The sequence below is a fragment of the Pseudomonas sp. xss_4 genome (genome assembly GCF_043104125.1).
Classification (GTDB): Bacteria; Pseudomonadota; Gammaproteobacteria; order Pseudomonadales; family Pseudomonadaceae; genus Aquipseudomonas; species Aquipseudomonas parafulva_B.
Genome location: NZ_JBICKJ010000027.1, coordinates 1 through 115,343 on the forward strand (window position 1 = coordinate 1; position 115,343 = coordinate 115,343).

Annotated in this window: 96 protein-coding genes, 1 tRNA gene and 1 pseudogene (1 of these 98 running past the window's edge); 52 read left to right on the forward strand and 46 right to left on the reverse strand. The window is 62.0% G+C overall.

Annotated elements, in window-relative coordinates; translation table 11 throughout:
* Positions 1-102: 102 nt before the first annotated feature.
* Positions 103-1,302, reverse strand: coding sequence for a tyrosine--tRNA ligase (tyrS, locus tag ACF8GB_RS04995; RefSeq protein ID WP_392526653.1), 1,200 nt, complete (start codon positions 1,300-1,302; stop codon positions 103-105).
* A 213-nt stretch (positions 1,303-1,515) separates the two neighbouring features.
* On the opposite strand from tyrS, the gene ACF8GB_RS05000 reads away from it, so the two are divergent.
* Complete coding sequence (locus tag ACF8GB_RS05000; protein ID WP_058603066.1) at positions 1,516-2,937, forward strand: peptidoglycan DD-metalloendopeptidase family protein; 1,422 nt, start codon at positions 1,516-1,518, stop codon at positions 2,935-2,937.
* A 4-nt stretch (positions 2,938-2,941) separates the two neighbouring features.
* The gene (locus ACF8GB_RS05005) at positions 2,942-4,033 is read left to right on the forward strand and encodes an anhydro-N-acetylmuramic acid kinase (RefSeq protein ID WP_078479205.1); all 1,092 of its coding nucleotides are present in this window, start codon (positions 2,942-2,944) and stop codon (positions 4,031-4,033) included.
* A 63-nt stretch (positions 4,034-4,096) separates the two neighbouring features.
* On the opposite strand, the gene erpA is transcribed toward ACF8GB_RS05005, so the two are convergent.
* Both erpA and argC read right to left on the reverse strand, forming a co-directional pair.
* Positions 4,097-4,447: an iron-sulfur cluster insertion protein ErpA gene (gene erpA / locus ACF8GB_RS05010; protein ID WP_023532751.1), complete on the reverse strand. Its 351-nt coding sequence runs from the start codon at positions 4,445-4,447 to the stop codon at positions 4,097-4,099.
* A 130-nt stretch (positions 4,448-4,577) separates the two neighbouring features.
* A complete protein-coding gene (argC, locus tag ACF8GB_RS05015) occupies positions 4,578-5,612 on the reverse strand; it encodes an N-acetyl-gamma-glutamyl-phosphate reductase (RefSeq protein WP_058639586.1) in 1,035 nt (344 codons plus the stop codon).
* 141 nt (positions 5,613-5,753) lie between these two features.
* Here argC and hemJ point away from each other — a divergent pair, with 141 nt between their 5' ends.
* The 5 genes from hemJ (at position 5,754) to ACF8GB_RS05040 (ending at position 9,305) form a co-directional block, all read left to right on the forward strand.
* Positions 5,754-6,179 (forward strand): protoporphyrinogen oxidase HemJ, encoded by a 426-nt coding sequence (gene hemJ, locus ACF8GB_RS05020; protein WP_058639587.1) that lies wholly within the window; start codon positions 5,754-5,756, stop codon positions 6,177-6,179.
* Between the two features lie 177 nt (positions 6,180-6,356).
* Positions 6,357-7,139: an SDR family oxidoreductase gene (locus ACF8GB_RS05025; RefSeq protein ID WP_058639588.1), complete on the forward strand. Its 783-nt coding sequence runs from the start codon at positions 6,357-6,359 to the stop codon at positions 7,137-7,139.
* A 64-nt stretch (positions 7,140-7,203) separates the two neighbouring features.
* The gene (locus tag ACF8GB_RS05030) at positions 7,204-7,542 is read left to right on the forward strand and encodes a histidine triad nucleotide-binding protein (RefSeq protein ID WP_058603062.1); all 339 of its coding nucleotides are present in this window, start codon (positions 7,204-7,206) and stop codon (positions 7,540-7,542) included.
* 65 nt (positions 7,543-7,607) lie between these two features.
* A complete protein-coding gene (gene coq7 / locus ACF8GB_RS05035; protein WP_058639589.1) occupies positions 7,608-8,255 on the forward strand; it encodes a 2-polyprenyl-3-methyl-6-methoxy-1,4-benzoquinone monooxygenase in 648 nt (215 codons plus the stop codon).
* Positions 8,256-8,264: 9 nt separating this feature from the next.
* Complete coding sequence (locus tag ACF8GB_RS05040) at positions 8,265-9,305, forward strand: DUF2157 domain-containing protein (protein WP_392475054.1); 1,041 nt, start codon at positions 8,265-8,267, stop codon at positions 9,303-9,305.
* 38 nt (positions 9,306-9,343) lie between these two features.
* On the opposite strand, the gene ACF8GB_RS05045 is transcribed toward ACF8GB_RS05040, so the two are convergent.
* The gene (locus tag ACF8GB_RS05045) at positions 9,344-9,766 is read right to left on the reverse strand and encodes an OsmC family protein (protein ID WP_023532673.1); all 423 of its coding nucleotides are present in this window, start codon (positions 9,764-9,766) and stop codon (positions 9,344-9,346) included.
* 187 nt (positions 9,767-9,953) lie between these two features.
* Here ACF8GB_RS05045 and crp point away from each other — a divergent pair, with 187 nt between their 5' ends.
* On the forward strand, positions 9,954-10,598 hold the full coding sequence (gene crp, locus ACF8GB_RS05050; RefSeq protein ID WP_023532600.1) for a cAMP-activated global transcriptional regulator CRP: 645 nt from the start codon (positions 9,954-9,956) through the stop codon (positions 10,596-10,598).
* Here crp and ACF8GB_RS05055 read toward each other — a convergent pair.
* The 4 genes from ACF8GB_RS05055 to ACF8GB_RS05070 all read right to left on the reverse strand — a co-directional run bounded on the left by ACF8GB_RS05055 (position 10,595) and on the right by ACF8GB_RS05070 (position 13,924).
* Positions 10,595-11,299, reverse strand: coding sequence for a lipoate--protein ligase family protein (locus ACF8GB_RS05055; RefSeq protein ID WP_196127735.1), 705 nt, complete (start codon positions 11,297-11,299; stop codon positions 10,595-10,597). The genes crp and ACF8GB_RS05055 overlap by 4 nt on opposite strands.
* A 142-nt stretch (positions 11,300-11,441) precedes the next feature.
* Positions 11,442-12,275, reverse strand: a complete 834-nt coding sequence (gene trpC / locus ACF8GB_RS05060) for an indole-3-glycerol phosphate synthase TrpC (RefSeq protein WP_392526655.1) — start codon at positions 12,273-12,275, stop codon at positions 11,442-11,444.
* Positions 12,272-13,321 carry an anthranilate phosphoribosyltransferase gene (gene trpD / locus ACF8GB_RS05065; RefSeq protein WP_145253911.1) on the reverse strand — a complete coding sequence of 350 codons (1,050 nt, stop codon included), beginning with the start codon at positions 13,319-13,321 and terminating at the stop codon, positions 12,272-12,274. Before trpD ends, trpC begins: the two co-directional genes overlap by 4 nt.
* Positions 13,322-13,330: 9 nt before the next feature.
* Positions 13,331-13,924: an aminodeoxychorismate/anthranilate synthase component II gene (locus tag ACF8GB_RS05070; protein ID WP_058639595.1), complete on the reverse strand. Its 594-nt coding sequence runs from the start codon at positions 13,922-13,924 to the stop codon at positions 13,331-13,333.
* A 368-nt stretch (positions 13,925-14,292) separates the two neighbouring features.
* Here ACF8GB_RS05070 and estP point away from each other — a divergent pair, with 368 nt between their 5' ends.
* On the forward strand, positions 14,293-16,173 hold the full coding sequence (gene estP / locus ACF8GB_RS05075) for an esterase EstP (protein ID WP_196127736.1): 1,881 nt from the start codon (positions 14,293-14,295) through the stop codon (positions 16,171-16,173).
* Between the two features lie 186 nt (positions 16,174-16,359).
* Here estP and trpE read toward each other — a convergent pair whose 3' ends face one another.
* The 9 genes from trpE to ACF8GB_RS05120 all read right to left on the reverse strand — a co-directional run bounded on the left by trpE (position 16,360) and on the right by ACF8GB_RS05120 (position 27,234).
* The gene (trpE, locus tag ACF8GB_RS05080) at positions 16,360-17,841 is read right to left on the reverse strand and encodes an anthranilate synthase component I (RefSeq protein WP_392526657.1); all 1,482 of its coding nucleotides are present in this window, start codon (positions 17,839-17,841) and stop codon (positions 16,360-16,362) included.
* Positions 17,842-17,910: 69 nt separating this feature from the next.
* The gene (locus ACF8GB_RS05085; protein ID WP_027913641.1) at positions 17,911-18,729 is read right to left on the reverse strand and encodes a phosphoglycolate phosphatase; all 819 of its coding nucleotides are present in this window, start codon (positions 18,727-18,729) and stop codon (positions 17,911-17,913) included.
* Positions 18,726-19,400 (reverse strand): ribulose-phosphate 3-epimerase, encoded by a 675-nt coding sequence (gene rpe / locus ACF8GB_RS05090; protein ID WP_058639616.1) that lies wholly within the window; start codon positions 19,398-19,400, stop codon positions 18,726-18,728. Before rpe ends, ACF8GB_RS05085 begins: the two co-directional genes overlap by 4 nt.
* Before the next feature lie 154 nt (positions 19,401-19,554).
* Entirely contained in the window at positions 19,555-20,382 is an 828-nt protein-coding gene (locus ACF8GB_RS05095; protein WP_058603051.1) for an ABC transporter permease, read from the reverse strand.
* Between the two features lie 11 nt (positions 20,383-20,393).
* The gene (locus ACF8GB_RS05100) at positions 20,394-21,641 is read right to left on the reverse strand and encodes an ABC transporter permease (protein WP_058639599.1); all 1,248 of its coding nucleotides are present in this window, start codon (positions 21,639-21,641) and stop codon (positions 20,394-20,396) included.
* Between the two features lie 60 nt (positions 21,642-21,701).
* Positions 21,702-22,736 carry an ABC transporter substrate-binding protein gene (locus ACF8GB_RS05105; RefSeq protein ID WP_058603049.1) on the reverse strand — a complete coding sequence of 345 codons (1,035 nt, stop codon included), beginning with the start codon at positions 22,734-22,736 and terminating at the stop codon, positions 21,702-21,704.
* A gap of 41 nt (positions 22,737-22,777) precedes the next feature.
* Positions 22,778-23,902, reverse strand: a complete 1,125-nt coding sequence (locus ACF8GB_RS05110; protein WP_058603048.1) for an ABC transporter ATP-binding protein — start codon at positions 23,900-23,902, stop codon at positions 22,778-22,780.
* Between the two features lie 303 nt (positions 23,903-24,205).
* A complete protein-coding gene (locus tag ACF8GB_RS05115; protein WP_058603047.1) occupies positions 24,206-24,835 on the reverse strand; it encodes a response regulator transcription factor in 630 nt (209 codons plus the stop codon).
* Positions 24,832-27,234, reverse strand: a complete 2,403-nt coding sequence (locus tag ACF8GB_RS05120) for a PAS domain S-box protein (protein WP_392526659.1) — start codon at positions 27,232-27,234, stop codon at positions 24,832-24,834. Before ACF8GB_RS05120 ends, ACF8GB_RS05115 begins: the two co-directional genes overlap by 4 nt.
* Positions 27,235-27,329: 95 nt before the next feature.
* Between ACF8GB_RS05120 and ACF8GB_RS05125 the strand changes: the two genes are divergently transcribed.
* On the forward strand, positions 27,330-28,325 hold the full coding sequence (locus ACF8GB_RS05125; protein WP_196124704.1) for an alpha/beta hydrolase family protein: 996 nt from the start codon (positions 27,330-27,332) through the stop codon (positions 28,323-28,325).
* 42 nt (positions 28,326-28,367) lie between these two features.
* On the opposite strand, the gene ACF8GB_RS05130 is transcribed toward ACF8GB_RS05125, so the two are convergent.
* From ACF8GB_RS05130 to ACF8GB_RS05140, 3 genes are read right to left on the reverse strand one after another with little or no spacing between them, the layout of a single operon-like run.
* Complete coding sequence (locus ACF8GB_RS05130; RefSeq protein WP_392526660.1) at positions 28,368-29,135, reverse strand: TerB family tellurite resistance protein; 768 nt, start codon at positions 29,133-29,135, stop codon at positions 28,368-28,370.
* Position 29,136: 1 nt separating this feature from the next.
* On the reverse strand, positions 29,137-29,808 hold the full coding sequence (gene murU, locus ACF8GB_RS05135; RefSeq protein ID WP_392526662.1) for an N-acetylmuramate alpha-1-phosphate uridylyltransferase MurU: 672 nt from the start codon (positions 29,806-29,808) through the stop codon (positions 29,137-29,139).
* Positions 29,805-30,824: an aminoglycoside phosphotransferase family protein gene (locus ACF8GB_RS05140; RefSeq protein ID WP_058639605.1), complete on the reverse strand. Its 1,020-nt coding sequence runs from the start codon at positions 30,822-30,824 to the stop codon at positions 29,805-29,807. The genes murU and ACF8GB_RS05140 overlap by 4 nt, the downstream gene beginning before the upstream one ends.
* A gap of 130 nt (positions 30,825-30,954) precedes the next feature.
* Between ACF8GB_RS05140 and ACF8GB_RS05145 the strand changes: the two genes are divergently transcribed.
* From ACF8GB_RS05145 to ACF8GB_RS05195, 11 genes are all read left to right on the forward strand, one after another.
* Positions 30,955-33,762, forward strand: a complete 2,808-nt coding sequence (locus ACF8GB_RS05145) for an LPS-assembly protein LptD (RefSeq protein ID WP_078479216.1) — start codon at positions 30,955-30,957, stop codon at positions 33,760-33,762.
* Complete coding sequence (surA, locus tag ACF8GB_RS05150; RefSeq protein ID WP_088523757.1) at positions 33,737-35,062, forward strand: peptidylprolyl isomerase SurA; 1,326 nt, start codon at positions 33,737-33,739, stop codon at positions 35,060-35,062. The genes ACF8GB_RS05145 and surA overlap by 26 nt, the downstream gene beginning before the upstream one ends.
* The gene (gene pdxA / locus ACF8GB_RS05155) at positions 35,059-36,048 is read left to right on the forward strand and encodes a 4-hydroxythreonine-4-phosphate dehydrogenase PdxA (protein WP_392526665.1); all 990 of its coding nucleotides are present in this window, start codon (positions 35,059-35,061) and stop codon (positions 36,046-36,048) included. The genes surA and pdxA overlap by 4 nt, the downstream gene beginning before the upstream one ends.
* On the forward strand, positions 36,045-36,845 hold the full coding sequence (gene rsmA, locus ACF8GB_RS05160) for a 16S rRNA (adenine(1518)-N(6)/adenine(1519)-N(6))-dimethyltransferase RsmA (protein WP_078479218.1): 801 nt from the start codon (positions 36,045-36,047) through the stop codon (positions 36,843-36,845). The genes pdxA and rsmA overlap by 4 nt, the downstream gene beginning before the upstream one ends.
* 166 nt (positions 36,846-37,011) lie before the next feature.
* A complete protein-coding gene (gene apaG, locus ACF8GB_RS05165; protein ID WP_058603038.1) occupies positions 37,012-37,392 on the forward strand; it encodes a Co2+/Mg2+ efflux protein ApaG in 381 nt (126 codons plus the stop codon).
* Positions 37,392-38,276 carry a symmetrical bis(5'-nucleosyl)-tetraphosphatase gene (locus ACF8GB_RS05170; protein WP_145253931.1) on the forward strand — a complete coding sequence of 295 codons (885 nt, stop codon included), beginning with the start codon at positions 37,392-37,394 and terminating at the stop codon, positions 38,274-38,276. The genes apaG and ACF8GB_RS05170 overlap by 1 nt, the downstream gene beginning before the upstream one ends.
* Positions 38,273-38,602: a thiosulfate sulfurtransferase GlpE gene (gene glpE / locus ACF8GB_RS05175; protein ID WP_058603036.1), complete on the forward strand. Its 330-nt coding sequence runs from the start codon at positions 38,273-38,275 to the stop codon at positions 38,600-38,602. The genes ACF8GB_RS05170 and glpE overlap by 4 nt, the downstream gene beginning before the upstream one ends.
* Before the next feature lie 282 nt (positions 38,603-38,884).
* The gene (locus ACF8GB_RS05180) at positions 38,885-40,807 is read left to right on the forward strand and encodes a PrkA family serine protein kinase (RefSeq protein WP_058639617.1); all 1,923 of its coding nucleotides are present in this window, start codon (positions 38,885-38,887) and stop codon (positions 40,805-40,807) included.
* A 137-nt stretch (positions 40,808-40,944) separates the two neighbouring features.
* On the forward strand, positions 40,945-42,216 hold the full coding sequence (locus ACF8GB_RS05185; protein ID WP_058639609.1) for a YeaH/YhbH family protein: 1,272 nt from the start codon (positions 40,945-40,947) through the stop codon (positions 42,214-42,216).
* Positions 42,213-43,781 (forward strand): SpoVR family protein, encoded by a 1,569-nt coding sequence (locus ACF8GB_RS05190; RefSeq protein ID WP_058639610.1) that lies wholly within the window; start codon positions 42,213-42,215, stop codon positions 43,779-43,781. The genes ACF8GB_RS05185 and ACF8GB_RS05190 overlap by 4 nt, the downstream gene beginning before the upstream one ends.
* A 54-nt stretch (positions 43,782-43,835) precedes the next feature.
* Positions 43,836-44,942 carry a multifunctional CCA addition/repair protein gene (locus tag ACF8GB_RS05195; protein ID WP_058639611.1) on the forward strand — a complete coding sequence of 369 codons (1,107 nt, stop codon included), beginning with the start codon at positions 43,836-43,838 and terminating at the stop codon, positions 44,940-44,942.
* A gap of 94 nt (positions 44,943-45,036) precedes the next feature.
* On the opposite strand, the gene folK is transcribed toward ACF8GB_RS05195, so the two are convergent.
* Both folK and folB read right to left on the reverse strand, forming a co-directional pair.
* Positions 45,037-45,546 (reverse strand): 2-amino-4-hydroxy-6-hydroxymethyldihydropteridine diphosphokinase, encoded by a 510-nt coding sequence (folK, locus tag ACF8GB_RS05200; RefSeq protein ID WP_058639612.1) that lies wholly within the window; start codon positions 45,544-45,546, stop codon positions 45,037-45,039.
* Positions 45,537-45,893, reverse strand: coding sequence for a dihydroneopterin aldolase (gene folB / locus ACF8GB_RS05205; RefSeq protein WP_027913621.1), 357 nt, complete (start codon positions 45,891-45,893; stop codon positions 45,537-45,539). The genes folK and folB overlap by 10 nt, the downstream gene beginning before the upstream one ends.
* Before the next feature lie 74 nt (positions 45,894-45,967).
* Here folB and plsY point away from each other — a divergent pair, with 74 nt between their 5' ends.
* A complete protein-coding gene (plsY, locus tag ACF8GB_RS05210) occupies positions 45,968-46,537 on the forward strand; it encodes a glycerol-3-phosphate 1-O-acyltransferase PlsY (RefSeq protein WP_058603030.1) in 570 nt (189 codons plus the stop codon).
* A gap of 3 nt (positions 46,538-46,540) precedes the next feature.
* Here the strand turns inward: plsY and tsaD are convergent, their stop codons facing one another.
* On the reverse strand, positions 46,541-47,566 hold the full coding sequence (gene tsaD, locus ACF8GB_RS05215) for a tRNA (adenosine(37)-N6)-threonylcarbamoyltransferase complex transferase subunit TsaD (RefSeq protein ID WP_058603029.1): 1,026 nt from the start codon (positions 47,564-47,566) through the stop codon (positions 46,541-46,543).
* Positions 47,567-47,770: 204 nt separating this feature from the next.
* Here tsaD and rpsU point away from each other — a divergent pair, with 204 nt between their 5' ends.
* From rpsU to ACF8GB_RS05240, 5 genes and pseudogenes are all read left to right on the forward strand, one after another.
* Positions 47,771-47,986, forward strand: a complete 216-nt coding sequence (rpsU, locus tag ACF8GB_RS05220) for a 30S ribosomal protein S21 (RefSeq protein ID WP_003255575.1) — start codon at positions 47,771-47,773, stop codon at positions 47,984-47,986.
* Positions 47,987-48,287: 301 nt separating this feature from the next.
* Positions 48,288-50,264, forward strand: a complete 1,977-nt coding sequence (dnaG, locus tag ACF8GB_RS05225) for a DNA primase (RefSeq protein ID WP_392526667.1) — start codon at positions 48,288-48,290, stop codon at positions 50,262-50,264.
* Positions 50,265-50,331: 67 nt separating this feature from the next.
* Positions 50,332-52,179 carry an RNA polymerase sigma factor RpoD gene (rpoD, locus tag ACF8GB_RS05230; protein WP_058639614.1) on the forward strand — a complete coding sequence of 616 codons (1,848 nt, stop codon included), beginning with the start codon at positions 50,332-50,334 and terminating at the stop codon, positions 52,177-52,179.
* Positions 52,180-52,512: 333 nt separating this feature from the next.
* Positions 52,513-55,476: pseudogene (locus tag ACF8GB_RS05235) on the forward strand (EAL domain-containing protein); the annotation flags it as partial.
* 16 nt (positions 55,477-55,492) lie between these two features.
* A tRNA-Ile gene (locus ACF8GB_RS05240) sits at positions 55,493-55,569 on the forward strand.
* Positions 55,570-55,640: 71 nt separating this feature from the next.
* Here ACF8GB_RS05240 and ACF8GB_RS05245 read toward each other — a convergent pair.
* On the reverse strand, positions 55,641-56,597 hold the full coding sequence (locus ACF8GB_RS05245) for a tetratricopeptide repeat protein (RefSeq protein ID WP_392526668.1): 957 nt from the start codon (positions 56,595-56,597) through the stop codon (positions 55,641-55,643).
* 597 nt (positions 56,598-57,194) lie between these two features.
* On the opposite strand from ACF8GB_RS05245, the gene ACF8GB_RS05250 reads away from it, so the two are divergent.
* The 10 genes from ACF8GB_RS05250 to ACF8GB_RS05295 all read left to right on the forward strand — a co-directional run bounded on the left by ACF8GB_RS05250 (position 57,195) and on the right by ACF8GB_RS05295 (position 67,905).
* Entirely contained in the window at positions 57,195-57,656 is a 462-nt protein-coding gene (locus ACF8GB_RS05250; RefSeq protein WP_058603024.1) for an Lrp/AsnC family transcriptional regulator, read from the forward strand.
* A gap of 184 nt (positions 57,657-57,840) precedes the next feature.
* A complete protein-coding gene (locus tag ACF8GB_RS05255) occupies positions 57,841-59,523 on the forward strand; it encodes an NAD(P)/FAD-dependent oxidoreductase (protein ID WP_058639104.1) in 1,683 nt (560 codons plus the stop codon).
* A 13-nt stretch (positions 59,524-59,536) separates the two neighbouring features.
* Positions 59,537-60,343, forward strand: coding sequence for a carbon-nitrogen hydrolase family protein (locus ACF8GB_RS05260; protein WP_392526669.1), 807 nt, complete (start codon positions 59,537-59,539; stop codon positions 60,341-60,343).
* Positions 60,344-60,390: 47 nt separating this feature from the next.
* Positions 60,391-62,718 carry a pyrroloquinoline quinone biosynthesis protein PqqF gene (pqqF, locus tag ACF8GB_RS05265; RefSeq protein WP_392526670.1) on the forward strand — a complete coding sequence of 776 codons (2,328 nt, stop codon included), beginning with the start codon at positions 60,391-60,393 and terminating at the stop codon, positions 62,716-62,718.
* A 127-nt stretch (positions 62,719-62,845) separates the two neighbouring features.
* Positions 62,846-62,917, forward strand: coding sequence for a pyrroloquinoline quinone precursor peptide PqqA (pqqA, locus tag ACF8GB_RS05270; protein WP_003243383.1), 72 nt, complete (start codon positions 62,846-62,848; stop codon positions 62,915-62,917).
* An 84-nt stretch (positions 62,918-63,001) separates the two neighbouring features.
* Positions 63,002-63,913, forward strand: a complete 912-nt coding sequence (gene pqqB, locus ACF8GB_RS05275; RefSeq protein WP_392526671.1) for a pyrroloquinoline quinone biosynthesis protein PqqB — start codon at positions 63,002-63,004, stop codon at positions 63,911-63,913.
* Between the two features lie 40 nt (positions 63,914-63,953).
* Positions 63,954-64,709, forward strand: a complete 756-nt coding sequence (pqqC, locus tag ACF8GB_RS05280) for a pyrroloquinoline-quinone synthase PqqC (protein ID WP_023532576.1) — start codon at positions 63,954-63,956, stop codon at positions 64,707-64,709.
* Positions 64,706-64,981, forward strand: a complete 276-nt coding sequence (gene pqqD, locus ACF8GB_RS05285) for a pyrroloquinoline quinone biosynthesis peptide chaperone PqqD (protein ID WP_058603019.1) — start codon at positions 64,706-64,708, stop codon at positions 64,979-64,981. The genes pqqC and pqqD overlap by 4 nt, the downstream gene beginning before the upstream one ends.
* Positions 64,953-66,113, forward strand: a complete 1,161-nt coding sequence (gene pqqE / locus ACF8GB_RS05290) for a pyrroloquinoline quinone biosynthesis protein PqqE (protein WP_058603018.1) — start codon at positions 64,953-64,955, stop codon at positions 66,111-66,113. The genes pqqD and pqqE overlap by 29 nt, the downstream gene beginning before the upstream one ends.
* Positions 66,079-67,905: a S9 family peptidase gene (locus ACF8GB_RS05295; RefSeq protein WP_392526672.1), complete on the forward strand. Its 1,827-nt coding sequence runs from the start codon at positions 66,079-66,081 to the stop codon at positions 67,903-67,905. Before pqqE ends, ACF8GB_RS05295 begins: the two co-directional genes overlap by 35 nt.
* Before the next feature lie 36 nt (positions 67,906-67,941).
* On the opposite strand, the gene ACF8GB_RS05300 is transcribed toward ACF8GB_RS05295, so the two are convergent.
* Both ACF8GB_RS05300 and ACF8GB_RS05305 read right to left on the reverse strand, forming a co-directional pair.
* A complete protein-coding gene (locus ACF8GB_RS05300; protein WP_023532725.1) occupies positions 67,942-68,100 on the reverse strand; it encodes a YqaE/Pmp3 family membrane protein in 159 nt (52 codons plus the stop codon).
* Positions 68,101-68,243: 143 nt separating this feature from the next.
* Positions 68,244-69,488 carry an aminotransferase class III-fold pyridoxal phosphate-dependent enzyme gene (locus ACF8GB_RS05305; RefSeq protein ID WP_392526673.1) on the reverse strand — a complete coding sequence of 415 codons (1,245 nt, stop codon included), beginning with the start codon at positions 69,486-69,488 and terminating at the stop codon, positions 68,244-68,246.
* Between the two features lie 203 nt (positions 69,489-69,691).
* On the opposite strand from ACF8GB_RS05305, the gene ACF8GB_RS05310 reads away from it, so the two are divergent.
* Positions 69,692-70,615, forward strand: a complete 924-nt coding sequence (locus tag ACF8GB_RS05310; RefSeq protein WP_058603015.1) for a LysR family transcriptional regulator — start codon at positions 69,692-69,694, stop codon at positions 70,613-70,615.
* A gap of 309 nt (positions 70,616-70,924) precedes the next feature.
* On the opposite strand, the gene ACF8GB_RS05315 is transcribed toward ACF8GB_RS05310, so the two are convergent.
* From ACF8GB_RS05315 to bioB, 9 genes are all read right to left on the reverse strand, one after another.
* Positions 70,925-72,703: an acyl-CoA dehydrogenase C-terminal domain-containing protein gene (locus tag ACF8GB_RS05315; protein WP_326383285.1), complete on the reverse strand. Its 1,779-nt coding sequence runs from the start codon at positions 72,701-72,703 to the stop codon at positions 70,925-70,927.
* A 122-nt stretch (positions 72,704-72,825) separates the two neighbouring features.
* On the reverse strand, positions 72,826-74,109 hold the full coding sequence (locus tag ACF8GB_RS05320) for a GGDEF domain-containing protein (RefSeq protein ID WP_326383286.1): 1,284 nt from the start codon (positions 74,107-74,109) through the stop codon (positions 72,826-72,828).
* Between the two features lie 151 nt (positions 74,110-74,260).
* Complete coding sequence (locus tag ACF8GB_RS05325; protein WP_058639094.1) at positions 74,261-76,066, reverse strand: phenylacyl-CoA dehydrogenase; 1,806 nt, start codon at positions 76,064-76,066, stop codon at positions 74,261-74,263.
* A gap of 264 nt (positions 76,067-76,330) precedes the next feature.
* On the reverse strand, positions 76,331-76,627 hold the full coding sequence (locus tag ACF8GB_RS05330; protein WP_145253952.1) for a pyrroloquinoline quinone biosynthesis protein PqqE: 297 nt from the start codon (positions 76,625-76,627) through the stop codon (positions 76,331-76,333).
* 171 nt (positions 76,628-76,798) lie between these two features.
* Positions 76,799-77,479: a dethiobiotin synthase gene (bioD, locus tag ACF8GB_RS05335; RefSeq protein WP_197844402.1), complete on the reverse strand. Its 681-nt coding sequence runs from the start codon at positions 77,477-77,479 to the stop codon at positions 76,799-76,801.
* Between the two features lie 9 nt (positions 77,480-77,488).
* Positions 77,489-78,307, reverse strand: coding sequence for a malonyl-ACP O-methyltransferase BioC (gene bioC / locus ACF8GB_RS05340; protein ID WP_197844403.1), 819 nt, complete (start codon positions 78,305-78,307; stop codon positions 77,489-77,491).
* Positions 78,300-79,031 carry an alpha/beta fold hydrolase gene (locus ACF8GB_RS05345; protein ID WP_058639090.1) on the reverse strand — a complete coding sequence of 244 codons (732 nt, stop codon included), beginning with the start codon at positions 79,029-79,031 and terminating at the stop codon, positions 78,300-78,302. The genes bioC and ACF8GB_RS05345 overlap by 8 nt, the downstream gene beginning before the upstream one ends.
* The gene (bioF, locus tag ACF8GB_RS05350) at positions 79,024-80,196 is read right to left on the reverse strand and encodes an 8-amino-7-oxononanoate synthase (protein WP_392526674.1); all 1,173 of its coding nucleotides are present in this window, start codon (positions 80,194-80,196) and stop codon (positions 79,024-79,026) included. Before bioF ends, ACF8GB_RS05345 begins: the two co-directional genes overlap by 8 nt.
* Before the next feature lies 1 nt (position 80,197).
* Complete coding sequence (gene bioB, locus ACF8GB_RS05355; RefSeq protein WP_392475068.1) at positions 80,198-81,256, reverse strand: biotin synthase BioB; 1,059 nt, start codon at positions 81,254-81,256, stop codon at positions 80,198-80,200.
* 87 nt (positions 81,257-81,343) lie between these two features.
* Between bioB and ACF8GB_RS05360 the strand changes: the two genes are divergently transcribed.
* From ACF8GB_RS05360 to rarD, 4 genes are all read left to right on the forward strand, one after another.
* On the forward strand, positions 81,344-82,078 hold the full coding sequence (locus tag ACF8GB_RS05360; RefSeq protein WP_196186069.1) for a ComF family protein: 735 nt from the start codon (positions 81,344-81,346) through the stop codon (positions 82,076-82,078).
* Positions 82,079-82,159: 81 nt separating this feature from the next.
* Positions 82,160-82,924: a TOBE domain-containing protein gene (locus ACF8GB_RS05365; RefSeq protein ID WP_058639105.1), complete on the forward strand. Its 765-nt coding sequence runs from the start codon at positions 82,160-82,162 to the stop codon at positions 82,922-82,924.
* A gap of 95 nt (positions 82,925-83,019) precedes the next feature.
* Positions 83,020-83,994 (forward strand): serine/threonine protein kinase, encoded by a 975-nt coding sequence (locus tag ACF8GB_RS05370; protein ID WP_078479242.1) that lies wholly within the window; start codon positions 83,020-83,022, stop codon positions 83,992-83,994.
* A 62-nt stretch (positions 83,995-84,056) separates the two neighbouring features.
* A complete protein-coding gene (rarD, locus tag ACF8GB_RS05375) occupies positions 84,057-84,944 on the forward strand; it encodes an EamA family transporter RarD (RefSeq protein ID WP_078479243.1) in 888 nt (295 codons plus the stop codon).
* 246 nt (positions 84,945-85,190) lie between these two features.
* On the opposite strand, the gene ACF8GB_RS05380 is transcribed toward rarD, so the two are convergent.
* Positions 85,191-85,709: a glycine cleavage system protein R gene (locus tag ACF8GB_RS05380; protein WP_392526676.1), complete on the reverse strand. Its 519-nt coding sequence runs from the start codon at positions 85,707-85,709 to the stop codon at positions 85,191-85,193.
* Positions 85,710-86,153: 444 nt separating this feature from the next.
* Between ACF8GB_RS05380 and ACF8GB_RS05385 the strand changes: the two genes are divergently transcribed.
* The gene (locus ACF8GB_RS05385) at positions 86,154-88,331 is read left to right on the forward strand and encodes a malate synthase G (RefSeq protein ID WP_392526677.1); all 2,178 of its coding nucleotides are present in this window, start codon (positions 86,154-86,156) and stop codon (positions 88,329-88,331) included.
* Positions 88,332-88,398: 67 nt separating this feature from the next.
* Here the strand turns inward: ACF8GB_RS05385 and ACF8GB_RS05390 are convergent, their stop codons facing one another.
* The gene (locus tag ACF8GB_RS05390; RefSeq protein WP_058603000.1) at positions 88,399-88,851 is read right to left on the reverse strand and encodes a response regulator; all 453 of its coding nucleotides are present in this window, start codon (positions 88,849-88,851) and stop codon (positions 88,399-88,401) included.
* A 208-nt stretch (positions 88,852-89,059) separates the two neighbouring features.
* Between ACF8GB_RS05390 and ACF8GB_RS05395 the strand changes: the two genes are divergently transcribed.
* From ACF8GB_RS05395 to ACF8GB_RS05405, 3 genes are all read left to right on the forward strand, one after another.
* Positions 89,060-90,997: a DUF294 nucleotidyltransferase-like domain-containing protein gene (locus ACF8GB_RS05395; RefSeq protein WP_392526678.1), complete on the forward strand. Its 1,938-nt coding sequence runs from the start codon at positions 89,060-89,062 to the stop codon at positions 90,995-90,997.
* Complete coding sequence (locus tag ACF8GB_RS05400; protein ID WP_078479247.1) at positions 90,994-91,704, forward strand: PolC-type DNA polymerase III; 711 nt, start codon at positions 90,994-90,996, stop codon at positions 91,702-91,704. The genes ACF8GB_RS05395 and ACF8GB_RS05400 overlap by 4 nt, the downstream gene beginning before the upstream one ends.
* Before the next feature lie 115 nt (positions 91,705-91,819).
* Complete coding sequence (locus ACF8GB_RS05405) at positions 91,820-94,618, forward strand: dermonecrotic toxin domain-containing protein (protein WP_392526680.1); 2,799 nt, start codon at positions 91,820-91,822, stop codon at positions 94,616-94,618.
* On the opposite strand, the gene ACF8GB_RS05410 is transcribed toward ACF8GB_RS05405, so the two are convergent.
* The 8 genes from ACF8GB_RS05410 to glnE form a co-directional block, all read right to left on the reverse strand.
* Positions 94,591-96,033, reverse strand: a complete 1,443-nt coding sequence (locus ACF8GB_RS05410; RefSeq protein WP_196127751.1) for a lipopolysaccharide kinase InaA family protein — start codon at positions 96,031-96,033, stop codon at positions 94,591-94,593. The genes ACF8GB_RS05405 and ACF8GB_RS05410 overlap by 28 nt on opposite strands.
* On the reverse strand, positions 96,033-96,785 hold the full coding sequence (locus ACF8GB_RS05415; protein WP_326383292.1) for a lipopolysaccharide kinase InaA family protein: 753 nt from the start codon (positions 96,783-96,785) through the stop codon (positions 96,033-96,035). Before ACF8GB_RS05415 ends, ACF8GB_RS05410 begins: the two co-directional genes overlap by 1 nt.
* A complete protein-coding gene (locus ACF8GB_RS05420) occupies positions 96,782-97,516 on the reverse strand; it encodes a lipopolysaccharide kinase InaA family protein (RefSeq protein ID WP_058602994.1) in 735 nt (244 codons plus the stop codon). Before ACF8GB_RS05420 ends, ACF8GB_RS05415 begins: the two co-directional genes overlap by 4 nt.
* Entirely contained in the window at positions 97,516-98,322 is an 807-nt protein-coding gene (gene rfaP, locus ACF8GB_RS05425) for a lipopolysaccharide core heptose(I) kinase RfaP (RefSeq protein WP_058602993.1), read from the reverse strand. Before rfaP ends, ACF8GB_RS05420 begins: the two co-directional genes overlap by 1 nt.
* On the reverse strand, positions 98,319-99,443 hold the full coding sequence (locus tag ACF8GB_RS05430) for a glycosyltransferase family 4 protein (protein ID WP_392526681.1): 1,125 nt from the start codon (positions 99,441-99,443) through the stop codon (positions 98,319-98,321). The genes rfaP and ACF8GB_RS05430 overlap by 4 nt, the downstream gene beginning before the upstream one ends.
* Entirely contained in the window at positions 99,443-100,501 is a 1,059-nt protein-coding gene (gene waaC / locus ACF8GB_RS05435; protein WP_058602991.1) for a lipopolysaccharide heptosyltransferase I, read from the reverse strand. The genes ACF8GB_RS05430 and waaC overlap by 1 nt, the downstream gene beginning before the upstream one ends.
* Positions 100,502-101,551 carry a lipopolysaccharide heptosyltransferase II gene (gene waaF, locus ACF8GB_RS05440; protein ID WP_058602990.1) on the reverse strand — a complete coding sequence of 350 codons (1,050 nt, stop codon included), beginning with the start codon at positions 101,549-101,551 and terminating at the stop codon, positions 100,502-100,504. It lies immediately after the preceding gene.
* 155 nt (positions 101,552-101,706) lie between these two features.
* A complete protein-coding gene (gene glnE / locus ACF8GB_RS05445; RefSeq protein WP_392526682.1) occupies positions 101,707-104,640 on the reverse strand; it encodes a bifunctional [glutamate--ammonia ligase]-adenylyl-L-tyrosine phosphorylase/[glutamate--ammonia-ligase] adenylyltransferase in 2,934 nt (977 codons plus the stop codon).
* A gap of 384 nt (positions 104,641-105,024) precedes the next feature.
* Here glnE and aceE point away from each other — a divergent pair, with 384 nt between their 5' ends.
* The 5 genes from aceE to ACF8GB_RS05470 all read left to right on the forward strand — a co-directional run bounded on the left by aceE (position 105,025) and on the right by ACF8GB_RS05470 (position 113,787).
* A complete protein-coding gene (gene aceE / locus ACF8GB_RS05450) occupies positions 105,025-107,670 on the forward strand; it encodes a pyruvate dehydrogenase (acetyl-transferring), homodimeric type (RefSeq protein WP_058602988.1) in 2,646 nt (881 codons plus the stop codon).
* 13 nt (positions 107,671-107,683) lie between these two features.
* Entirely contained in the window at positions 107,684-109,333 is a 1,650-nt protein-coding gene (gene aceF / locus ACF8GB_RS05455) for a dihydrolipoyllysine-residue acetyltransferase (protein WP_058639074.1), read from the forward strand.
* 323 nt (positions 109,334-109,656) lie between these two features.
* Entirely contained in the window at positions 109,657-112,344 is a 2,688-nt protein-coding gene (locus ACF8GB_RS05460) for a bifunctional diguanylate cyclase/phosphodiesterase (RefSeq protein WP_145253998.1), read from the forward strand.
* Positions 112,345-112,495: 151 nt separating this feature from the next.
* The gene (gene msrA, locus ACF8GB_RS05465; protein WP_058639072.1) at positions 112,496-113,161 is read left to right on the forward strand and encodes a peptide-methionine (S)-S-oxide reductase MsrA; all 666 of its coding nucleotides are present in this window, start codon (positions 112,496-112,498) and stop codon (positions 113,159-113,161) included.
* Positions 113,162-113,163: 2 nt separating this feature from the next.
* Complete coding sequence (locus tag ACF8GB_RS05470; protein WP_078479252.1) at positions 113,164-113,787, forward strand: glutathione S-transferase; 624 nt, start codon at positions 113,164-113,166, stop codon at positions 113,785-113,787.
* 51 nt (positions 113,788-113,838) lie between these two features.
* Here the strand turns inward: ACF8GB_RS05470 and ACF8GB_RS05475 are convergent, their stop codons facing one another.
* Positions 113,839-114,339 (reverse strand): ATP-dependent zinc protease, encoded by a 501-nt coding sequence (locus ACF8GB_RS05475; protein ID WP_392526685.1) that lies wholly within the window; start codon positions 114,337-114,339, stop codon positions 113,839-113,841.
* 182 nt (positions 114,340-114,521) lie between these two features.
* On the opposite strand from ACF8GB_RS05475, the gene ACF8GB_RS05480 reads away from it, so the two are divergent.
* Positions 114,522-115,343: the 5' portion of an acyltransferase gene (locus tag ACF8GB_RS05480; RefSeq protein WP_392526686.1), read on the forward strand. Its footprint extends 60 nt past the window's final position; only the first 822 of its 882 coding nucleotides appear in the window; its start codon is at positions 114,522-114,524; its stop codon lies off the right edge, out of view.

Genomic DNA, 115,343 nt, shown 5'->3' on the forward strand with positions numbered 1-115,343 from the left:
CACCGCGTCAACCTTTAATTTCATGTAAATCAAAAGCAAAGCGGGGGGAGGCCCTTCGCCCCCCCCCCCCCCCGCTTATAGAGAGTAGGCGCAGCGAATGCCTTACTCTGCCTTGAGCGTGACGCGTGCGAACGACTTCTTACCTGCCTGGCAGATATGGGTCGCGCCCAGTGCAACCACAAAATCACGGTCAACTACGGCGCCATCGACCTTCACAGCCCCACTCCCCAATAGATCCCGCGCCTGCGCCGAGTTCTTGACCAGACCGGCACGGTTGAGCACCGCAGCAATGGGCAGCGGCTCGGCGGCAAGCACTTCGATCTCGGGCAAGTCTTCCGGCAACTCGCCGTCCTTCATACGATTCCCAGCGGCGCGATGAGCGTTGGCTGCGGCCTCCTCACCATGGAAACGCGCCACGATCTCCTCCGCCAGCTGGATCTTGATGTCCCGCGGGTTCGCCCCATTGGCTACATCCACGCGAAGCTGATCGATGTCCTCCATGGAACGGAAGCTCAGCAACTCGAAGTAACGCCACATCAGGGTGTCCGGAATCGACACCAGCTTGCTGTACATCACACCAGGCGCCTCCTGGATGCCGACATAATTACCCAGCGACTTGGACATCTTCTTGACGCCATCAAGCCCTTCGAGCAGGGGCATGGTCACGATACTCTGAGCTTCCTGACCGTAGGCACGCTGCAGTTCACGCCCCATCAACAGGTTGAACTTCTGGTCGGTACCGCCCAGCTCGACATCCGCCTTGAGCGCGACAGAGTCATAGCCCTGCACCAGCGGGTAGAGGAATTCATGAATGGCGATGGGTTGATTAGTGGTGTAGCGCTTGTCGAAATCGTCGCGCTCCAGCATACGGGCAACCGTGTACTGCGATGCCAGACGGATGAAGTCGGCGGGTGTCAGCATGTCCATCCAGGTGGAATTGAACGCGACCTCGGTCCTGGCTGGGTCGAGAATCTTGAAGACCTGCTGCTTATAGGTCTCGGCATTGTCCAGCACCTGCTCACGGGTCAATGGCGGGCGTGTGGCGCTCTTGCCACTGGGGTCGCCGATCATGCCAGTGAAGTCACCGATCAGGAACACCACGGTATGCCCCAACTCCTGGAACTGGCGCAGCTTGTTGATCAGTACCGTGTGACCGAGATGAAGGTCAGGAGCGGTAGGGTCGAAACCGGCCTTGATGCGCAAGGGCTGACCACGCTTGAGTTTTTCAACCAGCTCGGACTCCACCAGTACTTCTTCCGCACCGCGCTTAATAAGCGCCAGCTGCTCTTCAACCGACTTCATAGACAAACCCGCAAGGCTCAGATTCAGGGGGAGCCAACCATACAAGATCGGCCGTCAAATACAAGTTTTGCAAAGGAATGTGACCTGGGGGCGTGTGCGCAGCGTCTACGCGCCCTTGCGTGAAAATGGTTTTGGTTATATTTTATACAGTTATTTCATCTTCATCATGTCATTCATCTATTCCATTTCACCTTTTTCAAAGTCTCCTTACCCATGACCAACGAACCGCCTAAAGCGCCTCCGCTTTATCCGAAAACACACCTGTTGGCCGCCAGCGGCATTGCCGCCCTGCTTAGCCTGGCATTGCTGGTGTTCCCATCCAGCGACGTGGAAGCCAAGAAAACCACCCTCAACCTCGAGCTGGAAACCCCAGCCGAGCAGCTGAAAGACGAATCCCGCGCGGCGCCACTGGTGCAGGCAGCCGGTGAGCAAGGCTCGCCGTTTGCGCAGATCGATGAGGCGGCTGCCTCCACCCAGAAAGCCGAACAGCAAACTCCGCCGGCCGAAGCCGCCGCACAGCCCGCGAAAGACCCTGCCCACCGGGAAGTCACCGTCGCAAGCGGAGATACCTTGTCAACGCTGTTCGCCAAGGTCGGCCTGCCGGCCAATGCCGTCCACGACATTCTTGCCAGCAGCAAGCAAGCCAAGCAGTTCAGCCAGCTCAAGCATGGCCAGGTCCTGCAGTTCGAATTGGACAAGCAAGGCCAGCTGGCCAGCTTGCACAGTAAGGTCGGCAGCCTCGAAACCATTCGCCTGACCAAGACGGCCAAGGGCTACACCTTCAACCGTGAAATCAGCAAACCCGTAGTGCGCACCGCCTACGCCCATGGCGTCATCAAGAGCTCGCTCTCGGCATCGGCACAACGCGCCGGGTTGTCCCACAGCCTGACCATGGACATGGCCAAGGTGCTGGGCTACGACATCGACTTCGCCCAGGATATTCGCCAAGGTGACGAGTTCGACGTGGTCTATGAGCAGAAGGTAATGGACGGCAAAGTGGTCGGCACCGGTAATATCCTCTCGGCGCGCTTCACCAACCGCGGCAAGACCTACACGGCAGTGCGCTATACCAACAAGCAAGGCAACACCAGCTACTACACGGCCGATGGCAACAGCCTGCGCAAAGCCTTCATCCGCACACCCGTGGATTTCGCGCGCATCAGCTCCCGCTTCTCTGCCGGGCGCAAGCACCCGATTCTCAACAAGATCCGCGCCCACAAGGGGGTGGACTATGCAGCACCGCGAGGCACGCCCATCAAGGCCGCGGGTGATGGCCGTATCGAGCTGGCCGGCCGGCGCGGCGGCTACGGCAATACGGTGATCATCCAGCACGGCAATCGGTACAAGACCTTGTACGGTCACATGCAAGGCTTTGCCAAGGGCATCAAGACCGGGGGCTCGGTCAAGCAGGGCCAGATCATCGGCTATATCGGGACCACCGGCCTTTCCACCGGTCCCCACCTGCACTACGAGTTCCAGGTCAACGGCGTGCATGTTGACCCGCTGAGCCAGAAAGTGCCGATGTCCGATCCGATCGCCAAGAACGAGCGCCAGCGTTTCCTGCAGCAAAGCCAGCCGCTGATCGCACGCATGGACCAGGAAAAAGCCACGCTACTTGCCATGAACAAACGGTGAGCCCATGGGCCTTTACCTAGGTGTGATGTCAGGGACCAGCCTGGATGGGCTGGACATCGCCCTGATCGAGCAAGGCGAGCACATCGAACTGCTCGCCACCCATTATCTGCCCATGCCAACTGAACTGCGGCAAGCGCTGCTTGACCTGTGTACTTCTGGGCCGGATGAAGTAGCGCGGGTCGCCCTCGCTGAAAACCTGTGGGCGGCCTTGGCAGCCCGAGGCATACTGGATTTGCTCGACCACCATGCCTTGCAGCCCAAAGACATTCGCGCTATCGGCAGCCATGGCCAGACCATTCGCCATGAGCCTGCCCGAGGCTTCACCGTGCAGATCGGCAATCCGGCGCTCCTGGCTGAACTGTCAGGCATCACGGTCGTGGCCGACTTTCGTCGCCGTGACGTAGCGGCCGGCGGTCAGGGCGCGCCGCTCGTCCCGGCGTTCCACGAAACGCTGTTCGGCCATCTCGAACAGCCGCTGGCCATTCTGAACGTGGGCGGTTTCAGCAACCTCAGCCTGATTGCCAAAGACAAGCCGGTCCGAGGCTTCGATTGCGGACCGGGCAATGTCCTGATGGACGCCTGGATCGAGCGCAAACGCGGCCAGGCATACGATGCCAACGGCGCCTGGGCGGCGTGTGGGGCAGTGCAACCTGCCCTGCTGACCTCCCTCATGGCCGACCCATTCTTTGCCGGCAGTGGGCCCAAGAGTACAGGCCGTGAAGTCTTCAACCTGCGCTGGCTGGACAGCCATCTCGCTGCGCTGCCTGCCTACCGCGACGAGGACGTCCAGGCAACGCTGCTGGAAGTCAGCGCCCAAAGCATCATCGATTCGCTGAACACCGCACAGCAGGGCACCAGGACCCTTCTGGTATGCGGGGGTGGCGCACACAATGGCGCCTTGATGGCTCGTCTTGCAATAGGCCTGCCTGGCGTGAAGGTATCCAGCACAGCCGAACAGGGGGTAGACCCTGATTGGGTTGAGGCCATGGCGTTCGCCTGGCTGGCGCATTGCTGCCTTGAGGGCATCCCTGCCAACCGTCCCAGCGTAACGGCCGCCAAAGGCCTGCGTGTTCTGGGCGCCATCTATCCGGCCTGAGCCATTGACCTGCCCAACGAAAAACGCCGCGCTTAAGCGCGGCGTTTTGACGAAGGCAAGGCTTCAGATCGAGAACGAAGAGCCACAGCCACAGGTGGTGGCAGCATTGGGGTTCTTGATAATGAAGCGCGAGCCTTCCAGGCCCTCCTGGTAATCCACTTCGGCACCGGCCAGGTACTGGAAGCTCATCGGGTCCACTACCAGCGAGACCCCCTCGCGCTCCACGATGGTATCGTCGTCGGCCACTTCCTCATCGAACGTGAAGCCATACTGGAAACCCGAGCAACCGCCACCGGTGACGAATACACGCAGCTTCAGGCGGTCATTGCCCTCTTCGGAAACCAGGTTCTTCACCTTCAGCGCAGCACCGTGGGTAAATTCCAAAACCGTAGGGGTGAAGGTTTCGACGCTCATGTTGATTCTCCCGGCCGACGGCCGTCATAAAACTCGATGACGGCCATTATCCGCTTTCCCGAGAAAATCGGTCAACAATAGGCGACGGGCAGGTCGCGATCAGCACAGCTCGCCGTAAGCCCTCGTCAGCTTACGGTAACAGGCCGGCATGGCTCAGCCCCATGCGCTCATCAAGCCCGAACACGATGTTCATGTTCTGCACGGCCTGCCCGGAAGCGCCTTTGACCAGGTTGTCGATGACCGACAACACCACGACCAGATCACTCCCTTGTGGACGATGAACAGCAATGCGGCAGACGTTGGCGCCGCGCACGCTGCGGGTTTCGGGGTGGCTACCGGCGGGCATCACGTCCACGAAGGGTTCGTTGGCGTAGCGCTTCTCGTAAAGCGTCTGGAGGTCGACCGATGTGTCGGCGACAGTCGCATACAAGGTGGCATGGATGCCGCGGATCATCGGCGTCAGGTGAGGGACGAAGGTCAGACCAATGTCCTTGCCCGCAGCTAGACGCAGGCCCTGGCTGATTTCCGGAAGGTGACGATGCCCCTTGACCGCGTAGGCTTTCATGCTCTCACCGGCCTCACAGAACAGCGACCCGACAGCCGCACCCCGTCCGGCACCGCTGACACCGGACTTGCAGTCGGCGATCAAGCGCGACGCGTCGGCCAAGCCAGCTTCGAGCAACGGCAGGAAACCCAGTTGAGTGGCGGTTGGGTAGCAGCCCGGAACCGCGATCAGGCGCGCCTGGCGGATCTTGTCGCGGTTGACCTCGGGCAAACCGTACACGGCATCGTCGAGCAGATCAGGCGCGCCGTGAGGCTGGCCGTACCACTTGGCCCACTCCACTGCGTCCTGCAGGCGGAAGTCGGCCGACAGGTCGATGACCTTGGTGCCCGCCGCCAGGAGTTCGCCCGCCAGGGCATGAGCGACACCATGGGGGGTGGCAAAAAACACCACATCACACGCGCCCAGGGTCTTGCTGTCAGGCACGCTGAATGCAAGGCCGTCGTAATGGCCGCGCAGGTTCGGATACATGTCGGCCACCGCCACACCGGCTTCCGAGCGCGAGGTGATGACCGCTACCTCGGCCTGTGGGTGCTGAGCCAGCAGACGCAACAGTTCGACGCCGGTGTAACCCGTGCCGCCGACGATACCGACCTTGATCATAACGCTTGCCCCTTATCAACGAGCCGTCTGGAAAACGCACGATGATAGGGGCGTGATGCGTCTGTCACAACACTTCAGGTGTCCCTGAGGGCGCCTGGGCACTACTATCTGACGACCGTGAATACCTGAAGGAATGCCCCGATGCTCTACCTATGGATCAAAGCGCTGCACATCGTCAGCGTCGTATGCTGGTTCGCCGGCCTGTTCTACTTGCCACGGCTGTTCGTCTACCATGCCCAGAGCCAGGACAGCACCAGCCAGGACCGGTTCGTGACCATGGAACGCAAGCTGTACCGAGGCATCATGAACCCGGCGATGATCGCCACGTATGTGTTCGGCGCCTGGATGCTCTACCTCACACCGGGGTGGCTGAGCCAGGGCTGGCTGCACGCCAAGCTGACACTGGTGCTTCTGCTGACCGGCTACCACCATGTGTGCGGGGCCCAGCGCAAACGCTTCGCCGCCGGCACCAACACCCGCAGCCATGTCTACTATCGCTGGTTCAACGAGGTACCTGTTCTGATCCTGCTGGCGGTCGTTATCCTGGTGGTGGTCAAACCGTTCTGAGAATGGTGCCCAGCACTGGGGCTGCCAGGACGGTGCAAAGCTACTCGCCGATCGTCGTAAGCGCCACTGACAGCCCACGCAGCGGCGCACTCCCAGGCTTGGGCGGCCCAGCAAAACGCAGCATCCGCCACCGCCAAGCTGTACACTAGATGCCCTCTTCGGCCCCAGGAGCCCTGCATGACCCGTTACGCCATGATCACCGGCGCTTCCACCGGCTTGGGCCTGGCCCTGGCGGAGGCCCTGGCACGGCGCGGGCGCAACCTGATCCTGGTCGCACGCCACCGTGAAACCCTGGAGCCGGTCGCCATCGAGCTTGCCCAGCGTTTCGGCGTCGAAGTGCTGTTGCGTGCGTGCGATCTGAGCCAACCGCTTAGGCTGTCAGGGTTCGTCCTCGAGCTGGAAGAAGGCGAGCGGCGCATCGATTTGCTGGTCAACTGCGCCGGTCAGCGCACCTACGGCCCATTCCTGGCCCATGAATGGGCCGACGAACAGGACCTGCTCGAAGTCAACGTGCTGGCACTGAGCCGCTTGTGTCATGCCATCGGCAATCTGATGGCGGTACAGGGCGGCGGCCAGATCCTCAACGTTGCCGGGCTGGCCGGCGTGGCCCCCGGGCCATGGATGGCCACCTATGCCGCCAGCAAGGCATACGTGATGAATTTTTCCCAGGCCCTGCGCGAAGAGCTCAAACCCACAGGCATCAAGGTCTGCGTGCTGTGCCCGGGGCCGGTGCATTCCCCACGGCGCCACATCGCCCGGCTCGAAGGCAAAAGCCGCTGCCTCAGCCCCGAGGAAGTGGCGCTGTACACCGTTCGCGCGCTCGCCCGCAACCGCGCCTTGATTCTGCCGGGGCGACGCAATCGCTGGCTGGCGTTCGCCCCGCGCCTGCTGCCGAACGGGTTGGTGCGCAAGCTGGCAGGTGTGATTCACCGGCGTTATTGTCCAGTCGGTATGGAATAGTCGCTGGGCGAGCGGCTTCGGCCTGAGTACACTCGGCCCGGACCCTCACCATGGAGCAAGTGCTGTGGACGATTTATTCCTCAAGATCATTAACCGGGAGATCCCGGCGAAGATCATCTACGAAGATGACCAGGTTCTGGCATTTCACGACATCGCCCCCCAGGCCCCGGTGCATTTTCTGGTCATTCCGAAAAAGCACATCCGCACCCTCAACGACCTGACCGAAGAAGACAAGGGCCTGGCTGGGCACATTCTGTTCACGGCCCAGCGTCTGGCCAGGGAACTGGGCTGCGAGGAAGGCTTTCGCGTGGTCATGAACTGCAATGAACAAGGTGGGCAGACGGTCTACCACATTCACATGCACGTGCTCGGCCAACGCCAGATGAACTGGCCACCGGGCTGATCCACCGCAAGCGACTCGAGCGCGATTGGGTTAGACTGTCGGGCACATTCTTGCGGAGGTGCCCGATGGCTACCGAACGTCACTATTCCCCGCTCGACCGCTTGTTGCTGCAGGCCGACACTGCCATGCGCACCTTGCTGCCGTTCAGCGGCCAACCCTCTCGTCCGTCCCCGGCCATCGTCAAGCCCGCCGTCGAACTCGAAGATCGGCAGGCACGTCACGTGGCAGGGCTGATGCGCATAAACCACACCGGTGAAGTCTGCGCCCAGGCGCTTTATCAAGGCCAGGCCTTGACGGCCAAACTGCCGTCAGTGCGCAAGGCCATGGAGCGCGCTGCGGAAGAGGAAATCGATCATCTGGCCTGGTGCGAACAACGCATCCGTCAACTCAACAGCCACCCCAGCGTCCTGAACCCGCTGTTCTACGGTATGTCATTCGGCATCGGCGCTTTTGCCGGGCTGGTGAGCGACAAGGTGAGCCTGGGCTTCGTGGCAGCGACGGAGCACCAAGTCTGCAAGCACCTGGACGAGCACCTGGTACAGATCCCTACTGAAGATGAAAAATCCCGAGCCATCCTCGAGCAGATGCGCGTCGACGAAGAACAGCACGCCGATACGGCACTGCAAGCCGGTGGCTACCGCTTCCCTGCGCCTGTGCGTTTTGGCATGAGCCTGCTGGCCAAGGTCATGACCAAGAGCACCTATCGCATCTGAAGGCTCGCCATGACAACACGTTTCGATGCCAAGGATCTGGCGCGAGCGGTCGAGGCGGGGATTCTCCAGCCAGGCCAGGACCAGGCCTTGCAAGCCTTTCTCAACCAGCGTCAAGAGGCGACGGGCAGCCTTCAACTGGCCCACAGCGCGTTCTACTTCGGCGCGCTGCTGGTCATGGGGGCCATGGGCTGGCTGCTCAACGAGGCATGGCTACGCATCGGCGACACCGCGTTGCTGGCCGTGGCCAGTGCCTACATCGGGTTGCTGACCCTGGTCGCACTCATTCTTCAAAAGCGCAAGCAACCCATTGCGGCCGGCGTACTGGCCGCAGCCGCGGTCAGTATCGTGCCACTGGCGGTCTTCGCGCTGGAGCGGTTGCTCGGTTGGTGGCCGCTCGATGACGTGCGAGCCGATTACCACCAGTACTACACCCATGTACAGGGCGGTTGGCTGGCCATGGAGGCCGCCACCGTTGTTGCAGGTGTGGCGATGCTCCGCCTTGTCCCCTACCCATTTATCGTCATGCCCATTGCCGTTGCCCTGTGGTTCATGTCGATGGACCTTACCGAGTGGGTATTCGGCGCGCCATTTAGTTGGGAACAACGCCGAGTGGTATCTCTGTGGTTCGGGTTGGCGACCTTGCTGGTGTTTCTGGTAGTCGATGGCAGGACGCGGCAAGACTATGCCCACTGGGGCTATCTGGCCGGCCTTGCAGCCTTCTGGGGTGGGTTGACGATGCTCGACAGCGGCAGTGAATGGGGGAAAGCCACCTACTGCCTGATAAACCTTGTGCTCATGGGGGTGGCAGTGTTGCTGCGCCGGTCCGTCTTCATGGTGTTCGGGGCACTTGGCGTTACCGCCTACCTGGGGTACCTGGCGTATGACGTATTTGCCCAATCCCTGCTGTTCCCGGTGTTGGTCAGCTTGATCGGCCTGGGCGTCATAGGGCTGGGCCTGCTTTACCAAAAACACCGGGAGGCGTTGAGCCAGTCGGTCAGAAGCGCACTACCAGGCTGGCTATACGCGACACTGCCAGCACTGCGCCATTAAGCGCCGCCGGCACGCGCCGCGCAGCTCGCACCCGTTGCTCAACCCAGTTCCACGATCTCGTAGCCATGGGTGATTTCAACCCCGGCACGCTCAAGCATGATCGACGCCGAGCAGTATTTTTCGGCCGAAAGCTCGACGGCACGCTTGACCTGGGCCTCTTTCAATCCGCGGCCCTTAACCACGAAATTCATGTGGATCTTGGTAAATACCTTTGGATCCTCGCCTGCCCGCTCGGCCTCGAGAAACGCTTCGCAGCTCTCCACCGCCTGGCGCGACTTTTTCAGGATGCTGACCACATCGAAACTGCTGCAACCGCCCAGGCCCAGCAACAGCATTTCCATCGGCCTGACGCCCAGGTTGCGGCCGCCGGCCTCGGGTGGGCCATCCATTACCACGACGTGGCCGCTGCCGGACTCGCCAAGGAACATTGCCTCACCGGCCCACTGGATACGTGCCTTCATCACCCGAACTCCTGAATTCGCAAAAAGGGTGTCAGCTTAGTCGTTGTGCCGCTGTGGGAAAAGTATGTAAGGAGGCGCTTTAATGCCGAAACATTTTGTAGTGTCTGATAAGCTGGCGCCAATCGAATGGCGTTTTTCCAGCCAACAGCCATGGACGCCCATGGACTGCACAGAACAGGATTTCGCGATGGCAGCCTCTGCCCTACCCCCAAAGATCAAGAACATCGACAAATTGCTGGTGCACTGCCAACGCCGGCGCTACAGCGCCAAGAGCAACATCATCAGTGCAGGTGAACGCGCGCAGACATTGTCGTTCATCATCAAGGGGTCGGTCACCATCCTCATCGAAGACGAAAATGGCCATGAAATGATCATCGCCTACCTCAACAGCGGTGACTTCTTCGGTGAGCTAGGGCTGTTCGAACCGGTTGAGGCGCAGCAGCATCGTAGCGCCTGGGTTCGGGCCAAGACTGAGTGCGAAGTGGCGGAAATCAGCTACGACAAGTTCCGCGAACTGGTACGACACGAGCCGGACATGCTCTACGCCGTCAGCAGCCAGATGGCCCAGCGCCTGCGCGACACTACCCGCAAGGTTGGGGACCTGGCCTTCTTCGATGTCACCGGCCGAGTTGCGCGGTGCTTGCTCGACTTGTGCAAGCAGCCCGACGCCATGACCCATCCAGACGGCATGCAGATCAAGATCACCCGTCAGGAAATCGGGCGAATCGTCGGTTGTTCACGGGAAATGGTCGGCCGCGTCCTGAAGGACCTGGAAGAACGCAGCCTGGTCCAGGTCAAGGGCAAGACCATGGTGGTACATGGCACGCGCTAGCTGACGGGCACCTCAGCCAGCACCTGCGCGTACGCTTGGGATAGCCGTGCGAACCACGGTGCCGTCGGTGCTACCTCATGCAAGGCGATGTGTGCATCGGCGCGGCATCGCTGTTCAAGGTTGCAGCACATATTGAAGTGGTTGACGGCAGCTACCATTGCCTCCCGGTCGTTATCCAGCAGCAATGCCCCATGCACCAGCACCACTGGGCCTTTGCCTGCGGCGGCCTGGCGCCAGCGCTGGGCGGTCCCCACCAACTTGCGGCCATTGAGGTTGACGTTGTACCGGCCATCGCAGAATGCACCCTCGATCTCGCCCACCGAGGCGACACCTCCCCACTCCTGCAGCACCTCGCACAGTGGCAGGCACAAGCGCTGGTAGGCTTTTTCGATACGCCCTTGATCACCCTCACTGCGCGGGGCCGCATAGACCAGGGCGATATTTACCGTCGAATGGGACTGAGGTACAGGTTCGCCGCCAGTTTCGCGCAGCAGCACTGGCCAGCCAGCGCCAGCCAATTGCGCACTCGCCGCTTCAAAGTGCTCCAGCCGGCTCATCCTGCGAGGCATCACCAGCGCTTGGTCAGTGGGGCGCCAGAACAACACACCGTTATCGCGCTCGCCCCGGCAAACGGCGGCCAGCAGGTCCTGTTCGGCAAGCAGCCCTTGCTCGACGGTAAGGGCCAGGGGCTGGTCAGTCATTGATTCACCTTCGATTGAGTTACGCAGCCTGTGGCCACTACCGTTAGCGTCACAGCCTCTGCACGACAGGCATCAGGGCGAAAGCGCCCCTGAGCCAGATGGCAACCATGAAAAAGCCGGCGACATGGCCGGCTTGGTTCATTCAGTCCAGTTGCTGAATGGTCTTTTTCACTTGATCAGGGAAGAACAAGCGCTGGAGCTCGAGCCCCGGGTTCTCAGCCCGCATGAATGCCTCACCCACCAGGAATGAATAGACGCGGTTGATCTTCATCAGCTGCACATCGGCCTGATTGAGGATGCCGCTCTCGGTAATGGCGAGCCGATCCGCGGGGATACGTGGCAGCAGGTCCAGCGTGGCCTCCAGGTTCACTTCGAAGGTATGAAGGTTACGGTTGTTGACCCCCACCAATGGCGTGTCCAGCGTCTTGAGTGCGCGCTCAAGCTCAGCACCATCGTGCACCTCCACCAGCACATCGAGCCCGACCGACTTGGCCGTGGCCGCCAGCTCGGCCATTTTCACATCGTCGAGCGCCGACACGATCAGCAGCACGCAATCTGCGCCCAGAGCACGGGCCTCGACGATTTGATAAGGGTCGACCATGAAGTCCTTGCGGATCACCGGCAGCGACACGGCTGCTCGCGCCTCTTTGAGGTAGTCGTCCGCCCCCTGAAAATAATCGACATCCGTTAACACCGACAGGCAAGTTGCGCCGCCTTTCTCGTAGCTCACGGCAATGTCTGCAGGGACGAAATGCTCCCGGATCACACCTTTGCTAGGGGAGGCCTTCTTGATTTCAGCGATCACCGCTGGCTGCTTGCGCCCGGCCTGACGCAGCATGGCGTTGGCGAAACCACGGGGCGCGTCGGCCGCCTTGGCCAACTGCTCAAGTTCGGCAAGGCTTACGCGAGCACTGCGCTCGGCCACTTCCTCGAACTTGCGGGCGATGATCTTTTCCAGCACCGTTGGCACGCTCATGCTTCATTCTCCACCTTGAATACGGCCGTAAACGCACCCAGCTCCTGCAGTTTCTCCCAGGCCAACCCGGTGTGCAGCACGTCGTGGGCAAGTTCAACGCCGGCCTTCAGGCTCATGGCGTGATCTGCGGCATATAGGGCTGCACCGGCATTGAGCACGATCATCTCGGCGGCCTTCTGGCCGTTCTCGGTCTTGCGTCGACCCAGCGCATCACGAATCAGCGCCAGGGACGCTTGCGGGTCCTCGACCGCCAGGCCATGAAGGCTCTGGCTCTTCATGCCCAAGTCTTCCGGTTCAACCCAGTACTCGGAAATCTCGCCATTTTTCAATTCAGCCACGAAGGTGGGCGCTGCCAGGCTGAACTCGTCCAGTCCATCCTTGGAATGCACCACCAGCACATGCTTGCTGCCCAGGCGGTGCAGCACCTCGGCCAGAGGACGGCAGAGCGCCTGGGTGAACACCCCAACCACCTGATGCTTCACACCGGCCGGATTCGTAAGCGGGCCAAGCATGTTGAACAAGGTCCTGAGCCCTAGATCGCGACGCGGCCCAGCGGCATGTTTCATGGCGCTGTGGTGGCTCTGGGCGAACATGAAGCCGATACCCAGGCTGTCGATGCAGCGGGCCACCTGAACGGGCGTCAGGTTCAGGTAGATGCCAGCCGCTTCGAGCAGGTCTGCGCTGCCACTTTTGCCGGACACCGCCCGGTTCCCATGTTTGGCGACGGTACAGCCGGCAGCGGCCAGTACAAAAGCGGATGCGGTAGACACGTTGAAGATATTGGCACCATCGCCCCCGGTACCCACGATGTCGACCACCCCATCAAGGGTGTTCAGCTCGACCTTGTCAGCCAACTCCCGCATGACCGACACCGCGCCAACGATTTCGTCGATGCTTTCACTTTTCATGCGCATGCCCATCAGAAATGCGCCAATCTGCGCTTCACTGCATTGGCCGGTCATGATCTGGCGCATCACGCCGCGCATTTCATCGGTGGAAAGGTCCAGATGGCCGACAATGCGACCCAGCGCGCTCTTGATATCCATATTCGTTCCTTAGCGGTGGCCGCCAGTCTGCTGGAGGAAATTGGCGAACAGTTCATGGCCCTGCTCGGTGAGTATCGACTCGGGGTGAAATTGCACGCCCTCGATATTCAACGTCTTGTGCCGTACACCCATGATCTCGTCGACCGAGCCATCTTCATGTGCGGTCCAGGCCGTCACTTCCAGGCACTCCGGCAGCGTCTGGCGCTTGATCACCAGCGAATGGTAGCGGGTCACGGTCACCGGATTATTCAGGCCGCTGAATACGCCAAGGTCGCGATGGTGGACGGGGCTCGTCTTACCGTGCATCACCTGGCGTGCACGCACGACATCGCCACCGAACGCCTGGCCGATGGACTGATGGCCCAAGCACACGCCCAGAATCGGCAGTTTACCGGCGAAATGAAGAATGGCTTCGATAGACACACCGGCTTCGCTCGGTGTACAGGGCCCAGGCGAAACGACGATGCGCTCCGGCGCGAGGGCTTCGATCTGGGCAATGGTCATTTCGTCATTGCGAATGACCCGCACATCAGCCCCTAACTCGCCCAGGTACTGGACGACGTTGTAAGTGAATGAGTCGTAATTGTCGATCATCAGTAACATCGGATGAAACCTCTTGAACCTACTGACTTCATGATTCGAACCTTCCTGTACCTGTCGCAGGCGCAACTTTGCCGCTAAAGACGTTGAGACAGGAAGGCAAACAGGGGCGGGCCGGACGGACCGGCAGAGGATAAAGTCAGGCGCGCCAACGCCAACGGGCGTGGGCCTTGATAACGCGCATCAAGAGTTTGCTGACGATCAACACAGGGTAGGTCTCGCTCATACGTCTCGGCACAGTAGCCTACCGGGGCGGCGGGCGCAATATGCCCGTAAACACTGGGAAACGAATGGCATCAGGTGCGATGCGCGGCGTTTTGCTAAGGTCGATGAAGTTGTCCTGATAAAAACAAAGAAAAGGATGTTTCTCGATGCTCAACGTACCGTTATTGCGCGTCACCGCCGCCTCACTGGCATTGGCCTGCGGCCAGGCATTTGCATCTGCTGACCCGTACGCTTCATTGATCGTATTCGGTGATAGCCTGAGCGACGCCGGCCAGTTCGCAGGCCTTCGCTTCACCAACCGCAATGCCGATGGCAGCTATGCACCTGTGTCGCCGATGATCCTGGGCGCTCGCCTGGGCCTGGGCGCCAATGCGCTTGGGCCTTCCACATCGCCGGTCAATGCGGCGCTGGGCCTGCCCGATGGCAACAACTGGGCGGTTGGCGGCTATACCACCAAGCAGATCCTGGACTCCATCACCACCACCTCCAGCACGGTCATCCCACCGGGGCGCCTAGGCGCGGGCCTGGTGCTTCGGGAAAAGCCTGGCTATCTGGCTACGGGCCTTCGCGCCGATCCCAATGCACTTTATTACGTGACAGGCGGCGGCAACGACTTCCTGCAGGGTTTGGTCAACAGCCCAGCCGACGCCGTGGCTGCCGGTGCACGCCTGGCCGCCAGTGCTCAGGCCCTGCAACAGGGTGGTGCCCGTTACATCATGGTTTGGCTGTTGCCTGATCTTGGCCAGACGCCCAACTTCAGCGGTACGGCGCAGCAAAATTCCCTGTCGTTGCTGTCCGGTGCCTTTAACCAGGCACTGGTCAGCCAACTCAGGCAAATCGACGCTCAGGTCATCCCCCTGAATGTCCCACTGTTGCTGAGCGAGGCCCTGGCCCACCCCGCTCAGTTCGGACTGGCCAGCGACCAGAACCTGGTCGGTACGTGCTATAGCGGCGAAAGCTGCGTCGGCAACCCCGTGTATGGCGTCAACGGCATCACGCCAGACCCCACGAAGCTATTGTTCAACGACCCCGTGCACCCGACCATTGCTGGCCAGCAACTGATCGCCGATTACGCCTACTCCGTTCTGGCCGCCCCTTGGGAGCTTACCCTGCTTCCCGAAATGGCCCACGCCAGCGTCAGCGCTCATCAGGATGAACTGCGCAACCAATGGCAGGCCCCTTGGCAAGCGGTCGGTCAGTGGCAGCCTTTCATCGCCGCTGGTGCGCAAGACCTGGACTTCGGCGGGCAACGCAGCGCCGCCAACGGTGACGGCCACGGTTACAACCTGACTGTCGGCGGTAGCTACCGGGTCGACGATGCCTGGCGGCTGGGGCTGGCTGGCGGCGTGTACCGGCAGAAGCTGGAAGTGGGCAGCCATGATTCGGACTACACACTCGACAGCTACCTGGCCAGTGTCTTTGCGCAGTACCGCCAGCACCGCTGGTGGGCAGATGCGGCATTGACCGTCGGGCACCTGGATTATGACGATCTGAAACGCACCTTCGCGCTGGGGGTGAGCGAGCGCAGTGAAAAAGGCGATACCCAGGGCGAAACATGGGCCGTGTCTGGCCGACTGGGCTATAACCTGGCGCCGGAAAGTGCCCGCTGGCAGCTGGCGCCATTCCTGAGCGCTGACTATGCCAGGGTCAAGATCGATGGCTATGACGAAAGGAGCGGTCGCGCGACGGCGCTGGGGTTCGATGACCAGGAGCGCACGTCACGACGGCTGGGCCTGGGCCTGCTGGGTAGCGTGCAGGTATTGCCTGCTACCCGAGTATTTGCCGAGGTGGCTCAGGAGCACGAGTTCGAGCATGACCAGCAGGACGTACGCCTGAACTTCACCGCTTTGCCAGCCAATGATTTCACGCTCGACGGCTATACCCCCCATAGCAACTTGACCCGAGCGAGCCTTGGGGTCAGCCATGAAGTGGTGGCAGGGGTGAATGTGCGTGCCGGCTACAACTGGCGCAAGAGCGATGAGCTCAAGCAACAAGGTATGAGCCTTGCCGTTAGCGTGGATTTCTAGCAAAGGGCCAGCCTGAAATCAACGGGGCCGCTTCGCGGCCCATCGCGGCACAAGACCGCTCCTACAGGTCAGTGTAGGAGCGGCCTCGTGCCGCGATGGGCCGTGAAACGGCCCCAACGATCTTAAGTGAACAGCATTACGCTCATACAGGGGCTTGGACTGCGTCACCGCTCAGGCAACCGCCACCTACCGAGCAGTGGTCTGTTCGGCCAACGCCACCGCACGGAACATGGCCCGACGCTTGTTGATGGTTTCTTCCCACTCCAGCGCTGGCACCGAATCGGCAACAATGCCACCGCCGGCCTGTACGTGCAGCTCTCCATCCTTGATCACAGCCGTACGGATGGCGATCGCCGTATCCATGTTGCCGTTCCAGGCGAAGTACCCCACTGCACCGCCATAAACCCCGCGCTTGACCGGTTCGAGCTCATCGATGATCTCCATCGCACGGATCTTGGGCGCCCCGGACAACGTACCGGCAGGCAGGATGGCCCGCAGTGCATCCATCGCCGTCAACCCTTCGCGCAACTGGCCGGTGACGTTGGAAACGATGTGCATGACATTGGAATAACGCTCGATCACCATCTTCTCGGTCAGGCGCACACTGCCTGTGGACGATACGCGGCCGACGTCGTTACGCCCCAGGTCGATCAGCATCAGGTGCTCTGCAATTTCCTTGTCGTCCGACAGCAAATCGTCTTCCAGCGCGCGATCGGCCTCCTCCGTCGCACCGCGTGGCCGTGTACCGGCGATGGGTCGCACCGTGACCAGGTTGTCCTCGACCCGCACCAGCACTTCGGGCGAGCTGCCGACGACATGAAAGTCCCCAAAGTTGAAGAAATACATGTACGGCGTCGGGTTGAAGCAACGCAAGGCGCGGTAGAGGTCGATGGGTGCTGCCTTGAAGTCGATGGACATGCGCTGCGACGGCACCACCTGCATGCAGTCACCGGCCAGGATGTATTCCTTGATACGACCGACGGCATGCTCATAATCGTCACGCGTGTAGCTCGACCGGAATGCAGGCTCGACTGCCTGAGGCCCGCTCAGATCAAGCCCGCGGCGTGGCGTGATGGGTTGGCGCAGCGTTTCGAGCAGGCTTTGCAGGCGCGCCTGGCCTTGCTCATAGGCCTGTTCCTGGGCAGGGTCAACCAGCACGATGGCGTGCATCTTGCCAGCGAGGTTGTCGAACACCACCACGGCATCGGAGACCATCAGCAGGATGTCCGGCACCCCGAGAGGGTCCGGGTTGGGGCTCGCGCCCAAACGTTTTTCAACGTAACGCACGCAGTCATACCCGAAATAGCCGACCAGTCCACCGTTGAAGCGCGGCAGGCCCGGAACGTCGGCCACGTTGTAGCGCTGCTTGAAGGTTTCGACGAACGCCAGGGGGTCCTCGACGTCATGGCTTTCGACCTCGACGCCGTCCTGCAGGATGGACACGTGGTAGCCATGCACACGCAGCACGGTCCGCGACGGCAGACCAATCATCGAGTACCGCCCCCATTTCTCGCCGCCCTGCACCGATTCGAGCAGGTAGGAATTGGGCTGGTCAGCCAGTTTCAGGTAGATCGACAGGGGCGTATCGAAGTCGGCCAGGGTTTCGCAGGCCAGGGGGATGCGGTTATAGCCGGCAGCGGCCAGGCGCAGGAATTCTTCGCGGATCATGAGTAGCCTCGTGGCAAACAGCATTGGTTCGGGCAAACGGATGGGCCGGCACACGCCGGCAGGCAGGCGTCAGGCGCGCCAACGCCATCGGGCCAGGGCCTTGATGACTTTCATCCAGAATTTGCCGGTAACCGCCACGTTTGACCCTTTTTGGTCTGAGGCTTGAAGGTCCGCCAACGTTATCCCAGTGGCAGGGTCTACGCAACCGGGCAACAAAGCCCGCAGGTCATCGATCACAAGGCTGGGCGATTCCTCTTCGATGGGCCGCCCGTGGTTGTAGCCATAGGTCAGCCCGACGCATTGCACGCCAGCTGCCTTGGCTGCCAACACGTCGCTGCGCGAATCGCCGACGAACAACGCTTGCTGCGGGGTCACGCCGGCCATCTGCATCACGAACAGCAACGCCGCTGGATCCGGCTTCTTCTGAGCCAGGGTGTCTCCGCCGATGATCCAGCGGAAATAGCTGCCCAGCTTCATCTGGTCCAGCAAAGGCCCCACGAAGCGCTCCGGCTTGTTGGTGATCAAGGCCATTTCCACACCGCGCTTGCGCAGCCAGCGCAAGGTGTCCTGCACGCCTGGGTACACGACTGTCAGGTCGTGACTTTCGGCGTAGGCGTCCATGAACAGCGCCAAGGCCTGTTCGGCCAGGGCATCGTCCACCCCGGCGTGATCGATATCACCCGCCAGAGCACGGCGTACCAGCACCTGCGCGCCATTGCCCACCCACTGGCGCACGGCATCGAGGCCAGCGGCGGGTCGGCCGAGTTCGAGCAGCATGCGGTCCACCGCTGCGGCCAGGTCCGGGACGGAGTCGACCAAAGTGCCATCCAGATCGAACATCACCAGCCTGGGCAGCGCTCCTGGGAACAGCTGCTCGAAGCCGCTCATGGGCGCGCCTGTGCCAGTTCGCTGCGCATCTGGGCGATGACCTGCTGGTAGTCGGGGGCGTTGAAGATCGCCGACCCGGCCACGAAGGTATCGGCACCGGCGGCGGCGATCTCACGGATGTTCTTCACGTTCACACCACCGTCGATTTCCAGACGAATGTCGCGGCCGCTGGCGTCGATCAGCGCGCGCGCCTCACGCAGCTTGTCGAGCGTGCCCGGAATGAATTTCTGGCCACCGAAGCCTGGGTTGACGCTCATCAGCAGCACCATGTCGACCTTGTCCATCACGTATTTCAGGACGTCCAGGCTGGTGGCCGGGTTGAACACCAAGCCGGCCTTGCAGCCGCCGTCCTTGATCAGTTGCAGCGAACGGTCGATGTGCTGGGTCGCTTCCGGGTGGAAGGTGATGTAGGTAGCGCCGGCCTCGATGAAGTCGCCGATGATGCGGTCCACGGGGCTGACCATCAGGTGCACGTCGATCGGCGCGGTCACGCCGTACTTGCGCAGCGCGCTGCAGACCATGGGACCGATGGTCAGGTTGGGGACGTAGTGGTTGTCCATCACGTCGAAGTGGACGATATCGGCGCCTGCGGCCAGGACATTGTCGACCTCCTGGCCCAGGCGGGCGAAGTCGGCGGAAAGAATGGAGGGGGCAATAGCGTAGGGCTGCATGGCGCACCTGTTGGGCAGAATCACGGTGGCGCGCATTGTAACTCAGGCAAAGCGGTGAAGGCTGATTGGTATCAACGCATGTCGAGCAGCGGCTGCAACAAGCGCTGGCTTGTCTGTCGCCACACGGGCTGACAAGCCAGCACAGACAGCGCTGTCAGGCCGGCTGCTGGGTGCGCAGTTTCTCGCTGCGCCCCCGTAGCCATTCCAGGGTCAGCAGCAGCACCACCGAAAAACCGATCAGCAGGGTCGCCGCAGCCGCAATGGTCGGGCTCAGGTTCTCGCGAATGCCACTGAACATCTGCCGTGGCAGGGTCGCCTGCTCTGGTCCGGCCAGAAACAAGGTCACCACCACCTCGTCGAAGGATGTGGCGAAGGCAAACAACGCCCCGGAAATCACGCCGGGCGCGATCAACGGCAAAGTCACCTTGCGGAACGCCAGCAGCGGCGAAGCACCCAGGCTGGCAGCCGCGCGCACCAGGTTGTAGTTGAAGCCTTGCAGCGTCGCCGACACGGTGATGATCACGAACGGCACACCCAACACCGCGTGCACCAGAATCAGCGAGGTAAAGCTGTTGCCAAGGCCCAGGGGCGCGAAGAACAGGTAGCTGGCCACGCCGATGATCACCACCGGCACCACCATCGGTGATATCACCAAGGCCATTACCAGGGACTTGCCGGGGAAATCACCGCGGGTCAGCCCGATGGCCGCCAGCGTTCCGAAGACCATGGCCAGCACGGTCGCCGCCGGGGCGACGATGATACTGTTCTTCAAGGCCCGCATCCATTCGGCCGAGCCGAAGAAGTCCTGGTACCACTGCAGCGAGAAGCCTTGCAGCGGGTAGACCAGGAAGCTGCCGCTGTTGAACGACAGGGGCACGATCACCAGCACCGGCAGGATCAGAAACAGCAATATCAGGCCACAGAGAATACGCAGGCTGTAGAACCAGACCCGCTCGATGGGCGACATGTAAGGGCTCAGCATGACAAGGCTCCTCAGCTCAGGCGCAGGCGGCTGGCGCCGACCAGCCAGCTATAGATCAGGTACAGCAGCACGGTGGCCAGCAGCAGCAGACCGCCCAGCGCGGTGGCCATGCCCCAGTTGATGCTGGTGTTGGTGTAGAACGCCACGAAATAACTGACCATCTGGTCGTTCGGGCTGCCAAGCAACGCAGGCGTGATGTAGTAGCCGATGGCCAGAATGAATACCAGCAAGCACCCGGCACCTACCCCGGCATAGGTCTGCGGGAAGTACACTCGCCAGAAGCTGGCGAACGGATGGCAGCCCAGGGAAATGGCAGCGCGCATGTAGCTCGGGGAAATACCTTTCATCACGCTGTACAACGGCAGGATCATGAAGGGCAGCAGGATGTGCACCATCGAGATGTACACGCCGGTGCGGTTGAAGACCAGCTCCAGCGGCTGATCGATGATGCCCATGGCCATCAGCGCACTGTTGATCAACCCGCCGGACTGCAGCAGCACGATCCACGCGGCCACCCTTACCAGGATCGAGGTCCAGAACGGCAGCAGAACCAGGATCATCAACAGGTTGCTCTGGCGTGTCGGCAGGTTGGCCAGCAGGTAAGCCAGCGGATAGGCCAGCACCAGGCAAATGGCGGTGATCACCACGCCCATCCACAGGGTGCGGGTGAAAATATCCAGGTAGATGGCCTGGTCCGGCGTGGCCTTGGCCAGTTCGCCCAGGTCGTCGATACGGTGGTCCAGCGACGCCAACAGGTAGAAAGGTGTAAGGGTACTGGTATTGCGGCGAATCGCCTGCCAATAGGCGGGGTCGCCCCAGCGCTCGTCCAGCGCCTGCAAGCCGTCCTTGTAGGAGACAGGCTCGGCCTTGAAGGGCAGCGCCCGTGCGGTCTTGGCCAACAGGCTGCGGTAGCCGGCCAGCTCCATGTTCAAGCGCTTGGACAGGTCACCCAGGGTCTGGTTCTTGCGCGATTCGGCCAAGTCCTGGCTCAACGCCTTGTAGACGTCCTCGCCCGGCAGGCCCTTGCCATCCCACTGGGTGATGATATCGACCGTGCGCGGCAAGCCGGCGACCACTTCCGGGTTACCGACGCTCTTGTACAACAAGGCTGCGATCGGCACCAGGAACACCAGCAGCAGAAACAGCGCCAGGGGCGCGATCAGCGCCTGGGCCTTCCAGCGGTTGACCCGCTCGGCGTGTTTAAGGCGCTGTTTGAGATTAGGACCGGCGCCTTCGTTGAGGGGCACTGCAATGGCCATGGCGAACTCCACGATACACACTGAAAGAGGGGCCGCCGCGCGGCCCCTTGCACTGGACGTTTACTTCTTCGCCGCCCAGGCGTTGAAACGTTGCTCCAGCTGCTCGCTGTTGTCCGCCCAGAAGGCCACGTCGATCTGCACCTGATTGGCGATGTTCTCAGGCGTGGTCGGCATGTCTTTCTTGACCTCTTCGGACAGCAGGTCGACCGCCTTGCTGTTGGCCGGGCCATAGGCGATGTTTTCGGAATACACCTTCTGCTGTTCAGGCTGCACGCTGAAGGCGATGAATTTCTTCGCCTCGTCGCTGTTCTTGGCGCCCTTGGGAATCGCCCAGGCGTCGAAGTCATAGATGCCGCCGTTCCACACCACCTTCAGGTTGCTCTCCTTCTGCACGGCAGCGATGCGCCCGTTGTACGCCGAACTCATGACCACGTCGCCCGAGGCCAGGTACTGCGGCGGCTGGGCGCCGGCTTCCCACCACTGGATGCTCGGTTTGAGCTGGTCGAGCTTCTTGAAGGCGCGGTCCACGCCTTCTTTGGTACCCAGCACCTTGTACACGTCCTTGGGCGCCACACCATCGGCCATCAAGGCGAATTCCAGGGTGTACTTGGCGCCTTTGCGCAGGCCGCGCTTGCCTGGGAATTTCTCGGTGTCCCAGAAATCGGCCCAGCTGCTCGGGGCGGTCTTGAGCTTGTCGGCGTTGTAGGCCAGCACCGTCGACCAGACGAAGAAGCCGACACCACAAGGCTGGATCGCACCTGGCACGTAGTCGGCCTCGTTGCCGAACAGCGCAGGGTCGAGCTCTTCGAACATGCCCTCGTCGCAGCCTCGGGCCAGTTCGGGTGATTCCACCTCGACCAGGTTCCAGGAGACACTCTTGGTGTCGACCATGGCCTTGACCTTGGCCATTTCACCGTTGTACTCACCGGCGACGATCTTGCCCTTGCCGGCCTTTTCCCACGGCTCGTAAAACGCCTTCACCTGGGCGGCCTTGTTGGCGCCGCCGAACGACACCACGGTCAGGTCCGCAGCCATGCTCTGGCCAGCGGCGAACAGCCCAAGGGCCAGGGCGGTCAGTTTCAACTGCTTGCGCATTTATTATTCTCTCCACAGTTCAGGGTTGGTGCTGCAAACCATCAATGGGCTTCGGTGATCGGATCCAGTGCACGGGCGTGTTCTACTTCCCAACCCAGTGGCACCACATCGCCCACGGCCAGGGCCGGGTCGAGTTCGGCGATGGGCTGCTTGACGAAGAAGTCGGCCTTGCCACACACCTCCAGACGAACGCGCACGTGGTCGCCCAGGTAGATGAACTCGGCCACGCGGCCGGAAAAGCGGTTGGCGCAGTGCTCGCTGTGGCCATTGAGCCGTACCCGCTCCGGACGGATCGACAGGGTGACCGCTTCGCCTGGCCGGCCCACGTTTACAGCCAAGGCCTCGACCCGCTCGCCGCGCGCCAACTGCACCTGGCAGCGGTTACCGTCATGGGTGAGCAAGGTGCCGTTGAGCCGGTTGTTCTCACCGATGAAGTTGGCGACGAACGTGTTGCTGGGTGCTTCGTACAGGGTGCGCGGATCGGCGATCTGCTGAATCTCCCCCTGGTGGAACACCGCCACCCGATCGGACATGGTCAGCGCTTCGCCCTGATCGTGGGTCACGTACACCACGGTCACGCCCAGGCGCTGGTGGATGTGCTTGATCTCCATCTGCATGTGTTCACGCAGTTGCTTGTCCAGCGCGCCCAGTGGCTCGTCCATCAACACCAGTTGCGGCTCGAACACCAACGCCCGCGCCAAGGCCACGCGCTGTTGCTGCCCACCGGACAATTGGCCCGGGTAGCGCTTGGCGAAGCTGTCGAGCTGAACCATGTTCAATACCCGTTTGACCCGCTCGCTGATATCGGTCTTGCTCAGGTTGCGCACGGTCAGGGGAAACGCGAGGTTCTCGGCCACGGTCATGTGTGGGAACAAGGCGTAGTTCTGGAACACCATGCCGATATCGCGCTTGTGCGGGGGTACGTTGTTGATGGAGCGACCGGCCAGCTGGATTTCCCCGGCGGTGGGGGTCTCGAAGCCAGCGAGCATCATCAGGCTGGTGGTCTTGCCGGACCCGGAAGGCCCCAGCAGGGTGAGGAACTCGCCCTTGCGGATGTCGAGGTTGAGGTTCTTGACGATCAGCGACTCGCCGTCGTAGCTCTTCTGCACACCACGGAAGCTGACCAGCGTTTCGCCGGTGGCAGCGTTCGACTTCGCCTCGCTCATGCCTGCACCTTATTGTTGGATGACTGCGTGGGGCAAAGCGTAGAAGAGCCGCATCCCCCCGCAAATCGGGCGCCCAGAGAGAATGCCATCGTCCGGATGGAAGATTTGTTGTAGGGAACGCCCTACAAGCATGGCGCTTTCAGAACACAGGCCCACACAGTCCCAGGCGCTTGACCGCCAGCCCTTGAGCGCAAGACCGCGCCTATGCAGGCAGCGGCGCTGCGGGCGGCGGAAGATACAGGCTGGCAGCCTTCATCTACGCACCGGATCACTGCAGCGATGGCGCGGCCGTGAATGTCGCAATCAGATCAGCTTGTGCTCCATCGCATACTTGACCAGCTCGGCCAGCGAATTCACTTTCAGCTTCTGCATCAGGCGCGCCTTGTGAGTGCTGATGGTCTTGCTCGACAACGCCAGTTGCTGGGCGATGTCATTGACGTTGGCGCCCTGGGCCAGGCGTTCGAACACCGAAAACTCTCGTTCCGACAGCAAGGTGTGCAAAGGCCTGGATTCGGTCAGGCCCACTTCGAACACCATGCGGTCTGCCAGCGCCGGATCGATGTAACGCCCACCACCGGCTACCCGGCGTATCGCCGCCAGCAATAATGCCGGGTCGCTGTCCTTGGTCGCGTATCCGGCCGCCCCGGCCTTCAGGGCGCGGGCTGCCATCTGCGCCTCGTCATGCATCGACAGCATCAGGATCGCAGGCGCATCGTGCAGGGCACGGATGCGCGGGATCGCTTCCAGTCCACTCACGCCCGGCATCGAAATATCCAGCAGCACCACGTCGCACCGGGTGTGCCGCAGGCTGTCGAGCAACTGCTCGCCGTTTGCGGCTTCCCCTACCACCTGCATGTCCTTGGCCAGCCCGATCAACTGCTTGATCCCTTCCCGGACAATGGTGTGGTCCTCGGCCACCAGCACTCGAATCACGTTCGCTCCTCCTGCTCCAGGGCAATGGCTACGCTCAAGCGCGTGCCGTCGCCGGGCTCACTGTGCAGCACCATGCTGCCGCCCATCATCAATACCCGCTCGCGCATCCCGACCAGGCCAAACGAGCTGGGGCGCGGCTGGTCTGGGCAGAAACCCTGCCCGTCGTCACTGACCGTCATGCGCAACTGCCCGGCCTCGCGCACCAGCTCGATTTCCACGCTGTGCGCCTGGGCGTGGCGCATCACATTGGTGAGTGCTTCCTGAAGGATACGGAAAAGGCCCGTTGCCCGGGCGTCGCTCAACGCCGGCAGATGATCAGGAACCTGTACCAGGCAAGGAATCTGGGTGCGCGCCTCGAAGCGCCGGGCTTGCCACTCGATGGCCGAGGCAATCCCGGCATCCAGAATGGGCGGGCGCAGCGCCGTGGCGACATCGCGTACCAGCTGAAACAACTGGCTGATCAGACGCTTCATGGTGGTCAGCCGCTCATTGAGGCCGGGGTCCAGTTCGGCAAAGGCCAGTTCGCACATGGATACTTCAAGCTTGAGTACGGTCAGCATCTGGCCCAGCTCATCGTGCACCTCGCGGGCGATTCGGGCTTTTTCCTCCTCGCGCACGCTTTCAAGGTGCGCCGAGAGTTCGCGCAGCTGCTCTTGGGAACGGGCCAGGGCCCGCTCGGCGCGTTTGCCCTGGGTGATGTCCCAGACCACCCCGTCCCAGACCAGCTGGCCGTTGCCCAGGCGCCGGGTGCTGGCCTTGATATCGGCCCAGCGCTGCTCGCCCTGACGCGTAAGGATGCGCCCCTGCCAGGCCCAGTCCTGCTCATTGGCCAGCGCCAGGTCTTGCACCCGGTGATAATCGGCGCGGTCGTCGGGATGTACCAGGTTGCGCAACCCCATCTGTGGGTGCTGGATCTCGCCAGGCGTATAGCCCACCAATGCTTCACTTCCCTCGCTGACATAAGGAAATTCAAGTCCACCCTCAGCGGGGTCTCGTTCCAGGCGAAACACCAGCCCTGGTACGTTGCCAGCGATCCCCTTCAGCCGTGCCTCGCTTTCGCGCAAGGCAGCCGTGGCGCGATGGCGCTCGGTCACATCGGCCAGGTACACCACCAGGTATTCCGCATCGCGAAACCGCAGGAAACTCAAAGACAGCTCCACCGGCAGCAGACGACCGTCAGCGCGCAGGCATCGGGTTTCGAACTGCCCCACACCGCTGTCGCCTGAACGCGCACCTTTCCACAGGTCCAGCCAGCGTTCCATGCTCAACGAGGGCTCGAAGTCCCCCAACGGCTTTTCCAGCAAGGCGCCTTCGCCATAACCCAGCATGCGCTCGGCAGCCGGGTTGGCATAGCGCACATGGCTGTCCCAGTTGACCCAGAGAATACCCACGGTGCTCTGGTCGATGGCGAACTGGCTCAGGCGCGAGGCTTCATCGCGCGCATGCCGCTCTACCAGTCGCTCACGGGTGGCCAACAGGCTGCGCTCCAGCTGGCTCTGCTGGCGGCGCTGCCATACCAGGGTGATCAACGCGCAGATCAGCAACAGCCCCAGTAACAAGGCCAGGTTTTGCCAGAACCCCGGCGACTCGCTGATCCTGGGATACCTGGGCTGCAACCAGCGCTGATGCAGCTGTTCCAGTTCTTTGGCTGGCAGTGCCTGCAAACCACGCTCCAGCACCTCGGCCAACAGTGGCCAGTCTGGCCGAGAACCCATGCGCAGCAGCTGCGGCAGGCCGATATCCCCCACCACCGCCAGTTCGCTGAACTCGCTTTCACGGGACAGACGACTGAGTTGGGCCTCGTCCATGACGGCGTAGCTGGCCTGCCCTCCGACCACCAGTTGCAGGGCCTCACGGTCGTTCGGTACGCCCTGCAGGTTCAGGTTGCCGTAGTTGGCGCGCAGGTAATTGGCCAGAACCCCGGGCATTCTTACGGCCACGCGCTGGGCGGCGTCCAGTTTTTCCAGCTCAACGCCCAGCGCCGCGTTGCGGGGGCCCACGATCAACTGCGGCACGCGCATGTAGGGGTCGCTGAATAACCATAGGCGCAAGGTGGCCGGCGTCTGGGTCAAACCTGGCGCGAAGTCGATCTCCCCTGCTTGCAAGGCCCTTTCGAGATTGGCCTGGTCTGGGTAATGGCGCCACGTGAGGTCCAGATGCAGCACTTTGGCCAAGCTGCTCACCAGCTCCACGTTAGCCCCGTACAGCTGCTGCAGGCGGCGGTCGAACTGGGCATAGGGGGCTTGCAATACCAACCCCACGCGCAAGCTGCGATGGGTCTCGAACCATTGTTGCTGCGTCGGCTCCAGTGTGACGCCAGGCAACGTCTCAGGCCTTGCCATGACCATCAGCGGCAGCCACAGGCAACCGATCATCAACAGGCGATGCACTCGCTTCATCTACACGTTCGTCCACACAGGGGCGGCCATCGACCGTGGCCGTAACGGGCAAATACCATTACGCTGCCGGTATCATTCTGGCTTTGGGTTGAGACATGTTCACACTCTATCGCACGACGCTGGCAATGTGCTGCCTGGTCTCGCTCCTTCCTGTGGCGGCGCGGGCTGACGACGCACCGGCTACCCCGCCCGAGACACCGCCTGCAGCAGAAGCTACGCCCTCGCGCCCGCCCCTGATCGAGCGCAGCCAGGAGGACGCCCAGGCACTCGAACGCCGCGTGCCCAAGGCCGAACAGCAAACCCTGCAAGCCGGTGCCGACAGCTTCCTGGCGTTGTGGAAACCCGCCAACGACAGCGACCCGCAGGGCGCGGTGATCATCGTGCCAGGGGCCGGCGAAACGGCCGACTGGCCCAACGCCGTGGGGCCCCTGCGCCAGAAATTCCCGGATGTGGGCTGGCACAGCCTGAGCGTAAGCCTGCCTGACCTGCTGCTCGACAGCCCATTGGCGCGTGTGGAGGCCAAGCCTGCCACGGCGCCTGCTCAGGCCGATGGGCAAACGGCGCCTGCCAAGGACGAACCTGCCGACGCCAACGCCAACGTGGCGCAAGCCACCGCTGCCGAGCCCGAAGCGGCACAAGGGACCGATGCCGAAGCTGCCAGCCAGCAGGCCGACCCCGCCGATGCCGAGCGCATTTTCGCCCGCCTGGACGCCGCCGTCGCGTTCGCCCAGCAACACAATGCCCGCAGCATCGTGCTGATCGGCCATGGCAGTGGCGCCTACTGGGCAGCCCGTTACCTGAGCGAAAAGCAGCCGCCAGAGGTGCAGAAGCTGGTCATGGTTGCCGCCCAGACACCGGCGCGTGTCGAGCATGACCTGGAGAGCCTGACGCCCACCCTGAAAGTGCCCACGGCTGACATCTACTACGTGACCCGCAGCGCTGATCGCAACGCTGCCATGCAGCGTCTGCAGGCCAGCAAGCGGCAGAAAGACAGTCAATACCGCCAGTTGTCCCTGATCGCCATGCCGGGCAATCAGGCCGCCGACCAGGAACAGTTGTTTCGTCGCGTGCGGGGCTGGATGCAGCCCTGATTGTGCGGGCAGGGCAGGATCTCTGCCGGCGCTCGGTCCCGGCTAGAAATCGCGGCGCTTACGGATCAGCGCGTAAGCCTGGTGCAGTTCGCGGGTTCGCTCGGTGGCTTCGCGTAGCTGCGCCTCGCTGGCGCCGGTGCCGGCCAGCTTGTCCGGGTGATGACGACTGACCAGTCGCCGATAAGCCTGTTTGACAAGCGCGCCCTCGGTGTCGGTGTCCACGCCAAGCAGGCGCATCGCGGCCGTATAAGTCATGCCGACCCCTGCCATGCCAGCCGTTCGACGAGGTTCGTACTCCTGGGACATGGCCTGCACCTGGCGCCGGCTCATGCCCAGTTTGTGCCCCCAGTCCAGCAGCAGCTCCCGCTCCCTGTTGCCCATCTTGCCGTCGGCCCAGACCATGCGCCAGCTGGCGCGCAAGGTGCCTTCCGCCCCATGGGGCTGCTGGCGGATCCGGCGCAGATAGCTGCCCAACCGCTCCTTGCCACCCTTGCCCCGATTGAAGGCATCGATCGCCCGCAACCTGGCCGCTTCATCCAGGTTCAGCCGGGCCATTTCCTGCCGAGCCTGCTGGATATGCTGCTCGACCACACGCCCATCGCTCTTGGCCAGACGCCCCAGCAGCACGAACAGCAACTCTTCGTCCCTTGGCGCCGGACGCCCGCCCAAACGCTCGCGCACATCGTCCCAGCCTTGCAGGCGCAGGTGACGGTCCATCATCTGCCCCGCCAGCGCACCGAGCAGGGCACCAGGAATGCTGGCGATGGCAAACCCTGCCCCAGCCCCGATCAACGTGCCTGGCCACCACATCTCAGCGGTTCTCGCCCAGCAGACACTCAGCCTCGGCCAGGCGCTCGACGGTGCCCACGTCGACCCAGTGCCCGGCAAAATGCTCACCGCTCACCTGGCCGCTGGCCATGGCCTGGCGCAGCAAGGGCGCCAACTTGAAGGCGCCGGGTTTGCAGCCTTCGAACAACGCCGGATGCAGCACCGAAATACCGCTGAAGGTCAACGTACCGGCTGCACCGTCCCCATCGACCACTTGGGTACCGACCAGGCGAAAGTCGCCTTGGCCGTGATGCCCGGGGTTGTCCACCAGCACCAGGTGGGCCTGCCCTTGCAGCGGCGCCTGCAGGCGCGAGAAATCGTAATCGGTCCAGATGTCACCGTTGATCAACAGGAACGGCGCATCTCCCAGCAAAGGCAAGGCCTTGAAGATACCGCCTCCGGTCTCCAGCGGTTCGCCTTCCGGGGAATAGGCGATACGCAAGCCGTAACGGCTGCCATCGCCCAAGTGGTCCTCGATCTGCTTGCCCAGCCAGGCGTGGTTGATCACGACGTCGGTGACCCCTGCCGCGGCAAGGGCCATCAGGTGGTATTCGATCAGCGGGCGCCCCGCCAGCGGTATCAGCGGCTTGGGCGTATGCAGGGTCAGCGGGCGCATACGCTCGCCTTTGCCTGCTGCCAGAATCATCGCCTTCATGCACGCGCTCCCGCTTGCAGGCCAGCAATCAGCTCGCCCAGCTCGGCAAGCTCTGGCCGCCGGCCGATCACTTCTTCTATATAGGTGAAGAAGCGCGGTACGTCGGCCAGATAACGGGGTTTGCCGTCACGGTGGCAGATGCGGGCGAAGATGCCGATCACCTTGAGATGGCGCTGTACGCCCATCAGGTCGCTGGCACGCTGGAAGGCTTCGAACGTGCCCTGCACCGGAACACCTGCGGCCTTGGCCTTATGCCAGTAATCGTGCAGCCAACCTTCGACCCTCGCTTGCGGCCAACTGAGGAACGCATCCTTGAACAGGCAGGTGATGTCGTAGGTGACCGGGCCGTAAACGGCATCCTGGAAATCCAGCACGCCGGGGTTAGGGGCGCTCTGCATCAGGTTGCGCGGCATGTAGTCGCGGTGTACCAGCACCTGCGGCTGGGCCAGGGCGCTGTCGATCAGCAACTGGCTGGACCGCTGCCACGCTGCCGCCTGGGCCTCGTCGAAGGCCAGGCCAAGCGCATGCTTCACGTACCACTGGGGGAAAAGTTCCACTTCCCGGCGCAGCAGTGCCTCGTCATAGCGGGGCAACGGTGCGTCCATGGGCAGCGCCTGCAAGGCCAGCAAGGCATCAATGGCATCGGCGAACAGGGCATCGGCATTGTCGGCGTTGATGACGTCCAGGTAGGTCTGGCGGCCCAGATCGCCCAGTAACAGGAAACCGCGTTCAAGGTCCTGGGCATGAATCACGGGCACATGCACACCGCCACTGGCCAGCAGGTGATCGATGGCGACGAACGGTCGGCAATCTTCCTGTGGCGGCGGTGCATCCATGATCACGAAACTGTGCCCTGCGCCCTCCCAGCGAAAATAGCGGCGAAAGCTCGCGTCGCTGCTGGCAGGCGTCAGGCTGCCGGCCGGCACCGGGCCCCAGGCCTGGCGCAGGAAAAGGTCTTGGAGTTGCTGGTCGAGCCACGCGGACAGTTGCTGCAGGCGTACATCGTGTTCAGGCATTACAAGGGTCTCCGACGGCCCTAGCCGTCAAGCGGGTCATGCTTTATTATCCAGCATCTTTTTCAGACCATCGAGAGGCGTGCGGCCCCACACGCGGGCAGATGGCACGCAGGAAGCCCGGACTAATAAGATGGCATTGAAATCCCCCGCGTTTCGTAGAAAGTTTCCGTTGCTCGTCACCGGCAGTCTGCTGGCCCTGCAACCTCTGGCCATGTCGCACGTCTTGGCAGCCGAACAATTCGACTGCCAAGTGTCCGCCTCCGGTGGTTGGGACTGCAAGCCCAAAACCGCCGTCACCAACCTGCCACCGCGCCCGGTGCACGAGGGTGCCGCCGCTGCTGGCGGTACCGGCACCGAAGCGGCCGGCGAAGCCGAGGCCGACCGGCCGGTGCTGGTCACCGAGGCCAAGGGCCGTGGGCTGAAGTCGCGCAGCGAGGACTACAGCCACCTGGACTGGGTCCCGCGTGACAAGCTGACCGCCGCGCAACTGGCCGAAACCGGCCCGTACTGCGGCGGTGCCTATGTCGAGCCGCTACGCCCCGGCATGGCTGACACCACGCCCAAGGACGAGTCGCCGACCTACATCAATGCCAAGGTATCCAAGTACCAGCAGGAGCAGCAGATTGCGACTCTGGCCGGTGACGTGGTCATGCGCCAGGGCAGCATGCAGGCCCAGGCCGACGAGGCCAACCTGTACCAGGCCGAGAACCGTGGCGAGCTCAAGGGCAACGTCAAGATCCGCGACAACGGCTCGCTGGTCGTCGGTGACCAGGCGCAGATCCAGCTCGACACCGGCGAAGCCCAGGTCGACAACGCCGAATACGTGATGCACAAGTCGCACATCCGCGGCAGTGCCCTGTACGCCAAGCGCGGTGAGAACGCCATCATCCGCCTCAAGGACGGTACGTACACCACCTGCGAACCGGGCAGCAACGCCTGGCAGCTCAAGGGCAACAACATCACCCTCAACCCGGCCACCGGGTTCGGCACCGCCACAAACGTCACGCTGCGGGTCAAGGATTTCCCGGTGTTCTACACACCGTACATCTACTTCCCGATCGACGACCGCCGCCAGTCCGGCTTCCTGCCGCCGTCGTTCAGCACCAGCAGCGACACCGGCTTCATGCTGGTGACCCCGTACTACTTCAACCTGGCGCCCAACTACGACGCCACCTTGTACCCGCGCTACATGACCAAGCGTGGCCTGTTGATGGAAGGCGAGTTCCGCTACCTGACGCCTTCGAGCGAAGGCCAGTTCGGCGGCGCCTACCTCAACGACAAGAGCGACGAGCGCAAGGACCAGACCGACTACAAAGACCAGCGCTACATGGTCAACTGGCAGCACAAGGGTGGCCTGAACGAGCGCCTGATGACCGAGGTGAACTACACCGACATCAGCGACCCGTTCTACTTCCAGGACCTGGAGTCGGACCAGATTGGCGTCGAGAACAAGGACTTCCTCGACCAGCAGGGTGCCCTGACCTACCGCGGCGACAGCTACACCGCGCGGTTGAACGTGCATGCCTACGAGGCGGCGACCATCTCGCAGATCACGCCTTACGACCGTCTGCCGCAGATCACCCTCAACGGTGTGCTGCCGTACCAACCGGGCGGCTTGACCATGGGCTACGAAACCGAAGCGGTACGTTTCGATCGTGACCTTAAGAGCGACTTCGTCCGCGACAAGGATGGCAACCCAGATCTGTCTGCAGGGTTCCCTGGCCGCCGTCTGGATCAGAATATCTTTGGCGTAGCGCGCGCCAACGGCACGCGCTTGAACGTGGCACCGTCCATCAGCCTGCCGATGACGGCCAGCTACGGTTACCTCACCCCCAAGCTCAAGTATGCATACACCAAGTACGACTTGGATCTAGACAGCGAAGGCAAACGCAACCTTATCGAAGACCCGAGCCGCATTGCGCTCGAAGGTGACTTCAAGAGCAGCCAAAGCCGCGACGTCCCGATCTTCAGCGTAGACAGCGGCCTGTATTTCGATCGCAACACTTCACTGTTCGGTACGAACTACAAGCAAACACTCGAGCCGCGCCTGTTCTACCTCTATGTCCCCTACAAGGATCAGAAAGACATTCCGCTGTTCGATACCAGCGAAACCCTGTTCAGCTACGACTCGCTGTTCCGCGACAACCGTTTCAGCGGTTCGGACCGCATTGGCGACGAGAACAAGCTCTCGCTGGGTGTCACCACTCGCTGGATCGAAGACGACGGCTTCGAGCGTCAGAACTTCAGCATCGGCCAAGCGTACTACTTCAAGGACCGCAAGGTTCAGCTGCCGGGTATCGATTACAAGAACCGCAGCTATGCCCAGTCCGACACTTCGCCTTACGCGCTGGTGTACAACTACTACTTCAACCGCGATTGGCGCTTCAATTCGGATTTCAACTGGGACCAGGACAGCCACAGCACTCGCTCGGCCAGCGCCATGTTCCACTACCAGCCTGAGGCCAATCCGAACAAGATCGTCAACCTGGGCTATCGCTACCGGAACGACACGGTCGCCTTCGATTCCAGCACGGGTCGCTGGAAAGTGGACGGTGGCGACTACGGCACCCCAGGTAGCCCGAACTACATCAAGGACTACTACAAGATCCAGCAGCACGACTTCTCGGTCATCTGGCCGATCGTCCCGCAGTGGAGCGTCATCGCTCGCTGGCAGCATGACTACAACCGCAACCGCACCCTGGAAGCCATGGGCGGTTTCGAATACGACAACTGCTGCTGGAAGCTGCGCTTGATCAACCGTTACTGGCTCGACTTCGACGACTACAGCCAGGCACTGCCGCAGAACGAAAAAGGCGACCATGGCGTATTCCTGCAGGTCGTTCTCAAGGGCCTCGGCGGCGTCGTTGGCAACAAGGTCGAATCCTTCCTCGGCCAAGGCATTCAAGGTTACCGTGAACGTGAAGAACAAGCTTATTGATCGACTGCGCCCAGTGCTGCTGGGCGTCGCTTTGCTGAGTGGCGCGGTGCATGCCGCGGTGCAACCGCTTGACCGGGTGGTGGCCATCGTCGACAACGACGTGGTCATGCAAAGCCAATTGGACCAGCGCGTGCGTGAAGTTCAGCAGACCATCGCCAAGCGCGGCGGCAGCGTGCCGCCAAGCGGCGCCCTGCAGCAGCAGGTGCTGGAACGCCTGATCGTCGAAAACCTGCAGTTGCAGATCGGCGAGCGCTCGGGCATCCGCATCACTGATGAGGAGCTGAACCAGGCGATCGGCACCATTGCCCAGCGCAACGGCATGTCCATCGACCAGTTCCGCGCGGCGCTGGCCCATGACGGCCTGTCGTTCGACGATGCTCGCGAGCAGGTCAAGCGCGAGATGATCATCAGCCGCGTGCGCCAACGCCGGGTGGCAGAGCGCATCCAGGTGTCGGAGCAGGAAGTTAAGAACTTCCTGAATTCGGACATGGGCAAGATGCAGATGTCCGAAGAATACCGTCTGGCCAACATCCTGATCCCAACGCCGGAAGCGGCCAACTCCAGCGACATCCAGAAGGCTGCGCGCAAAGTGGGCGATGTCTACCAGCAGCTCAAGCAAGGCGCGGACTTCGGTCAGATGGCAATCGCCAACTCGGCCAGCGAGAACGCGCTCGAGGGCGGCGAGATGGGCTGGCGCAAAGCCGGTCAACTGCCCCCAGACTTTGCCAAGATGCTGAGCAGCATGCCGGTGGGTGAGATCACCCAGCCCATTCGCATCCCCAACGGCTTCATCATCCTCAAACTCGAGGAGAAGCGTGGTGGCAGCGAGAACGTGCTGCGCGACGAGGTGCACGTACGCCACATCCTGATCAAGCCAAGTGAAGTGCGCAGCGAAGCCGCCACCCAGCAACTGGCTGAAAAGATCTACGAGCGCATCGAAAATGGTGAAGACTTTGCCACCCTGGCCAAGAGCTTCTCGGAAGATCCGGGCTCGGCGCTCAACGGCGGCGACCTCAACTGGGTAGACCCGAACACCCTGGTGCCGGAGTTCCGCGAGCAGATGGCCAACGCACAGCAAGGCGTGGTGACCAAGCCGTTCAAGACCCAATATGGCTGGCATGTGATGGAAGTGCTGGGCCGCCGCGCCACTGACAGCACAGAACAGGCCCGTGAACAGCAAGCCCTGAGCGTGCTGCGCAACCGCAAGTACGACGAAGAGCTGCAAACCTGGCTGCGCCAGATTCGCGACGAAGCCTACGTTGAAATCAAGCTGCCTGGCGCTGACCAGGCCGCTCAGTGAAGCCCCTGCGCTTCGCCGTCACACCCGGCGAGCCAGCGGGGATAGGTCCTGACCTATGCCTGCTGCTCGCTGCCGACGCCCAGCCCCACCCCCTGATTGCCATCTCCAGCCGTGACCTGCTCGCCGAGCGGGCCACCCAGCTGGGGCTGGACATCACCTTGCTGCCTGTCATGCCAGGTCAATGGCCGAGTCAACCGGCACCCGCTGGCAGCCTGTATGTGTGGGACACGCCGCTGTGTGCCCCAGTGGTCGCCGGTCAGCTGGACAAGGCCAATGCGCCGTTCGTGCTGCAGACCTTGACCCGTGCCGGACAAGGCTGCCTGGACGGCGATTTCGACGGCATGATCACAGCGCCCGTGCACAAGGGCGTTATCAACGAAAGCGGTATTCCTTTTTCGGGGCATACCGAGTTTCTCGCTGAGCTGACCCATACCGCCCAAGTGGTGATGATGCTCGCCACCCATGGCCTGCGCGTCGCCTTGGTCACCACCCACCTGCCCCTGCGTGACATCGCCGAGGCCATTACTGCCGAGCGCATCGAGCACGTGACACGCATTCTGCATGCCGACATGCGCGACAAATTCGGCATCGCCAACCCTCGCATCCTGGTATGCGGCCTGAACCCCCATGCGGGAGAAGGTGGCCACCTGGGCCGCGAGGAAATCGACATCATCGAGCCTACCCTGGCCCGCCTGCGTGCCGAAGGCATGGACCTGCGCGGGCCACTGCCGGCCGATACCCTGTTTACCCCCAAATATCTGGAGCACTGCGACGCGGTGCTGGCGATGTACCACGACCAAGGGCTTCCCGTACTCAAGTACAAGGGCTTCGGCGCTGCGGTCAATGTCACGCTGGGCCTGCCGATCATCCGTACCTCGGTTGATCATGGCACGGCCTTGGACCTGGCCGGCACCGGCAAAGTCGATACCGGCAGCCTGCGCGTTGCCCTGGACACCGCCTACCAGATGGCCGAGAACCGACCATGAACGAGCAATACCAACACCGGGCGCGCAAGCGTTTCGGGCAGAACTTCCTGCACGATGCAGGCATCATCGACCGCATCCTGCGTGCCATCAATGCCAAGCCAGGCGAACACTTGCTTGAAATCGGCCCGGGCCAGGGCGCATTGACCGAAGGCTTGCTGAGCAGCGGCGCGCAACTGGATGTGGTGGAGCTGGACAAGGACCTGGTGCCGATCCTGCAACACAAGTTTGCAGGCAATGGCAATTTCCGCCTGCACCAAGGTGACGCCCTGAAGTTCGACTTCAACCAGCTCGGCGTACCGGCACGTAGCCTCAAGGTGGTGGGCAACCTGCCCTACAACATCTCTACACCTTTGATCTTCCACCTGCTCAGCCACGCCGGCCTCATCCGGGACATGCACTTCATGCTGCAGAAGGAAGTGGTCGAGCGTATGGCCGCAGGGCCTGGGGGCGGTGATTGGGGTCGGCTGTCGATCATGGTCCAGTATCACTGCCGCGTCGAACACTTGTTCAACGTAGGCCCCGGCGCCTTCAACCCGCCGCCGAAAGTGGACTCAGCCATCGTCCGGCTGGTGCCGCACGACGTGCTGCCCCATCCGGCCAAGGATCCGCAGTTGCTTGAGCGGGTGGTTCGCGATGCGTTCAACCAGCGTCGCAAGACGTTGCGTAATACCCTCAAAGGCTTGCTCGACAGCGCCGCCATCGAGGCCGCTGGCGTGGATGGTAGCCTGCGCCCCGAGCAGCTGGATCTGGCGGCTTTCGTGCGCCTGGCCGACCAGTTGGCTGATCAACCGGCCTGACCGACCCCCAGCCCCTGCCCCGCTGACCGCAGTCAGCACTTGCAAGCTGATCGCCGCCCCGATGCTTGGGGCTTGCTTGCCGGGCCAGCCTGCCATCGCGCCGCTGGCCCTCGCCCCTCCCTATGGCCTAGACTGCATCATTGCGTCAGTTCCCCAAGGCCCTTGCATGACCGACCCTCGCTATCAGATCGACGTCAGCGTCGTGACCCGTTACCTCAAAGAGCAATCCGACCCTGAAAGCAGCCGTTTCGCTTTCGCCTACACCATCACGATCCATAACAATGGCTCGCTCAAGGCCAGGCTGCTGTCCCGGCACTGGCTGATCACCAACGGTGATGGCGAGGTCGAAGAGGTGCAAGGCTCTGGCGTGGTCGGTCAACAACCTACGATTGAGCCAGGCCAGAGCCATACCTACAGCAGCGGCGCCGTCATCACCACCCGCGTTGGAACCATGCAGGGCAGCTACGAAATGTTTGCCGAGGACGGCAAGCGCTTCGACGCACAGATCGCGCCGTTCCGCCTGGCAGTACCTGGGGCGCTGCACTGATGGCCACGTACGCCGTCGGTGACTTGCAAGGATGCCTGCAGCCGCTCAAATGCCTGCTTGAACGTGTGCGCTTCGACCCGGCTGTGGACAAGTTGTGGCTGGTCGGCGACCTGGTGAACCGTGGCCCCGAGTCGCTCGAGACGCTGCGCTATTTGTATTCGATTCGCCAGTCGCTCACCTGCGTGCTGGGCAACCATGATCTGCACCTGCTTGCGGCCTGGCGCAACGTCGAACGTCTCAAGAAGAGCGACACGTTGCGCGAAATCATCGAGGCCCCTGACGCCGACCAGCTGCTCGACTGGCTGCGCCAGCAAAAGCTGCTGCATTACGATGAACCGCGCGGCATCGCCTTGGTACACGCGGGCATTCCCCCGCAATGGACACTGGGCAAAGCCCTGGAGCTGGCTGCCGAAGTCGAAGAAGTACTGCGCGATGACAGCCGTCTGCCGCTGTATCTGGACGGTATGTACGGCAACGAGCCCGCCAAGTGGAGCAAGCGTCTGGCGGGTGTCGAACGCCTCAGGGTCATTACCAATTACCTGACGCGCATGCGCTTCTGCACCGCAGAAGGCAAACTTGAATTCAAGAGCAAGGAAGGGCTGGACAGCGCCCCCAAAGGGTACAAGCCCTGGTTCGCCCACAAAGGTCGGCGTTCGCGTCACGTGAAGATCATCTTCGGGCACTGGGCCGCCTTGCAGGGCCAGGTCGAGGAACCCGGAGTCATTGCGCTGGACACAGGCTGCGTATGGGGTGGGTCCATGACCCTGTACAACGTCGACGACGGCCAGTACCACCATTGCGATTGTGCCGATGACGGCACCCTGCGCCCTGCGGCGCCAATTCCAACCTTCAACGATCAACCCGGAACAGAGCCAACTCCATGAGCGAATTCAAGCGCATCCCTCCCGAACAGGCCCTGGCCCTGCGTGCGCAAGGTGCCGTCGTGGTCGACATTCGTGACCCGCAGGCCTACGCAGCAGGTCACATCACTGGTGCCCGCCACCTGGACAACCACTCGGTCGCCGACTTCATTCGCAATGCCGACCTGGACGCACCGACGCTGGTCGTCTGCTACCACGGCAATTCGAGCCAAAGCGCAGCTGCCTACCTGGTAGGACAAGGCTTTTCCGACGTGTACAGTGTCGATGGTGGCTTCGAGCTATGGCGCTCGACCTATCCTGCCGAAACCGCCCAAGGCATTGAAGAATAAATTTTTCATTGTCACTGCAGCCCGCGCCATGCGCGGGCTGGAGACCGTTCTGACGAACGGTCGCTAGCAACTTCCGTCACCCGTGCCCTTGACCTTGCCGATTACCAACTATCCTTAAGCGCAGGCCATCCGGAAAAAGGGGAGAGCCGGTACACCGGCGTGCGGGTCATCGGTAGCGCTATAGGGTGTTTGGGGGGTATATGGCAACCGGCAATGCCGCTTGCATACCAGCATCAGCTGACTGATCCGGCGTCGTCTCAACGTATCGAGCGAGGTGACGTCATGAGTATTTTTAGCCACTTCCAACAACGCTTCGAGTCCACGCGCCAAGAAGAACTCTCGCTGCAGGAGTACCTGGAACTGTGCAAGGAGGATCGTAGCGCCTACGCATCGGCATCCGAGCGCCTGTTGATGGCCATCGGTGAGCCAGAGCTGATCGACACCTCTACCAACTCTAGGCTGTCGCGCATCTTTTCCAACAAGATGATCCGGCGCTATCCGGCCTTTGCCGACTTCCATGGCATGGAAGAGTGCATCGACCAGATCGTGTCGTACTTCCGCCATGCCGCCCAAGGCCTGGAAGAGAAGAAACAGATTCTTTACCTGCTTGGCCCGGTGGGTGGCGGTAAATCCTCCCTGGCCGAAAAGCTCAAGCAACTCATGGAGCGGGTGCCCTTCTACGCCATCAAGGGGTCGCCGGTCTTCGAGTCGCCGCTGGGGTTGTTCAACGCCACCGAAGACGGGGCCATTCTCGAGGAAGAGTACGGCATCCCGCGGCGCTACCTGAACACCATCATGTCGCCGTGGGCCACCAAGCGCTTGCAGGAATTCGGCGGCGATATCAGCAAGTTCAAGGTGGTCAAGCTCTACCCCTCCATCCTCAACCAGATTGCCATCGCCAAGACCGAGCCTGGCGACGAGAACAACCAGGACATCTCTGCACTCGTGGGCAAGGTGGATATCCGCAAGCTTGAAGAATTCCCGCAGAACGACGCCGACGCCTACAGTTATTCAGGCGCGCTTTGCCGAGCCAACCAGGGCTTGATGGAATTCGTCGAGATGTTCAAGGCGCCCATCAAGGTGCTTCACCCGCTGCTGACGGCCACCCAGGAAGGCAACTACAACAGCACCGAAGGCCTGGGCGCTATTCCCTACTCCGGGATCCTGCTGGCACACTCCAACGAGTCCGAATGGCACACCTTCCGCAACAACAAGAACAACGAAGCTTTCATTGACCGTATCTACATCGTGAAGGTGCCTTACTGCCTGCGGGTCAGCGACGAGATCCGCATCTACGACAAGCTGCTGATCAACAGCTCGCTGTCCAAGGCCCATTGCGCCCCGGACACGCTGAAAATGCTGGCCCAGTTCACCGTCCTCTCGCGCCTCAAGGAGCCTGACAACTCCAACATCTATTCGAAGATGCGGGTGTACGACGGCGAAAACCTCAAAGACACCGACCCCAAGGCCAAGTCCATCCAGGAATACCGCGACTCGGCAGGCGTCGATGAAGGTATGAACGGCCTGTCGACCCGCTTCGCCTTCAAGATCCTGTCCAAGGTGTTCAACTTCGACCCTCACGAAGTGGCGGCCAACCCGGTGCACCTGCTGTATGTGCTCGAGCAGCAGATCGAACAGGAACAATTCCCGGCCGAGGTGCGCGAACGCTACCTGCGCTACCTGAAGGAATACCTGGCCCCCCGGTACATCGAGTTCATCGGCAAAGAAATCCAGACAGCTTACTTGGAGTCCTACAGCGAGTACGGCCAGAACATCTTCGACCGTTATGTGCTGTACGCCGACTTCTGGATCCAGGATCAGGAGTACCGCGATCCGGAAACCGGCGAGATTCTCAACCGCATCGCCCTGAACGAAGAGCTGGAGAAGATCGAGAAACCGGCGGGTATCAGCAACCCCAAAGACTTCCGCAACGAGATCGTCAACTTCGTGCTGCGCGCCCGGGCCAACAACAACGGCAAGAACCCAAGCTGGCTCAGCTACGAGAAGCTGCGGGTGGTGATCGAGAAGAAAATGTTCTCCAACACCGAAGACTTGCTGCCTGTCATCAGCTTCAACGCCAAGGCCAGCAAGGAGGATCAACAGAAACACAACGACTTCGTCACGCGCATGGTGGAGCGTGGCTACACCGACAAGCAGGTACGTCTGCTGTCGGAATGGTACCTGCGGGTCAGGAAATCGCAATAAAGCGGCAAGCGACAAGCCGCAGGCTTCACGCTGGCCGGCGCCGTGCACCCCTCGGCGCCAGTGCCCGCAGCTGCGGCGGCTGCTCTTTCTTGCAGCTTGAAGCTTATGGCTTGCAGCTGCTCCCCGCAGGAGGAACCATGAGCTACGTTATCGACCGACGCCTGAATGGCAAGAACAAGAGCACGGTCAACCGCCAGCGCTTTTTGCGCCGGTACCGTGATCACATCAAAAAGGCCGTGGAAGAAGCGGTTAGTCGCCGCTCCATCACGGACATGGAGCACGGTGAGCAGATCAGCATCCCAGGCCGTGATATCGACGAGCCAGTGCTGCACCATGGCCGTGGCGGCAAGCAGACCGTCGTACACCCGGGCAACAAGGAATTCACCGCAGGTGAGCATATCCCCCGTCCGCAGGGTGGTGGCGGCGGCAGTGGCCGTGGCAAGGCCGGCAATGCCGGTGACGGCATGGACGACTTCGTTTTCCAGATCACCCAGGAGGAGTTCCTGGAGTTCATGTTCGAGGACCTGGAGTTGCCCAACCTGGTCAAGCGTCACCTGACGGGTGCAGACACGTTCAAGAACGTGCGCGCCGGTATCGCAAGCGAGGGCAACCCGTCACGTATCAATATCGTACGCACACTGCGCTCGGCCCATGCTCGGCGCATCGCATTGACCGGCAGCAGCCGCGCCCTGCTTCGCGAAGCCCAGAAGGAGCTTGCCCGCCTGCGCGTCGAGGAGCCTGACAACTTTACGGACATCCAGGAAACCGAGCAGGAGATCGAGCGGTTGAAGGCGCGTATCAATCGGCTGCCCTTCCTCGACACCTTCGACCTCAAATACAACCTGCTGGTGAAGCAACCGAACCCCAGCTCCAAGGCTGTCATGTTCTGCCTGATGGACGTTTCGGGCTCGATGACCCAGGCCACCAAGGATATCGCCAAGCGCTTCTTCATCCTGCTGTATCTGTTCCTCAAGCGTAACTACGACCGGATCGAAGTCGTGTTCATACGGCACCACACCAGCGCGCGCGAGGTGGATGAAGAAGAGTTCTTCTACAGTCGCGAAACCGGCGGCACCATCGTCTCCAGTGCCTTGAAGCTGATGCAGGAAATCATGGCCGAACGCTACCCAGCAAGTGACTGGAACATCTACGCGGCCCAGGCGTCGGATGGCGATAACTGGAACGACGACTCACCGATCTGCCGCGACATCCTCACCCGGCAGATCATGCCGCACGTTCAGTACTACACTTACGTGGAAATCACCCCACGTGAACATCAGGCGCTCTGGTACGAGTACGAACGTATCGGCGATGCCTTCCCCGATACGTTCGCGCAACAGCAATTGGTATCGGCCGGCGATATCTACCCGGTCTTCCGTGAACTCTTCCAGCGCAGGTTAGCCACATGACCGCCAGAGCACAGAGACGCCAGCCCATCTCCACCGGCTCAGAGTGGACGTTCGACCTGATCCGAACCTATGACCGGGAAATCGGCCGCCTGGCCGAACGTTACGCCTTGGACACCTACCCCAATCAGATCGAGGTAATCACCGCCGAGCAGATGATGGACGCCTACGCTTCGGTCGGCATGCCGCTGGGTTATCACCACTGGTCCTACGGCAAGCAATTCCTCAGTACCGAGAAATCCTACAGCCGCGGGCAAATGGGGCTTGCTTACGAAATCGTCATCAACTCCGACCCCTGCATCGCCTATCTCATGGAAGAGAACACCATGTGCATGCAGGCCCTAGTGATCGCTCATGCGTGCTATGGGCACAACAGTTTCTTCAAGGGCAACTATCTGTTCCGCACCTGGACCGATGCCAGCTCGATCATCGATTACCTGGTCTTTGCCAAGCAGTACATCGCCCAGTGCGAGGAGCGTCACGGGATCGATGCGGTGGAAGACCTCATCGACTCTTGCCACGCCCTGATGAATTACGGGGTGGACCGCTACAAGCGCCCCTATCCCATTTCTGCCGAAGAAGAGCGTCGCCGGCAGAAGGATCGGGAGGAACACCTCCAACGGCAGATCAACGACCTGTGGCGCACCATTCCCAAAAGTGCCGACAAGACCAGTGAACGGGACGACGTGCGCTTCCCCGCCGAACCTCAGGAAAACATCCTCTACTTCATCGAGAAGAACGCACCGCTACTCGAACCCTGGCAGCGCGAGGTGGTGCGGATCGTGCGCAAGATCGCCCAGTATTTCTATCCACAGCGCCAGACACAGGTGATGAACGAAGGCTGGGCGACCTTCTGGCACTACACGCTGATGAACGATCTGTATGACGAGGGGCTGATCACCGAAGGCTTCATGATGGAGTTCCTTCAGTCCCATACCAGCGTGGTCTTCCAGCCTGGTTTCGATAGCCCCTATTACAACGGCATCAACCCTTACGCGTTGGGCTTTGCCATGTATACCGACATTCGGCGCATGTGTGAGGCACCCACCGAGGAAGATCGCCACTGGTTTCCGGACATTGCCGGCAGCGATTGGCTTTCAACCCTCAAGTTCGCCATGAGCAGCTTCAAGGACGAAAGCTTCATCCTTCAATACTTATCGCCCAAGGTGATGCGTGATCTGAAACTGTTCAGCATCCTGGACGATGACCAGCGGGACGAACTGTACGTGCCTGCCATCCACGACGATGCAGGCTATCGCACCATCCGCGAACAATTGGCCGCCCAATATAACCTCGGCAATCGCGAGCCGAACGTTCAGATATGGAGCGTCGATCGTCGCGGAGATCGGTCGCTGACGCTTCGGCACCAGCAACACAACCGCAAGCCCTTGGGGGATTCGACCGAAGAGGTACTCAAGCACCTGCATCGGTTGTGGGGGTTCGATATTCACCTGGAAACCGTGCAAGGCGACCAGGTGATGAAAACCCATCACATGCCCCCTCGTGGCGAGCACGGCGAAGGTTCTGACTACGGGCGCCTGGACATGGCGGTCATTCACCACCTGTGATGCGCCCCCTGGCGGTCGGCAGGTTATGCTGTCGGCAATCAGGGGGAGTTACTTATGCACATTTACAAAGTGGGGGGCGCAGTACGCGACCGCCTACTCGGCCGCCCGGTCACCGATATCGACTGGCTCGTGGTAGGCGCCACGGTTGAAGACATGCTTGCCAAAGGGTTCCGCCCGGTTGGCGCAGACTTTCCGGTGTTTCTGCATCCCAAGACCGGCCAGGAATATGCGTTGGCCCGTACCGAGCGAAAGAGCGGCAGGGGCTACGGCGGGTTCACCTTTCACGCAAGCCCGGACGTCACGCTCGAGCAAGACCTGATACGCCGCGACCTGACCATTAACGCGATGGCGGAGGACGCGGACGGCACCCTCTACGACCCTTATCAGGGCAAGGCCGACCTTGATCGGCGCCTGCTTCGCCACGTTTCGCCCGCGTTTGCCGAAGATCCACTGCGTGTGCTGCGCGTCGCTCGTTTTGCAGCGCGTTATGCGCCGTTGGGCTTCAAAGTGGCCGACGACACGCTGGGCTTGATGCAGCACATCAGCGCTTCGGGTGAACTGCTGGCGTTAACGGCAGAACGCACCTGGAAGGAAATCGAGCGGGCATTGATGGAGGCGCACCCCAAGGTGTTCTTCGAAGTCCTGCGAGCATGCAATGCCCTGCACGTGCTGCTGCCGGAACTGGAGCCTCATCCCCAGACCCTGGTCGCACTGGAACAGGCAGCCCGGCATCAGCTTGCGTTGCCCGTACGCTGGGCCTGTCTGCTGCATCCTTTACCAACCGCGTCGATCAAGGCGCTCAATCAGCGCCTGAAGACCCCGCGGGAGTGCCAGGATCTGTCGATGCTGACCAGCCAGTGCCTGGAGCAGGCCAACAAGGCCTTAGAGCTGCCTGCCCAGACGCTGTTGGATCTGTTGCAAACGTTCGACGTTTACCGCAGGCCGCAGCGTTTCGAGGACTTTCTAGCAGCCTGTCGAGCGATCGCGCAGGGCAACGGACAGACAGACTACCGGCAGGCAGACTACCTGCAAGGGGCTATGGCCGCTGCCCGGGCCGTGGATGTAAAGCCGCTGGTTCAGGCTGGTTTCACCGGCCAGGCGCTGGGTGAGGCCTTGAAAAATGAGCGCTTGCAGGCGCTCGATGCCTACAAGGGCAGCTAGCTACAATGTCGCGCAGCTCGCGCTCGACCTGCGCGACAACCCCAGCAGCAGCTGATGGCCGGCATGCTGGGCATTGTGTGCGACGGTATGAGCCTCAGGCAGGCGTCAGTTGCAACCCGCGCCACTCGAAGGCGACGGGCGCCAGGACCTGATCGATCTGCGACTCTTGCCACACCTGCGCCATGGTTTTGCCTACACCCGGGTGCACCAGATCAGGCGCCAGTAGCGACAACGGCCACAGCACGAAGGCATTTTTCAGAATTTCAGCCCGGGGCAGCACCAGCCCGTCGAAAGTGCCATGCAGGTCGTCATACATCAGCACGTCGATATCCAGCGGCAGGCCGAGTCGATCAGGGGCATACCGGCCATTGTCGGCCTCGATGAATTTCAGCCGCCGGTCCAGTTCGATCAACGGTAGCGTCGTCTGTCCGGTCACCACAAAATTGATGAACGGCCCGCTCTTGATGCCCACCGCCTGGCTTTCGAACGCGGGCGAGCAACGCATGTCGGTCAGAATGGCCGCCAGCGCATCGAGACCGGCACACAGGTGGGTATGCCGATCGACGTTGCTGCCAAGGCCCAGGTATACCGTGCTCAGAGACATCCGCGCTCGATCTCCACGCCAACACCACCGCGCGCTGCCGGCACTGCGCCCGGCTTGGTGAGCTTCAAGCGCACCCAGGGGATGCCGAACTCGTCCATCAACACGGCAACCAAGCGCTCGGCGAAGGTTTCGACCAACTCGAAGCGTGCCTGCTCGGCAAACCCCTGGATGCGCGTCGAAACGCTCGCGTAATCGAGCGCCAGGGCGAGGTCGTCGCCTGCGGCCGCAGGCCTGTTATCCCAGGCGAAGCTCAGGTCAAGACGCAGGCACTGGCGAATATCCCGCTCCCAGTCATAGGCACCGATCACGGTATCGACTTCCAGGCCTTCGATGAACACTCTGTCCAAGCACTTCTCTCCACAGCACGACAAGGGCGACTGGCGCCGTTAGAATCAGGGCGTCCTCGCCCGGAATAGTTAGCATGTTTTGGTTACTGGCGCTGCTCGCCTACCTGCTCGGCTCGCTGTCCTTCGCCATTGTCCTGAGCCGCCTTGCGGGCAGCCCGGACCCGCGTTGCAGTGGTTCGGGCAATGCCGGCGCTACCAACATGCTGCGCCTGGCAGGGCGCAAGATGGCGATCCTGACCCTGCTTGGCGACCTGTGCAAGGGGCTGTTGCCGGTAATGCTCGCCCGCCTTGCCGGGCTGGACCTGCACGCGCAGGCCTGGATCGGTATCTGTGCAGTGCTGGGCCACCTGTTCCCCGTGTACTTTCGCTTTCGCGGTGGCAAGGGCGTGGCGACCGCGGCCGGCATGCTGGTCGGCTTGTACTTGCCTGCCGCATTGCTGGCCATCGTTGCCTGGGTGCTGACCCTGTACCTCACCCGCACCAGCTCCCTGGCTGCGCTGATCGCTACACCGCTGACCCTGCCATTGCTGGCCTGGCGCCAGCCCGAGGCCCTGCTGCCGATGACGGTACTGACCGTCCTGATCGTATGGCGCCATCGCAGTAACCTGCGTGACCTGTTTGCAGGCCGCGAGCGGCACTTCTGACCCCTACAGGGGCGGCAACTGCTCCATCGGCCAGCGCGCCTGCACGCTGATCGCCAAGTCTTGCTGCTGCCCCGCCAGCAGCCGCTGGCAGCCGGCATAGGCGATCATGGCCCCATTGTCGGTGCAGAACTGCGGACGGGCGTAATAGACATTGCCCTTGAGGTTGCCGAGCATGTCTTCCAGCGAAGCGCGCAGGGCCTTGTTGGCGCTGACCCCCCCGGCAATGACCAACCGCTTGAGGCCCGTCTGCTTGAGTGCCCGCTTGCACTTGATGGTCAAAGTCTCCACCACCGCCTGCTGGAACGCCAGGGACACGTCGCAACGGGTTTGTTCGTTGTCGTCACCAGCCTCCCGGCACTGCTGCCAGGTATTGAGGGCGAAGGTTTTCAGGCCACTGAAGCTCATTGCCAGGCCTGGCCGATCGGTCATCGGCCGAGGAAACACGAACCGCCCCGGTGTGCCGCGCTCGGCAAGCCGGGCAATTTCCGGCCCACCAGGGTAGTTCAGGCCGATGAGCTTGGCGGTCTTGTCGAACGCCTCGCCGGCCGCATCGTCCAGGCTCTCGCCCAGCAATTCGTACTGACCAATGCCATCGACGCGTACCAGCTGGGTATGACCGCCGGAAACCAACAAGGCAACGAACGGAAACGCCGGCGGGTTTTCTTCCAGCATGGGCGCCAGCAAGTGGCCTTCCATGTGGTGTACACCGATGGCCGGGATGTCCCAGGCAAAGGCCAGGGCCTGGGCGCAGGAGGCACCGACCAGGAGTGCGCCGACCAGCCCGGGGCCTGCGGTGTAGGCGATGGCGTCGATTTCGGTGGCCACGCAACCCGCTTCGTCCAGCACTTGGCGAATCAGCGGCAGCATGCGCTTGACGTGGTCGCGCGACGCGAGTTCGGGCACCACGCCGCCAAACACGCGGTGCAGATCGATCTGACTGAACAGCGCATCGGCCAGCAGGCCCCGTTCACTGTCGTATAATGCGACGCCGGTTTCGTCGCAGGATGTTTCCAATCCCAGTACTAGCATGGGCTCGTCCCTTGTGGGGGCTGAATTCGAAGGCGCGCATGATAGTCCCCGTGCAAGGTGCCGACCAGCGGTTTTCGATCAGAGGCTTTGCATTCCGGCTTGCTAAGGGTTAACATCCGCAACCCTTGAAAACCGACGTTCTCCAGCACACCTTTGTTTTGCCAGGAGCGCGTCTACCCCGGTAATGAATTAAGGTAGCCCTGGATGCCAGCCGTCAAAGTTAAAGAGAACGAACCCTTCGACGTAGCTCTGCGTCGTTTCAAGCGCTCCTGCGAAAAAGCCGGTGTACTGGCTGAAGTTCGTAGCCGCGAGTTTTACGAGAAGCCGACCGCAGAGCGTAAGCGTAAGGCAGCTGCCGCTGTCAAACGTCACGCCAAGAAAGTTCAGCGCGAACAGCGCCGCGCCGTTCGTCTGTACTAATACAGACGTTCATCGCAAAGCTTCTGCCCTGCCCGGTTAACCACCGGGCGATGGCAGTGGTCGTTTCAAACTTGAGCAGCTTGCTCAAGGCTCCATGCACATGTTCAAGCACCGTGCATGCGGGCAACCTGCCTGAAACGTCAGAACTGGTCATTGTGTTGTAGGCCAGGCGTGCACGTCCGACTGACGGGCCTCATGGGCCGGCGACGGGCACTTATTCCCCGCATAGCTTCAAGCATCACCCGCTGCATTCGGCGCGTGAGCGATTAGACTTGCCAGTTGCCAGATTGACGAGACTGCCATGGCCGGGCTGATTCCCCAGAGTTTCATCGACGACCTCATCAACCGCCTCGACATCGTCGACGTGGTCAGCTCCCGTGTCCAACTGAAAAAAACCGGCAAGAATTATTCTGCCTGTTGCCCGTTCCACAAGGAAAAGACCCCCTCCTTCACCGTGAGCCCCGACAAGCAGTTCTATTACTGCTTTGGTTGCGGCGCCGGTGGCAACGCCCTTGGCTTCGTCATGGACCACGACAACCTGGATTTCCCCCAGGCCGTCGAGGAACTGGCACGAGCGGCAGGCATGGAGGTCCCGCGCGAGCAAGGCCGGCGCGACCAGAAACCGCGCCAGCCGACCGACTCACCGTTGTACCCGCTGCTGGACGCCGCCTCGGAGTTCTACCGCCAAGCCCTGCGCAGTCACCCGACCCGCAAGGCAGCGGTGGAGTACCTGAAAGGCCGCGGTTTATCCGGCGAAGTGGCGCGCGACTTCGGCCTGGGTTTCGCGCCGCCTGGCTGGGACAACCTGCTCAAGCACCTGGGTGCCGACACGCTGCAGCAGAAGGTCATGATCGATGCCGGCCTGCTGATCGAGAATGCCGAAACCGGCAAACGCTACGACCGCTTCCGCGATCGGGTGATGTTTCCGATTCGCGACAGCCGTGGCCGCATCATCGCCTTCGGCGGCAGGGTGCTAGGTGACGACAAGCCCAAGTACCTGAACTCTCCCGAAACGCCTGTGTTCCACAAGGGCCAGGAGCTGTACGGGCTGTACGAGGCCCGCAAGCACAACCGCAACCTCGACGAAATCATCGTGGTCGAGGGCTACATGGACGTGATTGCCCTGGCCCAGCAAGGCTTGCGCAACGCCGTGGCCACCCTGGGCACCGCCACCAGCGAAGAGCACCTCAAGCGCCTGTTTCGCGTGGTACCGAGCGTACTGTTCTGCTTCGACGGCGACCAGGCCGGGCGCAAGGCGGCCTGGCGAGCGCTGGAGTCCGCCCTGTCGAACCTGCAGGACGGCCGTCGCGCGCGTTTTCTGTTTCTGCCTGAAGGTGAAGACCCGGACAGCCTGGTCCGCGCCGAAGGCACCGATGCCTTCATGGCCCGCATCAACCAGCACGCGCAACCATTGGCCGATTACTTCTTCGAGCAGCTGAGCATCGAGGCAGACCCTCGCTCGCTCGAAGGCAAGGCGCACATGGCCACCCTGGCTGCACCGTTGATCGAAAAAATCCCGGGCGCCAACCTGCGTCAACTGATGCGCAACCGCTTGCGGGAAATCACCGGGCTCGATCCGCAGCAGGTTGAGCAACTGGCGCAACAGGCCCCCGCGGCGCCCAGCGCCGACTACGACCCAGGCTATGACTACGATGCCATGGTCAGCTACACGCCTGATTACGCCGACATGCCGCAGCCCGATTATGCTGGCGCTCATCAGGAACAGGCCTGGACGCCCAAAAAGGCCGGCGGCAAGAAAGCCTGGAGCGACAAACCCTGGGACAAGCATCGCAAGGGCGGCAAGCCGTGGCAGCGTGACGAGCCCCCGCCCCGCGTGCCGGCACCGGTCGAACCGCCTACGCTGGCGGCGCTGCGCACGCTGTTGCATCACCCGCTCCTGGCCGGCAAGGTGGAAGACGCCAGCCATTTTGCCGACGAAGAACAGCTCTACAGCCAACTGCTGGTGGCATTGATCGAAGCTGCACAGAAAAATCCTGGGCTAAGCTCAATGCAGTTGATCGCACGCTGGCATGGCACCGAACAAGGTCGCCTGCTGCGGGCGTTGGCGGAGAAGGAATGGCTGATCGTGGCCGACAACCTTGAACAACAGTTTTTCGACACCATTACTAGCTTGTCCGCTCGCCAACGTGAGCGAAGCCTGGAACAACTGCTCAGGAAATCCCGTCAAAGCGAATTGACCAGCGAGGAAAAAACCCAGCTTCTCGCCTTGTTGAGCCGGAATGTTCCCGCACAAAACCCGACCTCATCTGGCGCGTGAGGTCCATGCTCGGGTATAATCCTCGGCTTGTTTTTTGCCCGCCAAGACCTTCAGTGGATAGGGTGTTATGTCCGGAAAAGCGCAACAGCAGTCTCGTATCAAAGAGTTGATCACCCGCGGTCGTGAGCAGGGCTACCTGACTTACGCGGAGGTCAACGACCACCTGCCTGAGGATATTTCAGATCCTGAACAGGTGGAAGACATCATCCGCATGATCAACGACATGGGGATCAACGTATTCGAGAGTGCTCCGGATGCGGATGCCCTTCTGTTGGCGGAAGCCGACACCGACGAAGCCGCGGCCGAAGAAGCCGCTGCTGCGTTGGCGGCAGTTGAGACCGATATCGGCCGCACGACCGACCCGGTACGCATGTACATGCGTGAAATGGGTACTGTCGAGCTGCTGACCCGTGAAGGCGAGATCGAAATCGCCAAGCGGATCGAAGAAGGCATTCGTGAAGTCATGGGCGCCATCGCCCACTTCCCGGGCACTGTGGATTACATTCTCGGCGAGTACGACCGCGTCACCACCGAAGGTGGCCGTCTGTCGGACGTCCTCAGTGGTTACATCGATCCCGATGACAACATCGCGGCACCGACAGATGAAGTGCCGATTCCAGGCGCCAAGACTGCCGCTGCGAAGGAAGAGTCCGAGGACGAGGAAGAAGAGTCTGACAGTGACGACGAGGAAGAGACCGAAAGCGGTCCGGACCCTGTCGTTGCAGCTCAACGCTTCGGCGCGGTCTCGGATCAGCTTCAGGCCACCAACAAGGTCCTGAAGAAGAACGGTCGTGAGCACAAGGAAAGCGTTGCTGCCCTGCAGGCGCTGGCCGATCTGTTCATGCCGATCAAGCTGGTCCCCAAGCAGTTCGAAGTGCTGGTCGAGCGTGTTCGCAGCGCATTGAGCCGCCTGCGTCAGCAAGAACGCGCCATCATGCAGCTGTGCGTGCGTGATGCCCGTATGCCGCGTGCCGACTTCCTGCGCATGTTCCCGAGCAACGAAACCGACCAGACCTGGAGCGGTGACCTTGCCAAGCGCAACACCAAATGGGCTGCGGCGCTGGGTGAAAAAGACGCAGCCATCGTTGCCTGCCAGCAGAAACTGATCGACCTTGAGACCGAAACCGGCCTGACCGTTGCCGAGATCAAGGAAATCAACCGTCGCATGTCGATTGGCGAAGCCAAGGCTCGCCGCGCCAAGAAGGAAATGGTCGAGGCCAACCTGCGTCTGGTGATCTCCATCGCCAAGAAGTACACCAACCGTGGCCTGCAGTTCCTGGACCTGATTCAGGAAGGCAACATCGGCTTGATGAAGGCTGTGGACAAGTTCGAATACCGTCGCGGTTACAAGTTCTCGACCTATGCCACCTGGTGGATTCGTCAGGCGATCACCCGCTCCATCGCCGACCAGGCACGCACCATTCGTATTCCGGTGCACATGATCGAAACAATCAACAAGCTCAACCGCATTTCCCGGCAGATGCTGCAGGAAATGGGTCGTGAGCCGACTCCGGAAGAGTTGGGCGAGCGCATGGAGATGCCTGAGGACAAGATCCGCAAGGTACTGAAGATCGCCAAAGAGCCGATCTCCATGGAAACCCCGATCGGTGACGATGAAGATTCGCACTTGGGTGACTTCATCGAGGACTCGACCATGCAGTCCCCGATCGATGTGGCCACGGTCGAAAGCCTCAAGGAAGCGACCCGCGATGTGTTGTCGGGCCTCACTGCACGTGAAGCCAAGGTGCTGCGCATGCGTTTCGGCATCGACATGAACACCGATCACACCCTTGAAGAAGTGGGCAAGCAGTTCGACGTGACCCGCGAGCGGATCCGTCAGATCGAGGCGAAGGCGTTGCGAAAGCTGCGGCACCCGACTCGAAGCGAGCACTTGCGCTCCTTCCTCGACGAGTGATGACCAACCCCGGCCCAGGCCGGGGTTTTTTCTGGGCTTCGTATACCGCTGGCCATCCGTCTCCAAGGCCCTGTTAAGCCTGAAAAAATCTCCCTGACACCCATCCCAGAGCTAATTGGCCGTCTACACTCGACTCAGTCCATTTGAATGCGAGAGGCCGCTATGCCCCTGATGCCGGCCATCCTGCTGGTGGCCCTGAGCCTGTGGACCACGACGGGCGTTGCGCAAGTGCAACAACCAGATCCGATCGCCGAGTACGTTGCCGTAGCGGTACCCGGCCAGACCGCGGCGCAACCCGCCCCCCCGCAAGCCTCCGCACAACACGGCACTGCGCGCATGTTCTGGTCCGATCTGGTGGTGTATGGCGTGCCCACCGTATTGTTGCTGGTACTGGTGCTGGCCACAGTCATGCGTATCAACCGGCGCCTGAGTTCCGAAATCTCCCGGCGCATCGCATTGGAGCAGGAGCTGCGCAGCAGCGAATACCACTACCGTGGCCTGGTCGAGAGCCTTTCAGCCATCGCCTGGGAAGCGAACGTAAACGATTTCACGTACAGCTATGTATCGCCCCATGCCGAGGACCTGCTCGGCTATCCGCTGAGCAACTGGCTAAAGCCCGGCTTCTGGCGCAGCATCGTGCACCCTGACGATGCGCTATGGGCCCAGGCCTACTGCGAAAGCGAAACTGCTGCCGGGCGCGACCACAGCCTGGATTACCGGGTAATTCGTGCCGATGGCCAAGCGTTGTGGGTACGCAACATCGTCAGCATGATCAAGCATGGCCACCAGCCCGTCATGCGCGGTCTGATGATCGACATCAGCGAAACCAAGCGCACCGAAGACGCACTGCGTCTGTCCGAGCAGAAGTTTGCCTCGGTGTTCCAGCAGTGCCCGGACATCTTGCTGATCGCTCGCCACAGCGACGGCTGCCTGCTGGAGGTCAACGAAGCGTTCGAAGAGCAGATAGGCCTGACGCCTGGTCAGGTCATCGGCCGGACGGCGACCGAGCTCAATCTATGGGCAGTCGAGGGTTCAGGGCCTCGCTTACTGGAGCGCCTGCACCTGGGCGGCATCCGCAACCTGGAAATGAGTTTCAGGCGCAGCAACGGCCAGTTGTTCACAGGGCTTACGTCCGCTGAAACCTTTGAACTCGACGGCACGCCTGCGCTGGTGGTCGCCGTACGCGACATTAGCCAGCTCAAGGAAACCCAGCAGCAACTGCAGATTTCCGAGGAAAAGTTCGCCAAGGCGTTTCATGCCTCCCCAGATGGCCTGTTGCTGTCCCGTCAGCACGATGGCTTGCTGCTGGAGGTCAACGACGGGTTTTGCCGCCTTACCGGCTACGCCCTGCACCCCACCCTGGACCAGACGTCGCTCGACCTTGGCATCTGGGTAGACCTCAACGAACGCAAGCGCCTGCTCGACCAGCTCAACCGAGAGGGCTTCGTACGCGACTTCACCTGCCATATCCGCCGTAGCGACGGGCAGATTCGCCTATGCGAATTGTCTGCGCGCCCGCTGCCAATCGCCGGCACCGACTGCATGTTGACCATCGCCCGGGACATCACCGAACGCCACCTGATGCAGGAAAAACTGCAACTGGCCGCCACGGTGTTCGAAAACACCGCCGAGGGCGTGTTGATTACCGACATCGACCAGCGCATCAGTGCGGTGAACCGTGCTTTCAGCGAAATCACCGGGTACAGCGAGATCGAAGCGCTGGGCCAAACCCCTCGCCTGCTCGCCTCGGGCCAGCATGACAGCGCCTTCTACGCTGCCTTGTGGCATCAACTGACCGATGAAGGGCACTGGCAGGGCGAGATCTACAATAAACGCAAGAACGGCGAGCTGTACCCCAGCTGGCTGACCATCAGTGCCGTGCGCAATGCCGAGCGCGAGATCACGCACTTCGTGGCGGTGTTCGCCGACATCTCCAGCATCAAGCATGCCCAAGCCGAACTGGACTACCAGGCACATCACGACCCTCTCACTGGCCTGCCCAACCGTACCCTGTTCGAAAACCGCCTCCAGGCCGTGCTGACCTGTGGACAACTGTCCAACCGCCAGGGCGCCGTGCTGTTCCTGGACCTGGACCGTTTCAAGCATATCAACGACAGCCTCGGCCATCCGGTAGGCGATTTGCTACTCAAGGGCATCGCGCAGCGTCTCAAAGAGCAGGTGCGCGATGTGGACACCGTGGCGCGCTTGGGGGGCGACGAGTTCATCATCCTGCTGCCCGGCCTGCACAAGCCCAGTGACGCGAGCACCATCGCCAACAAGCTGCTGACCTGTTTCAACGCTCCCTTCCAGGCCGGCGAGCATGAGTTCTTCACCAGCGCAAGCATTGGCATAAGCCTCTACCCACACGACGGCAGCGATGTCGCCACGCTCATCCGCAACGCCGATGCCGCCATGTACCGCTCCAAGGCCAAGGGGCGCAACCGGGTGGAAGTCTATACCCGCGACCTGACCGCCCAGGCCAGTGAGCGTGTCGCCTTGGAGCACGAACTGCGCCGGGCCATCGAACGCAACGAGATGAGCCTGTGCTTCCAGCCCAAGCTCAGCCTGCAAACCCAGACCCTGGTCGGTGCCGAAGCCTTGATCCGCTGGAGCCACCCGACGTTTGGCGAAGTGCCACCGGAGCATTTCATTCATCTGGCAGAGGAAAACGGCACCATCCTGCAACTGGGTGAGTGGGTACTGGAACAGGCCTGCCGTCAGATGCAGGCCTGGAAACAGCGGTACGAACCCTTTGGTCCGCTGTCGATCAACCTGGCCGGCGCGCAACTGCGCCAACCCAACCTCGCACGGCGCATCGAGGTACTGCTCAGGCAACACCAACTCAAGGCCGGCGACCTGCAGCTGGAGATCACCGAGAACTTCATCATGAGCCAGGCCGAAGAAGCCCTGGCGGTGCTGCACCAGTTGAAGAAATTGGGCGTGCAACTGGCGATCGACGATTTCGGCACCGGTTATTCGTCGTTGAGCTACCTCAAGCGGTTGCCGCTGGACATCCTCAAGATCGACAAATCCTTCATCCGCGGCCTGCCCGACGACCCCCACGATGCCGCCATCGCACGCGCCATCATTGCGCTTGGCCGCAGCATGCAACTGACCATCATTGCCGAAGGCGTCGAGAACCAGGCCCAGCAGCGTTTTCTGGCTACCGAAGGCTGCGAGCAGATCCAAGGCTACATCGTCAGCCTGCCCTTGCTGCCGGAGGAATTCGCTGCGCGGTTTCTTCGTATAGCACTAACGGATCTTTCGGATGGCACAGGTGCGAAACCCTCGTTATAATCGCGCCTGCTACTGAGGGCCTATAGCTCAGTTGGTTAGAGCAGAGGACTCATAATCCTTTGGTCCACGGTTCGAGTCCGTGTGGGCCCACCATATTCAAAGCCGCGCTTAGCGCGGCTTTCGGCTTTTTGGGTCGGCGGCGCGAGCAGCAAGGTCATCGTGGCTCAGGCCAGCAACCGGTCGATCAACGCCTGCTCGTCATCATTGAGAGGCTGATCCTCGTAGAGCTTGTCGGAGGCCGCGACCAGCGCCTCGCCCTCGACCTCGCGCCCAGTATCACCATATACATGCCCAAGGTTCTCCAGCGACTGCAGGTTGCCGTGCAGAGAGAACGAAATCAGGTACCAGCGCTCGGCCGCCTCGAGCTCGCCTAAACGGTGATAGGCCACAGCCAGGTTGTGCTGGGCGTAGACGTGGTCGGACTCCAGGGCCTGCAACAACGCCTGCTTGGCCTGCTGATAATCTTCGAGCTGCAAATACAGAAGGCCAAGATTGTTGTAGCCGTCGACATTGCCCAACTCGGCAGCGCGCCGGTAGGCCTGCTCAGCCTGCGGATAACGTTCGGCATGCAGATGGACGTCGCCGAGCAGGTTCAGCGCCTCTGGATGATCGTGGCGCACGGCGTTGTTGAGGTGCTCGACGGCGGCATCGTGATCGCCCTCCTGGTAGGCCATGCTGCCAAGGTAGAAGTGGCTGCGGGGACAATCGTACTCGGCGGCTTTCTGGAAGTACTGGCGGGCAGCGTCGTGATCACCCTCCTGGAAGGCCATGCTGCCGAGGTTGTAGTGGCTGCCCGGATAATCGTGCTCGGCCGCCCTCAGGAAGTGTCGGCTGGCGACCTCGTGATTACCGTCCTGGTAGGCCATGATGCCCAAGTTGTAGTGGCTGCCGGGATAGTCACGATCAGCGGCCCTCTGAAAGTGTCGATGGGCATCGGCGCGATCGTCACGCGCCAGGCTCACCGCGCCCACGCCATTCATCCAGCGCGGGTCGTCGGGACACGCTTTGGCAAGGTTTTCGAAGCACTCCTGCGCGGTGTCCAGATCCTGCTCTCGGAACGCCGCCCAGCCCTGGTCATTAAGCGCAGTCGCCTGCTCGGCACTGAGCGTTTTCTTGTTCATGAACCACATAGTGTTTCCTGCCTTGCGAGGGCCTCCCATTCTAGAGGCGTGTATGGAAGCCAACAAGACAATGGCTCTGCTGGGCAGGTTTGAACCGTACCCGCCACACCCAGGCTGCGGCGGCGTGGATCCGAAGCGGGCGCAGCAGCAGGAAGCTAAATGAGTCTATGCATGGCTTTCAATGACTTAGCTTGAGGACATCGCCATCAACTGTTAATCCCTTGGTGGACGGTTCGCGTCCGTATGGGCCCAACCTTTGCCAAGCCGTGCATTCGCGCGGCTTTTGCTATTTACGGTGATGCAATCCGCGCCAAGCCTAGTCCGATCAATAATTGATGAGCCGATTAACCAGCCTATTCGGCTCATTTGATGAGCCGAATAGGCTGGTTAATCGGCTCAAGTGAATACCACTCATTGATAAACCGGCGCGTCGCTGGAGAAAAATGGCAAGCATGACCCCAAGCAGGACATCACCGCAGCACAACACCAAGCCGTGGCGAAGGCAACGAACGGCTGGGTTCACTCGTTCACTCCTCCTTGCCCCCACCCACCCACGCTAGCTAGGCTACCTCCCCCTTCCGCTCGCCGAGCCACGCCATGCCAGACCTTCGCCCATTTGCCCTGGATGAAATCGACCGCCAGCTGATCGCCCTGTTGCAGATCAATGCCCGCGAAAGCGTAGCCATGCTCGCGCGCCAGTTGGGCATCGCTCGCACCACGGTCAACTCACGGCTCGAGCGGTTGGAGAAGAACAAGGTGATTTCCGGTTACGGCGTGCGCTTGGGGCAGCAGGTGATGGGCGGTGGGCTACAGGCGTATGTGGGCATCAAGGTGCAGCCACGCTCGGGCAAAGAGGTCGTCAAACGGCTAAGCGCGATGGCCGCTGTGCGGCAGTTGTGCGCGGTGAGCGGTGAATTCGACTACGTGGCCTGGCTGCACACGGAGTCACCGGAACTACTGGACCAGTTGCTGGACCGGATCGGCAACGTCGAGGGCGTCGAAAAAACCACCACGTCGATCATCCTCAGCAGCAAGGTGGATCGCGGTCAGGCGCTTTGAAACCTGTATTCACAAACATGAATTCGTCAAAATACTCACAAACCACGCCACTATGACCAAAGAGGAGACATTTCGACCTCATTCTGCTTCTTAATAACGAAATGCCCCCTCTCTAAAATGACCGCCAGACGTCTCCTATACTCAGGCTCAGCACATCGCGCAGCCGCTCTGGCAAGGTCCTTTAATGAACAAGAACAACCGGCACCCTGACGACGGCAAGAAACCCATCACCATTTTCGGCCCTGACTTCCCATTCGCCTTCGATGACTGGCTGGAGCATCCGGCGGGCCTGGGCACGATTCCGGCGCAACGCCACGGCGAGGAAGTCGCGATCATCGGCGCCGGAATCGCCGGCCTGGTGGCCGCCTACGAGCTCATGAAACTGGGGCTCAAGCCAGTGGTGTACGAAGCCTCGAAGCTGGGTGGCCGGCTGCGCTCGCAAGCCTTCAATGGCACCGATGGCATCGTCGCCGAGTTGGGTGGCATGCGCTTTCCGGTGTCGTCCACGGCGTTCTATCACTACGTGGACAAACTGGGGTTGCAGACCAAGCCCTTTCCTAACCCATTGAGCTCGGCCTCCAGCAGCACGGTGATCGACCTCGAAGGGCAGACCTACTACGCCGAAACCCCTGCCGATCTTCCCAAGCTGTTCCATGAGGTGGCTGATGCCTGGGCTGACGCGTTGGAAAGCGGTGCGCAATTCGCCGATATCCAGCAAGCCATCCGTGATCGCGATGTACCACGCCTAAAGGCGCTGTGGAACAAACTCGTACCGCTGTGGGACGACCGCACCTTCTACGACTTCGTCGCCACCTCGCGCTCGTTCGCCAAGCTCAGTTTTCTGCACCGGGAAGTATTCGGCCAAGTGGGCTTCGGCACAGGCGGTTGGGACTCGGACTTCCCCAACTCGATGCTGGAGATCTTCCGGGTGGTCATGACCAACTGCGACGACCACCAGCATCTGATCGTGGGCGGCGTGGAGCAGGTACCGCAGGGTATCTGGCGCCATCGGCCCGAGCGCTGCGCCCATTGGCCCGAGGGCACCAGCTTGCGTTCCCTGCATGGCGGTGCACCCCGCACCGGGGTCAAGCGGATCCAGCGCGCTGCCGATGGCCGCCTGGCCGTCACCGACAACTGGGGGGACACCCGCCACTACGGCGCCGTGCTCGCCACCTGCCAGACGTGGTTACTGACCACCCAGATCGACTGCGAAGAATCGCTGTTTTCCCAGAAAATGTGGATGGCACTGGACCGTACCCGCTACATGCAGTCGTCGAAAACCTTCGTCATGGTCGACAGGCCGTTCTGGAAGGACAAGGACCCGGAAACCGGCCGCGACCTGCTGAGCATGACCCTGACCGACCGCCTGACCCGCGGGACGTACCTGTTCGATAACGGCGACGACAAGCCGGGGGTCATCTGCCTGTCCTATGCCTGGATGAGCGATGCCTTGAAGATGCTGCCGCACCCGGTGGAGAAACGTGTGCAGCTGGCCTTGGACGCGCTGAAGAAGATCTATCCGAAAACCGACATCGCCGGCCACATCATTGGCGACCCGATCACCGTTTCGTGGGAAGCGGACCCGTATTTCCTCGGTGCCTTCAAGGGCGCCTTGCCGGGTCATTACCGCTACAACCAACGCATGTACGCCCACTTCATGCAAAAGAACATGCCCGCCGAGCAACGCGGCATCTTCATTGCCGGCGACGATGTGTCGTGGACGCCTGCCTGGGTAGAGGGCGCCGTGCAGACGTCGCTCAATGCGGTGTGGGGTATCATCAATCACTTCGGCGGGCACACCCACCCCGAGAACCCGGGGCCGGGCGATGTGTTCGACGAGATCGGCCCGATCGCGCTGGCCGACTGACCCAGGAGCTGTCATGCGCATAGCCTTGTTCCAAGTCCTACCTGGCCCGCTGGATGTGCCTGGCAACCTGCAGCGGCTGCGCGATCAGGCTCAGTTGGCAGCCGACCAGGGCGCGTCATTGCTGGTTTGCCCGGAAATGTTCCTGACCGGCTACAACATCGGCTCGGCTCAGGTGCAGCAACTGGCCGAAGCCTGCGATGGCCCGTCAGCACAGCACATCGTGCAGACCGCGCGCACCTGCTGTATCGCCATCGCCTACGGCTATCCGGAACGGGATCCGAACGGTGCCGTTTTCAACAGTGTGCAATTGATCGCTGCCGATGGCCGCCGCCTTTGCAACTACCGCAAGACGCACCTGTTCGGCGAGCTCGATCGCACGATGTTCGAGCAGGGGCCGGATCACTTTCCGGTCGTCGAGCTGGACGGCTGGAAAGTCGGCCTGCTGATTTGCTACGACATCGAGTTCCCGGAAAATGCCCGTCGGCTGGCCTTGGCCGGCGCCGAACTGATCCTGGTCCCGACGGCCAACATGCAGCCCTACGACTTCGTTTGCCAAGTGACGGTGCGGGCACGGGCCCAGGAAAACCAGTGTTACCTGGTGTATGCCAACTACTGCGGCGCAGAAGACGCCATCGCCTATTGCGGACAAAGCAGCATCGTCGGCCCGGATGGCGGCGTATTGCGCATGGCAGGTCATGAAGAGTGCCTGCTGCTGGCCGAGCTGGAACAGCAAGCCGTGGTGCAGGGCCGTCGGGCCTTCCCCTACCTCACCGACCTGCGTCAGGCCTTACACGGACGAATGCCCCAGCAGGATCACTGACAGCGCACCGCTTGCAGGCTAGCATGGTCGGACCACACGGAGCCCCCATGCCTGACACCATCCGCCAGCTCACCCTTGCCAACGGCCTGCAGCTCACCCTGCGCCACGCCCCTCGTCTCAAGCGCGCGGCGGCGGCGCTCAGGGTGCACGCGGGCAGCCATGATGCCCCTGCCAAATGGCCTGGGCTGGCGCATTTTCTCGAGCACCTGTTCTTTCTGGGCACAACGCGTTATCCCCTGGAAGATGGCCTGATGCGCTACGTGCAAGCGCTTGGCGGCCAAGTCAATGCCAGTACCCGCGAGCGGACGACGGACTTCTTCTTCGAAACCCCGCCCACAGCCTTGGCGGGCGGTTTGATGCGGCTGTGCCAAATGCTGGCCGAGCCGGACCTGGCCATCGCCCGCCAACGCGACGAGCGCGAAGTGATCCACGCCGAATTCATCGCCTGGTCGCGTAGCCGCCAGGCCCAGGCGCATCATGCCTTGCTGCAATCCGTGGCGCCGGGGCATCCGTTGCGGGCCTTCCAGGCCGGTAACCGTTATACCTTGCCGCTGCAAGACCCCGCCTTCCAGCGAGCGTTGAGCGAGTTTCACCGAGGCTATTACCAGGGTGGTCAGATGGTGCTGGCGGTGAGCGGCCCTCAGTCCCTGGATGAGCTGGAACAGTTGGCCGTGCAATCCGCTCGACTGTTCGCCAGCGGCACGCGCGTGTTACAGCGCCCTCCACCCCCATTGGGCACAAGCTGCAACCGGCAACTGTTCGCCCATGAGCAGATGCCGGCCGGCGCTGAGCAGGCCCTGGCGCTGCTGATCAGTTGTCTGAACGACAGTCGCCCCGGCATGTGGCTCGCGGCCGCGCGCCAGCACTGCGGGTTGCAGGCCATCAAGGTGGAAACGCTCTACGCCTTTGCCGGGCAGCTGCTCTGGCACATTGACCTGACGCTGGGCGCCGGTGTGCCAACTGGGCAGGCCATGGCCCTGCTGCACGGCTGGTTCGGATACATGCAGAACGCGGATTTTGCGCAACTCAATCGAGAATTCGGGCGTTTGCAAAGGCGCCGTGAGCACAGCGCCAGCGCCATGGAACTGGCACGCAGGGACAGCGCAGGGCTTCCCTTCACCGCGCTTGATACACAAGGGCAGCACGCCTTTACTGCGCTTCTGGCGAGCTTGCCACGTTCCGACCTGGGCCGTTGGCAGTTCCCTTTGAGCGAGCCATTGCTGCGCACGCGGTTGCCTGAAACCGGTGAGTGTTCGTTACCCGGCGGGCTGAGCATCAGCGACGCCTTGCCCACCGCGCGTCAGCACGCCGCCCTGCTTGTACGCTGGCAGGTGCCCCTTGCTTTGAAGGAATCACTGCATGCTGTTCTGGACCAAGCCCTTGCCCCACTCAAAGCGCGCTGTGAGCGCGCCTCGGTACAGCTACAGTTCAGCGGAGCGGGCCAGGGATGGGAGCTGCGCTGTGCAGGCGTAGCCTCGGCCGTGGTCACCGCCATCGGGATTGCCCTGCCCTTGTTGAAGGCCCCGCCGGCCGACTGTTGGGCTGACCGTGCTGGGCCACCCAGCCAACCCATGCCCATCAGGGCATTGCTGGAACAGTTGCCAAACGCCGTGGCAGGCCTCGACGTGCAAGCGGTGGCCGGGTCACGACAGAGCCAGCCCCAACTCGACAGGCTCTGGCAGCAGGTCACCTGGCACGGGCTGGCCGTCGGTTTCGATGCAGATGCACAGCAGGCACTGTCAGCCGTCCTGCAAGGCCTGCCCGGCCATGGCGGCGCGCCTGTTCCCGTTCCGCCGCTCACCCGTCGTTGGTACACGGTGGGCGGGTACGGCAGCGAACATGCCTTGCTGGTGTTCTGCCCTCTGCCAGCGGGCATGGAGGCAACGGGCAGGCTGCTGGCTCACCTGTTGCAAGGCCCTGTCTATCAACGTCTGCGGGTCGAGCTGCAACTGGGCTATGCGGTGTTCAGCGCCTTGCGCCAGGTGGAGGGGGTGCACGGGCTGATGATCGGCGTTCAATCGCCTCACGCCAGCCCGGACATGATTCTGGAACAGGTGGTCACGCTATTGCGCGAGCGCGTCACGCTGGACGTTCCCTCGCAGCAACTGCTGGCCGATCAGTTCGATGAAGTGGTCATGAGCAATGTCGAGGTTGTGGAGTGGGCCTGGCAGACACACCTGGCTACACAACCCCGGACGCTAGATGACGTACGCAAGGCTATCCTCAACGTGCGGCAGCATGATCTGGAAAGGCTACAGGATGCATTGCTCGATGGGCAGGCGCCCTGGACCTGTCTGGCCAACGCTGCCGCGCCACCTGACTTTCAGGCGCAGCAGCGCGAGATTGTTGCACCTGGTGCAACGCTACTTTCCTGATACACAGTCTTCGGATGAACGGTTTTCTTGTAAGATAGCGCAACCCTGATTCAGGGAACCTCCTGCCTATGGCGGTACCCAAGTAGTAGTCAAGCGTTCCTCAAACCCATTCGGAAGGAGTAATCCCATGTGGACCAAACCTGCATACACTGACCTGCGTATCGGCTTCGAAGTCACCATGTACTTCGCCAACCGCTAAGCACGGCTTAGGGTACGACGCCTCGGCCTGCCGGGGCGTTTTCGTTTTTTGGACATGACTTTCCGCACAGCATAGAGAGCACCCATGTATATCCAGGTTCTCGGCTCGGCCGCCGGTGGCGGGTTTCCGCAGTGGAACTGCAACTGCGACAACTGCAAGGGCTTCAGGGACGGTACCCTGCGGGCCACTGCCCGCACCCAGTCATCCATCGCCCTGTCAGACGACGGTGTGCATTGGGTGTTGTGCAACGCTTCGCCAGACATTCGTGCACAGCTCCAGGCCTTCGCGCCCATGCAGCCTGCCCGAGGTCTGCGCGATACCGGCATAGACGCCATCATCCTGCTAGACAGCCAGATCGATCACACCACTGGCCTGCTCAGCCTGCGCGAAGGTTGCCCGCACCCGGTCTGGTGCACGGACATGGTCCACCAGGACCTGACCACCGGCTTTCCGCTGTTCACCATGCTCAGCCACTGGAACGGCGGCCTGCAATGGAACCGAATCGAGCTTGAAGGCAGTTTCGTCATCCAGGCCTGCCCTAACCTGCGCTTCACCCCTTTCCCGCTGCGCAGTGCGGCACCGCCCTATTCCCCACACCGCTTCGACCCGCACCCAGGCGACAACCTTGGCCTGCTGGTGGAGGACACCCGCACCGGTGGCAAGCTGTTCTATGCCCCGGGCCTTGGCCAGGTGGACGAGCAGTTGCTGGAGATGATGCAAGGCGCCGATTGTCTGCTGGTCGATGGCACCTTGTGGGAGGACGACGAGATGCAGCGCCGCGGGGTGGGCACGCGTACCGGCCGTGAAATGGGGCACCTGGCCCAGAACGGCGCCGGCGGCATGCTCGAAGTACTCGACGGCTTTGCGCGCCAGCGCAAAGTGCTCATCCACATCAACAACACCAACCCGATTCTCGACGAAAACTCACCCGAGCGCGCCGAAGTGCTGCGCCGCGGTGTGGAAGTAGCCTTCGACGGCATGAGCATCGAGTTGTAACGGGCCTGCCCGCCACCCCAGCCTTCCAGGAGCCAGCCGAATGAGCGATGCACTGCCAATGTCCCCTGCCGAGTTCGAGCAGGCCCTGCGCGCCAAGGGCGCCTACTACCACATTCACCATCCCTACCACGTAGCCATGTATGAAGGCCGTGCTACCCGCGAACAGATCCAGGGTTGGGTAGCCAACCGCTTCTATTACCAGGTCAACATCCCGATGAAGGACGCCGCCATCCTGGCCAATTGCCCGGATCGCGAGGTACGCCGGGAGTGGATACAGCGCTTGCTCGACCATGATGGCGCACCTGGTGAAGACGGCGGCATCGAAGCCTGGCTGCGCCTGGGCCAGGCGGTTGGCCTTGACCCTGAGCAGTTGCGCTCACAGGAATTGGTATTGCCGGGGGTGCGCTTTGCCGTGGATGCCTACGTGAATTTTGCCCGTCGCGCCAGTTGGCAGGAAGCGGCCAGCAGCTCGCTGACCGAACTCTTCGCCCCGCAGATCCACCAATCACGCCTGGACAGCTGGCCGCAGCACTACCCCTGGATCGACCCGGCAGGCTACGCGTATTTCCGCACGCGCCTTGGCCAGGCTCGCCGCGATGTTGAGCATGGCCTAGCCATTACCTTGCAGCACTACACCACCTGGGCTGGGCAGCAGCGTATGCTGGAAATCCTCCAGTTCAAGCTGGACATCCTGTGGAGCATGCTCGATGCCATGAGCATGGCCTATGAGCTGAACCGGCCGCCCTATCACTCCGTCACCCAGGAGCGGGTGTGGCATAAAGGAATCACTCTATGAAATTCGATCGTCAGCAAGTGCCCAGGTGGCGCCAGGGTTACCGCTTCCAGTACGAGCCTGCCCAGAAAGGCCATGTACTGCTCTACCCTGAAGGCATGATCAAGCTCAACGAAAGCGCCAGCCTGATCGGTGGGTTGATCGACGGCCAGCGCGATGTGGCAGCCATCATCGACGCACTCCAGCAGCAATTCCCCGATGTGCCGGAAGTGGCCGACGATATCGAGCAGTTCATGGAGGTGGCCCGTGCCGAACACTGGATCGAGCTTGCCTGAGCTACCGCCCACGCCCGAGGTCGGCCTGCCGCTGTGGCTGCTGGCCGAGTTGACCTACCGCTGCCCGCTGCAGTGCCCCTATTGCTCCAACCCACTGGATTTCGCAGCCCAGGGCCAGGAGTTGAGCACTGCGCAGTGGTTCAAGGTCATGGCCCAGGCCCGCGAGATGGGCGCCGCGCAGATTGGGTTTTCCGGGGGCGAGCCGCTGGTTCGCCAGGACCTCGCCGAGCTGATCGCCGAGGCCCGCCGGCTGGGGTACTACACCAACCTGATTACCTCGGGTATCGGCTTGACCGAGGCGCGCATCGCCGCCTTCAAGCAGGCCGGCCTGGACCATATCCAGATCAGCTTCCAGGCCAGCGACGAGCAGGTGAACAACCTGCTGGCCGGTTCCCGAAAGGCGTTCGCACAGAAGTTGGAAATGGCCCGCGCCGTGAAGGCCCATGGTTACCCCATGGTGCTCAACTTCGTCACCCACCGGCACAACATCGACAAGATCGACCGCATCATCGAGTTATGCATCGCCCTGGATGCGGATTTCGTCGAACTGGCCACGTGCCAGTTCTACGGTTGGGCGCACCTTAACCGGGTTGGGCTGTTGCCCACTCGTGATCAGCTGGAACGGGCCGAGCGGATAACCAACGAGTATCGCGACAAGCTCAAGGCCGAAGGCAACCCGTGCAAGCTGATCTTCGTCACGCCGGACTACTACGAAGAGCGGCCCAAGGCCTGCATGAACGGCTGGGGCAATCTGTTCCTGACCATCACCCCCGACGGCACCGCCCTGCCATGCCATGGGGCCCGTCAGTTGCCGGTGCAGTTCCCCAACGTGCGTGAGCATGACCTGCGACACATCTGGTATGAGTCGTTCGGTTTCAACCGCTTCCGTGGCTACCAGTGGATGCCGGAACCCTGCCGCTCCTGCGATGAAAAGGAGAAGGACTTTGGTGGCTGCCGCTGCCAGGCCTTCATGCTCACCGGTGATGCCAGCAATGCCGACCCGGTATGTGCCAAGTCGCCCGACCATGGCTTGATCCTCAAGGCCCGCGAACAGGCGCAAAGCGCCGACCTCGCCATAGATCAGATGACTTTCCGAAATGAACGAAACTCCCGTGTCATCGCCCGAGGCTGAGTTCACCGCCGCCCAGGCCGTCGCCGCCGGCACCGATTTCGCCGAACTCAAGGTCGGTGATGCCGGCCTGTTCTGGGTCGAATTTCGGCCGGCCGACGACGCTTGCCGCATCTGGCACTGGCATCATCACCAGGCACGCTGCCTGACCCCGGACGGCTTCAGTGTACGCAGCCGTGTCTACGAATATGGTGGGGGCAGTTTCTGCCTGGGAGGGGACGGCCTCGTGTTCGTCAACGAAAAGGACCAGCAGGTTTACACCCAGCCCTTGGACAACACGCCGCCACGCCCCCTTACCCAGGACCCCGCCTGCCGCTATGGCGATGTGCAATGGCATGACGGGCAGGCCCTGGCTGTGGAGGAGCGCCATGGCGAAACCGTGGAGCACCGCCTGGTGGCTTTGGCCGAGGGGACGCGTCAGGTGCTGGCCGAAGGCGCCGATTTCTACGCCTCGCCCACGGTCAGCCCGGACGGGCAGCGCCTGGCCTGGATCGAATGGGACCGCCCGGCGCAGCCGTGGACGGTAACGCGGCTGATGACCTGCCGTCGCGAGGCCAGCGGCCAATGGGGGGCAGCGCAGACGGTAGCAGCGGGCGATGAATCGCTGCAGCAACCTCGCTTCGATACGGCTAACCGCCTGTACTGCCTGTCCGATCGCAACGGTTTCTGGCAGCCGTGGGGTGAGCTTGATGGCAGCTGGCAAGCGCTGGCAAGCGAGCCTGCCGACCATGCCGCAGCACCGTGGCAACTGGGCGCCAGTACCTGGCTGGCACTCGGATCACAGCATTACCTGGCCACTTGGTTCGAAGCAGGTTTCGGGCAACTGGGCCTGCGCACGCCCGATGGTCGCAGCGAGCGGTTCGCCAGCGCCTACACCCGCTTTCGCCACCTGGCCATGGACGCCACCTGCGTGTATGCCATCGCCGCCTCGCCCATCAGCCCTGCGGCAGTCATTGCGATTGCCCGTGACACCCATGAAGTGAGCGTACTGGCCGGTGGCGCCGAGGTATTACCGGCGCATCGGATCAGCTTGCCCCAGTCATTTCATTGCGGGGCTGGAGAGGCGCTGGCCCATGGCTTTTTCTATCCGGCTGCCGGCAGTATCACGCCATCGCCGCTGATCGTCTTCATTCATGGCGGCCCGACCTCGGCCTGCTATCCCGTGCTCGACCCGAGAATCCAGTTCTGGACTCACCGAGGTTTCGCCGTTGCCGACCTCAACTACCGCGGCAGTAGTGGCTATGGCCGTGAGTACCGCCATGCCCTGCACCTGCGTTGGGGCCAAAGCGATGTAGAAGATGCCTGCTCAGCCGTCGAGCGTCTGGCTGCCGATGGCCTGATCGACAGGACCCAGGTGTTCATCCGGGGCGGCAGCGCCGGCGGCTACACCGCTCTTTGCACACTGGCGTTCACGGACGTATTCCGGGCAGGCGCGAGCCTGTATGGCGTCAGCGACCCGGTGGCACTGGCGCGTGCCACGCACAAGTTCGAGGGTGACTACCTGGACTGGCTGATCGGTGATCCGGTCCAGGATGCCGAGCGCTACCGGCAGCGCACGCCGCTGCTGCACGCCGAGCGAATCAAGGTGCCGGTGGTGTTCTTTCAAGGGGAACTGGATGCGGTCGTGGTGCCAGAGCAGACCCGCGCCATGCTCGCAGCGCTCAATGCCAATGGCATCGAAGCCCAGGCACATTTCTACGAGGGCGAGCGGCACGGGTTTCGCAAGGCCCGTAACCTGGAGCATGCGCTCGATCAGGAATGGCGATTCTACTGCAAGGTGCTTGAGCAGCATTGAGCCGGCGGCTCACGGCCATCCGTGAGCCGCACGGATTCAGCGCCTGGCGATGATGTACACCGCGTGCACGATGCCTGGGATATAGCCCAGCAAGGTCAGCAGAATGTTCAGCCAGAAGGCTCCACCAAACCCCACCTGCAGAAACACGCCCAAGGGCGGCAGAATGATTGCGATGATAATCCGGATAATGTCCATGCGAGTCTCTCCGTAAGGGGTTACATCACAGACTCATCGCCGCTTGCAGAGGTTCCACAGGCAAAAAAAACGCCCAGGGCCGAATGTGACAGGCCCGGGGCGGTGCGCAGAAACGCCAGACGGTTCGTTTTTACGTGGGTGGACTAGGCGGGCATCTTTCGTCCCGAGGCCTGGACCGCGTGCAGTCGCGCGAACGCGCGCGAAAGCCTCAACAGCATTTCGTCGACATTGCCGCGGGTCACCGTTAGCGCCGGCGAGAACCGCAGCACATCGGCCTGGGGCGCACCGACCAGCAGGCACTCTTGCAATGCCGCACGCTCCAGCGTCCGTGCCAGGGGTTCGTTGAGCTGCAACGTCCACAACAGCCCATTCCCGCAGACCTGGCCCTGGCCAAAGCGGCCCGCCAGGCGGCTAAGTCCCTCACGTAGATGACGGCCAGTGTCCTGCACGTGCTCGAGAAAGCCTGCATCCAGCACCGTCTTCAGGACTGCCAGGCCTGCTGCGGCCGTCACCGCATTGCTGTACTGGGCATCCGGCACCCCTGCCAACGGCGCGCAGCAAGCGCTGTTGCGCACCAGCACAGCGGCCAGTGGCACACCCCCACCAAGACCGGCACCCAGCGCCAAGATGTCGGCTTGCACGCCGTACAGGGTTTCGGTCAGCAACGCACCGCAGCGGCCCATGCCTGTGCGCGCTTCATCAAGAATCAGCAGAATGCCCAGCTCGCGGCAAAGGGCCTCAGCGCCCTTGAGGTATTCGGCGGTTGCAAGAACGATCGCACCCTGGCTTTGCAATGGTTCCAACACGATGGCTACCGTGCGCGACTCGACTGCGGCGTGCAGTGCAGCCAGGTCATTGAACGGCACATGGCTCAGATGGGCGTGTTCCGTTTTGCTATGGCTTGCACTGCTGGCCACAGGCGCACCGTACACGTCTTCCCCGCCCTGGCGGGCAACGATGATATGGCCCGCGCTATGGCGGTGGCGTTCACCCCAGTGGCGAGCCAGGCGAATAGCGGCTTCATGTGCCTGTGCCGCGCTGTCGAAAAGCAGGGCACGTTCACTCCCGGTCGCTTGGCAGAGCTGGTCGCTCAATGCCAGAACGCCCTCGTGCGAGCGCCCCACACCCGGATTGATCAAGGCCTGAGCCTGGTTCGCCACCGCCTTGACGATCGACTCGGGGCTGTGCCCCAGCGTGTTGACCCCGTCGCCTTGGTTGAAGTCCAGACAGGCTTGGCCTTGGTCGTCCCAAAGCCACGCGCCTTGCCCTCTGATGAAAACAGGTGAGTCAGGGGCCTTGGCATCAATACGAGGCCGAGCGCGTGCTGGCTCAGGCAACGTTTCAATCCCGACAGCACGCGCTGGACGGCGAAGGTTGAACAGGTTCATCGAAGTTATGCACGCTTGGATGATGGGCAGGGCTGGAACGGCTTTGGTATAAGTGAAATGCCGTGCCTATGGATAGGGAGTCAGACCGTGGTAAGGATGAGGTCCTCATGAAGCCTGTAACCCGTTGTTATACCGCGATAGACTAGGCGCCGGATGCTGATTCCGACATTTCGATTTAGCAGTATTTTCAATAAGTAGAACTTATGGATTTTCGCCAACTGCGTTATTTCGTCGCGGTCTACGAAGAAGGCCATGTCGGGCGTGCCGCCGAGCGCCTGTCATTGTCTCAGCCGGCCCTGTCTCAGCAGATTCGCCAGCTCGAGCATGGCCTGGACCTAAGCCTGTTCGAGCGCAGTAACAAGCGCCTGCTGCCTACACTGGCGGCGCACACCTTGTACAACCATGCCCTGCCCTTGCTCGATGGCTTGCAAAGGGCCCACGAGGCGATGCGAAACTTCAAGGGGCAGGCACTGCGAACCCTGGCGATCGGCGTCTTGCAAACGGTTCGGCCGAGCCTGGTACCGCAGCTTCTGGAACGACTGCGCAAGGCCCAGCCGCACCTGGTAGTGCAGATCTATGAGTTGTCGGGGTTGGAAATCGAGAAGCGCCTGATCAGCGGCACGCTGGACATCGGCATCAGCTACCTGCCCGCGCGCCAACCTGGGCTGCATGGCGTGTTGTTGTACGAGGACGAATTGCAGTTGGTCATCCCAGCGACCCACCCGCTCAAGGACTTCAAGAAGGTGTCGATCCGCCAGGCGGCGGAACTGCCCATGCTGATGCTGGGCGAGGAATTCCAGATGCGTCAGATCTGGCAGGCACAGCTGGCCAGCCAAGGTCGTCGCCCGCAGGTTCAGGCAGAAATGAATAACATGGCAGGCATTCTCGACAGCCTATCGCACACCTCACTGGCGACCATCCTGCCGGGGCGGGCCAAGGAAGCCGAACAGGCGCAGCAAGGGCTGCTGTGGAAGCCGTTGAGTGAACCCAGGGTGCCCTTGAAGGTAGGCCTGGTGTTCCGTGACGCTCAGCGTCAGCAGGCCTCAATAGAACTTCTGCGTGGCCTGCTCGAAGAAGAGACTGACTTGCGTGGACCGGCGGCTTCGCCACTCGATGCACTGGGCTGAACGTGACGCACAAGAAAAACCCCGCCGAGGCGGGGTTCTTCAGACTGTTTCCCTGTGACATCCGTATCGCCCCACCATCCTGGCAGGAAATCCTTCGTCGTCTTCCGTGATCTGTCCTATGCGCTTCCTGCGCAACGTCCATGGAATAAAGATAACCCTGGATCCAATCTGAGAACAGTGGTGAAAAGTCACCACGTGCTGTAGGAAAAGGCTTACAAAGGGTAATCATTCCTATCTGCACCCTTTGTAGTGGCGCCCACCCTGAAGCGGGCGCCCTTAGCTACGGCCGTATCAACGTCTGCGCCAGTCCTAGAACTGCTCCGCATCCAACAGGTACAGCGTTTCGCTACCCGCCTTGACCGAGGCGATGAGCGAGTCGACGCGCGGCAGCAAGCGAGCAAAATAGAAGCGTGCCGTGCCGAGCTTGCCTTGGTAGAACGCTTCATCACCCTCGCCTGCCAGGGCAGCCTGGGCCATCAATGCCCACATGTAGGCATAGGCGACATAGCCGAAGGCATGCAGGTATTCAACCGACGCCGCCCCGATCTCGTTCGGATTGGCTTTGGCTTGTTGCAACACCCAGTCGGTCACGCCGTCCAGCTGGTCGAGTGCGGCGCCTAGGGGTCTGGTAAACGCAGCCATGTCAGCCCCGGCACCAGCAATGAACTGACGCACTTCGTCGGAGAACAACTGGTAGTACGCGCCACCACTGGCCACCACCTTGCGGCCCATCAAGTCCAGCGCCTGGATACCATTGGTGCCTTCGTAGATTTGGGTAATGCGCACATCGCGCACCAGCTGCTCCTGCCCCCATTCGCGGATATACCCGTGCCCACCGAACACTTGCTGGCCGTGAAGGGTGCACTCAAGGCCCAGGTCCGTCAGAAATGCCTTGGCCACAGGGGTTAACAGCGCGACCAATTCTTCGCTGCGCTTGCGTACGGCACTGTCTTGCGCGTATTTGGCGCTGTCCAGCTGCATGGCCACGTAGCTGGAAAACGCCCGCCCGCCCTCGGTCAGCGCCTTCATGGTCAGCAGCATGCGCCGCACATCCGGGTGCACGATGATCGGGTCAGCAGGCTTTTCCTTGGCTTGCGGCCCAGTCGGCGCACGACTTTGCAGGCGCTCGCGGGCATAGTCGACAGCATTCTGATAAGAGCGCTCGGCCGAGGCGAGCCCCTGGATACCAACGCCAAGCCGCTCGTAGTTCATCATGGTGAACATCGCGGCCAGGCCCTTGTTGGGCTCCCCAACGATGTAGCCGACCGCCTCGTCGAAATTCATCACGCAGGTGGCCGAGGCCTGGATACCCATCTTGTGCTCGATGGACCCGCAGGTCGCCGGGTTGCGGGCACCCAGGCTGCCGTCGTCGTTGACCAGGAATTTGGGGACCAGAAACAGGGAGATCCCCTTGGGGCCGGCCGGTGCGCCCGGTAGCTTGGCCAGAACCAGATGGATGATGTTCTCGGTCAGGTCGTGCTCGCCACCGGTGATGAAGATCTTGGTGCCGGTCACCCGGTAGCTGCCGTCAGCCTGAGGCTCGGCCTTGGTTCGGATCATGCCAAGGTCAGTGCCCGCATGGGGTTCGGTCAGGCACATGGAGCCTGCCCACACTCCTGAATACATGTTCGGCAAATACGTGTGCTTGAGCGCCTCGTCGGCGTGCGCGTTGATCGACAGGCAGGCGCCTGCGGTGAGCATGGGGTACAAGCCAAACGACAGGCTGGCTGCGTTGACCATCTCCTCGACTTGGGCCGATACCGCCTTGGGCATGCCCATGCCGCCGAAAGCTGGGTCACCACCCACGCCTACCCAGCCACCTTGAGCATAGGTGTCATAGGCTTCGATGAATCCTGCGGGCGTATGCACCGCGCCATTGTCCCAGCGGCAGCCTTCCTCGTCGGCAGCGCGGCTAAGCGGTGCGATGCTGCGTGCAGTGACCTTGCCCGCCTCTTCGAGCACCGCCATGGCCGTTTCGGCATCGACCAACTCGGCCAGGCCCGGCAGTTGCGCCCACTGCTGGCCTACGTTGAAGACTTCATTCAGTACGAAGCGCATGTCGCGCAGGGGCGCTTTATATTCAGCCATGACAACCTCTCGCTGGTCAGGACGGGCGGCGATGAGCACCGCAGCACGGGTAGTGGAACCAGTGTAACCGAACAACTTTTACGACACATAGGGTCATCAACAGACTGTAGAGTCAGCAATGGTCACGCTTCCCGCACCGCTCCCCGACGGTTTCTCAGGCCGTGCACCATCAAGCAGTTGCGCCCTGCGGCCTTGGCAGCGTACAGCGCCTGGTCGGCAGCCTTGAGCACCTCATCAACGCTACGGTTGTCGCCCTGCCGCTCGGCCACACCCAGGCTGATGGTCACCGTAACCGTGTCGCCACTGCTGCCCGCGCGGCGCTGGCGCCCGGTGTTGTCATCCAGCGGACGCGCACTTTGGTCACGCAAGTGCATGCCATAGCCGGCGATCGCCTCTCGAACCGCTTCCAGATGCGGCACGCACTGCTCGGCCGTCTTGCCCGCGAACACCACGGCGAACTCTTCGCCGCCGTAGCGATAGGCGCGGCCTCCCCCTTTGACCTTGCCAAGCCGGCTGGCGACGAGGCGCAATACCTGGTCGCCGACATCATGCCCGTGGGTATCGTTGAAGCGCTTGAAATGGTCCACGTCGGCCATGGCAATCACATAGGAGCGCCCTAGTCGCTGCAGGCGCTCATTGAGCGCGCGACGGCCCGGCAACCCGGTGAGCTCGTCACGAAATGCCATCTGGTACGCTTCATGGGCGACTGCCGTGGCAATCATCAGCATGACCTGACTGCACATGATGTTAAGCGTGAAGGGCAACACGAACGTCTTGGGCAGCATCCAGAAAATACCGATCAGGCCCACGATCAAGGCGCCATGCAGGGGCCTGGGCGCACGCAGGTACTGCACGACGAGTAGCGCCAGCATGCCCATGAACACCGGGTAGGCCAGCTGAATCAGGCTCATCCACTGGCCGTGCAGGACCGGCCAGCGGATTTCCGCCAGGCTGGCCAGCAACGCCTCGGGAAAGCTTTGCTCGAAGCCTGCCGCCACCGCGGCCGTGGCCACCAGCACCGCACACCGGGCGACCAGGTCCTGGAGCAGATGCAAGCGCTCCTGCCAGATGCCATAAAGGCCATACAACGCCGGTAGTAGCAGGCACACCAGGTGGAAGATCACGGCAGCGTCTTCACGAACGCGGCCGTTGTCCCGGTAGAAGTCGGTCTGGGTATCGAGCAGGAAATAGGCGATGTACACCGTGAGCATCAGAAACAGCTCCCGCTGGCGCCTGTATACCGCGCAATAGGCGCCGCCCATCAACAGCACGAGGGTTGGCAAAACATTGAAAAGCGACGTGAAGAAAACGCTGAGGTCCTTGACGTAAGCCGCAGCCAAGCCTGCCCCCAGCAAGACGAGAGAGGGTACGAAATGGCTTGCGCGAACAGCGTCAAGGCGAAGCAAAGGCAATTCCAACCTGGCAGACCAATAGTGGCATTGTGCCCTTAGTTGATCGGCCATTCACCTGTACACTTGAGCACCTTTGCTATTGACTTGCGCCAGACATAAAAAACCGTCTGCCGGAGCAGACGGTTCGCGTACAACCTGAGGTAACTCAGTAAGCCAGGCCGAAGTGTTCTTCGTCCATGGCCATCAGGTTGTCCGCACCGGACAGCATGGCAGCCACATGCGTGCGGGTGCGCGGCAGGATGCGCTGGAAGTAGAAGCGTGCCGTCTGCAGCTTGGCGGTGTAGAACGCCGCTTCACTGGTACCTGCTGCCAGCTTTTCGGCAGCCAACCGGGCGATGTCGGCCCAGAAGTAAGCCAGGCAGGCGTAGCCGGAGTACATGAGGTAGTCCACCGAGGCCGCGCCAACTTCCTCACGGTCCTTCATGGCGGCCATGCCTACCTTCATGGTCAGCTCACCCCATTCCTTGTTCAACGCGGCCAGGGGCTGAACGAACTCGTTGACGGCTTCGTTGCCTTCCTGCGACTGGCAGAACTTGTGCACGATCTTGGTAAAGCCCTTCAGGGCCTCGCCTTGGGTCATCAGCACCTTGCGGCCCAGCAAGTCCAGGGCCTGGATACCTGTGGTGCCCTCGTACAGCATGGAAATACGGCTGTCACGAACGTTCTGCTCCATGCCCCACTCGGCGATGAAGCCGTGCCCACCGTAGACCTGAACCCCATGGTTGGCAGCCTCGAAGCCTACTTCGGTCATGAAGGCCTTGGCGATTGGGGTCAGGAACGCCAGCAAGGCATCGGCCTTCTTGCGCTCTTCCTCGTCCTGGCTGTACTTGACGATGTCCACCTGCTTGGCGGTGAAGTACACCATCGCACGGGTGCCTTCGGCAAAGGCCTTCATGGTCAAGAGCATACGACGCACATCCGGGTGGACGATGATCGGGTCGGCGGCCTTCTCAGGCGCCTTGGGCCCGGTCAGCGAGCGCATTTGCAGGCGCTCGCGGGCGTACTTCAAGCCCCCCTGGAAGGCCACTTCGGCATGGGCCAGACCTTGCAGCGCAGTACCCAGGCGTGCCGTGTTCATGAAGGTGAACATGCAGTTCAGGCCTTTGTTGGCCGGGCCAATCAGGTAACCAGTGGCTGCGTCGAAGTTCATCACGCAAGTGGCATTGCCATGGATGCCCATCTTGTGCTCAAGGGAGCCGCAGCTCACACCATTGCGCTCACCCGCTGCGCCTTCGGCGTTAGGCAGGAACTTCGGCACGATGAACAGGGAAATACCCTTGGTACCAGCCGGTGCATCAGGCAGGCGTGCCAGCACGATGTGCACGATGTTCTCGGCCATGTCGTGCTCACCAGCCGAAATGAAGATCTTGGTACCGCTGACTTTGTAGCTGCCGTCGGCCTGGGGTTCGGCCTTGGTGCGCAGCATGCCCAGGTCGGTGCCGCAATGGGGTTCGGTCAGGCACATGGTGCCGGTCCACTCACCCGAAACCAGCTTGGTCAGGTAGGTGTGCTGCTGTTCGGCAGTACCGTGGGCCGAGATCGTGTTCATCGCGCCGTGGGACAAGCCTGGGTACATGCCCCAGGACCAGTTGGCACCGCCTACCATTTCGCTCAGGGCCAGGCCCAGCGACTCGGGCAGGCCCTGACCACCATGCTCCACATCGTGCGCCAGGCTTGGCCAGCCGCCTTCGACGAACTGCTGGTAGGCTTCCTTGAAACCGGTCGGCGTCTTCACGCCCGACTCGCTCCAGGTGCAACCTTCCTGATCGCCTACGCGGTTGAGCGGCGACAGTACCTGCTCACAGAACTTCGCACCTTCCTCGAGGATCGCGTCCACCATGTCGGGCGTGGCGTCCTGACAGCCTGGCAGGCTTTGATAGTGCGCCTCGTAGCCGAGCAGTTCGTCACGCACGAAGCGAATATCACGCAGGGGGGCTTTGTAGTCAGGCATGGCGATGAACCTCTAGGTGAGTTCTGTGGGGGACCGGCACACGCGGCAGGGTCTATCAAACAGTTGTTTGAAACTTACGTTTACCGCTGCCGGATGTCAAGAAGGCCCCACGATGCCATTTACGCCACGAAAAATGACGAATCTGCCATCCGCACACATGCCTGCGTCCCCGCAGGGAACGAGGACACTTCAAGCGGAGAAGAGGAAACGAGGCAGTGCAAGCTTCCGAGCGTTGCGTGTCAGGCGAGAACGCGCTATCGACCGTCAGGCATAGGTGTCGATGATACGACCCAGCATTTCGTCGGATGCCTTGACGACTTTGGCGCCAAGCTCGACTTCGGTTCTGCCCAAGGCCATTTGCACGGTGCTGGTGGCCATGTCCATTTGCTGACTTCTGTCGACGGCACGCAGCCGCTCGGCCTGAAAGTCACTCGATTGACTGGTGGCGGAACGTTCGGCGGTGGAGTTGGCGATCTGGCTGGCGGCCTGGTCGACGCGATTCTGACCAGTGTGAATGGCGCCTAGGCCGGCGTAGAAGGCGGAGCTACCGGTGATTTCCATGTCAGGACTCCATCGACACTGGATGACGGTGAGGCCCCATTAAAGCAAGCCAGCCACAAAAAAACCCGTTTAAATCGCTAATGGCTCGGTGCCACTTGATAGACCTTGACCATGCCAGCGTCGGGTAACCTTCATACGCTCGACCCTATCCGCAGCGCAGGTACGCGCAGGTTATGCCAGCAGGTCCAGCTGCAAATGCTCGGCCACCTTGTCCGCCGTGGCTTGCTTGAGCTTGGGCACACGGCCCAGACAAGGCGCTGGCAGCCGTTCAGCCAGGCTGGCCAGGTTATCTTCGAGCCGCGACGTTCTTGGCTCGATGATGTTCGCCACCCATCCGGCGAGCTGTAGTCCGTCACGCTCGATGGCTTCGGCACTGAGCAGCGCGTGGCTGATGCAACCCAGCCTTACCCCTACCACCAGGATGACCGGCAGCTTCAATGCAACGGCCAGGTCGGACAGGTTCTCAAGGCCCGAGAGCGGCACCCGCCAGCCACCGGCACCCTCGATCAAGGTGAAATCGGCCTGCTGCTCCAATACCGTGTCCATGTCTGCCAGCAACTTCGCCACCGCCAGCGTCACACCGGCCTCCCGCGCGGCGACATGGGGGGCGATGGCTGGCTCGAAGGCGAATGGGTTGACCTGCTCGTAGGCGAGCTTGATAGTGCTTTCGTCGATGAGCGCCAAGGCGTCGCTGTTGCGCAAGCCCTTGGCTGTCATGTTGCAGCCCGATGCCACCGGCTTGGCGCCCAGGGTGCTCAACCCCTGCAACTTCGCTGCATGCAGAAGACCGGCGGCAATGGTGGTCTTGCCGACATCGGTGTCAGTTCCGGCAATGAAATACGCCTGACTCATGAAGTACTCCTATGCCACAGGTTTGCGCAGCACGCCGTAGACCACTTGATAAGTGGCAGGCAGCCCTTGTGGCTGGCGATAGGCTTCGTATGCCTGGAGCATACCCTGTAGACGGGCGCGTCCGGTGAGCCCGGCGCGACGACCCGGGTTGAGATTGTGTGCCCCCAGTGCTTTGAGCTCATGGGTCAATGTGCGCACGTCCGCATAATGCAATACATGCGGCAACTGTTGCAGGGTCAGCGTCTCGAGCGTGCTGGCTGCACATGAATGTTGGTATTCGTCGAAGCGCCTGAAGCGGTTGACATGCACTTGGCCATCCACGGCCTGCCAACTGCCGCGCAATTCATCCAGCGTACCCACGCACAGGCTGCTGAAGGCCAGGACACCGCCCGGTCGCAAGATACGCAACGCTTCATCCAGCACTTGGGCGAAATGGTTGCACCACTGCACGGCCAGGCTGGAAAAGACGAGATCGACGCAACCCTCGCCCAGCGGCAGGCGCTCGGCATCGCCGACGATGTAGCACTGGGCGCCATCGGCTCGACCGCGAGCATGACGCAGCATGCCTTCGGCGATGTCCACGGCGATACCGCTTGCAGGCCCGTAACGCTCTGCAAGCGCCCGGCCGAAATGGCCCGTGCCACTGCCCAGGTCCAGCCAGCGAGACGGCTCGAGGTCAGATGGCAGCATCGTCAACAGGTTCATGCCGACCGCACGCTGCAGGGCTGCCACGCTGTCATAGCTGGCGGCCGCACGCGAAAACGACGCGGCCACCTGGCGTTTATCGGGCAAGGCGCCAGGCAAACCTGGCTGGGATAGGTCAGTCATCGCCACTCTCATGCAGAAAACTTTTGATACCGCTGGCCAGTTCTTGTGGATACTCGAGCACAAACGCATGGGAACTGTCTTCCACAAGGCCGACTTCCACGTCAGGCAACAGCTCGCTCAACCCCTGCGCAGCTTCGGCTGGCACCAAGGCATCTGCGCCGGCAAAAAGGTGAAGCTGCGGGCCGGCGAATGCCTCGAGGGCTGCGCGGGTATCCAGCTGCGCCAGTACCTGCAGCGCCGTAGCCAGGTACAGCGGGTCCGTGTCTGGAACGCCTACGCCCAGCTGCCGAAGCAATGTGCGCGGTTGCATCGCCCCATCGCTGCACAGGGTGCGAAAGCGCTTGAGCGTGACCGAAGGATGGCTGCGACAACCATCCAGAAACGTTCCGAAGGTGTCTTCGGCCATCCCGTGAGGCCAATCGGCACGGGCCACGAAACTGGGGTTGCTGGCCAGGGTGAGCAAGCCGCAGCAGTGGTCGCCGCGCTTGTCGGCCAGGGCACTGGCCAGCATGCCGCCCAATGACCACCCCCCAAGCCACACATCGTGGGGTACCTTGCGATCCAGGTGGTCGACCCACCCCTGCACATCACAGTGATCCAGCTCCGGCAAGGGCATCAGCGTCACCTCAAGCCCAGGGTCCTGGGCGCGCAGGCTGGCTGCAAGCGGCTCAAGGGAAGCGGTTCCCAGGCCCCAGCCTGGTAGCAGTACGAGTCGGTTACGCATCGGCGCGCTCCAGCTGTGGATAACACTCTGCCAATGCATTCAACAATAGCTGCACCTGGGTTGCCGTGTGGGCGGCGCTCAAGGTAACGCGCAATCGCGCACTACCGACCGCCACCGTAGGTGGCCGGATAGCCGTCACCAACAGGCCGCGCTCACGCAGTAACCGCGACAGGCGAAGCGCTTGAGCGCTGTCACCGATGACAATCGGCTGGATCGGCGTCTGGCTCTCCATCAGGCGCAAGCCCAGTTGTTCTGCGCCCTCGCGAAATTGTTGTATCAGTGCCGCCAGGTGCTCGCGCCGCCAGGCCTGTGTCCGCACCAGCTCAAGGCTCTTGAGGGTGGCGCAGGCCAAAGCGGGCGGCTGACTGGTGGTGTAGATGTAGGGCCGGGCGAACTGGATCAGCGCCTCGATCAGCGCTTCACTGCCTGCCACGAACGCACCCGCCGTACCGCACGCCTTGCCCAGCGTACCGACCAGTACCGGGACATCGTCCACGCCAAGGCCATAGTGCTCGACGACCCCACCGCCGCCCGCACCCAGGGTGCCCAGGCCGTGGGCATCGTCCACCATCAGCCAGGCGTCGCGCGCACGGGCCGCCTGGGCCAGCGCCGGCAAATCGGCTACATCACCGTCCATGCTGAACACGCCATCGGTCACGACCAGCGCATTGCCTGTAGCCTTGGCCAGACGGTCACTCAGGCTGCCAACATCATTGTGCAGGTAACGGCTGAAGCGCGCGCCGCTAAGCAGGCCGCCGTCGAGCAACGAGGCATGGTTCAGGCGGTCCTGCAACACCGTATCGCCCTTGCCCACCAAAGCGGTGATCACCCCCAGGTTGGCCATGTAGCCGGTGGAGAACAGCAGCGCTCGCGGCCGCCCGGTTAGTTCGGCCAATGCTTCCTCAAGTTGGTGGTGTGCCGTGGTGTGGCCTATGACCAGGTGCGAAGCCCCCCCACCTACACCCCAGCGATCGGCACCCGCCTGCCAGGCAGCGACCACGTCGGGGTGATTCGCCAGGCCCAGGTAATCGTTGCTGCAGAAGGCCAGCAGCGGCTGGCCATCGACCACCAGCCTTGGCCCTTGTGGGCCTTCCAGCAAGGGGCGCTGTCGGTAAAGGTCCGCCGCGCGCCGTTCGGCCAGCCGCGCGGCCAGGTCGAAGGCCATGTCAGGCCGACGCTGCGTCGTAGAACAACGCGTCGTTGCGCTGCTCGACCAGCGCCTGCTCGATCGCCGCCTGGTGCACTTCGTCGGCGTGCTCTTCACGGGCTTCAGGCTGGATCCCCAGGCGTGCGAACAGCTGCATGTCCTTGTCGGCCTGGGGGTTGGCCGTTGTCAGCAACTTTTCGCCGTAGAAGATCGAGTTGGCACCGGCCAGGAAGGCCAAGGCCTGCATTTGTTCGTTCATCTGCTCACGGCCTGCCGAAAGGCGCACGTGCGACTTGGGCATGAGGATACGGGCCACCGCCAGCATGCGGATGAAGTCGAACGGATCGACGTCGGCCTCATCGGCCAGCGGCGTACCGGCCACCTTGACCAACATGTTGATCGGCACGGACTCCGGATGCTCGGGCAGGTTGGCCAGTTGGATCAGCAGGCCTGCGCGGTCATCGAGTGTCTCGCCCATGCCGAGGATGCCGCCAGAGCAGATTTTCATGCCGGCATCGCGCACATAGGCCAGGGTCTGCAAGCGCTCGGCGTAGGTGCGAGTGGTGATGATGCTGCCGTAGAACTCGGGGGAGGTATCGAGGTTGTGGTTGTAATAGTCCAGGCCCGCCTGGGCCAGCGCCTGGGTCTGTTCCTGGTCGAGCTTGCCGAGGGTCATGCAGGTTTCCAGGCCCATGGCTTTGACACCTTTGACCATCTCCAGCACATAGGGCATGTCCTTGGCCGAAGGGTGCTTCCACGCAGCGCCCATGCAAAAGCGCGTAGAACCAATCGCCTTGGCGCGCGCGGCCTCCTCGAGCACCTTATGCACCTCCATCAGCTTCTGCTTTTCCAGGCCGGTGTTGTAGTGGCCGGACTGCGGGCAGTACTTGCAGTCTTCGGGGCAGGCACCGGTCTTGATTGACAGCAACGTGGAGACTTGCACCCGGTTGGCATCGAAATGCGCACGGTGTACGGCCTGTGCGTTGAAGATCAGGTCGTTGAACGGCTGTTGGAACAGCGCCTTGACCTCGGCCAGGGACCAGTCGTGACGTGTTGTTGCAGTTGTGCTGGCGCTCATCGGCGTTTCCTTGTTTAGGCTCTAGCAGGCGCCGGGCAAGGAGAACGCCCGCGCTTCACGGATAGCCGAAATAGTCAGGGAAGGCCCATGAACTGTCAACTTAAGCTTAAAAGACTGGTTTACAAATGGTCAGTAATTAACCAAACATGTGGTTTATGCAGTGCACCTGCGTTGCAACCTTACGCACTGTGCGAGCCATGTGAACAACAATTGCCCTGGCTGGATGATGACCACTGCATACGCTGCGCCCTGCCTCTGGCCATGGCAGGCATGGAGTGCGGGCAGTGCAACCGCAGGCCGCCAGCATTCGAACGGGTGCTTGCACCCTGGCATTTCACCTTTCCGGTGGACACCCTGATCAGTCGATTCAAGCACAACCGCCAGTGGCCGCTGGGACGCCTGATGGCTGAGATTGCCGGTCATGCATTGAGCCATCACTACGCCGAAGACCTGCCCCGTCCCGACGTGCTGGTTCCCGTACCCATGGCACAGCGCCGGCTGCGCGAACGGGGATTCAACCAGGCCGCGATGCTGGCGCGTTGGTGGTCCAGGCAATTGGCAGTGCCCTGCGTCGAACATCTGCTGGTACGCACCCGCCACACCACGGCCCAACAGCATTTGAGCGCCAAGGCTCGATGGCGCAACCTGCGCCAGGCGTTCGCCGTGTGCGATGGCCTGCACGGCCAACATGTCGCGCTCGTCGACGATGTACTGACCACCGGTGCGACGGCGCAGGCTATTGCACAGGTCCTGCGCAAGGCAGGTGCCGCACGTGTGGACGTCTATTGCCTGGCACGTACACCCAAGCCCGGCCATGCATAGCCTGCAGACCAGTGATGGCGACGCAGTGGTACGCTACGCCCACCCCGTACACTGGCCCATCACCGAACCGGTCGGATGCCCATGCCCCTACCTGTCCCACTGACCCACCACATTACCTGCCGCCCACAGCGCGTGGCCCTCTTGCAGCATATTGCCGAGCAGGGTTCCATTACCCGCGCCGCCAAGGCTGCCGGCATGAGCTACAAGGCTGCCTGGGATGCCATCGATGAACTCAACAACCTGGCCAGCAGCCCCCTGGTGGAGCGCAGCACTGGTGGTCGCGGTGGCGGGGGGGCACGCCTGTCTGCCGAAGGCGAACGGGTGCTGCGGCTGTATCAGCGTCTGCAAGCCCTGCAGGCTCAGTTACTCGAAGCCACCGATGATGTGAGCGACCTTGACCTGCTCGGTCGCCTGATGCTGCGCACCAGCGCCCGAAACCAGCTGCAAGGGCAGGTCAGCGACCTGCATCGCGTGGGATGGCATGACCGAGTTGGGCTCGCACTAAGTGGGGGGTTACAGATCCAAGCCTTGATCACCCACGACAGCACCGAGCGCCTGGGGCTAACCCTGGGCACGACGGTGGTGGCCTTGCTCAAGGCAGGCTGGGTGCGCCTGCTGGGCCACAGCGACCAGGCGGATCAACAGCACAATTGCCTGCAGGTGACCGTGGACGCGCTTCTCACGGGCACCGACGGCCCCCACGAAGTGCGCCTTGCGCTTGGCAATGGTCAGATCCTGTGCGCCTTCGCCGAACCGGCCTGGCTGGCAGAGCACCAGGTGACAGTGGGTAGCGCTCTGCGTGTGCAGTTCTCTGCCGCTGATGTGGTGATTGGCATCCCGGCCTGACCTGTCGCGGCCCTGGCAAATGGCCGAGTCCCCTGCGGCGCCTGGCTGGCCAACGCGGTAACATGAGGACCACGCTGCCTACCGCCGGAGTCATCATGTCCCACCCGTTCGCCACACTTACCCCCGACTTGGTGCTCGACGCCGTGGAATCCCTGGGGTTTCTCAGCGATGCGCGGGTATTGGCGCTCAACAGCTATGAAAACCGCGTTTACCAGGTGGGTATCGAGGGCGAGCAGCCCTTGATCGCCAAGTTCTACCGGCCCGGACGCTGGAGCGATGCAGCCATCGTCGAGGAGCACCGCTTCACGGCCGAACTGGCCGCCTGCGAAGTGCCGGTGGTAGCGCCCCTGCAGCATCAAGGCAACACGCTGTTCGAACACGGTGGCTTTCGCTTTACGCTGTTTCCGCGACGTGGTGGCCATGCCCCGGAACCCGGCAACCTCGACCAGCTGTACCGCCTTGGCCAGTTGATCGGTCGTCTGCATGCCGTGGCTGCCAGCAGACCGTTCGAACACCGGGAGGCGCTGGCTGTGGATAACTTCGGGCATGACTCGCTGGATACACTGCTCAAGGGCGATTTCGTTCCCCGAGAATTGCTGCCCGCATTCGAATCGGTTGCGCGCGATGTGCTGGCACGCGTGGAAGCCGCCTATGCCCGCACCCCGCACCAGACCATCCGCCTGCACGGTGACCTGCACCCGGGCAACCTGATGCACCGCGACGAGATCTACCATGTAGTTGATCTGGACGACTGCCGCATGGGCCCTGCGGTGCAGGACCTGTGGATGCTGCTGGCGGGCAATCGGGATGAGCGTCAGGGCCAGCTGGCCGAATTGGTTGAGGGCTACAACGAATTTCACGACTTCGACCCGCGCGAGCTGGCGTTGATCGAGCCGCTGCGTGCCCTGCGTCAACTGCACTACAGTGCCTGGCTGGCGCGTCGCTGGGATGACCCGGCATTCCCACCAAGCTTCCCCTGGTTTGGTCAGCCGCGGTACTGGGGCGATCAGATTCTGGCGCTGCGTGAGCAAATGGCCGCCCTCGATGAGGCCCCACTCAAGTTGTTCTAGATCGACCGTCGGCTCTGTCTACAATAACTGCCGTTAATCAGCATCTTAAGCAAGGACTCTGCATGCACGCTGCAAACCCGCGTCGCGGGTATCTCCTGGGCCTGAGCGCCTACATCATCTGGGGCCTGTTCCCCCTGTACTTCAAAGCCATCCAGAGCGTGCCCGCCGTGGAGATCATCGTCCACCGTGTGCTGTGGTCAGCACTGTTCGGCTCGGTACTGCTCGCCTTCTGGAAGCACCCCGGCTGGTGGCGTGACCTGCGCGACAACCCGCGGCGCCTGGCCATCCTGGCGTTGAGCGGCACATTGATCGCAGCCAATTGGCTGACGTATGTCTGGTCGGTGAACAATGGACGCATGCTCGAGGCCAGCCTTGGCTACTACATCAACCCGCTGATCAACGTCCTGCTCGGCATGCTCATCCTCGGCGAGCGACTGCGCCGCCTGCAGTGGCTGGCGGTCGGCCTGGCCGCGCTCGGCGTGATGCAACAGGTCTGGCAAGTGGGCAGCTTGCCCTGGGTATCCTTGGCACTGGCGCTGACCTTCGGGTTTTACGGGCTGATTCGCAAACAAGCCCCCGTGGCGGCCCTGCCCGGGCTGGTGGTCGAGACCTGGATGCTGGTACCGCTGGCGCTTGGCTGGCTGCTGCTGCACCCTGCCGCCATGAGCGCGCAAGGCACGTTCTACACCACAAGCGAGGCCTTGTGGCTCATGGCTGCAGGCCCTGTGACGCTGGTGCCGCTGGTGTGTTTCAACGCTGCCGCACGGCACCTGCCTTACACCACGCTGGGCTTTCTGCAGTACCTGGCACCAACGCTGGTCTTGCTCCAGGCCATATGGCTGTTCGACGAGCATCTGTCCCCAAGCACGCTCACGGCATTCATGTTCATCTGGGCGGGGCTGGCGCTGTACAGCGTCGATGCGTGGTGGAGTTTGCGTAAAAGCCGCTGATCAAAAAACGATCATGTCTCTGTATACCTTGATTTCCAAGGGCTGCAGAGACATCTCCAGAGCTTATCCACACCCTCTTCCCCGTCGTTTGTGAACAACCCCCTCTGCATTGATCAATTTTCGATCAAATCTTCGCAGCCCTTGCAAGCCGGGCGCTCGGGCGCGATAGCCCCAGCTTATCCACAAGGCCGTCCCCTCAAAATCGGGATAACCTCCGCGAGGGTTTACGGCAGTGGTGAGCCGCTTTCATTCCTCCGCGCGCAATCGCAACTCCACCATCAAGTCATCGGCCAGGGCCTCCAGACGTTGCTGCAGTTGCTCAAGAGGGAGGGACGCGGGCAATGCCAGAAGGGCCTCGGCATGGAACAGCGGTTCGTTGCTCATCGGTGCCGGACGTACCTGCGTGGCGATCCGTTCGACGTTCACGTTCAGCTCGGCCAGCACACGGGTGATATCGCGCACGATCCCTGGCCGGTCGTTACCAACCAGGTCCATGCCAAAGGGTTTGGATGCATGGGTAGGCTCGCCGCCACTTTCTGCCAATTGCACGCGAATGCCATGTGCGGACAATGCCCCGAGCGCGTCTACCAACGCGTCATACCGATCCGCCGGCACTGCTACCCGCAGGATGCCGGCAAATTGCCCAGCCATGCGCGACATGCTGCTTTCCAGCCAATTGCCCTCGAAATCAGCGATGCACTGGGCGATCCGCTCGACTTGGCCAGCCTTGTCCGGGGCGATCACGGTAAGCACAAGATGTTCCACGGGATGTTCCTCGAGTGGGTTCAGGCCCTGCAGGGGCCAGGGTGTCGCCACAGTATAGGCATGGCGCGTCAACCTGCCGCAGGGCAATCTGCCTTATAAATCGTGTACTGTTTTTAGATTTATCTGGAACAATCACTCCTTTTTTTGCGAACATGGCGCTTCCTTGCATGATCCTGTGCGACCAACAGGTCGCCTGACGCCGCTTTTAGTCTGATAGTGCCCAGCCGGCTGCTTCATGTAGTATCCGTGGGCGCGGACTACACAACGTCGTTTGAAGGTCTGTCGAGGCGCCTGTGAAGAATGCACGCTGCTTGCCGTCAGGCAGGCAAACCGCACCCAGCCGCGTCCGGGCTCCTACCGGAGGCATGCACTGGTGCCGTGCGAGGAGAAGCGCTACAGGCTCAATACAAAAGAGCGAAATAGCTGAGCAGAGTGAGGCAAGCAATGACTGGATACGTTCAAGTCGGTGGCCTTCAGGTCGCCAAGGTCCTGTACGACTTCGTGAACAACGAAGCCATCCCCGGAACCGGCATCGTCGCCGAGCAGTTCTGGGCAGGTGCTGAAAAGATCATCAACGACCTCGCTCCAAAGAACAAAGCCCTCCTCGCCAAGCGCGACGAGCTGCAAGCCCAGATCGACGCCTGGCATCAGGCCCGCAAAGGCCAGGCCCACGACGCCCCGGCTTACAAGGCTTTCCTTCAGGAAATCGGTTACCTGCTGCCACAAGCCGACGATTTCCAGGCCACCACGCAAAATGTGGACGAAGAAATCGCCCACACGGCCGGTCCGCAGTTGGTGGTACCGGTCATGAACGCACGCTTTGCCCTGAACGCCGCCAATGCCCGCTGGGGCTCGCTGTACGACGCGCTCTACGGCACCGACGCGATCAGCGACGAAGGCGGTGCCGAAAAGGGGCAAGGCTACAACAAGGTACGTGGCGACAAAGTGATCGCTTTCGCCCGTGCCTTCCTCGATGAAGCGGCACCGCTGGCGGCAGGTTCGCACGTCGATTCCACGGCTTATCGCATCGAGGCCGGCCAATTGGTCGTCACCCTCAAAGGCGGTAGCAACACCGGCCTGCGCGACGATGCCCAACTGGTTGGGTTCCACGGCGACAGCAACGCCCCGACCGCTGTGTTGCTCAAGCACAACGGCCTGCACTTCGAAATCCAGATCGATGCCAGTACCCCGGTGGGCAGCACAGATGCCGCAGGCGTCAAGGACATCCTGATGGAATCGGCACTGACCACCATCATGGACTGCGAAGACTCCGTGGCGGCCGTCGACGCCGACGACAAGGTAATCGTGTATCGCAATTGGCTGGGGCTGATGAAAGGTGACCTGGCCGAAAGCGTCAGCAAAGGCGGCAAGACGTTCACCCGCACCATGAACCCTGATCGCGAGTACGCAGCGCCCAACGGGGGCAGCGTCACCCTGCATGGTCGCTCGCTGCTGTTCGTGCGCAACGTGGGTCACCTGATGACCAACCCGGCCATCCTCGACGCCCAAGGCAACGAAGTCCCGGAAGGTATCCAGGACGGTCTGTTCACCAACCTCATGGCGCTGCACAACCTCAACGGCACCACCAGCCGTCGCAACACCCGTACCGGCAGTGTGTACATCGTCAAGCCGAAGATGCATGGCCCGGAAGAAGTGGCGTTCGCCGCCGAGATATTCAGCCGGGTCGAAGACCTGCTGGGCATGAAGCGCAATACCGTCAAAGTCGGCATCATGGACGAGGAGCGCCGCACAACGGTCAACCTCAAATCCTGCATCAAGGCCGCTGCCGAGCGCGTGGTGTTCATCAATACGGGCTTCCTCGACCGCACTGGCGACGAAATCCATACCTCCATGGAGGCAGGCCCGGTCGTGCGCAAAGGCGCCATGAAAAACGAGAAGTGGATCGGCGCCTATGAAAACAACAACGTCGATGTAGGCCTTGCCACCGGCCTGCAAGGGCGTGCGCAGATCGGCAAGGGCATGTGGGCCATGCCCGACCTGATGGCCGCCATGCTGGAGCAGAAGATCGCTCACCCGCTGGCCGGTGCCAATACCGCGTGGGTGCCTTCCCCAACGGCCGCCACCCTGCACGCCCTGCATTACCACAAGGTGGACGTGCAGGCGCGCCAGCGCGAGCTGGCTTCGCGCACACCGGCTTCGGTCGATGACATCCTGGCCATTCCGCTGGCGACCAACCCCAACTGGTCGGACGAGGAAATCCGCAACGAGCTGGACAACAATGCCCAGGGCATCCTGGGCTATGTGGTTCGCTGGATCGACCAGGGCGTGGGTTGCTCCAAGGTGCCCGACATCAACAACGTGGGGCTGATGGAGGACCGTGCCACCTTGCGCATTTCTGCCCAGTTGCTGGCCAACTGGCTGCGCCATGGCGTAGTTAGCCAGGAGCAGGTGCTCGAAAGCCTCAAGCGCATGGCGGCGGTGGTCGACAAGCAGAACGCCAGCGACCCGCTGTATCGCCCGATGGCGGGCAACTTCGACGACAACGTTGCCTTCCAGGCGGCAGTCGAGCTGGTACTCGAAGGCGCCAAGCAACCCAACGGCTATACCGAGCCTGTGCTGCATCGCCGTCGCCGTGAGTTCAAGGCACGCAACGGACTTTGAACGACCGGTGGATAAAGTGAGCTGCTTGCAGCGTTGATCGGCGGGGCCTTAGGGCCCCGCTTGCGCGTCAGGCCATCTTCAGTTCGCGCTTCACCAGTTCGAGCAGCTTCGTGAGGTCCACGGGCTTCAACAGAAAGTCCACAACCCCCAGGTGCATGACATCAACGGCCTCTTTCACATCGGTATCGCCTGATACCACGATGATCGAAAGCGCGGCCCGGTCCGCCTCCGGCATCTCGCGCACCTTGTGGATAAGGGACAGCCCATCCTCGGGCTGCATCCGCAGATCGGTGATCATCAGCGCGATTCGAGGTTCGTAATGAAGCTTGAACAGCGCCTCCTGGGCGCCATCGGCCGTCATGCCGTCGATACCCTTGCTTTTGAGGTACAACATCAAGGCTTCGCTGTTGACCGGATTGTCGTCGACCACGAGCACCACCGGCCGGGCAGGCGGTGGCGCGCTCACAGCAGCCAGTGCCGCGCGCTCTGCGTCGCTCAAGATGTCGGTGTGCTCAGACATGGTCGTCTCGTATCCATTCGCTCTACAGGTAGGACCGCGGATTTTCCGACACCCGATTTACCTTTCGTCGGATTATTGACGTGGTCGCGCCCTAGACTTACGTCCAATGGGCACCACGCCCCTGCAGGCCGACCATGAACGCCGAAAACAACAAAGCCGGCCCTATAGATAGATATATATAGTTCGGCGTAGCGATACGGTCAGGTCGATGAGCAAAAAAGACGCCTACCAGCAAGCGGGTAGAACTGCGGTGCTGCAGAACATTCAGGGCACCCTGCAATTCCTCCAACGCTTTGCACCCTTCAATCAGATGGAGCAGAGCCATCTGGCCTATCTGGTCGAGCAGTGCCAGCTGCGCTTCTACGCCAGCGGCGAAAGCATCATCAAGCCAAGCGACGGGCCGGTTGAGCATTTCTACATCGTCAAGCAGGGCCGCGTCGTCGGTGAACGGCAGCACCTGGTCAAACCGGGGGTTGAGACCACGTTCGAGATTACCCATGGCGAGTGTTTTCCATTGGCGGCCCTGCTCGGCGAGCGAGCCACGCGTACGGAGCACCTGGCCGGTGACGACACCTTCTGCCTGCAACTGAACAAAGCGGCATTCATCCGCGTCTTTTCCCTCTCCGAGGTGTTCCGCGATTTCGCCTTGCGAGGGGTCAGCAGCCTGCTGGACCAAGTCAACCAACAAGTCCGTCAGCAGGCGGTGCAGACCCTGGGCACCCAATATTCCCTCAATACACCGCTGGGCGAACTGGCCATGCGTCATCCCGTGGTCTGCGCCCCTGAGACTCCGCTGCGCGAAGCCGTAAGGCTGATGCATGAGCAGCAGGTTGGCTCGATCGTGATCGTCGATGGGCAGCGCCAGCCCACGGGCATTTTCACCTTGCGCGACCTGCGCCAGGTGGTGGCCGCAGCCGATGCCGACCTGGGTGCACCCGTGGCGCGGCACATGACCGCCGCACCGTTCTACCTGAGCCCCCAGGCAAGTGCCTTCGATGCCGCCATGGCAATGACCGAGCGGCACATCGCGCACGTCTGCCTGGTGGAGAACCGGCGATTATGTGGGGTGGTGTCCGAGCGCGATCTGTTTTCCCTGCAGCGGGTAGACCTTGTTCACTTGGCACGCACCATTCGTCATGCACCGCGCCTGGACACCCTCGTTTCCCTGCGAGGCGAAATCAGCCAGTTGGTCGAGCGCATGCTCGCACACGGTGCTTCCTCTACACAGATCACCCAAATCATCACCTTGCTCAACGACCACACGGTGTGCCGAGTCATCGAACTGGCGCTGGCAGAGCGTGGCGATCCGGGGGTGCCGTTCAGTTGGCTCTGTTTTGGCAGTGAGGGGCGGCGCGAGCAGACCCTGCACACCGACCAGGACAACGGCATTCTTTTCGACGCGGCCGATGACACCGAAGCCCAGGCCATTCGGGCGCGGTTGCTACCGTTGGCGCAGTACATCAACCAATGCCTGGCGCAGTGCGGTTTTACGCTGTGCAAGGGCAATGTCATGGCCGGCAACCCTGCGCTGTGCCTGTCGCACAGTGAGTGGTCACGGCGCTTTGCCGGCTTCGTGCGTGAGGCCAGCCCGGAAAACCTCCTGGGCTCGAGCATTTACTTCGACCTGCGGGTGGTTTGGGGCGATGAGCACACCTGCGAGGCGTTGCGCAGCACATTGCTGAAGCAGATAGCCGACAACCGTATCTTCCAACGCATGCTGGCTGACAACGCCCTGCGCCAACGCCCGCCTGTGGGCCGTCTGCGCGACTTCGTGCTGACCCGCCAGGGCACTGACAAGGCTGGCACGCTGGACCTCAAGGTTCAGGGCCTGACGCCCTTCGTCGACGCCGCACGTGTGCTGGCGCTGGCTCACGGGATCGGCGCCTGCAATACCCTGGAGCGCATTCGCCAACTGGTGGGCAAGGGCGTGATCGACCCACTGGACGGCGCCGCGTACGAAGAGGCGTACCATTTCATCCAACAGACCCGCATGCAGCAACATCAACGCCAGGCACGCGAGCACCTGGCCTACTCCAACCGCCTGGACCCAGATAGCCTCAACCACCTGGACCGGCGCATCTTGCGCGAGTCCCTGCGCCAAGCTCAGCGGTTGCAGAGCAGCCTGGCCATGCGGTACCAGCTGTGAGCTTGTTCGCATGGCTGCGTCCCCATGCTCCGCAGCTTGCGCTTTCGCAGCGTGAACGCCTGGCGGCCTTGCCTGCACCCACTGCGCTTGGCACCTGCACCCTGCGCGAGCAGCGCTGGGTGGTGCTTGACCTGGAAACTAGCGGCCTGAACACCAACCGCGATCAAGTGCTGTCCATAGGCGCAGTGGCTATCGAGGACGGGGCGCTGGACTTCTCGCAGCAGTTCGAACAAACCCTGTACCGACCTGAGCAGAAAACCAACCCCAGCGTCCTGATACACGGCCTGGGCCCAAGCGCTCTGGCAGCGGGGTGCGACCCAGGGCACGCACTGCTTGACCTGCTCGAGTTCATTGGCACCAGCCCGGTACTGGCATTCCACGCGCCATTCGACGAACGCATGCTTGCACGGGCCCTCAAACAGAGCCTGGGTTATCGTCTGCAAATACCCTTCCTAGATGTGGCCGAGATGGCACCCATGCTCAATCCCGACACGGTGTTGCGAGAGGCCGGGCTCGATGACTGGGTGGCGCGTTTCGGGCTGCAGGTACAGGCGCGTCATCACGCCAGCGCCGACGCACAGGTGACCGCCGAGCTGGCGTTGATTCTGCTGAGCCAGGCGCGCCGCCAGCACATCCAGAGCCCGGCGCAACTTGAGCAATGCCTACACAACTGGCGACGCCGGATGGCCCAGCGCCACGGCCTATAGGCAACGGGGGCGTGGTCTGGCAGCCGCGCCTTACTGCGTAATGGCAGTAGCGGGTTAGCACGCATGCCCCTGCCATATCGCCCAGGCTCGCGATCTCTCTAAAGGAGCTCGCATCATGCCATCCGTCTCACCCTTGCAACATTTCGAGTCATTCGACGCGGCAATCACTGCCCTGTTGTCCCCCCTGCCCTCACCAGACTTGCAGCTTCCACCGGTGGCGGGCCGGCAACAGTTCTTCGGCGCGCTTGCAGACTACTGGAACCTGCCGGACGCAACAGGCAATAACCGCCGTACTCGGCTCATTGCGCTTCGGCGACAACAGCTTCAGGCCGAAATGGACCTGCGCATCACTGACGCAACACTGGAGCCTGTGGCGGCATCGCTGTTACAGACGTGCCTTGACCACCCCATGTCCTGGGCTCGCCAAGGCATCGAGGCGTCCAAGCGTCCACAGCTCTATCGCCTGCTGCTCGACTGCTCACGACCCAACTGGAGGGCCTACTTGCCAGGCGCCGTACTGCTTGTACAAGGCGGTGTCGAGGGGCAGATGATGACGGGCGATGCGGGCAGCGGCCCAGCCTTGTTATGCAGCCTCTCCCACGGCATCGAAGCGTTCGCCGATGTTCAGAGCCTGCACCTGGAACTGTGCGAGCGGCTGGATGATCCCCTGCAAAGTCAGCCGATGCTCACGCTGCTGGCGCTGGGTGATGCCGACCGCGCCCATAACGCACAGCGACTGCGTTACGACTGGCTGCCCGACGATCTTGTGGAAGTCCAGATCCAGGCCTTGATCGATGCCCAGCATGGGCGATTGAACGAGGCATGGAGTAGCCAACCCATGGATCAACCGGGTTTTGCCGAGCGCCTGACCAAGGCCGCAGACCTGCTACCCTGGGTGACCAGCAAGGCAGCGATGCCGACGCGTTATGGCCTGCTGCTTGAAAAGCATGCTCCTGCGTGGCTCAAGAAGACCTCTATCCCAGGGCTCACGCATATCATGCAGACGATGCAAGAGCTGATCGTGGCCATCGATCAGGCCGCAGCGCCGGGCATTCCTACGCTTGAACAGTTCACCGAACGCAACAGCCTGCTACAGTGGACCCGTGCCCGTCTCAGCGAGCGCCTGAGATTGGACCACCAACTGGATCTGGCACCGGAGCAGATCTTCATCAGTGTCACCATTGCCCGTCAGACCGGCCCGGTGATGCCTCCAGGTCAGCCCAGCAGCTATATACCCATCGCTAGCCGACCGCAGACAGGGAACACCGTGGAGTTGGTCAGGCAAACCTACAGCCTGGATCAGTTGGCGTTGCTGAACGTGGGCTTGCTAGACCTGGACTATTGGCTAACCGCTCGCGTCCACCATAAGGACGAGACGAACATTCAAGGCTTGTCCCCTGCGCAGGCTCGGCAGATGGTCCGTGAACTCAATGTTGGCGACAGCTATTCGCGTTTCCTGCGCAGCCATCTGATCGACTTGGCGCAAGGCCAGTGGCGACGGGATGCACATGCGCGAATCAACTGTGCTCGCATGCGGGCAGAAGCCGCCAAGGCCCGCTATGCCGGCCACTTCATACCCGACCCGCTCGAACAGGGCTATCGCTGGAGCAAGGCCATACTCAACTACCCCGACAGCGACTGGCGCCCCCTGGTGCAAGACAATCGCCTGAGTGTCCGGCAGCTGTTGATTGCCGGGCATACCGTACAGGGGGTACTGCTGATCACGCCTGAAACACCGCAAATGCAGCGCTTTCTGGTGTATGCACCAGATGCACCTGATCGCAGGCCATGGCGCGAATACGCCAATGCGCGTGCGCTGCTCCGATCGCTTCGCGCCAGCCCGGATCTACGCACTTACGTGATGGACCGCATGCCCCTGGCCCGGCGCAAAACCGTCGAGCGCCTGCTGAGCAAAGGCGGGCTCGCTCCACGGCTGAGTCGTCCGGTCATCTCCGGCAATTTTCTGCACGCCTGTTACCTGGCAGAGGTTCGCGCATTCATATCGGCGGTCGATGCCAGCACTAACACCAAGCTGGAGCTGCTGGGAGAGGCCAGCCTGCATGCGTTGTGGATCATGCTCGATTTGATCAGCTTCGTGATTCCGGTGCGTGCCCTGGCGCCGCTGGCATTCGCCCGCGCTGTGCTGAGCGTACTGGACAGCCTTGAAGCACTGGAAAAGGAGGATCAGGTAGGCGTGCTCAAGCATATGGTGGAGGCTTTTACCCATATGAACGATGGCATCAACAGCATCGGCGGCACGACAGTGATCAGGCGCGCCATTCGCGCCATGCCTCCTACTCCGCCATTGATGCTACCACCTACCTTCCAGGTACGCCCGGACACCGCCAAGTTGCGTTACCGAATCGATGGTATCCATAGCGAAGGCGTGTATGAAAAGCCATCCGAACGTGCAGGGCTGGCTCTCTACTACATCCAGGACAAGCAAGGCCGGTACTACCAGGTGGCGTTCGACGGTTATCGCTGGCGCGCCATCGATCCCAGGCAACCCGATGCCTACAGCAAGGTGGCGGTCAGACGGAGCGCTGAAGGCGAGTGGATCGTCGACTCACCCGTCCTGTGGCACGACGGCCTGCCAGACCTCACCGCATTGCTGGAACACTGCCAGCTTCCCGCGACCCCGGATGGGGTACCACTGGAAGGGGCGAGTGAACTGTACGAGAGCGATGGCCAACCCTACTTGCTCGCCGGTGGCCATGCCTTGCCCGTGCGTGCCCACCTGCTAGCCGATCACTACCATCTGCTGATACCCGGACAGCCTGCCGCGACCACCACCGCCTGGGCAATCCTGCGCTGGCGCGACGGCCAGTGGCGTATACGTGTGCGCCAACCGGGGCGAAGCAGCGACTGGCTGGCTCTGCCTGCCGCTTATGCCGCCAACGTGGGCAGCACCTGATCCAGCCGTTGGTGCAAGGCACTTTCAGCCGGCCAGTTGCGCAGCAGCCGCGCCCGGTCCCGAGCGAAGGCCGGCGCGAAGCTGCCCTGGCTGCTGTGCTGGCACACGGCGTCCAAGTCGATCAGCGACCACCGACCCTGATCCCAAAACAGGTTGTGGCCCTTGAAGTCACCGTGGCTGATGCGCTCGCGGATCAGCTGTTGCATGAGCTGCACCAGGGCCTCCACCTGTTCGGCCGGCGCATCGCCCTGCTCGACGAAGGGGGCAAAGCATTCGATGAGGTCGGGGCCGTCGATGTAGTCGGTGACCAGGTAGGCACGCGTGCGCAATCCCAGCACTCGCTGCTCCAGCACCGCCAGTGGGCGCGGGGTAGCGATGTCGAGAAATGACAGGCGATGCCCTTCGATCCATGAGTGCCAGGCCCTGCTCGGTCGCCAGAAGCGCTTGAGCCAGTGGACAGTGTTCTTGATGTTGTAGCGTTTGATGACCCGTTTGCGGCCATCCACCTCGACCCGTGCCACGCTGGCCGCGCCGCCAGTCTTGTACAGGTGCCCACGATCGATCAGCGCATCCGCCTGTTCAAGCACTGGCAACAGGGCCTGGGCCTCGCTACGGACCACCGCCCGCAGGGCGGTCAGGCTGCGCTCGACACTGAACAGGCTACAATCGCGGCCGGCCTTGTCCAGGAAGTCGCGTTGGCGCCAGGCGCGGACTTTGTCTATTTGCTTCTGCAAGGCCTCCATGGGCAATGCGTGCTCGGCATTGGCCAACAGGTAATGCACCAGCAGCTCTTCGGTGAACGGCTCCAGCCGCTTGGGTAGCTGCGCGAAGAACACACCCAGGTTTTCCAGTACGCGAGGACGCGAAAGCTGCTGGCCTGGCGTTTCAGCCTTGATACCGGCCCCATCGATCAGGTACAGCTTGCCTGCATGACGCAGCAGGTTGTCCAAGTGCAGGTCTTCCTGCCACAGCCCCCGGCGGTGCATCTGCGCCACAGCCGCCAGGGCCTCGCCCAGCACCTGCTGCTGCTCGTCGGCAAGCACAGGCAGGTGCTCGACCACGGACCAGGCATCGGCCAGGCTTTGGGCGCCATCGAGGTACTCGAACAACAGCCAGCCGCCCTCGCCTTCCACCAGGCCATCGGCGAGCAGTACCGGCGTGGTCAGCCCCTGCGCCGCGAGCAGCTTTACCCCTTGCAGCTCACGCTGGAAGTGACGCGCGGCATTGCTGCCCACCAGCAACTTGGCCAGGACCGGCCTGCCACGCCAAACCCCGGCCCCCACGTAACGCTGGCCCGGCAGCACGCGCAGCAGGCTGAGCAATTGCAGCTCAGCGCTACCGGCGGCATCGGCGAGGTTGACGGCAAGCGGCAGCGATGGGCTGCGACCTGTTTCCTTCAGCTCGGAAAGCTGCATCAGCGAGCCTCCTTATGATGACGGCGTTGTACCAGGCGGTTGACCCAGGTTTCGACCAGCGTGCTGTCGATGGGTTGTGCGAGGTAGGCTGCCAGCAATGTACGTATCTCGCCGTCACTCCATACCGGCGCCCGGCGCAGCAAGGGCTCGAGGTCCTTGAGGCGGTCACGCATGCCAAAGAGCAAGGGACGGGTTTTCTCCAGGTCGATCAACTGCGCGTCCCAGCCTTCTCTGCGCTTACGCAGAAAAATGTGCTTGGGATAGAAGCAACCATGCACCTGCCCAGCACCGTGCAGCGTGCGCGCCAACTGGCCGCAGGCCTGGAGCATGCCAATGCGCACCGATGCATCGAGTTCGGGCCATTGCAGCAACTGGCTGTCGAGGTCGTGCCAGCCGTCCAGCGCGCGGGTCATCAACAGGGCTCGATGCTGGCCACCTTGCTTGCGCTCGCCGTAGAACACGGCTTCCAACGCAGGGATGTGCAGCTTCTGGTAGCGAACGATATTGCGAAATTCGCGGGCGAAGGTCGGCTCGCCAAGGGGCTTGTGCAGGCTGCGGGTAAGGTAGTCGCTCTGGCGCTTGAGGTAATAGCCCTTGCCCTCGAGTTCCAGGCGGTAAACGCTGCTCCAACCGCCGCGGCCGGTATTGGGCTCGTCCACCGCGTCGAGTTCGAGTGCCCACAGCGCCTCGAAGTCGTCCAGGCCATGGCGCTGGAGCAAGGCACGGTCTGCACTGGCCATATAGTCGGTCATTCCCTTCCCTCGAAAAAGCCCAGCACCTGACGAATGCGCTTCTTGTCCCGGGCGTTCAGCCGGTCGCGGCCTCGGTACTGCAAGTAAAAGCGCAGGCGCTGGGTTGCCGAAAGGTGGTACTTGGCGACCTTGTCCAGGCAGGCCAGGTCCTTGATCAGGCGATGGCGCCACATGAACCCACGCCAGAAATCACCTGTGGGGCAGTCGATGAAGAACAGCGTCCCTTGGTCATCGACCAGCAGGTTGCGCCACTTCAGATCGTTATGGGCGAAGCGGTGCTCGTGCATGACCCGGGTATGGCGTGCCAGCTGGCGGCTGATGTGGTCCACCCAGGCGCGATCGGCCAGGCGGGCATCGTTGCGCTCGGCCAGCGCCGAGAGGTCCTCGGTGTTGGGCAGCTCGCGGGTAATCATCGCGCCACGGCCGAACGCCAGGCCATTGCGTTCGAGCCCCCAGGCGACCACCTCGGCCGTGGGAATGCCCCACTTGGCGAACTGCTTGAGGTTCTGCCATTCGGCCTTGATACGTGGGCGGCCCAGGTAGCGGCGCATGTGCTTGCCAGCGCCGGTGTAGCGCTTGACGTAATAGTTGACGCCTTCACGCTCGACACGCACCACTTCGCTGAGCGGATCACGGGTCAGGCGTTCGCCCTGAACGGCGAATACCGCCTCGAGGCTGCCAAAATCCTTCGCCAGGTGCTCGTAACCTGGCGCCAGTGTCCAACTGGCCATCAGAGTGCATCCCCATAGCGTTGTTTACGGTCGTAGAGTTTCTGCGCCTTGCGCTCAAGCCAGGCGAGCAGTGCAGCTTCGTCCTTCATGACCTGACGCAGCGGGCGCTGGAAGTAGCTGCGCAGAAAACGCAGCTTGTCGCGTTGGGTCAGGCCAATGTCCAGGGCTGAGAAGTACAGGGCGGCCAGGTCCTTGTTACGCCAGCGGCGGCTAATGGCGGGGCGTGTCTGGGCGCGGTGCAGGTCGATCACCGACAGCTTGAAATCATCGGCCGTCACGGGCCGGTCGGTGTGCAGCAGGAAGTGACAGATGTAGCAGTCCCGGTGGTTGACGCCGGCACGGTGCATGCCACCGGTCATCTCGGCCACGCGCGCGATCAGGGCACGCTTGAGGCGTGGCGCAGGCGGCTGCCGGAGCCAGTCGATGCTGAAGTCTTCCAGGCTGACGGTCGGCGCCAGTTCCTCGGTGATGATGAAGGAGTGCTGGGTGGCCGGGTTGCCGCCCCGCTCACCGAAGGCCACGGCCGTCATGGTTGGCACGCCGACCTGATGCAGGCGCTCGATGGCTTGCCACTCCTGGCCGGCGCCCAGTACCGGCAACTTGGCCGTGAGCAGGTTCTTGAAGATCTCGCCCCAGCCGATGCCACGATGGATCTTCACGAAGAAGCCTTCGCCGGCGACCTCCGTACGCAGGGTACGGCGCCCTTCAAGTTCCCGATAGACTTCGCCTTGCAGCGCTTCTACCGCCTCGAAGGCATCGCGCCCCGCCCAAAGCCGCTTGAAGGGCTCTGCCACGATCAACTTCATGCCCCCTCCTGCCCTAGGATCACATCGGCGGCATGCTGCGGCATGCTGTAAAGGTCGGCCGTATCGGCATACGCCAGGCCGTTGCGCGACCAGTCGGCCCGCGCCGCGGGGTCATCGAGCATACGCTGCAGGTAGCGGTTGAGCTGCTCCTGCTCGAACGGCTCGTCCAGCACCAGACCGCAGTCGGCCTCGGCGATGTAGTGGGCATAGCCGCACACGCGCGACACCAGCACCGGCAAGCCCGCGACCAGGGCTTCGAGCAGCACGGTACCGGTGTTCTCGTTGTAGGCCGGGTGGATCAGCAGGTCGGCGCCCAGCAGGAAGCGCGGGATATCGCTGCGCCCCTTGAGAAACTGCACCTCGTCGCCCAGGCCCAGCGTCGCGCTCTGCAACTGGAAGACCTTGGGGTCATCCTGACCGATCACCAGCAATCGGGTACGCTTGCGCAAGGCCGTGGGCAATGCCGCCAACGCCTTGAGGCTGCGGTCCACGCCCTTGGTCTTGAACCCTGAACCGATCTGCACGATCAGCAACGCATCCTCGGCCAGATCGAACTCCCTGCGCAGGTCGGCACGGATTTCAGCGGCGTTGGGCGGTGCACGACGATCCTGGGAGATGCCCGGCGGCAGCAGGTGAAAACGCTCGACCGGCGTGCCGTAGTGCTTGATGAACAGCGGCTGCTGCACCTCGGAGATCATCAGGATCTCGGTACCGGCCTCCTTGGCGAACACCGCCCGCTCGTATTCGGCGAAATGCCGGTAGCGGCCCCAGCGCCTGTACAGGTCGCTGCGCAGGTTCTGCGCCTTGTCCTCGAAGCAGCCGTCGGCGGCGTAGTACACATCCAGCCCAGGCATCTTGTTGAAACCGATGAGCCGGTCCACCGGACGCTTGGCCAGGTCGGCCTGCATCCAGGCGGTGAGTTTCTCATTGCGCCGGTGATTGAAGATCGCCTTGACCGGCGCCACCAGCACTTCGAAACCTGGCGGAATGTCGCCCTCCCAGATCAACGTGTAGACCCGGATCTGGTGGCCGCGCTGCTGGCATTCCAGGGCTATGCGCATGAAATCGCGCTGCAGGCCGCCAAAGGGGAAGTATTTGTAAAGTACGAAAGCCAGTTGCATCAACGGACATCCTCAGCCAGCAGCAGCGCGCTCAGGCGGCTCGCTACATGCTCGGGATTCAGGCGAGTGAAGCACAATGGCCACTCGCGGTTCAGATCGTACCGGCGCAGGTCTTCGGCGCTCGGTTTGTAGGTGCACTTCTTCTGCAAGCAGGGTGCGCACGGCCAGTCACTGGCCTGGTGGATCTGGGTCCGTCCATAGGCGCCGGTCAGGCCCGGGTTGGTCGGGCCGAACAGCGAAAGCGTCGGTACATCGAGGGCTGCGGCCAAGTGGCCCAGGCCGGTATCGACGGCGACGCAGGCCTTTGCAGCGGCCAGCACCCTTGCGACGCCAGCCAGATTCAATTTGGGCAGCACTTGGCAATGGTTCAAGCCTTGGGCAATGCGCTCGGCCCTGGCCTTCTCGGCCGGGTTGCCCCAGGGCAGGCGCACTTCCAGCCTGCGCCGGCCCATGCGCTCGGCCAGCTCGCGCCAGTAGGCCTCGGGCCAGTGCTTGGTGGCCCAGGTGGTACCGTGCAGGAAAACCACGTAGGGCGCTGCCGGCGGCAACTGCAAGCGTTCAAGGTCCAGGCCGTAACGGCCGATGCCCTCGGGCAGGTCATAGGCCAGTGCCATGGCGAACAACTGGCGCACACGCTCGACGGCATGCTGGCCGACCGCGACCGACAGGCGTCGGTCGTAGAAGCGGCTGGCCCAGCCTTCACGGGCCGAATACCGGTCCAGGCCTGCGACCGGTGCCTTCACGTAGCGTGTCAGCCATGCTGACTTGACCAGGCCCTGGGCATCGATCACCAGGTCGTATTGGCGCTCGCGCAGGCGCTGCTTGAAGGCCTTCCACTCGCCGCTGCGAACGGTCTGCCAGAGGTGCTTGCGCCAGCGACGGATGGCCACCGGAATGACCTGATCGACCGCCGGATGCCAGCTGGGTATCTCTGCGAAACCTTCCTCGACGACCCAGTCGAAGCGGATGCCGGGGATGGCATGGGCTGCATCGGTGAGCGCTGGCAGCGTGTGGATCACATCACCCAGCGAGGACGTCTTGATGATCAGTACCCGCACTTAGTCGACCTCGGTCAGCACGTCGATGATGTTCGCACCGCCCAGGCGGGTCAGCGCGGCGATGACCTGACCGGGTTCGAGCAGACGCAGGCAGTTGTAGTGACCGAAGCGGCAGGTGCGATCGAAACACGGGCTGCATTCGATGCCCAGGCGCACCACCTCGACCTGGCTGGCCAGCGGCGGTGTGAAACCAGGCGATGTGGAGCCGTACACGGCGACCAGCGGGCGATTGAGCGCCGCCGCAACATGCATCAAGCCAGAATCGTTAGAGACCACGGCGTCTGCGCAGGACATCAGGTCGATCGCCTCGGCCAGGGAGGTTTCACCGGCCAGGTTCACGGACTCTTCGCGTAGCCCAGGGATCAGCCGTTCGCGGATCTGCTCACCCACTGGGTGATCGCTTTTCGAACCGAACAGCCAGACCTGCCACCCCTGGCGGATCATGGCATCGGCCACGGCGGCATAGTGCTCGGCCGGCCAGCGCTTGGCTTCGCCGAATTCAGCGCCTGGGCATAGCGCCAGCACCGGACGGTCCAGCTCCAGGCCGAACTTGGTCAGCGCCGCTTCACGGCTGTGTGGCTCGATCTGCAGGCTGGGCTGGGGGTAGGGCTTTGGCAGCTCGGCACCGGGGGCATAGGCCAAGGCCATGAAGCGCTCGATCATCAACGGGTAACGCGCTTTGTCCAGCTTGCGGACATCGTTGAGCAAACCGAAACGCATTTCGCCACGCCAGCCGGTGCGTTTGGGGATACCGGCAAAGAACGGTACCAGCGCCGATTTCAGCGAATTGGGCAACAAGATGGCCTGGTCGTACTGACCGCTGAGCGACTTGCCGATGCGCCGCCGTGTGGCCAGCTCCAGCGCACCGTGGCCGAGCGGGAAGCTCAAGGCCTGGCGCACCTCGGGCATGCGCTCAAGGATTGGCCGGCTCCATTCGGGGGCCAGCACATCGATCACGCAGTCGGGGTGCTGCTGTTTCAGGCACTGGAACAAGGTCTGCGCCATCACCATGTCGCCGACCCAGCTGGGGCCAATGATCAGTATTCTCATGCTAGGTCCAGAAACGCTCGGGGAGGCGACAGGCTGCAATTCAGCCCGGCCTCCCCTCTTTATATTCAGGCTATGTGGCCGACAGTGTAACACCGGGGCTGCTTCACGCCTCAATCGCGGCGGATCCTCACCCTGAGGAGCCGCCTCGACTGGGCTCAGCTCAGGCCGAGCTCGCTCCAGATACGCCGCACCTGGCGGCGCTCATCGGCAAACTGCGCAGCATCGATCACCCCGGCCTGCTTCTGCAGCGCCTGGCGGTGAGAGGCCGAGCGAAATGCCTTGTACACCTCGCGCAGCAACACCGCGTCGGCGGCAGGCATCAGCCCCACTTGCTCCAGCTCTTCAAGAATACGGATGTTATCGGTCCATCGAACCAGGCCCGTGTGGTCATGGGACCAGGCCAAAGCGGCGTATTGCACCATAAATTCGATATCGACGATACCGCCCGCATCCTGCTTGATGTCAAAGGGCATACCCGGCTCGAAGGCGTTGGGTGCGGTGCCGGCGACCGTGGCCTTCGTGCCCAGGCTGGCGCGCATCTTGGCGCGCATTTCACTGACTTCGATACGCAGCTTCTCAAGGTCGCGGGGTTGTCCCAGCACCTGCGCCCGTACTCTCTCGAACGCCTGTCCAACCCGCGGGCAGCCCACCAGCACGCGGGCACGGACCAGTGCCTGGTGCTCCCAGGTCCAGGCCTCGCTTTGCTGGTAGCGCTCGAATGCGCCCAGCGAGCTGACCAACAGGCCCGCGGCGCCTGAGGGCCGTAGACGCATGTCCACGTCATACAGCTGGCCCGAGTTGGTCTGGGTGGTCAGCAGGTGAATGATGCGCTGCCCCAGCCGCGTGAAGAACTGGGCACCGTCGATAGGCTTGGCGCCGTCGGTTTCGGCCTGGGGGTCGCCATCATGGATGAACACCAGGTCCAGGTCCGACCCGTGTCCCGTCTCCAGGCCGCCAACCTTGCCGTAGCCGATGATGACGAAACCCGGGTCGCAGGGTATGCCGTCGCTGCCCATCGGCTGACCGTGGCGGGCAACGGTCTGGCGCCAGGCCAGGGCAAGCACCTGGTCGAGGATGGCCTCGGCCAGCCACGTCAGGTAGTCGCTGACCTTCATCAACGGCAGGTTGCCACTGATTTCCGAGGCGGCCACGCGCAAGCTATGCGCCAGCTTGAAATGACGCAGCGCCTCCATTTGTTGTTCCAGGTCATCTTCCGGAATGCGCGTGAGGCGCTCGCGCAATTCGCTGGCCAGCTCCGGTGCCAGGGGCGGGCTGAACAGGCGGCCTTCATTGAGCAACTCATCGAGCAACAACGGGTAGCGTGCGATCTGCTCGGCAATCCATGGACTGGCTGCGCACAGGGTCAGCAGACGGCGCAGGGCACCGGGGTTCTCGGTGAGCAATACCAGGTAGGCAGAGCGCCGGGCCACGGCCTCGACCAGCGGCAGTACTCGCTCAAGCACCAGGTCGGGGTTCTCGTGCTCGACCGCCTGGGCCAGCAATCGCGGAATGAAGGCGTCCAGCCGCTCGCGCCCAAGGCGCTGCATCGAACGCAGCTGCGGGCTGGCACGCAGAGCTGCCAGGCGCCGCAAGGCCTCGCCCGGCAGCTTGAAGCCGGCCTCCTCCAGCTGACGGCCAGCAGCCTCTTCATCCTGGGCCTGCTCCCATAACGGCGACCATTCACCGCCGACCACCAACTCGCTTTCGCTTTCGTCTTCGTCGGGGTCGGCGATGACCTGCCGGAAATGCCAGTCAATGCGCTCACGCCACTGGCCAAGTTGAGCCTCGAAGGCTTGCCAGTCGGCGTAGCCCAGCATGTAGGCGACACGGGCCTGATCGGTTTCGTTCTCCGGCAACATCTGCGTCTGGCGGTCGGCAATGGCCTGGATGGCGTGCTCGGTGTAGCGCAAGAATGCATAACCCTCCCGCAGCTCGGTGACTACGGCAGGGGGCAGGTAGCCTTGGCCTTCCAGGGTAGCCAGCACCTTGAGCAGAGGCCGCTGCTGCAAGCTGAGGTCGCGACCGCCGTGAATCAGCTGGAAGGCCTGGGCGATGAACTCCACTTCGCGAATGCCGCCTGCACCCAGCTTGATGTTGTCCGCCATGCCCTTGCGCCGCACTTCCTGCTGAATCAGCTGCTTCATGGTGCGCAGGGCTTCGATGGCTGAGAAATCCAGGTACCGCCGGTAGACGAACGGGCGCAGCATGTCTTGCAACTGGGCGCCGGCGGCCTGATCGCCTGCCACTACCCGTGCCTTGATCATGGCATAGCGTTCCCAGTCGCGGCCCTGGTCCTGGTAATACTGTTCCAGCGCGTTGAAGCTGAGCACCAGTGCACCGGATGACCCGTAAGGGCGCAGGCGCATGTCGACGCGAAACACGAAGCCATCGACAGTGACCGGGTCCAGGGCCTTGATCAGGCGCTGACCCAGGCGGGTGAAGAACTCCTGGTTGTCCAGCGAGCGTTTCACGCCTTCGGTTTCGCCGCCTTCGGGGAATGCGAAGATCAAGTCGATGTCCGAGGAGAGGTTCAGCTCGCGTGCACCGAGCTTGCCCATGCCCAGCACCACCATGTGTTGTGGGTGGCCGCTGCGGTTACCGATCGGCGTGCCGAATTGCTGGCAGTGCCGTGGGTACAACCACTGGTAGGCCTCGTCGATGGCGGCATCGGCCAGGTCGGAGAGATCGCGGCAGGTCTCACCGAGATCGGCCTGGCGGGTAATGTCACGCCAGATGATGCGTACCTGCTGGCGGTTGCGCTCGCGACGCAGGTTGCGGGCAAGCTCGTCCTCGCTTTGAGCCGCCTGGGCAACCTTGGCAACATGGCCGCGCAGCTCGCCTGGCCCGTAGCTGCGCTCCAGCTCGCCGCTGCGCATCAGCCCGCAGAGCAGGCCCGGGTCGCGCTGCACCTGGGTCAGCACGAAGTCGCTGACGGCCGCCACCTGGTCGAACTGCCGAGCATGCCACTCGCTCCAACTGCCCAGGTCCAGTTCGGGGTGTGCGGCCACTGCCTCGTGCAGAAACTGTTGGTTGCGCAGGGTCAGTGGTTGAAGAACGGCAGGCAGCTGGCAAGGCAAAGGCAGGCGCATGGGCTATCCTTGATCGGCGTGAAATGGATGAGGAAAGACGGCCAAGGCAAAGCCGGACCACGGTTGGACTGTCATACAAAAGTTGGAAATAGCTGAAAACATCGAATTCGTGGCATGGAACATCAACAGTTACCCGTTCGTGGGACATTGCCAACCAACATGAACGTTTTTCCTCACAAGCCAGGATGCGACCAAACGTCGCACAAATGTAGTTTTACTACTGTGCCTGTCGCGCAAAAGCATGAAATGCGAAAGCAAATGTAGTAAAACTACACGGCGCCGGACGAAGATCCCGGTAATCCAAGAATTCACGACGTCTGCCCATAAGGCCAGTCGCAATCTCAGGCAATCGATTCTGGTTGCCTTTCCGCCCTGGAGCAAGCCATGCAAGACCTCGATCCAATCGAAACCCAGGAATGGCTGGATGCCCTGGAGTCGGTCCTCGACAAAGAAGGCGAAGACCGCGCTCATTACCTGATGACCCGTATGGGCGAGCTGGCCACCCGCAGTGGCTCCCAGCTGCCATATGCGATCACCACGCCATACCGCAACACCATCCCTGTCACCCACGAAGCACGCATGCCTGGCGACCTGTTCATGGAACGCCGCATTCGCTCGATGGTGCGTTGGAACGCCCTGGCCATGGTCGTGCGCACCAACCTGAAAGACTCGGACCTGGGCGGACACATCTCCAGCTTCGCCTCCAGCGCCACCCTGTACGACATCGGCTTCAACTACTTCTTCCAGGCGCCGACCGAAGAGCACGGCGGCGATCTGATCTTCTTCCAGGGCCACGCCTCGCCGGGCGTCTACGCCCGCGCCTTCATGGAAGGCCGCATCAGCGAAGAGCAGATGAACAACTTCCGCCAGGAAGTCGATGGCAACGGCCTGTCCTCGTACCCACACCCCTGGCTGATGCCTGACTTCTGGCAGTTCCCGACCGTTTCGATGGGCCTGGGCCCAATCCAGGCCATCTACCAGGCACGCTTCATGAAGTACCTGGAAGCCCGTGGGTTCATTCCGGCAGGCAAGCAGAAAGTCTGGTGCTTCATGGGCGACGGTGAGTGCGACGAGCCCGAATCCCTGGGCGCAATCGCCCTGGCCGGCCGCGAGAAGCTGGACAACCTGATCTTCGTCATCAACTGCAACCTGCAGCGCCTCGACGGCCCGGTTCGCGGCAACGGCAAGATCATCCAGGAACTCGAGGGCGTGTTCCGCGGCGGTGGCTGGAACGTCAACAAAGTGGTCTGGGGTCGCTTCTGGGATCCGCTGCTGGCCAAGGACACCAACGGTGCCCTGCAACGCCGTATGGACGAAGTCATCGACGGCGAGTACCAGAACTACAAGGCCAAAGACGGCGCTTACGTGCGTGAGCACTTCTTCAACACCCCAGAGCTCAAGGCCATGGTCGAAGACCTGTCCGACGACGAGATCTGGAAGCTCAACCGTGGCGGCCACGACCCGTACAAGGTCTATGCGGCCTACCACCAGGCGGTCAACCACAAGGACCAGCCTACCGTCATCCTGGCCAAGACCATCAAGGGTTACGGTACCGGTGCCGGCGAAGCCAAGAACACCGCGCACAACACCAAGAAGGTCGATGTCGACAGCCTGCGTCACTTCCGTGACCGCTTCGATATTCCCGTCAAGGATGCGGACCTGGAGAACCTGCCGTTCTACAAGCCCGAAGAAGGTTCTGCCGAGGCCCGTTACTTGGCCGAGCGCCGTGCAGCCCTGGGCGGCTTCGTGCCTCAGCGTCGCGCCAAGAGCTTCAGCGTGCCGACCCCGCCTCTGGAAACCCTCAAGGCGATCCTGGACGGCTCGGGCGACCGCGAAATTTCCACTACCATGGCGTTCGTGCGCATCCTGGCGCAGTTGGTCAAGGACAAGGAAATCGGTCAGCGCATCGTGCCGATCATTCCTGACGAAGCCCGCACCTTCGGCATGGAAGGCATGTTCCGCCAGTTGGGCATCTACTCGTCGGTTGGCCAGCTCTACGAGCCGGTCGACAAGGATCAGGTGATGTTCTACCGCGAGGACAAGAAAGGCCAGATCCTCGAAGAAGGCATCAACGAAGCCGGCGCCATGTCGTCGTTCATCGCTGCCGGTACTTCGTACAGCTGCCACAACCAGCCGATGCTGCCGTTCTACATCTTCTACTCGATGTTCGGCTTCCAGCGTATCGGCGACCTGGCCTGGGCCGCTGGCGACAGCCGTACCCGTGGCTTCCTGATCGGCGGCACCGCCGGCCGTACCACGCTCAACGGCGAAGGCCTGCAGCACGAGGACGGTCACAGCCACATGATGGCCGGTACCATCCCGAACTGCCGCACCTATGACCCGACCTACGGCTACGAGCTGGCGGTGATCATCCAGGACGGCATGAAGAAGATGACCGAAGAGCAACAGGACATCTTCTACTACATCACCGTGATGAACGAGTCCTACCAGCAGCCAGCCATTCCGGCCGGTGCCGAGGAAGGCATCATCAAGGGTATGTACCTGCTCGAGGAAGACACTCGCGAAGCCGCACACCACGTGCAGCTGATGGGTTCGGGCACCATCCTGCGCGAAGTGCGCGAAGCGGCGAAGATTCTGCGTGAAGAGTTCAACGTCGGTGCCGACGTGTGGAGCGTCACCAGCTTCAACGAACTGCGTCGCGACGGCCTGGCCGTGGAACGTGCCAACCGCCTCAAGCCTGGCCAGAAGCCACAGCAGACCTACGTCGAGCAGTGCCTGAGCGGCCGCAAGGGGCCAGTCATCGCTTCCACCGACTACATGAAGCTGTTCGCCGAGCAGATCCGCCAGTGGGTGCCGAGCAAAGAGTTCAAGGTCCTGGGTACCGACGGTTACGGTCGCAGCGACAGCCGCAAGAAGCTGCGTCACTTCTTCGAAGTAGACCGTCACTTCGTGGTACTGGCTGCCCTGGAAGCGCTGGCTGACCGTGGCGAGATCGAACCCAAGGTTGTGGCTGACGCCATCGTCAAGTTCGGCATCGACCCGGACAAGCGCAACCCATTGGACTGCTGAGGAGTATTTTTAAGTGAGCGAACTCATTCGCGTACCTGACATCGGCAGCGGTGAAGGTGAAATCATCGAGCTGTTCGTCAAGGTCGGTGATCGTATCGAAGCTGACCAAAGCCTGCTGACCCTGGAGTCCGACAAGGCCTCCATGGAGATTCCGGCGCCAAAGGCCGGCATCGTCAAGGAACTGAAAGTCAAGCTGGGTGATCGCCTGAAAGAAGGCGACGAACTCCTGGTTCTGGAAGCCGAGGGTGCCGCTGATGCGGCCCCTGAGGCACCTGCGGCCGAGCAGCAGCCCGCACAGGCCGAAGCGGCCGCACCGGCACCTGCTGCCGAGGCCGCGCCAGCACAAGCTGCCGCCCCGGCTGCCGCCAGCGTGCAGGACATCCACGTGCCGGACATTGGCTCGTCGGGCAAGGCCAAGATCATCGAAGTGCTGGTCAAGGCAGGCGATACCGTCGAAGCCGATCAGTCGCTGATCACCCTGGAGTCCGACAAGGCCTCCATGGAAATCCCTTCGCCTGCCGCTGGCGTGGTCAAGGAAGTCATTGCCAAGCTTGATGACGAAGTGGGCACCGGCGACCTGATCCTCAAGCTGGAAATTGCAGGTGCAGCGCCTGCCCCAGCGCAGGCTCCAGCCGCCGCTGCACCGGCCAAGACCGAAGCCGCACCCGCCGCTGCCCCTGCCGCTGCTGCCCCGGCTGCCGCTGCGCCTGCGCCAGCCGCAACCGCCCCGGCTGCCGGCAACAACGCCAAGGTGCATGCCGGCCCAGCCGTGCGTCAGCTGGCCCGTGAGTTCGGCGTAGAGCTCGGTGCCGTGGCAGCGACCGGCCCACACGGCCGCATCCTGAAAGAAGACGTGCAGGTTTACGTCAAGGCCATGATGCAGAAGGCCAAGGAAGCGCCGGCAGCTGCCGGTGCAACCGGCGGCGCTGGCATTCCGCCGATTCCGGTGGTCGATTTCAGCAAGTTCGGTGAAGTCGAAGAAGTGGCCATGACCCGCCTGATGCAGGTCGGTGCTGCCAACCTGCACCGCAGCTGGCTGAACGTGCCGCACGTGACCCAGTTCGACTCGGCTGACATCACTGAGCTCGAAGCCTTCCGCGTTGCCCAGAAAGCCGTCGCAGAAAAGGCCGGCGTCAAGCTGACCGTCCTGCCGCTGCTGCTCAAGGCCTGCGCCTTCCTGCTCAAGGAACTGCCAGACTTCAACAGCTCGCTGGCACCAAGCGGCAAAGCGGTCATCCGCAAGAAATACGTGCACATCGGTTTTGCCGTGGACACGCCCGATGGCCTGCTGGTACCGGTAATCAAGAACGTCGACCAGAAGAGCCTGCTGCAGCTGGCTGCCGAAGCGGCTGCCCTGGCCGAGAAGGCGCGCACCAAGAAGCTGTCGGCGGACGAGATGCAAGGCGCCTGCTTCACCATCTCCAGCCTTGGTCACATTGGCGGCACCGGCTTCACGCCGATCGTCAACGCCCCCGAGGTGGCCATCCTGGGCGTCTCCAAGGCGACCATGCAGCCTGTCTGGGACGGCAAGGCCTTCCAGCCCAAGCTGATGCTGCCGCTGTCGCTGTCGTACGATCACCGTGTGATCAACGGCGCCGCCGCTGCGCGCTTCACCAAGCGTCTGGGCGATGTGCTGGGCGATATCCGCACCATGCTGCTGTAAGGCAGCGCACTGTCCCTCCTGGTGAGGGGCAGCTTCTTTTTCGAGCTGCCACGCTCGTACCTCAACCCCGTCGATTGACGGGGCTTTTTTTGCCTGAAGCAAAGTAGGCGCTGAGCGGGAACAGGATGGCCCCGGCGCACGGCCGCGTTGCCGAGCATCGCTGCAAACCCGCACTCAACAGCCGTCCTACAGATTTCGTGGCGTCGGCCGATAACCCTGTTACAGCTTCGTACATGGCCGCTTGCCAGCTATAGGGACATGATGCAACCTTGCCAGATTCGACGCGGTCCAACGGGCGCGTTCCCTCTTCAAGCGAGTCTTCGATGAAAAGCCAACCCGATGCTGGCAACCGTGTGACGGGCGAGGTCGTCACGCAGTTACCCGTGCCCTCGCGGTTGGGCATGCTGCGCTTCGAAAGGCTCAACGAAGCCAGTTGGTCGCTGCTCTACCTGGACCCAGCCTGCGAGCGCCAGTTCGGCGTTCATGCCAGTGACCTCTGCGCGCTAGTCGATGCCCCTTACGCCAGCCTCATGGAACCCGAGGCCCGCTACCGACTTCATGACGACATCCAGCTGCAACTGTCGCAACGCGGCTATTACCGCGTGCGCTACACCCTGCACACGCCAGGCGCCTGCGTGCGCATGCTGGAGGTCGGCGAAGTTTTCAAACAGCATGCCCGCCAGTTGTTATGTGGTTACCTGAGCGTACTCGACGATCACCCGGAAGACACGGGCGAGACCGCCAGTGACCTGGAATCACGCAACAACCGCCTGCAGTTGGCCCTGCAACTGAACCAGCGTGCCCAGCGTGAGCAGCTCGAGCACCTGGAGCGCGTGCGCAGCCAGCAGGACCTCATCCTGCGCCTGGCCCGTCAACGCTACAGCGCCGAGAACTCGTTGCTCGAAGCCGCCGAACTGATCACCCGTAGCGCTTGTGAGATCTACAAGATCGACTGCGCCGGTATCTGGCACTTGGAAGGCCAACGGCTTGAGCCGATCACCGCCTGGTACAGCGACGTGCAAGCGCACCGCCAGCCCGAAGCCATCGATGCCAGCCATTTCCCGGATTACCTCGAGGCCCTGCATGCCAGCCGTGCGATCGACGCGCACAACGCCGGGCACGATCCCCGTACACGTGCATTAATGCAGAGCCTGGGGCCTGGCAACAAGGCGATGCTCGATGCCAGCATCCGCGTCGACGGACAGGTGGTGGGCGTCTTGTGCCTGGAGCAGGCCGGCCAGCCACGCGCCTGGCAGTCCGATGAGATCGCCTTTGCCGGTGAGCTGGCCGACCAGTTCGCCCAGGTCATCACCAACCACAACCGCCGTGCGGCGGCCAGTGCGCTGCACCTGTTCCAACGCGCCGTGGAGCAGAGCGCCAGCGCCTTCCTGCTGGTGAACCGGGATGGGCAGGTTGAGTATGTGAACCCAAGCTTCACCGCCATCACCCAATACAGCACCGAGGAAGTGCAAGGGCGTCACCTGGGTGAATTGCCCGCCCTGGAGAACCTCAACGAGCTGCTGTTCGACTCGCCTTCGAGCCTGGCCATGGGCAACAGCTGGCAGGGCGAATTCAAGAGCCGGCGCAAGAATCTGGAGCCCTACTGGGGGCAGCTGTCGATTTCAAAGGTGTATGGTGACAACCGCGAGCTGACCCACTACATCGGCATCTACGAAGATGTCACCCAGAGCAAGCTTGCGCAGCAGCGCATCGAGCGGCTGGCCTACACCGACAACCTGACCAACCTGGGTAACCGTCCGGCGTTCATCCGCAGCCTGGACGAATGCTTCGCCCGGGATGTGCAGAATCCGATGTGCCTGCTGCTGGTGGACATCGACAACTTCAAGCGCATCAACGACAGCCTGGGCCATCATACGGGCGACAAGTTGCTTATCAGCCTGGCCAGGCGCCTGCGCAACAGCCTGCATGCCGGCGGCATCCTGGCCCGATTTGCCAGCAACGAGTTTGCCGTGTTGCTCGACGACACCAGCCTGGAGGCCGGCCAGGGGGTTGCCCAACAACTGTTGCGCACCCTCGACAAACCAATGTTCGTCGACAACCAGCTGATCAATGTCACTGCATCGGTGGGCCTGGCCAGCGCTCCCCAGCATGGTGCCGACCCCACCAGCCTGATGAAAAACGCCGGGTTGGCACTGCACAAGGCCAAGGCCAACGGCAAGCACCAGGTGCAGGTATTCACTGAGGTCCTCAACGCCGAAGCCAGCTACAAACTGTTCGTCGAGAACAACCTGCGCCGCGCATTGACCCAGAACGAGCTGGAGGTGTTCTATCAGCCCAAGCTGTGCCTGCGCAGCGGCCGGCTGCTGGGCTTGGAAGCCCTGCTGCGCTGGAACCATCCCGAACGGGGCATGATCCGCCCTGACCAGTTCATCAGCGTGGCCGAAGAAACCGGTCTGATCATTCCCATCGGCAAATGGGTGGTGCGCCAGTCGTGCCGCATGAGCAACGATCTGCGTGCAGCAGGGCTTGGCAACCTGCACGTTGCGATCAACCTGTCGCCCAAGCAGTTTTCCGACCCTGATCTGGTCGCCTCGATCAGTAGCATCATCGGGGAAGAAGGCTTGCCTGCGCACCAACTGGAGCTGGAGCTGACCGAAGGGTTGCTGCTCGAAGCCAGTGAAGACACCCATCGGCAACTCGACGAGCTCAAGGCATTGGGCCTGACCCTGGCCATGGATGACTTCGGCACCGGTTACTCCTCGCTGAGCTACCTGAAGAAGTTTCCGATCGACATCCTCAAGATCGACCGCAGCTTCATCAAGGACATCCCCGACAACCAGGACGACATGGAAATCACCTCGGCGGTGATCGCCATGGCCCATAACCTCAAGCTGAAGGTGGTGGCCGAGGGCATTGAAACTCCTGCGCAGCTGGGTTTCCTGCGTCGACACCGGTGTGACATCGGGCAGGGCTATCTGTTTGACCGGCCTATCCCGGGGCGAGAGCTGGCAGAGCGCCTGCAACGCTACCCGCGAGGCCCAGCCGCCTGACAGCAGCGCAAACCTCGGGCACACTAGAAACCATTCGGGCTGCATCGCAGGCAGGTCCGTCCTCACAGATCGCGCAGGTCATGTGATCGGGAACGGACTTGGCGGCGATGGCCCTGACGCTATCCAACTGAATAGACACAGAGGAACGGCCATGGTCCTGCGTTCGGAAATACTGGTGAACAAAAATGTCATGCCCACTGCGGAGCAGGCCCTGCCCGGCCGCGAAACGCCGATGAGCCTGCCCGAGTTCCACTACGTGTTCAAGGAGACGCCGCTGCTTGGGCCATTCTTCGAGGACGTGGATTTCGCGATTTTCGGCCTGGGGTGTTTCTGGGGCGCGGAACGCCGATTCTGGCAGCGTGAGGGGGTGGTCAGTACCGTTGTGGGTTATGCCGGCGGCTTTACGCCGAACCCGACCTACGAAGAGGTCTGCTCAGGCCTGACCGGGCACACCGAAGTGGTGCTGGTGGTCTTCGACAAGAGCAAAGTGAGCTACGGTGAACTGCTGACCATGTTCTGGGAACTGCACAACCCGACCCAGGGCATGCGCCAGGGCAACGATGTCGGCACGCAGTACCGCTCGGCCATCTACTGCACCAGCCCCGAACAGTTGGAACAAGCCAAGGCCAGCCGCGACGCTTTCCAGGCCGAACTGAGCAAGGCTGGCTTCGGCGAAATCACCACTGAAATCGACCAGGCACCGACGGTGTACTTCGCCGAGGCCTACCACCAGCAGTACCTGGCCAAGAACCCGGACGGCTACTGCGGTATCGGCGGCACGGGCGTGTGCATGCCGGCCAGTTTGCAAGGAAACTGAGCATGAGCACCATGACCCTGTTCCACTCGCCCCTGTCGCCATTCGTACGCAAGGTCATGGTGGTGTTGCACGAGACCGGCCAACTGGACCGAGTGGCACTTGAGCCTGTGAACATCAGCCCGGTCAACGGGGACGAGCTGCTCAACGCCGGCAATCCGATTGGCAAGATTCCGGCGCTGCGCCTGGCGGACGGTACCGTGCTGCACGACAGCCGGGTGATCTGCGAGTACCTGGATCAGCAACATGTGGGGTTGCCGCTGCTGCCCCGTGAAGGCTCTGCTCGCTGGCGACGCATGACGCTGGCCTCTCAGGCGGATGCCATTCTGGATGCGGCCGTCTCGAGCCGCTACGAAACATTCGTGCGACCGGTCGAGAAACGTTGGGATGGGTGGCTAGAAGCGCAGGGGGACAAGATCCGCCGCAGCCTGGCCAACCTTGAGCGAGCCCACCTGGCGGAGCTGACGTCAGGGTTCGACTTGGCCGCGATCGGCGTGGCTTGCGCATTGGGGTACCTGGACTTGCGCCAGCCTACGTTCGGCTGGCGTGAACGCCAGCCTGGCCTGGCGGCCTGGTATGCCGAGGTGAGCACGCGGCCTTCGATGGTGGCAACGGCACCGGCTGCCTGACAGACGGCCAGTGGAGCGGCCGCACCGATGCGCCTGCTCAGGCAACGATGATCAGCAGTCAGGCTCGCCAGCGGTGAATCGTTTTGCCGGATTCACCGCGCCCTTGAACTCACGCAGCGCCTTGGCACCCACCAGCAGCGGGTAGTTGAAGTTGCTGCGATCCACCAAGTTGACCTCCACGGTTCGCTTCACGTCTCCCAGGCACAGTTCCAGGTCTACCACCGGGCGCTTGGCACTCTCGGGTCTATCGCCCTCATCCTCGTCATCGGCACGGCCCTTGATCTTGCTGATACGCGAGACTTGGTGCTCGTAAACCTTGCCGTCGGCATCCTTGGTCGCCAGGCGGAAACGTACCCACTCCTGCCCATCGCGGGTGAACAACTCGATGTCCTTGGCCGACAGCGACGCCGTATAGGCGCCAGTATCCATCTTGGCCTTGAGCGTCTGGCCAATCTCCGGCAGCGCGATATTCTCGTAGCGCCCGTACAGCGTAGGTTCGGCGGCCACCACCGGTAGCGTCAACAACGTCAGCACGGCAAACAGTGATTTCACAAGCAAGGTTCCTTGATCGATTTACGGGTTAGACCGCACAAGCAGCCCAGGTTCGCGGTCCAAAGCCTAACCAACATAATGTGAAACATTTGTCCGTGCCGCCGGGCCTTGGAGGTTTGGCGTAGTCCGCAAGCCTGCTTATCATTGCCGATCGTTATGGTTCTGACAGAAAGAGTCTCCTTATGCGTCGCGTGCTGACCGGCATACTCACAGCCACCTTGCTGCTGCTCAACACCTTGGTGTTGATCGGGCCCCTGCTGGTGTTCGCCTTGTTCAAACTGGTGCTACCTGGCCGTGGGCGCGACCGTGCATCAGGGGCTGTGATGTGGGTGGCAGAAACCTGGTCGGAAATCGACAAAGCCGTCTTTGCCTTGTGCACACCCACCCAATGGGACATTCGCGGTATCGAAAACCTGCGTCGTGACACCTCGTACCTTGCAATCAGCAATCACCAGAGCTGGGTGGACATTCCCGCCTTGATCGAGAGCCTCAACCGGCGCACCCCCTTCTTCAAGTTTTTCCTGAAGAAGGAATTGATCTGGGTGCCGCTGCTGGGCCTGGCATGGTGGGGCCTGGACTATCCGTTCATGAAGCGCTACAGCAAGGCCTTTCTGGAGAAGCACCCCGAGCTCAAGGGCAAGGATCTGGAAATCACCAAGGCTGCCTGCGAGCTGTTCAAGCGCCAACCGGTGACCGTGGTCAATTACCTGGAAGGCACCCGCTTCACCGAGGCCAAGCGCCAGGCGCAACACTCACCTTACCGCCATCTGCTAAAGCCCAAGGCCGGTGGCGTGGCGTTCGTGCTCGCAGCGCTGGGTGAGCAGCTCGATGCGCTGCTGGACGTCACCATCGTGTACCCCGGCGACAAGGCGCCAGGTTTCTGGGACTTGCTCAATGGCAGTGTCAGCCGGGTAATTATCGACATTCAAGTGCGCGAGCTCGACCCAGCGCTGTGGGCGGGCGATTACGAAAGCGATCCTGTTTTCCGTCAGACAGTGCAGGCG

Coding starts and splice junctions, on each gene's coding strand:
- tyrS (WP_392526653.1), bottom strand. CDS start 1,302: ATGAAGTCGGTTGAAGAGCAGCTGGCGCTTATTAAGCGCGGTGCGGAA.
- ACF8GB_RS05000 (WP_058603066.1), top strand. CDS start 1,516: ATGACCAACGAACCGCCTAAAGCGCCTCCGCTTTATCCGAAAACACAC.
- ACF8GB_RS05005 (WP_078479205.1), top strand. CDS start 2,942: ATGGGCCTTTACCTAGGTGTGATGTCAGGGACCAGCCTGGATGGGCTG.
- erpA (WP_023532751.1), bottom strand. CDS start 4,447: ATGAGCGTCGAAACCTTCACCCCTACGGTTTTGGAATTTACCCACGGT.
- argC (WP_058639586.1), bottom strand. CDS start 5,612: ATGATCAAGGTCGGTATCGTCGGCGGCACGGGTTACACCGGCGTCGAA.
- hemJ (WP_058639587.1), top strand. CDS start 5,754: ATGCTCTACCTATGGATCAAAGCGCTGCACATCGTCAGCGTCGTATGC.
- ACF8GB_RS05025 (WP_058639588.1), top strand. CDS start 6,357: ATGACCCGTTACGCCATGATCACCGGCGCTTCCACCGGCTTGGGCCTG.
- coq7 (WP_058639589.1), top strand. CDS start 7,608: ATGGCTACCGAACGTCACTATTCCCCGCTCGACCGCTTGTTGCTGCAG.
- ACF8GB_RS05040 (WP_392475054.1), top strand. CDS start 8,265: ATGACAACACGTTTCGATGCCAAGGATCTGGCGCGAGCGGTCGAGGCG.
- ACF8GB_RS05045 (WP_023532673.1), bottom strand. CDS start 9,766: ATGAAGGCACGTATCCAGTGGGCCGGTGAGGCAATGTTCCTTGGCGAG.
- crp (WP_023532600.1), top strand. CDS start 9,954: ATGGCAGCCTCTGCCCTACCCCCAAAGATCAAGAACATCGACAAATTG.
- ACF8GB_RS05055 (WP_196127735.1), bottom strand. CDS start 11,299: ATGACTGACCAGCCCCTGGCCCTTACCGTCGAGCAAGGGCTGCTTGCC.
- trpC (WP_392526655.1), bottom strand. CDS start 12,275: ATGAGCGTGCCAACGGTGCTGGAAAAGATCATCGCCCGCAAGTTCGAG.
- trpD (WP_145253911.1), bottom strand. CDS start 13,321: ATGGATATCAAGAGCGCGCTGGGTCGCATTGTCGGCCATCTGGACCTT.
- ACF8GB_RS05070 (WP_058639595.1), bottom strand. CDS start 13,924: ATGTTACTGATGATCGACAATTACGACTCATTCACTTACAACGTCGTC.
- estP (WP_196127736.1), top strand. CDS start 14,293: ATGCTCAACGTACCGTTATTGCGCGTCACCGCCGCCTCACTGGCATTG.
- trpE (WP_392526657.1), bottom strand. CDS start 17,841: ATGATCCGCGAAGAATTCCTGCGCCTGGCCGCTGCCGGCTATAACCGC.
- ACF8GB_RS05085 (WP_027913641.1), bottom strand. CDS start 18,729: ATGAGCGGCTTCGAGCAGCTGTTCCCAGGAGCGCTGCCCAGGCTGGTG.
- rpe (WP_058639616.1), bottom strand. CDS start 19,400: ATGCAGCCCTACGCTATTGCCCCCTCCATTCTTTCCGCCGACTTCGCC.
- ACF8GB_RS05095 (WP_058603051.1), bottom strand. CDS start 20,382: ATGCTGAGCCCTTACATGTCGCCCATCGAGCGGGTCTGGTTCTACAGC.
- ACF8GB_RS05100 (WP_058639599.1), bottom strand. CDS start 21,641: ATGGCCATTGCAGTGCCCCTCAACGAAGGCGCCGGTCCTAATCTCAAA.
- ACF8GB_RS05105 (WP_058603049.1), bottom strand. CDS start 22,736: ATGCGCAAGCAGTTGAAACTGACCGCCCTGGCCCTTGGGCTGTTCGCC.
- ACF8GB_RS05110 (WP_058603048.1), bottom strand. CDS start 23,902: ATGAGCGAGGCGAAGTCGAACGCTGCCACCGGCGAAACGCTGGTCAGC.
- ACF8GB_RS05120 (WP_392526659.1), bottom strand. CDS start 27,234: ATGAAGCGAGTGCATCGCCTGTTGATGATCGGTTGCCTGTGGCTGCCG.
- ACF8GB_RS05125 (WP_196124704.1), top strand. CDS start 27,330: ATGTTCACACTCTATCGCACGACGCTGGCAATGTGCTGCCTGGTCTCG.
- ACF8GB_RS05130 (WP_392526660.1), bottom strand. CDS start 29,135: ATGTGGTGGCCAGGCACGTTGATCGGGGCTGGGGCAGGGTTTGCCATC.
- murU (WP_392526662.1), bottom strand. CDS start 29,808: ATGAAGGCGATGATTCTGGCAGCAGGCAAAGGCGAGCGTATGCGCCCG.
- ACF8GB_RS05140 (WP_058639605.1), bottom strand. CDS start 30,824: ATGCCTGAACACGATGTACGCCTGCAGCAACTGTCCGCGTGGCTCGAC.
- ACF8GB_RS05145 (WP_078479216.1), top strand. CDS start 30,955: ATGGCATTGAAATCCCCCGCGTTTCGTAGAAAGTTTCCGTTGCTCGTC.
- rsmA (WP_078479218.1), top strand. CDS start 36,045: ATGAACGAGCAATACCAACACCGGGCGCGCAAGCGTTTCGGGCAGAAC.
- apaG (WP_058603038.1), top strand. CDS start 37,012: ATGACCGACCCTCGCTATCAGATCGACGTCAGCGTCGTGACCCGTTAC.
- ACF8GB_RS05170 (WP_145253931.1), top strand. CDS start 37,392: ATGGCCACGTACGCCGTCGGTGACTTGCAAGGATGCCTGCAGCCGCTC.
- glpE (WP_058603036.1), top strand. CDS start 38,273: ATGAGCGAATTCAAGCGCATCCCTCCCGAACAGGCCCTGGCCCTGCGT.
- ACF8GB_RS05180 (WP_058639617.1), top strand. CDS start 38,885: ATGAGTATTTTTAGCCACTTCCAACAACGCTTCGAGTCCACGCGCCAA.
- ACF8GB_RS05185 (WP_058639609.1), top strand. CDS start 40,945: ATGAGCTACGTTATCGACCGACGCCTGAATGGCAAGAACAAGAGCACG.
- ACF8GB_RS05190 (WP_058639610.1), top strand. CDS start 42,213: ATGACCGCCAGAGCACAGAGACGCCAGCCCATCTCCACCGGCTCAGAG.
- ACF8GB_RS05195 (WP_058639611.1), top strand. CDS start 43,836: ATGCACATTTACAAAGTGGGGGGCGCAGTACGCGACCGCCTACTCGGC.
- folK (WP_058639612.1), bottom strand. CDS start 45,546: ATGTCTCTGAGCACGGTATACCTGGGCCTTGGCAGCAACGTCGATCGG.
- plsY (WP_058603030.1), top strand. CDS start 45,968: ATGTTTTGGTTACTGGCGCTGCTCGCCTACCTGCTCGGCTCGCTGTCC.
- tsaD (WP_058603029.1), bottom strand. CDS start 47,566: ATGCTAGTACTGGGATTGGAAACATCCTGCGACGAAACCGGCGTCGCA.
- rpsU (WP_003255575.1), top strand. CDS start 47,771: ATGCCAGCCGTCAAAGTTAAAGAGAACGAACCCTTCGACGTAGCTCTG.
- dnaG (WP_392526667.1), top strand. CDS start 48,288: ATGGCCGGGCTGATTCCCCAGAGTTTCATCGACGACCTCATCAACCGC.
- rpoD (WP_058639614.1), top strand. CDS start 50,332: ATGTCCGGAAAAGCGCAACAGCAGTCTCGTATCAAAGAGTTGATCACC.
- ACF8GB_RS05245 (WP_392526668.1), bottom strand. CDS start 56,597: ATGAACAAGAAAACGCTCAGTGCCGAGCAGGCGACTGCGCTTAATGAC.
- ACF8GB_RS05250 (WP_058603024.1), top strand. CDS start 57,195: ATGCCAGACCTTCGCCCATTTGCCCTGGATGAAATCGACCGCCAGCTG.
- ACF8GB_RS05255 (WP_058639104.1), top strand. CDS start 57,841: ATGAACAAGAACAACCGGCACCCTGACGACGGCAAGAAACCCATCACC.
- ACF8GB_RS05260 (WP_392526669.1), top strand. CDS start 59,537: ATGCGCATAGCCTTGTTCCAAGTCCTACCTGGCCCGCTGGATGTGCCT.
- pqqF (WP_392526670.1), top strand. CDS start 60,391: ATGCCTGACACCATCCGCCAGCTCACCCTTGCCAACGGCCTGCAGCTC.
- pqqB (WP_392526671.1), top strand. CDS start 63,002: ATGTATATCCAGGTTCTCGGCTCGGCCGCCGGTGGCGGGTTTCCGCAG.
- pqqC (WP_023532576.1), top strand. CDS start 63,954: ATGAGCGATGCACTGCCAATGTCCCCTGCCGAGTTCGAGCAGGCCCTG.
- pqqD (WP_058603019.1), top strand. CDS start 64,706: ATGAAATTCGATCGTCAGCAAGTGCCCAGGTGGCGCCAGGGTTACCGC.
- ACF8GB_RS05295 (WP_392526672.1), top strand. CDS start 66,079: ATGAACGAAACTCCCGTGTCATCGCCCGAGGCTGAGTTCACCGCCGCC.
- ACF8GB_RS05300 (WP_023532725.1), bottom strand. CDS start 68,100: ATGGACATTATCCGGATTATCATCGCAATCATTCTGCCGCCCTTGGGC.
- ACF8GB_RS05305 (WP_392526673.1), bottom strand. CDS start 69,488: ATGAACCTGTTCAACCTTCGCCGTCCAGCGCGTGCTGTCGGGATTGAA.
- ACF8GB_RS05310 (WP_058603015.1), top strand. CDS start 69,692: ATGGATTTTCGCCAACTGCGTTATTTCGTCGCGGTCTACGAAGAAGGC.
- ACF8GB_RS05315 (WP_326383285.1), bottom strand. CDS start 72,703: ATGGCTGAATATAAAGCGCCCCTGCGCGACATGCGCTTCGTACTGAAT.
- ACF8GB_RS05325 (WP_058639094.1), bottom strand. CDS start 76,066: ATGCCTGACTACAAAGCCCCCCTGCGTGATATTCGCTTCGTGCGTGAC.
- ACF8GB_RS05330 (WP_145253952.1), bottom strand. CDS start 76,627: ATGGAAATCACCGGTAGCTCCGCCTTCTACGCCGGCCTAGGCGCCATT.
- bioD (WP_197844402.1), bottom strand. CDS start 77,479: ATGAGTCAGGCGTATTTCATTGCCGGAACTGACACCGATGTCGGCAAG.
- bioC (WP_197844403.1), bottom strand. CDS start 78,307: ATGACTGACCTATCCCAGCCAGGTTTGCCTGGCGCCTTGCCCGATAAA.
- ACF8GB_RS05345 (WP_058639090.1), bottom strand. CDS start 79,031: ATGCGTAACCGACTCGTACTGCTACCAGGCTGGGGCCTGGGAACCGCT.
- bioF (WP_392526674.1), bottom strand. CDS start 80,196: ATGGCCTTCGACCTGGCCGCGCGGCTGGCCGAACGGCGCGCGGCGGAC.
- bioB (WP_392475068.1), bottom strand. CDS start 81,256: ATGAGCGCCAGCACAACTGCAACAACACGTCACGACTGGTCCCTGGCC.
- ACF8GB_RS05360 (WP_196186069.1), top strand. CDS start 81,344: ATGAACTGTCAACTTAAGCTTAAAAGACTGGTTTACAAATGGTCAGTA.
- ACF8GB_RS05365 (WP_058639105.1), top strand. CDS start 82,160: ATGCCCCTACCTGTCCCACTGACCCACCACATTACCTGCCGCCCACAG.
- ACF8GB_RS05370 (WP_078479242.1), top strand. CDS start 83,020: ATGTCCCACCCGTTCGCCACACTTACCCCCGACTTGGTGCTCGACGCC.
- rarD (WP_078479243.1), top strand. CDS start 84,057: ATGCACGCTGCAAACCCGCGTCGCGGGTATCTCCTGGGCCTGAGCGCC.
- ACF8GB_RS05385 (WP_392526677.1), top strand. CDS start 86,154: ATGACTGGATACGTTCAAGTCGGTGGCCTTCAGGTCGCCAAGGTCCTG.
- ACF8GB_RS05390 (WP_058603000.1), bottom strand. CDS start 88,851: ATGTCTGAGCACACCGACATCTTGAGCGACGCAGAGCGCGCGGCACTG.
- ACF8GB_RS05395 (WP_392526678.1), top strand. CDS start 89,060: ATGAGCAAAAAAGACGCCTACCAGCAAGCGGGTAGAACTGCGGTGCTG.
- ACF8GB_RS05405 (WP_392526680.1), top strand. CDS start 91,820: ATGCCATCCGTCTCACCCTTGCAACATTTCGAGTCATTCGACGCGGCA.
- ACF8GB_RS05410 (WP_196127751.1), bottom strand. CDS start 96,033: ATGCAGCTTTCCGAGCTGAAGGAAACAGGTCGCAGCCCATCGCTGCCG.
- ACF8GB_RS05415 (WP_326383292.1), bottom strand. CDS start 96,785: ATGACCGACTATATGGCCAGTGCAGACCGTGCCTTGCTCCAGCGCCAT.
- ACF8GB_RS05420 (WP_058602994.1), bottom strand. CDS start 97,516: ATGGCCAGTTGGACACTGGCGCCAGGTTACGAGCACCTGGCGAAGGAT.
- rfaP (WP_058602993.1), bottom strand. CDS start 98,322: ATGAAGTTGATCGTGGCAGAGCCCTTCAAGCGGCTTTGGGCGGGGCGC.
- ACF8GB_RS05430 (WP_392526681.1), bottom strand. CDS start 99,443: ATGCAACTGGCTTTCGTACTTTACAAATACTTCCCCTTTGGCGGCCTG.
- waaF (WP_058602990.1), bottom strand. CDS start 101,551: ATGAGAATACTGATCATTGGCCCCAGCTGGGTCGGCGACATGGTGATG.
- glnE (WP_392526682.1), bottom strand. CDS start 104,640: ATGCGCCTGCCTTTGCCTTGCCAGCTGCCTGCCGTTCTTCAACCACTG.
- aceE (WP_058602988.1), top strand. CDS start 105,025: ATGCAAGACCTCGATCCAATCGAAACCCAGGAATGGCTGGATGCCCTG.
- ACF8GB_RS05460 (WP_145253998.1), top strand. CDS start 109,657: ATGAAAAGCCAACCCGATGCTGGCAACCGTGTGACGGGCGAGGTCGTC.
- msrA (WP_058639072.1), top strand. CDS start 112,496: ATGGTCCTGCGTTCGGAAATACTGGTGAACAAAAATGTCATGCCCACT.
- ACF8GB_RS05470 (WP_078479252.1), top strand. CDS start 113,164: ATGAGCACCATGACCCTGTTCCACTCGCCCCTGTCGCCATTCGTACGC.